108 protein-coding genes, 2 tRNA genes and 2 pseudogenes (1 of these 112 only partly in view) are annotated in these 113,727 nt (G+C 73.2%); 66 read left to right on the top strand and 46 right to left on the bottom strand.

The genetic code is table 11. The features are described 5' to 3' along the window. Together PSU4_RS07370 and PSU4_RS07365 are read right to left on the bottom strand one after the other, a co-directional pair. Positions 1-194, bottom strand: the 5' end (the start) of a protein-coding gene (locus PSU4_RS07370; protein ID WP_147103947.1) for an isochorismatase family protein. 355 nt of this gene lie to the left of the window's left edge; only the first 194 of its 549 coding nucleotides appear in the window; its start codon is at positions 192-194; its stop codon lies beyond the left edge, outside the window. Next, positions 195-1,502 (bottom strand): nicotinate phosphoribosyltransferase, encoded by a 1,308-nt coding sequence (locus PSU4_RS07365; RefSeq protein WP_147103944.1) that lies wholly within the window; start codon positions 1,500-1,502, stop codon positions 195-197. A gap of 56 nt (positions 1,503-1,558) precedes the next feature. Between PSU4_RS07365 and clpS the strand changes: the two genes are divergently transcribed. Beyond that, positions 1,559-1,855 carry an ATP-dependent Clp protease adapter ClpS gene (gene clpS / locus PSU4_RS07360; RefSeq protein ID WP_147103940.1) on the top strand — a complete coding sequence of 99 codons (297 nt, stop codon included), beginning with the start codon at positions 1,559-1,561 and terminating at the stop codon, positions 1,853-1,855. Then, positions 1,852-2,406: a DUF2017 domain-containing protein gene (locus tag PSU4_RS07355; protein WP_147103937.1), complete on the top strand. Its 555-nt coding sequence runs from the start codon at positions 1,852-1,854 to the stop codon at positions 2,404-2,406. The genes clpS and PSU4_RS07355 overlap by 4 nt, the downstream gene beginning before the upstream one ends. Here the strand turns inward: PSU4_RS07355 and PSU4_RS07350 are convergent. Continuing rightward, positions 2,403-2,696, bottom strand: a complete 294-nt coding sequence (locus tag PSU4_RS07350) for an Rdx family protein (RefSeq protein ID WP_147103934.1) — start codon at positions 2,694-2,696, stop codon at positions 2,403-2,405. The genes PSU4_RS07355 and PSU4_RS07350 overlap by 4 nt on opposite strands. 90 nt (positions 2,697-2,786) lie before the next feature. On the opposite strand from PSU4_RS07350, the gene PSU4_RS07345 reads away from it, so the two are divergent. The 8 genes from PSU4_RS07345 to PSU4_RS07310 all read left to right on the top strand — a co-directional run bounded on the left by PSU4_RS07345 (position 2,787) and on the right by PSU4_RS07310 (position 8,009). Then, a complete protein-coding gene (locus PSU4_RS07345; protein WP_147103932.1) occupies positions 2,787-3,266 on the top strand; it encodes a M67 family metallopeptidase in 480 nt (159 codons plus the stop codon). Positions 3,267-3,339: 73 nt separating this feature from the next. Further along, the gene (locus PSU4_RS07340; protein ID WP_147103929.1) at positions 3,340-3,615 is read left to right on the top strand and encodes a MoaD/ThiS family protein; all 276 of its coding nucleotides are present in this window, start codon (positions 3,340-3,342) and stop codon (positions 3,613-3,615) included. Positions 3,616-3,739: 124 nt separating this feature from the next. Further along, positions 3,740-4,690 (top strand): PLP-dependent cysteine synthase family protein, encoded by a 951-nt coding sequence (locus PSU4_RS07335; RefSeq protein ID WP_147103926.1) that lies wholly within the window; start codon positions 3,740-3,742, stop codon positions 4,688-4,690. A gap of 108 nt (positions 4,691-4,798) precedes the next feature. Next, the gene (locus PSU4_RS07330) at positions 4,799-5,455 is read left to right on the top strand and encodes a rhomboid family intramembrane serine protease (protein WP_147103923.1); all 657 of its coding nucleotides are present in this window, start codon (positions 4,799-4,801) and stop codon (positions 5,453-5,455) included. After that, positions 5,452-6,288 (top strand): glutamate racemase, encoded by an 837-nt coding sequence (gene murI, locus PSU4_RS07325; RefSeq protein ID WP_147103920.1) that lies wholly within the window; start codon positions 5,452-5,454, stop codon positions 6,286-6,288. Before PSU4_RS07330 ends, murI begins: the two co-directional genes overlap by 4 nt. Before the next feature lie 124 nt (positions 6,289-6,412). Beyond that, the gene (locus PSU4_RS07320) at positions 6,413-6,784 is read left to right on the top strand and encodes a hypothetical protein (protein ID WP_147103917.1); all 372 of its coding nucleotides are present in this window, start codon (positions 6,413-6,415) and stop codon (positions 6,782-6,784) included. After that, positions 6,777-7,199, top strand: a complete 423-nt coding sequence (locus PSU4_RS07315) for a hypothetical protein (RefSeq protein ID WP_147103913.1) — start codon at positions 6,777-6,779, stop codon at positions 7,197-7,199. The genes PSU4_RS07320 and PSU4_RS07315 overlap by 8 nt, the downstream gene beginning before the upstream one ends. A 24-nt stretch (positions 7,200-7,223) precedes the next feature. After that, positions 7,224-8,009, top strand: a complete 786-nt coding sequence (locus tag PSU4_RS07310; RefSeq protein WP_147103910.1) for an MBL fold metallo-hydrolase — start codon at positions 7,224-7,226, stop codon at positions 8,007-8,009. A 105-nt stretch (positions 8,010-8,114) separates the two neighbouring features. On the opposite strand, the gene PSU4_RS07305 is transcribed toward PSU4_RS07310, so the two are convergent. Next, entirely contained in the window at positions 8,115-8,627 is a 513-nt protein-coding gene (locus tag PSU4_RS07305) for a DUF2231 domain-containing protein (protein ID WP_147103907.1), read from the bottom strand. A gap of 70 nt (positions 8,628-8,697) precedes the next feature. Between PSU4_RS07305 and rph the strand changes: the two genes are divergently transcribed. Both rph and rdgB read left to right on the top strand, forming a co-directional pair. Then, positions 8,698-9,453, top strand: coding sequence for a ribonuclease PH (rph, locus tag PSU4_RS07300; RefSeq protein WP_147103904.1), 756 nt, complete (start codon positions 8,698-8,700; stop codon positions 9,451-9,453). Further along, positions 9,450-10,055 (top strand): RdgB/HAM1 family non-canonical purine NTP pyrophosphatase, encoded by a 606-nt coding sequence (rdgB, locus tag PSU4_RS07295; RefSeq protein ID WP_147103901.1) that lies wholly within the window; start codon positions 9,450-9,452, stop codon positions 10,053-10,055. Before rph ends, rdgB begins: the two co-directional genes overlap by 4 nt. A gap of 162 nt (positions 10,056-10,217) precedes the next feature. Here rdgB and PSU4_RS07290 read toward each other — a convergent pair whose 3' ends face one another. Continuing rightward, the gene (locus PSU4_RS07290; protein ID WP_147103898.1) at positions 10,218-10,619 is read right to left on the bottom strand and encodes a carboxymuconolactone decarboxylase family protein; all 402 of its coding nucleotides are present in this window, start codon (positions 10,617-10,619) and stop codon (positions 10,218-10,220) included. Positions 10,620-10,737: 118 nt separating this feature from the next. On the opposite strand from PSU4_RS07290, the gene PSU4_RS07285 reads away from it, so the two are divergent. After that, positions 10,738-11,412 (top strand): TVP38/TMEM64 family protein, encoded by a 675-nt coding sequence (locus PSU4_RS07285; protein WP_147103895.1) that lies wholly within the window; start codon positions 10,738-10,740, stop codon positions 11,410-11,412. A 46-nt stretch (positions 11,413-11,458) separates the two neighbouring features. Here PSU4_RS07285 and PSU4_RS07280 read toward each other — a convergent pair. The 3 genes and pseudogenes from PSU4_RS07280 to PSU4_RS07270 all read right to left on the bottom strand — a co-directional run. Continuing rightward, positions 11,459-11,531 (bottom strand) — tRNA-Leu (locus tag PSU4_RS07280). Continuing rightward, a complete protein-coding gene (locus PSU4_RS07275) occupies positions 11,496-12,176 on the bottom strand; it encodes a transposase (protein WP_147103892.1) in 681 nt (226 codons plus the stop codon). Before PSU4_RS07275 ends, PSU4_RS07280 begins: the two co-directional genes overlap by 36 nt. 81 nt (positions 12,177-12,257) lie before the next feature. Further along, positions 12,258-12,455, bottom strand: a pseudogene (locus PSU4_RS07270) (helix-turn-helix domain-containing protein); the annotation flags it as partial. On the opposite strand from PSU4_RS07270, the pseudogene PSU4_RS07265 reads away from it, so the two are divergent. Further along, a pseudogene (locus PSU4_RS07265) lies at positions 12,376-13,041 on the top strand (NAD(P)H-dependent oxidoreductase); the annotation flags it as partial. The pseudogenes PSU4_RS07270 and PSU4_RS07265 overlap by 80 nt on opposite strands. A gap of 227 nt (positions 13,042-13,268) precedes the next feature. On the opposite strand, the gene bcp reads toward PSU4_RS07265, so the two are convergent. Continuing rightward, complete coding sequence (gene bcp / locus PSU4_RS07260) at positions 13,269-13,736, bottom strand: thioredoxin-dependent thiol peroxidase (RefSeq protein WP_147103889.1); 468 nt, start codon at positions 13,734-13,736, stop codon at positions 13,269-13,271. 133 nt (positions 13,737-13,869) lie between these two features. Here bcp and PSU4_RS07255 point away from each other — a divergent pair, with 133 nt between their 5' ends. Continuing rightward, positions 13,870-14,091 carry a DUF3618 domain-containing protein gene (locus PSU4_RS07255; protein WP_147103886.1) on the top strand — a complete coding sequence of 74 codons (222 nt, stop codon included), beginning with the start codon at positions 13,870-13,872 and terminating at the stop codon, positions 14,089-14,091. A 14-nt stretch (positions 14,092-14,105) separates the two neighbouring features. Here PSU4_RS07255 and PSU4_RS07250 read toward each other — a convergent pair whose 3' ends face one another. The 3 genes from PSU4_RS07250 to PSU4_RS07240 all read right to left on the bottom strand — a co-directional run bounded on the left by PSU4_RS07250 (position 14,106) and on the right by PSU4_RS07240 (position 16,632). Next, complete coding sequence (locus tag PSU4_RS07250; protein ID WP_147103883.1) at positions 14,106-15,311, bottom strand: NAD(P)/FAD-dependent oxidoreductase; 1,206 nt, start codon at positions 15,309-15,311, stop codon at positions 14,106-14,108. Between the two features lie 104 nt (positions 15,312-15,415). Continuing rightward, a complete protein-coding gene (locus PSU4_RS07245) occupies positions 15,416-16,195 on the bottom strand; it encodes a SigB/SigF/SigG family RNA polymerase sigma factor (protein ID WP_147103880.1) in 780 nt (259 codons plus the stop codon). Beyond that, entirely contained in the window at positions 16,192-16,632 is a 441-nt protein-coding gene (locus PSU4_RS07240; protein ID WP_147103877.1) for an ATP-binding protein, read from the bottom strand. The genes PSU4_RS07245 and PSU4_RS07240 overlap by 4 nt, the downstream gene beginning before the upstream one ends. A gap of 497 nt (positions 16,633-17,129) precedes the next feature. Here PSU4_RS07240 and PSU4_RS07235 point away from each other — a divergent pair, with 497 nt between their 5' ends. Continuing rightward, on the top strand, positions 17,130-17,756 hold the full coding sequence (locus PSU4_RS07235) for a hypothetical protein (RefSeq protein WP_147103874.1): 627 nt from the start codon (positions 17,130-17,132) through the stop codon (positions 17,754-17,756). 157 nt (positions 17,757-17,913) lie between these two features. Here the strand turns inward: PSU4_RS07235 and PSU4_RS07230 are convergent, their stop codons facing one another. The 4 genes from PSU4_RS07230 to selA all read right to left on the bottom strand — a co-directional run bounded on the left by PSU4_RS07230 (position 17,914) and on the right by selA (position 22,072). Next, entirely contained in the window at positions 17,914-18,207 is a 294-nt protein-coding gene (locus PSU4_RS07230) for a WhiB family transcriptional regulator (protein WP_147103872.1), read from the bottom strand. A gap of 290 nt (positions 18,208-18,497) precedes the next feature. Next, on the bottom strand, positions 18,498-18,896 hold the full coding sequence (locus PSU4_RS07225) for an STAS domain-containing protein (RefSeq protein ID WP_147103868.1): 399 nt from the start codon (positions 18,894-18,896) through the stop codon (positions 18,498-18,500). 67 nt (positions 18,897-18,963) lie between these two features. After that, complete coding sequence (gene selB, locus PSU4_RS07220; RefSeq protein ID WP_147103865.1) at positions 18,964-20,754, bottom strand: selenocysteine-specific translation elongation factor; 1,791 nt, start codon at positions 20,752-20,754, stop codon at positions 18,964-18,966. A gap of 4 nt (positions 20,755-20,758) precedes the next feature. Continuing rightward, positions 20,759-22,072: an L-seryl-tRNA(Sec) selenium transferase gene (gene selA / locus PSU4_RS07215; protein WP_147103862.1), complete on the bottom strand. Its 1,314-nt coding sequence runs from the start codon at positions 22,070-22,072 to the stop codon at positions 20,759-20,761. Between the two features lie 43 nt (positions 22,073-22,115). Between selA and selD the strand changes: the two genes are divergently transcribed. Further along, complete coding sequence (selD, locus tag PSU4_RS07210; RefSeq protein WP_147103859.1) at positions 22,116-23,153, top strand: selenide, water dikinase SelD; 1,038 nt, start codon at positions 22,116-22,118, stop codon at positions 23,151-23,153. 131 nt (positions 23,154-23,284) lie between these two features. After that, positions 23,285-24,679, top strand: coding sequence for an alkaline phosphatase PhoX (locus tag PSU4_RS07205; RefSeq protein ID WP_147103857.1), 1,395 nt, complete (start codon positions 23,285-23,287; stop codon positions 24,677-24,679). 48 nt (positions 24,680-24,727) lie between these two features. Here PSU4_RS07205 and PSU4_RS07200 read toward each other — a convergent pair whose 3' ends face one another. The 3 genes from PSU4_RS07200 to PSU4_RS07190 all read right to left on the bottom strand — a co-directional run bounded on the left by PSU4_RS07200 (position 24,728) and on the right by PSU4_RS07190 (position 26,689). Next, complete coding sequence (locus PSU4_RS07200) at positions 24,728-26,059, bottom strand: amidase (RefSeq protein WP_147103854.1); 1,332 nt, start codon at positions 26,057-26,059, stop codon at positions 24,728-24,730. 125 nt (positions 26,060-26,184) lie between these two features. Continuing rightward, a tRNA-Sec gene (locus PSU4_RS07195) sits at positions 26,185-26,280 on the bottom strand. A 16-nt stretch (positions 26,281-26,296) separates the two neighbouring features. After that, positions 26,297-26,689 carry an STAS domain-containing protein gene (locus tag PSU4_RS07190; protein ID WP_147103851.1) on the bottom strand — a complete coding sequence of 131 codons (393 nt, stop codon included), beginning with the start codon at positions 26,687-26,689 and terminating at the stop codon, positions 26,297-26,299. A 281-nt stretch (positions 26,690-26,970) separates the two neighbouring features. Between PSU4_RS07190 and PSU4_RS07185 the strand changes: the two genes are divergently transcribed. The 5 genes from PSU4_RS07185 to PSU4_RS07165 all read left to right on the top strand — a co-directional run bounded on the left by PSU4_RS07185 (position 26,971) and on the right by PSU4_RS07165 (position 34,583). Further along, positions 26,971-27,819 (top strand): alternative oxidase, encoded by an 849-nt coding sequence (locus tag PSU4_RS07185; protein WP_147103849.1) that lies wholly within the window; start codon positions 26,971-26,973, stop codon positions 27,817-27,819. Between the two features lie 137 nt (positions 27,820-27,956). After that, positions 27,957-28,739: an ABC transporter ATP-binding protein gene (locus PSU4_RS07180; RefSeq protein ID WP_186816792.1), complete on the top strand. Its 783-nt coding sequence runs from the start codon at positions 27,957-27,959 to the stop codon at positions 28,737-28,739. Further along, entirely contained in the window at positions 28,736-30,406 is a 1,671-nt protein-coding gene (locus PSU4_RS07175; protein ID WP_147103843.1) for a histidine kinase, read from the top strand. Before PSU4_RS07180 ends, PSU4_RS07175 begins: the two co-directional genes overlap by 4 nt. Beyond that, entirely contained in the window at positions 30,399-32,756 is a 2,358-nt protein-coding gene (locus PSU4_RS07170; RefSeq protein ID WP_147103840.1) for an FtsX-like permease family protein, read from the top strand. The genes PSU4_RS07175 and PSU4_RS07170 overlap by 8 nt, the downstream gene beginning before the upstream one ends. A gap of 165 nt (positions 32,757-32,921) precedes the next feature. Beyond that, entirely contained in the window at positions 32,922-34,583 is a 1,662-nt protein-coding gene (locus PSU4_RS07165; RefSeq protein ID WP_147103837.1) for a trypsin-like peptidase domain-containing protein, read from the top strand. Between the two features lie 863 nt (positions 34,584-35,446). On the opposite strand, the gene PSU4_RS07160 is transcribed toward PSU4_RS07165, so the two are convergent. Further along, positions 35,447-36,106: a response regulator transcription factor gene (locus PSU4_RS07160; RefSeq protein ID WP_147103834.1), complete on the bottom strand. Its 660-nt coding sequence runs from the start codon at positions 36,104-36,106 to the stop codon at positions 35,447-35,449. A 163-nt stretch (positions 36,107-36,269) separates the two neighbouring features. On the opposite strand from PSU4_RS07160, the gene PSU4_RS07155 reads away from it, so the two are divergent. Beyond that, complete coding sequence (locus PSU4_RS07155; protein ID WP_147103831.1) at positions 36,270-37,013, top strand: hypothetical protein; 744 nt, start codon at positions 36,270-36,272, stop codon at positions 37,011-37,013. Positions 37,014-37,077: 64 nt separating this feature from the next. After that, a complete protein-coding gene (locus tag PSU4_RS07150; RefSeq protein WP_147103828.1) occupies positions 37,078-38,370 on the top strand; it encodes a competence/damage-inducible protein A in 1,293 nt (430 codons plus the stop codon). Between the two features lie 130 nt (positions 38,371-38,500). Here the strand turns inward: PSU4_RS07150 and PSU4_RS07145 are convergent, their stop codons facing one another. Further along, positions 38,501-39,352: a hypothetical protein gene (locus tag PSU4_RS07145; protein WP_147103826.1), complete on the bottom strand. Its 852-nt coding sequence runs from the start codon at positions 39,350-39,352 to the stop codon at positions 38,501-38,503. A 264-nt stretch (positions 39,353-39,616) separates the two neighbouring features. Further along, entirely contained in the window at positions 39,617-40,366 is a 750-nt protein-coding gene (locus PSU4_RS07140) for an IclR family transcriptional regulator (protein WP_147103823.1), read from the bottom strand. 67 nt (positions 40,367-40,433) lie between these two features. Here PSU4_RS07140 and PSU4_RS07135 point away from each other — a divergent pair, with 67 nt between their 5' ends. The 4 genes from PSU4_RS07135 to PSU4_RS07120 all read left to right on the top strand — a co-directional run bounded on the left by PSU4_RS07135 (position 40,434) and on the right by PSU4_RS07120 (position 43,489). Further along, positions 40,434-41,615, top strand: a complete 1,182-nt coding sequence (locus tag PSU4_RS07135) for a 4-hydroxybenzoate 3-monooxygenase (RefSeq protein ID WP_147103821.1) — start codon at positions 40,434-40,436, stop codon at positions 41,613-41,615. After that, the gene (pcaH, locus tag PSU4_RS07130) at positions 41,612-42,319 is read left to right on the top strand and encodes a protocatechuate 3,4-dioxygenase subunit beta (RefSeq protein WP_147103818.1); all 708 of its coding nucleotides are present in this window, start codon (positions 41,612-41,614) and stop codon (positions 42,317-42,319) included. The genes PSU4_RS07135 and pcaH overlap by 4 nt, the downstream gene beginning before the upstream one ends. Beyond that, positions 42,312-42,854: a protocatechuate 3,4-dioxygenase subunit alpha gene (gene pcaG / locus PSU4_RS07125; RefSeq protein ID WP_147103816.1), complete on the top strand. Its 543-nt coding sequence runs from the start codon at positions 42,312-42,314 to the stop codon at positions 42,852-42,854. The genes pcaH and pcaG overlap by 8 nt, the downstream gene beginning before the upstream one ends. Positions 42,855-42,973: 119 nt before the next feature. Further along, positions 42,974-43,489 (top strand): GtrA family protein, encoded by a 516-nt coding sequence (locus PSU4_RS07120; RefSeq protein WP_147103813.1) that lies wholly within the window; start codon positions 42,974-42,976, stop codon positions 43,487-43,489. A gap of 32 nt (positions 43,490-43,521) precedes the next feature. Here the strand turns inward: PSU4_RS07120 and PSU4_RS07115 are convergent, their stop codons facing one another. Continuing rightward, entirely contained in the window at positions 43,522-44,694 is a 1,173-nt protein-coding gene (locus PSU4_RS07115; protein ID WP_246114984.1) for an acetyl-CoA hydrolase/transferase C-terminal domain-containing protein, read from the bottom strand. Positions 44,695-44,745: 51 nt separating this feature from the next. On the opposite strand from PSU4_RS07115, the gene PSU4_RS07110 reads away from it, so the two are divergent. Next, entirely contained in the window at positions 44,746-45,732 is a 987-nt protein-coding gene (locus PSU4_RS07110) for a glutathione S-transferase family protein (protein ID WP_147103812.1), read from the top strand. A 30-nt stretch (positions 45,733-45,762) separates the two neighbouring features. Next, positions 45,763-46,971: a glycoside hydrolase family 3 N-terminal domain-containing protein gene (locus tag PSU4_RS07105; RefSeq protein WP_147103809.1), complete on the top strand. Its 1,209-nt coding sequence runs from the start codon at positions 45,763-45,765 to the stop codon at positions 46,969-46,971. 154 nt (positions 46,972-47,125) lie between these two features. On the opposite strand, the gene PSU4_RS07100 is transcribed toward PSU4_RS07105, so the two are convergent. After that, positions 47,126-52,753 carry an ATP-binding protein gene (locus tag PSU4_RS07100; protein WP_147103806.1) on the bottom strand — a complete coding sequence of 1,876 codons (5,628 nt, stop codon included), beginning with the start codon at positions 52,751-52,753 and terminating at the stop codon, positions 47,126-47,128. 332 nt (positions 52,754-53,085) lie between these two features. Here PSU4_RS07100 and PSU4_RS07095 point away from each other — a divergent pair, with 332 nt between their 5' ends. Both PSU4_RS07095 and PSU4_RS07090 read left to right on the top strand, forming a co-directional pair. Next, complete coding sequence (locus PSU4_RS07095) at positions 53,086-53,445, top strand: Fic family protein (protein WP_147103804.1); 360 nt, start codon at positions 53,086-53,088, stop codon at positions 53,443-53,445. A 15-nt stretch (positions 53,446-53,460) separates the two neighbouring features. Continuing rightward, on the top strand, positions 53,461-54,003 hold the full coding sequence (locus PSU4_RS07090; RefSeq protein ID WP_147103801.1) for a carboxymuconolactone decarboxylase family protein: 543 nt from the start codon (positions 53,461-53,463) through the stop codon (positions 54,001-54,003). Positions 54,004-54,016: 13 nt separating this feature from the next. On the opposite strand, the gene PSU4_RS07085 is transcribed toward PSU4_RS07090, so the two are convergent. Continuing rightward, a complete protein-coding gene (locus tag PSU4_RS07085) occupies positions 54,017-54,505 on the bottom strand; it encodes a hypothetical protein (protein WP_147103798.1) in 489 nt (162 codons plus the stop codon). Between the two features lie 106 nt (positions 54,506-54,611). On the opposite strand from PSU4_RS07085, the gene PSU4_RS07080 reads away from it, so the two are divergent. After that, entirely contained in the window at positions 54,612-55,778 is a 1,167-nt protein-coding gene (locus PSU4_RS07080) for an acyl-CoA dehydrogenase family protein (RefSeq protein WP_147103795.1), read from the top strand. 18 nt (positions 55,779-55,796) lie between these two features. Continuing rightward, entirely contained in the window at positions 55,797-56,177 is a 381-nt protein-coding gene (locus PSU4_RS07075) for a VOC family protein (protein ID WP_147103793.1), read from the top strand. Between the two features lie 154 nt (positions 56,178-56,331). Here the strand turns inward: PSU4_RS07075 and PSU4_RS07070 are convergent, their stop codons facing one another. The 4 genes from PSU4_RS07070 to PSU4_RS07055 all read right to left on the bottom strand — a co-directional run bounded on the left by PSU4_RS07070 (position 56,332) and on the right by PSU4_RS07055 (position 59,483). Next, a complete protein-coding gene (locus PSU4_RS07070; protein WP_147103790.1) occupies positions 56,332-56,742 on the bottom strand; it encodes an SRPBCC family protein in 411 nt (136 codons plus the stop codon). A 26-nt stretch (positions 56,743-56,768) separates the two neighbouring features. Beyond that, positions 56,769-57,344 (bottom strand): TetR/AcrR family transcriptional regulator, encoded by a 576-nt coding sequence (locus PSU4_RS07065; protein WP_147103788.1) that lies wholly within the window; start codon positions 57,342-57,344, stop codon positions 56,769-56,771. After that, positions 57,341-58,786, bottom strand: coding sequence for an MFS transporter (locus PSU4_RS07060; protein WP_147103785.1), 1,446 nt, complete (start codon positions 58,784-58,786; stop codon positions 57,341-57,343). Before PSU4_RS07060 ends, PSU4_RS07065 begins: the two co-directional genes overlap by 4 nt. A gap of 316 nt (positions 58,787-59,102) precedes the next feature. Beyond that, positions 59,103-59,483, bottom strand: coding sequence for a hypothetical protein (locus PSU4_RS07055; protein WP_147103782.1), 381 nt, complete (start codon positions 59,481-59,483; stop codon positions 59,103-59,105). 187 nt (positions 59,484-59,670) lie between these two features. Between PSU4_RS07055 and PSU4_RS07050 the strand changes: the two genes are divergently transcribed. From PSU4_RS07050 to PSU4_RS07040, 3 genes are read left to right on the top strand one after another with little or no spacing between them, the layout of a single operon-like run. Continuing rightward, a complete protein-coding gene (locus PSU4_RS07050) occupies positions 59,671-60,063 on the top strand; it encodes a pyridoxamine 5'-phosphate oxidase family protein (RefSeq protein WP_246114982.1) in 393 nt (130 codons plus the stop codon). Between the two features lie 39 nt (positions 60,064-60,102). Next, complete coding sequence (locus PSU4_RS07045) at positions 60,103-60,888, top strand: MBL fold metallo-hydrolase (protein ID WP_147103776.1); 786 nt, start codon at positions 60,103-60,105, stop codon at positions 60,886-60,888. Then, complete coding sequence (locus PSU4_RS07040) at positions 60,885-63,638, top strand: phage holin family protein (RefSeq protein WP_147103771.1); 2,754 nt, start codon at positions 60,885-60,887, stop codon at positions 63,636-63,638. The genes PSU4_RS07045 and PSU4_RS07040 overlap by 4 nt, the downstream gene beginning before the upstream one ends. Positions 63,639-63,774: 136 nt before the next feature. Here the strand turns inward: PSU4_RS07040 and PSU4_RS07035 are convergent, their stop codons facing one another. Next, positions 63,775-65,259: a long-chain-fatty-acid--CoA ligase gene (locus PSU4_RS07035; RefSeq protein ID WP_147103768.1), complete on the bottom strand. Its 1,485-nt coding sequence runs from the start codon at positions 65,257-65,259 to the stop codon at positions 63,775-63,777. A 157-nt stretch (positions 65,260-65,416) separates the two neighbouring features. Here PSU4_RS07035 and PSU4_RS07030 point away from each other — a divergent pair, with 157 nt between their 5' ends. The 3 genes from PSU4_RS07030 (at position 65,417) to PSU4_RS07020 (ending at position 68,785) form a co-directional block, all read left to right on the top strand. Continuing rightward, positions 65,417-66,316, top strand: a complete 900-nt coding sequence (locus PSU4_RS07030; RefSeq protein WP_147103765.1) for an alpha/beta hydrolase — start codon at positions 65,417-65,419, stop codon at positions 66,314-66,316. A 452-nt stretch (positions 66,317-66,768) separates the two neighbouring features. Beyond that, positions 66,769-67,548, top strand: a complete 780-nt coding sequence (locus PSU4_RS07025; protein ID WP_147103762.1) for a GIDE domain-containing protein — start codon at positions 66,769-66,771, stop codon at positions 67,546-67,548. A 73-nt stretch (positions 67,549-67,621) separates the two neighbouring features. After that, on the top strand, positions 67,622-68,785 hold the full coding sequence (locus PSU4_RS07020) for a CaiB/BaiF CoA transferase family protein (RefSeq protein ID WP_147103759.1): 1,164 nt from the start codon (positions 67,622-67,624) through the stop codon (positions 68,783-68,785). A gap of 57 nt (positions 68,786-68,842) precedes the next feature. On the opposite strand, the gene PSU4_RS07015 is transcribed toward PSU4_RS07020, so the two are convergent. After that, positions 68,843-70,480: a S1C family serine protease gene (locus PSU4_RS07015; RefSeq protein ID WP_246114981.1), complete on the bottom strand. Its 1,638-nt coding sequence runs from the start codon at positions 70,478-70,480 to the stop codon at positions 68,843-68,845. Positions 70,481-70,615: 135 nt separating this feature from the next. Between PSU4_RS07015 and PSU4_RS07010 the strand changes: the two genes are divergently transcribed. From PSU4_RS07010 to PSU4_RS07000, 3 genes are all read left to right on the top strand, one after another. Beyond that, positions 70,616-70,981, top strand: coding sequence for a hypothetical protein (locus tag PSU4_RS07010; protein ID WP_147103756.1), 366 nt, complete (start codon positions 70,616-70,618; stop codon positions 70,979-70,981). Then, on the top strand, positions 70,978-71,418 hold the full coding sequence (locus PSU4_RS07005; RefSeq protein ID WP_147103753.1) for a pyridoxamine 5'-phosphate oxidase family protein: 441 nt from the start codon (positions 70,978-70,980) through the stop codon (positions 71,416-71,418). The genes PSU4_RS07010 and PSU4_RS07005 overlap by 4 nt, the downstream gene beginning before the upstream one ends. A gap of 221 nt (positions 71,419-71,639) precedes the next feature. Next, positions 71,640-72,878 carry a TMEM165/GDT1 family protein gene (locus PSU4_RS07000; protein ID WP_147103750.1) on the top strand — a complete coding sequence of 413 codons (1,239 nt, stop codon included), beginning with the start codon at positions 71,640-71,642 and terminating at the stop codon, positions 72,876-72,878. Between the two features lie 28 nt (positions 72,879-72,906). On the opposite strand, the gene PSU4_RS06995 is transcribed toward PSU4_RS07000, so the two are convergent. Beyond that, complete coding sequence (locus tag PSU4_RS06995; protein WP_246114986.1) at positions 72,907-73,854, bottom strand: phosphatase PAP2 family protein; 948 nt, start codon at positions 73,852-73,854, stop codon at positions 72,907-72,909. Between the two features lie 5 nt (positions 73,855-73,859). After that, positions 73,860-74,564 carry a phosphodiester glycosidase family protein gene (locus tag PSU4_RS06990; RefSeq protein WP_186816790.1) on the bottom strand — a complete coding sequence of 235 codons (705 nt, stop codon included), beginning with the start codon at positions 74,562-74,564 and terminating at the stop codon, positions 73,860-73,862. Between the two features lie 172 nt (positions 74,565-74,736). Between PSU4_RS06990 and PSU4_RS06985 the strand changes: the two genes are divergently transcribed. Together PSU4_RS06985 and PSU4_RS06980 are read left to right on the top strand one after the other, a co-directional pair. Then, positions 74,737-75,423 carry a response regulator transcription factor gene (locus tag PSU4_RS06985; protein ID WP_147103741.1) on the top strand — a complete coding sequence of 229 codons (687 nt, stop codon included), beginning with the start codon at positions 74,737-74,739 and terminating at the stop codon, positions 75,421-75,423. A 2-nt stretch (positions 75,424-75,425) separates the two neighbouring features. Continuing rightward, complete coding sequence (locus tag PSU4_RS06980; protein ID WP_147103739.1) at positions 75,426-76,730, top strand: sensor histidine kinase; 1,305 nt, start codon at positions 75,426-75,428, stop codon at positions 76,728-76,730. 36 nt (positions 76,731-76,766) lie between these two features. On the opposite strand, the gene PSU4_RS06975 is transcribed toward PSU4_RS06980, so the two are convergent. From PSU4_RS06975 to PSU4_RS06960, 5 genes are all read right to left on the bottom strand, one after another. Continuing rightward, positions 76,767-77,996 carry an acyl-CoA dehydrogenase family protein gene (locus tag PSU4_RS06975; RefSeq protein WP_147103736.1) on the bottom strand — a complete coding sequence of 410 codons (1,230 nt, stop codon included), beginning with the start codon at positions 77,994-77,996 and terminating at the stop codon, positions 76,767-76,769. Between the two features lie 259 nt (positions 77,997-78,255). Further along, the gene (sfnG, locus tag PSU4_RS06970) at positions 78,256-79,392 is read right to left on the bottom strand and encodes a dimethylsulfone monooxygenase SfnG (protein ID WP_147103733.1); all 1,137 of its coding nucleotides are present in this window, start codon (positions 79,390-79,392) and stop codon (positions 78,256-78,258) included. Positions 79,393-79,461: 69 nt separating this feature from the next. Beyond that, positions 79,462-79,533, bottom strand: a complete 72-nt coding sequence (locus PSU4_RS32985; protein WP_373866036.1) for a putative leader peptide — start codon at positions 79,531-79,533, stop codon at positions 79,462-79,464. A gap of 79 nt (positions 79,534-79,612) precedes the next feature. Then, positions 79,613-81,277 (bottom strand): AMP-binding protein, encoded by a 1,665-nt coding sequence (locus PSU4_RS06965; RefSeq protein WP_147103730.1) that lies wholly within the window; start codon positions 81,275-81,277, stop codon positions 79,613-79,615. A 44-nt stretch (positions 81,278-81,321) separates the two neighbouring features. Beyond that, entirely contained in the window at positions 81,322-81,948 is a 627-nt protein-coding gene (locus PSU4_RS06960) for a TetR/AcrR family transcriptional regulator (RefSeq protein ID WP_147103727.1), read from the bottom strand. Positions 81,949-82,041: 93 nt separating this feature from the next. Between PSU4_RS06960 and PSU4_RS06955 the strand changes: the two genes are divergently transcribed. Both PSU4_RS06955 and PSU4_RS06950 read left to right on the top strand, forming a co-directional pair. Beyond that, a complete protein-coding gene (locus tag PSU4_RS06955; protein ID WP_147103724.1) occupies positions 82,042-83,193 on the top strand; it encodes an acyl-CoA dehydrogenase family protein in 1,152 nt (383 codons plus the stop codon). Between the two features lie 20 nt (positions 83,194-83,213). Next, positions 83,214-84,788, top strand: a complete 1,575-nt coding sequence (locus tag PSU4_RS06950) for an AMP-binding protein (RefSeq protein WP_147103721.1) — start codon at positions 83,214-83,216, stop codon at positions 84,786-84,788. 42 nt (positions 84,789-84,830) lie between these two features. On the opposite strand, the gene PSU4_RS06945 is transcribed toward PSU4_RS06950, so the two are convergent. The 3 genes from PSU4_RS06945 to PSU4_RS06935 are packed head-to-tail and all read right to left on the bottom strand — an operon-like array spanning position 84,831 to position 87,408. Further along, positions 84,831-85,850: a phosphotransferase family protein gene (locus tag PSU4_RS06945; RefSeq protein ID WP_147103718.1), complete on the bottom strand. Its 1,020-nt coding sequence runs from the start codon at positions 85,848-85,850 to the stop codon at positions 84,831-84,833. Continuing rightward, on the bottom strand, positions 85,847-86,884 hold the full coding sequence (locus tag PSU4_RS06940) for a DUF7064 domain-containing protein (RefSeq protein WP_147103715.1): 1,038 nt from the start codon (positions 86,882-86,884) through the stop codon (positions 85,847-85,849). The genes PSU4_RS06945 and PSU4_RS06940 overlap by 4 nt, the downstream gene beginning before the upstream one ends. Then, complete coding sequence (locus tag PSU4_RS06935; RefSeq protein ID WP_147103712.1) at positions 86,881-87,408, bottom strand: hypothetical protein; 528 nt, start codon at positions 87,406-87,408, stop codon at positions 86,881-86,883. Before PSU4_RS06935 ends, PSU4_RS06940 begins: the two co-directional genes overlap by 4 nt. Positions 87,409-87,717: 309 nt before the next feature. On the opposite strand from PSU4_RS06935, the gene PSU4_RS06930 reads away from it, so the two are divergent. The 8 genes from PSU4_RS06930 (at position 87,718) to PSU4_RS06895 (ending at position 98,568) form a co-directional block, all read left to right on the top strand. Continuing rightward, entirely contained in the window at positions 87,718-89,316 is a 1,599-nt protein-coding gene (locus tag PSU4_RS06930) for an acyl-CoA carboxylase subunit beta (RefSeq protein WP_147103709.1), read from the top strand. Positions 89,317-89,320: 4 nt separating this feature from the next. After that, positions 89,321-91,303 carry an ATP-binding protein gene (locus tag PSU4_RS06925; RefSeq protein ID WP_147103707.1) on the top strand — a complete coding sequence of 661 codons (1,983 nt, stop codon included), beginning with the start codon at positions 89,321-89,323 and terminating at the stop codon, positions 91,301-91,303. 112 nt (positions 91,304-91,415) lie between these two features. Continuing rightward, positions 91,416-92,978 carry a class I adenylate-forming enzyme family protein gene (locus PSU4_RS06920; RefSeq protein ID WP_147103703.1) on the top strand — a complete coding sequence of 521 codons (1,563 nt, stop codon included), beginning with the start codon at positions 91,416-91,418 and terminating at the stop codon, positions 92,976-92,978. After that, entirely contained in the window at positions 92,975-93,760 is a 786-nt protein-coding gene (locus tag PSU4_RS06915) for an enoyl-CoA hydratase/isomerase family protein (RefSeq protein ID WP_147103700.1), read from the top strand. Before PSU4_RS06920 ends, PSU4_RS06915 begins: the two co-directional genes overlap by 4 nt. Then, entirely contained in the window at positions 93,757-95,277 is a 1,521-nt protein-coding gene (locus PSU4_RS06910; RefSeq protein WP_147103697.1) for a class I adenylate-forming enzyme family protein, read from the top strand. Before PSU4_RS06915 ends, PSU4_RS06910 begins: the two co-directional genes overlap by 4 nt. Continuing rightward, positions 95,274-96,038 (top strand): enoyl-CoA hydratase/isomerase family protein, encoded by a 765-nt coding sequence (locus tag PSU4_RS06905; protein ID WP_147103693.1) that lies wholly within the window; start codon positions 95,274-95,276, stop codon positions 96,036-96,038. The genes PSU4_RS06910 and PSU4_RS06905 overlap by 4 nt, the downstream gene beginning before the upstream one ends. Positions 96,039-96,040: 2 nt before the next feature. Next, complete coding sequence (locus PSU4_RS06900) at positions 96,041-96,826, top strand: TIGR03084 family metal-binding protein (RefSeq protein WP_147103690.1); 786 nt, start codon at positions 96,041-96,043, stop codon at positions 96,824-96,826. Further along, positions 96,823-98,568 carry an acyclic terpene utilization AtuA family protein gene (locus PSU4_RS06895; RefSeq protein ID WP_147103687.1) on the top strand — a complete coding sequence of 582 codons (1,746 nt, stop codon included), beginning with the start codon at positions 96,823-96,825 and terminating at the stop codon, positions 98,566-98,568. Before PSU4_RS06900 ends, PSU4_RS06895 begins: the two co-directional genes overlap by 4 nt. Positions 98,569-98,643: 75 nt before the next feature. On the opposite strand, the gene PSU4_RS06890 is transcribed toward PSU4_RS06895, so the two are convergent. The 4 genes from PSU4_RS06890 to PSU4_RS06875 form a co-directional block, all read right to left on the bottom strand. Beyond that, a complete protein-coding gene (locus PSU4_RS06890) occupies positions 98,644-99,225 on the bottom strand; it encodes a P-loop NTPase family protein (RefSeq protein ID WP_246114980.1) in 582 nt (193 codons plus the stop codon). 1 nt (position 99,226) lies between these two features. Next, entirely contained in the window at positions 99,227-100,105 is an 879-nt protein-coding gene (locus PSU4_RS06885) for an alpha/beta fold hydrolase (protein ID WP_246114979.1), read from the bottom strand. A 196-nt stretch (positions 100,106-100,301) separates the two neighbouring features. Then, a complete protein-coding gene (mihF, locus tag PSU4_RS06880; protein ID WP_147103684.1) occupies positions 100,302-100,613 on the bottom strand; it encodes an integration host factor, actinobacterial type in 312 nt (103 codons plus the stop codon). 251 nt (positions 100,614-100,864) lie between these two features. Beyond that, the gene (locus tag PSU4_RS06875; protein ID WP_186816789.1) at positions 100,865-102,643 is read right to left on the bottom strand and encodes an LCP family protein; all 1,779 of its coding nucleotides are present in this window, start codon (positions 102,641-102,643) and stop codon (positions 100,865-100,867) included. A gap of 628 nt (positions 102,644-103,271) precedes the next feature. Between PSU4_RS06875 and larE the strand changes: the two genes are divergently transcribed. After that, entirely contained in the window at positions 103,272-104,132 is an 861-nt protein-coding gene (gene larE / locus PSU4_RS06870; RefSeq protein ID WP_147103676.1) for an ATP-dependent sacrificial sulfur transferase LarE, read from the top strand. After that, complete coding sequence (gene larB / locus PSU4_RS06865) at positions 104,129-105,319, top strand: nickel pincer cofactor biosynthesis protein LarB (RefSeq protein ID WP_186816788.1); 1,191 nt, start codon at positions 104,129-104,131, stop codon at positions 105,317-105,319. Before larE ends, larB begins: the two co-directional genes overlap by 4 nt. On the opposite strand, the gene PSU4_RS06860 is transcribed toward larB, so the two are convergent. Beyond that, positions 105,253-105,705, bottom strand: a complete 453-nt coding sequence (locus PSU4_RS06860) for an OsmC family protein (RefSeq protein ID WP_147103670.1) — start codon at positions 105,703-105,705, stop codon at positions 105,253-105,255. The genes larB and PSU4_RS06860 overlap by 67 nt on opposite strands. A gap of 95 nt (positions 105,706-105,800) precedes the next feature. Between PSU4_RS06860 and PSU4_RS06855 the strand changes: the two genes are divergently transcribed. The 8 genes from PSU4_RS06855 to PSU4_RS06820 form a co-directional block, all read left to right on the top strand. Beyond that, a complete protein-coding gene (locus tag PSU4_RS06855) occupies positions 105,801-106,160 on the top strand; it encodes a hypothetical protein (RefSeq protein WP_147103667.1) in 360 nt (119 codons plus the stop codon). Positions 106,161-106,183: 23 nt separating this feature from the next. Continuing rightward, the gene (locus tag PSU4_RS06850; RefSeq protein WP_147103665.1) at positions 106,184-106,972 is read left to right on the top strand and encodes a phosphosulfolactate synthase; all 789 of its coding nucleotides are present in this window, start codon (positions 106,184-106,186) and stop codon (positions 106,970-106,972) included. Next, a complete protein-coding gene (locus PSU4_RS06845; protein ID WP_147103662.1) occupies positions 106,969-107,973 on the top strand; it encodes an XcbA family protein in 1,005 nt (334 codons plus the stop codon). The genes PSU4_RS06850 and PSU4_RS06845 overlap by 4 nt, the downstream gene beginning before the upstream one ends. Further along, on the top strand, positions 107,958-109,313 hold the full coding sequence (locus PSU4_RS06840; RefSeq protein ID WP_147103659.1) for a class-II fumarase/aspartase family protein: 1,356 nt from the start codon (positions 107,958-107,960) through the stop codon (positions 109,311-109,313). The genes PSU4_RS06845 and PSU4_RS06840 overlap by 16 nt, the downstream gene beginning before the upstream one ends. Continuing rightward, entirely contained in the window at positions 109,310-110,293 is a 984-nt protein-coding gene (locus tag PSU4_RS06835) for a 1-aminocyclopropane-1-carboxylate deaminase/D-cysteine desulfhydrase (RefSeq protein ID WP_186816787.1), read from the top strand. The genes PSU4_RS06840 and PSU4_RS06835 overlap by 4 nt, the downstream gene beginning before the upstream one ends. Continuing rightward, on the top strand, positions 110,290-111,795 hold the full coding sequence (gene argH / locus PSU4_RS06830) for an argininosuccinate lyase (protein ID WP_147103653.1): 1,506 nt from the start codon (positions 110,290-110,292) through the stop codon (positions 111,793-111,795). The genes PSU4_RS06835 and argH overlap by 4 nt, the downstream gene beginning before the upstream one ends. A gap of 190 nt (positions 111,796-111,985) precedes the next feature. Beyond that, complete coding sequence (locus PSU4_RS06825) at positions 111,986-113,317, top strand: NAD(P)/FAD-dependent oxidoreductase (RefSeq protein ID WP_147103650.1); 1,332 nt, start codon at positions 111,986-111,988, stop codon at positions 113,315-113,317. 4 nt (positions 113,318-113,321) lie between these two features. Then, positions 113,322-113,727, top strand: a 406-nt coding sequence (locus PSU4_RS06820; RefSeq protein ID WP_147103647.1) for a hypothetical protein, incomplete at its 3' end; no start/stop codon positions are given.

Genomic DNA, 113,727 nt, shown 5'->3' with positions numbered 1-113,727 from the left:
TCGACGAAGTCGGGCGTGTCGCTGAAGTGCGGGCCCGGGTCGATGTGGTGGTCGCGCGTCGCGGCGACGTGGTCGTAGCCGTGCTCGCGCATGTGCGTCGAGACGGACGTGGCCACCGCCGACCCGCCGACGACCGCGAGGGAACCGCCCTCGCAGAAGTCGTTCTGGACGTCGACGACGATCAGGGCGCGCACTCAGGAACCTCCGGGGGCGGCGGTGAACACGGTCGGGACGGCGGGCTCGCCGCGGGAGAGCTTCAGGCCTTCCCAGGGCACGGAGACCAGGGCGGCGCGCAGCCGTTCGCGGCCCTGTTCCAGGGTCTCCAGGTCGGGGACGGGTTCGCCGCCGCGCATCATCGGCACCGGCACCACCCGGTCGTGCGGGCCGACGACCGGCGGCGCCGCCCACGGGTGCACGACCTCCTCGACGGCGGTGCCCGTCGGCTTGTGCCTGCGCACCGCCGACTTCCGCCCGCCGCGTGACTCCTTCGACGTGCTCCGTTTGGCGACGGGCCGCCCGTCGACCTCCACGAGCTTGTAGACCAGCCCGGCGGTCGGCGCACCCGAACCCGTCACCACCGAGGTGCCGACGCCGTAGGAGTCCACCGGTTCGGCGCGCAGCGATGCGATGGCGTACTCGTCGAGGTCGCCGGAGAGCACGATGCGGGTGCCGGTGGCGCCGAGCGCGTCGAGCTGCTCACGGGCCTGCTGGGCCATGACGCCGAGGTCGCCGGAGTCGATGCGGATCGAGCCCAGCCCGGTCCCGCCGGCCTCGATGGCGTTCTCGACGCCCTTGCGGATGTCGTAGGTGTCGACCAGCAGCGTCGTCTTCTCCCCGAGGGACGCGATCTGGCTGCGGAACGCCGACAGCTCGTCGTCGTGGAGCAGGACGAACGCGTGCGCAGCCGTGCCGGTCGTGGGGATGCCGTAGCGACGACCCGCCTCGAGGTTCGACGTCGCCGCGAACCCGGCCAGGTAGGTCGCCCGCGCGGCGGCGACCGCCGCCTCCTCGTGGGTGCGCCGCCCGCCCATCTCGATGATCGGCCGGTCGGCCGCCGCCGACACCATCCGCGCCGCGGCCGCCGCCACCGCCGAGTCGTGGTTGAGGATCGACAGGGCCAGCGTCTCCAGCATGACGGCGTCGGCGAACGTGCCCGTGACCGAGAGGATCGGCGACCCCGGGAAGAACAGCTCGCCCTCGGGGTAGCCGTCGACGTCGCCGCTGAACCGGTAGCCGGCCAGCCAGTCGAGCGCCGCCGGGTCGACGACGTCGGCCAGCATCTCCAGCTCCGTGTCGCCGAACCGGAAGTCGGCGATGGCGTCGATCAGCCGGCGGGTGCCCGCGACGACCCCGTACCGGCGGCCGTCGGGCAGCCTGCGCGCGAACACCTCGAACGCGCACGGCCGGTGCGCCGTGCCGTCGGCGAGCGCGGCCGCGACCATCGTCAGCTCGTAACGATCGGTGAACAGGGCCGTACTGGCCGACCCGGGAAGCCCGCTCATGGAACGGGAGCCTATGTGGCCTGCGCGCGACGGTGCACGGATGACACCATGTGGTCATGCCCGCGCCGCTACCCGTCCCCACCCGCCAGGTGGAAGAGGTCACCGACGAGGCAGCCGCCGCCGAGACGCCGTGGCAGGCCGTCGTCTGGAACGACCCGGTCAACCTCATGTCGTACGTGACCTACGTGCTGCAGAAGCTGTTCGGCTACCCCGAGCCGAAGGCCACCGCGCTCATGCTCGACGTCCACCACAAGGGCAAGGCCGCCGTGTCCTCCGGTGACAAGGACAAGATCGAGGGCGACGTCGCGAAACTGCACGCGGCGGGCCTGTGGGCCACCATGCAGCGCGCATGAACGGCTGGAAGCGGTCCGGGCGCGGCGCGAAGGCACGTCTGGTGGCGACGATGGAGCCGCAGGAGGTCGTCGTCCTGCGCGGGCTGATCGGTGAGGTCCGCGACATGCTCGCCGCCCGCACCGCCGAGACTCCCGCCGACGAGCTGGCCGAGCTCACCGGCATCCGCACCGGCTCGTCGGTCCCGCCCGAGGACAAGGTGCTCGCCCGGCTGCTGCCCGAGTTCAGCCGCGACGACCCCGCGCTCGCCGGCGCCCTGCGGTCGCTGCACGAGCCCGCGCTCATCGAGGCGAAGGAGGGCGCGGCCGTCGCCGTGCTCGACACGCTGCCCGACGGCGGCGGCCGCATCGAGCTCACCGTCGAGCAGGCCGACGCCTGGCTCGCCGCGCTCAACGACGTCCGGCTCGCGCTCGGCACCGCCCTCGACATCGACGACGACATGCCCGACGACCTGCCCGAGGACGACCCCCGCACCGCGCACCTGGGCGTCTACCACTGGCTGACGTTCGTCCAGGACGCGCTCGTGCAGTCGCGGCTGCAGGTGAAGTTCTAACTCTCTGCGTCGGCTCTGCGGTCCGAGTGGCCGAGCGAGCGCCCGGGGGCCACCCGGTCGCGCACCAGCCGCTTCAGCTCCGGCAGCTCCGGGAAACCGCCCTGCTCACGTCGGTCCCACAGCAGCTCGTCGTCGAGGCGGACCGTGAACACCCCGCCCGTGCCCGGGACCAGGGCGACCTCGCCCAGATCGGCGGCGAACGTCGTCAGCAACTCCTGCGCGGTCCAGCCGGCACGCAGCAGCCAGCGGCACTGCGTGCAGTACGTGATCTCGAGACGGGGTGCGGGCACCCACCGAGCATGGCATTCCCACAGTTCGGGAAATGTGAGAGGCAACCGAGGTGTTCGCCGCGGCCCGGGGCGGCAACGTATTCTTGGGCGGTGCTGGTGATCCGGAGAGACCTGGTGGACGAGATCGTCGCCCACAGCCGTCGGGACCATCCCGACGAGGCCTGCGGCGTCGTCGCCGGTCCCGAGGGTTCGGATCGCCCCGAGCGGTTCATCCCGATGCTCAACGCGGCACGCTCGCCCACGTTCTACGAGTTCGACTCGGGCGACCTGCTGCGCCTCTACCGGGACATGGACTCCCGCGACGAGGTGCCCGTCGTGATCTACCACTCGCACACCGCGACGGAGGCCTACCCGTCGCGCACCGACATCTCCTACGCCTCCGAGCCGGACGCGCACTACGTCCTGGTGTCCACGCGCTCGCAGAACGACGAGGCGAGCGGGCCTGGGAACGAGGCGGAGTTCCGGTCCTACCGGATCGTCGACGGCGTGGTCACCGAGGAACAGGTCGAGGTCGTGGAGACTTACATGTTCGCGCACACCGGCGCGGACGACGTCCCCGACAACGCCTGACCTGCTGTTCCCTCACGGGCAGTCCGACCACGCACCGTCCGATCCCAGAACGACCGACCAGGAGCACAACGACATGGCCACCGTTTCCATCCCCACCATCCTGCGCACCCACACGGGTGGTGAGAAGGCCGTCGAGGCCAGCGGTGGAACCGTCGCCGCGGTCATCGACGACCTCGAGTCCCGTCACAGCGGCATCAAGGGCCGCCTCATCACCGACGGTTCGCTGCACCGCTTCGTCAACATCTACGTCGACGACGAGGACGTCCGCTTCGCCGGCGGCCTCGAGGCCCCGGTCAAGGACACCTCGACCGTCACCATCCTGCCCGCCGTCGCCGGCGGGATGCGCTGACGCTGGCCCGCGTGGGCGGCGTGCGACACGGGTAACCGTCACGTACGCCGCCCGGCGACGCCACGTCGATCCGTCGGCCCGCCGCCGTGCTGACACGGTGGCGCGCCGCCCGAGGGAGACAGCCATGGCCCGGTACGACTCGCTGCTCGACGCGGTGGGCGACACACCACTCGTCGGGCTCCCGCATCTCTCACCCGCACCCGACGTGCGGCTGTGGGCGAAGCTCGAGGACCGCAACCCGACCGGCTCCATCAAGGACCGGCCCGCGCTCGCGATGGTCGAGCGCGCCGAGGCCGAGGGCCTGCTGCGCCCCGGCTGCACCGTCCTGGAGCCGACGTCGGGCAACACCGGCATCTCGCTGGCCATGGCCTGCAAGCTCAAGGGCTACAAGCTGATCTGCGTCATGCCGGAGAACACCTCCGTCGAACGACGGCAGCTGCTGCAGATGTACGGCGCCGAGATCATCTCCTCGCCCGCCGCGGGCGGCTCCAACCAGGCCGTCGCCATGGCCAAGGAGCTCTCGGCCGCGAACCCGGACTGGGTGATGCTGTACCAGTACGGCAACCCCGCCAACGCCGACGCGCACTACCGCAGCACCGGCCCCGAGATCCTGCGCGACCTGCCCACCGTCACGCACTTCGTCGCCGGGCTGGGCACCACGGGCACGCTCGTCGGCACCGGGCGCTACCTGCGCGAACACAAGCCCGACATCCAGATCGTCGCCGCCGAGCCCCGCTACGGCGAGCTCGTCTACGGGCTGCGCAACCTCGACGAGGGCTTCGTCCCCGAGCTGTACGACGCCGAGGTGCTCACCTCCCGCTACTCCGTCGGGTCGCACGACGCGCTGCGCCGCACCCGGGAGCTGGTGGAGAAGGAAGGCATCTTCGCCGGCATCTCGACGGGCGGCATCCTGCACGCCGCGCTCGCCGTCGCGGAGAAGGCCGCGGGGGCGGGGGAGTCGGCCGACATCGTGCTCATCGTCGCCGACGCGGGGTGGAAGTACCTGTCCACCGGCGCCTACTCCGGCACTCTCGACGAGGCGACCGAGGGCATCGAGGGCCATCTCTGGGCGTGAGCCCCTGTGAGTGGCGATAGTCGCTATAGCGACTATCGCCACTCACGACCTGCTCCCCGGCACGTGCGTGCTGACTGAGAACAGTGTTTCGCGCGTACGCTCGGCGGCATGGACGCGACCGTGCCTCCGCTCGGCCCGACCCCCACACCCTCGTCGCGGCGCCCGCTCGCCCGGGTGCTGCCCGCCAAGCCGGTGCCCGCGGCGATCACGATGGTCGCGTTCACCGTCGTGCTGTACCTCATCGAGCTGATCGACCAGCTCGGCCGCCTCGGGTGGGACTACGACGGCATCGAGTCACGCAGCGTCAGCGGACTGCCGGCGATCATCTGGGCGCCGCTGCTGCACGGCAGCTGGGCGCACCTGGCCGCCAACACGCTCCCGTTCCTCGTCCTCGGCTTCCTCGTGATGGCCGGCGGGATCGGGCAGTTCATCGCCGTCACCGCGCTCATCTGGATCCTGTCCGGGCTCGGGGTGTGGCTCGTCGGGCCGTCGAACACCTCGACGATCGGCATGTCGGGTGTCATCTTCGGTTGGCTCGTGTTCCTGCTGGTCCGGGGCTTCTTCGCGCGAAGTCTCGCGCAGATCGCCGTCGCGATCGTCCTGTTCGCCGTGTGGGGCAGCGTCCTTCTCGGCGTCATCCCCGGCCGTCCGGAGATCTCCTGGCAGGGCCACCTGTTCGGCGCGCTCGCCGGGCTCCTCGCGGCGTTCCTCGTGTCCCGCGCGGACCGAGGGGCACGCGCGACGTCGACTACCCTCGGGGCGTGACCGGCCACTGCCTCGTCGATCGAGATGCCCCGATCGGCATCTTCGACTCCGGGGTCGGCGGGCTCACCGTCGCGCGCGCCGTCATCGACCAGCTTCCCGCCGAACGCGTCGTCTACGTCGGCGACACCGCCAACGGCCCCTACGGCCCGCTGCGGATCCCCGAGATCCGCCGCCACGCCCTCGCCATCGGCGACGAGCTCATCGACCGCGGCGTGAAACTGCTGGTCATCGCCTGCAACACCGCGTCGGCGGCCTGCCTGGCCGACGCCCGCGAGCGCTACGGCGTCCCCGTCGTCGAGGTCGTGCTGCCCGCCGTCCGCCGCGCCGTCGCCGCGACCCGCAACGGCCGCATCGGCGTCATCGGCACCAGAGCCACCATTGCCTCCGGCGCCTATGCCGACGCGTTCGCCGCCGCCCGCGACGTCTCCGTCACCTCCGTCGCGTGCCCCCGGTTCGTCGACTTCGTCGAGCGCGGCGTCACCAGCGGACGCCAGATCCTCGGCATCGCGCAGAGCTACCTCGAGCCGCTGCAGCAGGCCCGCGTCGACACCGTCGTCCTCGGCTGCACGCATTACCCGCTGCTCACCGGCCTGCTCCAGATCGTCCTCGGGCCCGAGGTCACCCTCGTGTCCAGCGCCGACGAGACCGCGAAGGACGTCGTCCGCACCCTCATGGGTGCCGACCTGCTGCGTGACCCCGAGACCGACCCACCCGCCGCGCCCCACGAGTTCCTCGCCACCGGCGACCCGGAACCGTTCCGCCGCCTCGGCCGCCGGTTCCTCGGCCCCGAGATCGGCCCGGTCGTCGGGCGGGCTGGCCTGCAGCGGCTGTGAGGCCCTCACCGTCCGCGCGCAACCTCACTGCTGTCGTGAAGCCGTCGGAGAGCAGTGAGGTTGCGCGCGAGGCCTGCCGGGGCCACGGCGCGGAGCCCCCGGAGGGCTCGGGTAGCGTCGCCGCGTGATCGGCGCGCTGGTGATCGTGGTGTACGTGGCGACGGGACTGCTCGCCCTGTACGGCCTCGTCCGTACCGCACAGGGTCGCCACCCCGGCCGCGACATCCGCATCGGCGTCGGCATCGTCGAGGCACTGCTCGTCGTCCAGGCCGTGATCGCCGCCTACCGGGTCCTCGGCGGCGGGGTCACCCTCCCCGAGCAGGGCACCTTCCTGATCTACCTCGTCGTCTCGATCTGCGTGCTGCCCATCGGGATGCAGTTCGCCGTCACCGAGCCCACGACGCGCTGGGGCGGAGCGGTCGTCACCGTCGCCGCCATCGGGACCGGGGTCGCCGTCTGGCGCCTCGCCGAGCTGTGGGCGGCCGCGAATGTCTGATCCCTCGTCCCGGGCGGACCACGCGCCGCGCCCCACCTCCAGCGGCCCCGGGCGCGTCCTCATCGCCGTCTACGCGATCTTCGCGCTGTCCGCCACGGCCCGCGCCGCCGTCCAGATCGCCACCAAGTTCTCCGAGGCACCCGTCGCGTACCTGCTGTCGGCGTTCGCGGGCGTCGTCTACATCCTGGCGACGATCGGCCTCGCCGGCTCCGGGCCCGGCCGCCGCCGGCTCGCCTGGGTCGCCGTCGGCATCGAGCTCGTCGGCGTCCTCGCCGTCGGCACCCTCACCGCCCTCGACACCGCCGACTTCCCCTCCGACACCGTCTGGTCGCTCTACGGCCGCGGCTACGGCTTCGTGCCGCTCGTGCTGCCGCTCGTCGGCCTGTGGTGGCTGCGCCGCACACGCGGTCGCTGACAGCGGGCGTTAGCGTCTCGGGCCATGCGGCTCACCGTCCTCGGCTGTTCGGGCAGCGGGCCCGGGCCCCGTTCGCCCGCGTCCGGCTACCTCGTCGACGCCGGCGGCACCCGGATCGTCCTCGACCTCGGCAACGGCACCGTCGGCGCGCTGCAACGACATCTCGACCCCTGGGACCTCGACGCCGTCGTCCTCTCGCATTTGCACCCCGACCACTGCGCCGACACCTCCGCGCTCGTCGTGCACCGTCGCTACCACCCGTTCCCGCCCTACGACGCCACCGCGCGCAAGCTCCCCGTCCACGCCCCCGCGGAGGCTCCCGACCGGCTGGGCGCCGCCTACGCACCTTCGGCCGCCGAGCGCGCCGCGACCGACCTCACCGACGTCTGCGCCTTCGCGACGATGACCGACGGCGGTACCGCTTCCGTTGCCGATGTCGACCTGCGCTTCGGGGCGGTCGACCACCCCTGCGAGGCGTATGCGATCCGCGTGGACCACGACGGCCGCAGCCTCGTCTACAGCGGGGACACCGGCCCGTGCGAGGGACTCGTCCGGGCCGCCCGGGGCGCCGACGTGCTGCTCTGCGAGGCCACCTGGCCCCACGTCACGCAGTGGTGGCAGGAGCCGCCGCCGGGGGTGCACCTGTCGGGGCGGCAGGCGGGGGAGCACGCCGCCGCGGCCGGGGTGGGGCGGCTGCTGCTCACCCACGTCCCCGTCTGGTTCGACGGTGACGCCCTGCTCGCCGAGGCCCGGGAGGTCTACGACGGCCCGGTCGAGCTCGTCCGCCCCGACGCGACGTACGAGATCTGAGTCCCCGCCCCCGAGCCGACGTGTTGCACGAACGGCACAGTCGCGCCATTCGGTTGCGCCACTGTGCCGTTCGTGTCGTCGGGGGGAGGGGCCGGTCGGGCGGGGTCAGCCGCCGATGCCCTGCCACACCGACTGCGCGCCCGCGTCGCCGATCCACACGACCAGAGCTGTGACGGCGATGCCGGCGAGCGCGGCGAGGACGCCGGTGACCGTCGAGACGCGGTGCAGGGTCGTGGTCCGGGTCTGCACCGCGACGCCGCCGCCGGCCGCGTCGGCAGGGGTCGTCGTGCGGTCGGCCCGCTTCCCGGTGACGACGCTGACCAGCAGCAGCGCGAGGAACAGGACGGCCCAGGGGAGCAGGTTGCCGGCGCGGTCGGCGTGCTCGCCGACGAGCGGGCCACCGCCGCCCGACGTGGCGAGGAGCCGGCTGCCGGACTGCGTCGCGACGGGCACGGCGACCACGCCGGCGAGCGCGACGAGGGTGACCGCGACGCCGAGGGTCCGGCGCAGCGACGGCCGGACCGCGATCACCACCGCGCCGATCGCCGCGAGGGGGAGCAGCACGACGACGGCGTGGACGACGAGCGGATGGGCGGGGATTCCACCGATCGTAAACATGTTGAACACTCAACCTGAGGAGGTGTGAGGTGCGTGTATCGGCCGGTCCGCCGCTGCCTAAGCTGTCGCGGTGACGCGAGCAGACGGCAGGACCGACGACGAACTGCGCCCCGTGCGCATCACCCGCGGCTTCCAGAAGCACCCCGCGGGCTCCGTGCTCGTCGAGTTCGGCGACACCAAGGTGCTGTGCGCCGCCAGCGTGACCGTCGGCGTCCCGCGCTGGCGCAAGGGCAGCGGGCTGGGCTGGCTCACCGCCGAGTACGCGATGCTCCCGTCGGCCACCAACACGCGCAGCGACCGCGAGTCGGTCCGCGGGCGCATCGGCGGCCGCACCCACGAGATCAGCCGCCTCATCGGCCGCTCGCTGCGCGCATGCATCGACCTCAAGGCGTTGGGCGAGAACACCATTGCGCTCGACTGCGACGTCATCCAGGCCGACGGCGGCACCCGCACCGCCGCCATCACCGGCGCCTACGTCGCCCTCGTCGACGCCGTCACCTGGCTCGCCGCCCACGGCAAGCTGGCCGACCCGAAGCCCATCTCGTGCCAGGTCGCCGCGGTCAGCGTCGGGGTCGTCGACGGCCGCGTCCGGCTCGACCTGCCCTACGAGGAGGACTCGCGGGCGGAGGTCGACACCAACGTCGTCGCCACCGACACCGGGACCCTCATCGAGGTCCAGGGCACCGGCGAGGGCGCCACGTTCTCCCGCAAGACCCTCGACGCGATGCTCGACTCCGCGCTCGCCGGCATCTCCACCCTGGCGACGATCCAGGCCGAAGCCCTCGCCGCCCCCTACCCGGGTGCGCTGCCGGAGGCGTCGGCGTGACCGCGCTGCTCGTCGCCACCCGCAACACCGCGAAGCTCTCCGAGCTGCGCCGCCTGCTCGACGCGTCCGACCTCGGCGGCATCGCCGTCTGGGGACTGCGCGACGTCGAGGAGTTCCCCGAAGCCCCCGAGACCGGCGCGACGTTCGCCGAGAACGCCCTCGCCAAGGCGCGCGACGCCGCCACCGCCACCGGGCTGCCCTCGGTGGCCGACGACTCCGGGCTCGCCGTCGACGCCCTCAACGGCATGCCCGGCGTCCTCTCCGCACGCTGGTCGGGCCGCCACGGCGACGACGAGGCCAACCTCGACCTCGTGCTGGGCCAGATCGCCGACGTCCCCGACGAGCGTCGTTGCGCCGCGTTCGTGTGCGCGGCGGCGCTCGTCGTGCCGGGCGGTGAGGAGTTCGTCGTCGAGGGGCGGTGGCGGGGCCGGCTCGTCCGCGAGCGCCGCGGCGGCAACGGATTCGGCTACGACCCGATCTTCGTGCCCGACGGCGAGCAGCGGACCTCCGCCGAGCTCTCCCCGGAGGAGAAGGACGCCGCCTCGCACCGTGGGATCGCGATGCGCGCTCTGCTGCCGCACCTGCGCACGCTGATCTCCTGAGCCGCCGCGTTACCCCGCGGTCGTGTTCCGGGCGCCCGGACAGCACTGAGGTTGCGGACGGCCGATCGCGCGCAACCTCACGGTCGTGATCGGGCGCCCGGACAGCAGTGAGGTTGCGCGCGGATGTCGGGCCGGCTCGTCGGGGCGCGACGGGGTGCGACGTCAGTCCGTCGAGGCTTCCTCGGCGAGCACGCGGCGGGCCACGCCGAAGGCCGCGTTGGCCGCTGGGACGCCCGAGTAGATCGCGCACTGCAGCAGGACCTCGACGATCTCCTCCCGGGTCAGCCCGTTGCGCAGCGCGCCCCGCACGTGCAGTTCCAGCTCCCCGAGATGCCCGTGCGCGACCAGCGACGTCAACGTGATCGCGCTGCGCATGCGGCGGTCGAGGCCGGGCCGCGTCCAGATCCCGCCCCACGCGTAGCGGGTGATCATCTCCTGGAACGCGGCGGTGGTGTCGTCGGCGCGGGCCAGCGCCGCGTCGACGTGCGCGGGGCCGAGGACCTCGCGGCGCACCGCGAGGCCGTCGGGATCGAGGTCGAGGTGGGGGCCGTCGTCGGTCGTCACGACCGGACGCTAGCCCCACCCCGCTCGTGGCGCCGCACCGGTGAACCCCGCGTGAACCGCCGGTGACGGGCCGACCGGCGCTGCCGGTGCGCCGGGGACGGTCGGTACCGTCGAGGTCGTGCAGTGGTGGCGCCAGGTGGGGACGGCCGTGTTCGTCGTCGTCGCCGTGTCCGGCGCGGCGCTGCTCCTGAGGACCTACGGGATGCCGGGGATGGCCGACGTCCGCGAGACCGTCGCCGCTGCGGGCGTCTGGGCGCCGTTGGCGTTCCTGGCGCTGCATACGGGGCTCACCGTGGGTCCGGTGCCGCGGACGGTGTTCACACTCGTCGCCGGGGCGCTGTTCGGCTGGGCGGTCGGGCTGGTCCTCACCCTGGTGGCGACGAACCTCGCCGCGGTCATCGCCTTCGCCCTCGTCCGGGCCACCGGGGGACGGCTGGTCGAGCGCTACGCGCGCGGGCGGGCCGTGAACTGGGTGCGGCTGCGGCTGGACCACCACGGGCTGTTGGCGGTGACCTCGCTGCGGCTCGTCCCGGCGGTGCCGTTCGCGGTGCTGAACTACCTGTCGGGGCTCTCGGCGGTCCGGTTCTGGCCCTACCTGCTGGGCACGGCGGTCGGGATCGTGCCGGGGACGGTCGCGATCGTCGTCCTCGGTGACGCCGTGACCGGGACGCCCCCGCCCGCGCTGATCGTGGCGTCGGTGGTCTGCGGGCTGGTCGGGCTCGCGGGCGTCGTGATCGCGGCGCGGCGGCCGCTCCCGGAGGACGTCCGGGAGCCGGAGCCGCAGCCGCTCTAGGAGCCTCCGCTCGTTGGGCAACAAGCTATTTCACTGGTCAGAGCTGTGCCGGCGGCGGGATTCGAACCCGCACTGGAGGCATTCTAAGTGCCTTCTCTCTGCCGTTGGAGTACGCCGGCGCGCTTTCTGCCACACCACGTGTCGGTGAGTGCGTGGCAGTTCGGGCACAGGATACGGAGATTCTCCAGCCGGTTGTCGGTGTGGTCTCCATTGACGTGATCGAGCGCGAGCGGAAGAGGCTGCCCCTGCCAGGTGTTCCGGCCGCAGTCTTCACAGTGGTCCGGTTTGAGGCCGGCCTGGATCAGTCGACGACGGAGGTGTCCGACATTGGAGTAGGGCGAGTTCGGAACCAGGATGGCCTCCAGGGGATACCTGGGCCGGCCCGGAAGCTTGCGTCCGCGAGCCCAGCGCTGGCCGGTGAAGTGCGACGTATCGAGGTCGAGGAGGCGAATGTGGGCTGAGACAGACCGGAACATGCCGCCGCTCACGTTGTAGCCCAGCGCGCGGAGCACGTCGTGCATGGTGGCCGAGTCGCGCACGGCGTCCCTGAGTTGATCGTCAGTGTATCTGCGTCCCGTCCGTGGCGAGCCTTCTCCAGCTCGCGGCAGGTGCGACGCGTTGATCCCCAGCCGCACGATGTGGCGGCGCAGCGCGTCGTACTTGCCGGGCAGGATGCCGAGCCGCCTGCACACCTCCGCCAACGTCGCGCTCTCCGCGACCGCCTCGATCAACTGTTCGTCGGTCCATCGTCTCGCTCTGGGCATGCGGTGATCATGACGAACATGCGTTCGACGCGGAATGGATCAGTAGATGAAGATCACACTTGCGCGTCTCGTCGGACAGGTTCAGCCGGGCTGCGTCGCCGGCACGCCGCAGAACGTGGCGCGGTAGGCGCTGGGGGACACCCCGAGGCCGGACTGGAAGTTCTGCCGCAGCGACGCCGAGGTGCCGAAGCCGGACTCCGTGGCGATCCGGTCGATCGGGAGGGTCGACTCCTCCAGGAGCTGCCGGGCGCGCTCGACCCGTTGCTCGGTGAGCCATTCTTCGGGGCCGTCGGGGACGGTATTCGCCCATCCCGGACCCCGTTCCCTCAGCGGCGCACTGCGCGACGACGGTGTCCAGACGCTCCGCGATCTCGGCCACGAGGTCCGTGAGTCGGACCTTTACGCGATGAAGTGGAACCCGCTCGTCGATGTGGCCGACTACGGGACCGAGGCCGCCGACGACCGGCTGCAGGTCGGTGCGGCGTCCGGCCGCGCGTGCGCCGCGGGCGAGCTCAGCCCGGAGATCGTCGCCGAGCAGGAGAAGCTCGTCCGGGCCGACACGGTCGTCGTGCAGTTCCCGCTGTGGTGGTTCGGCGTCCCCGCGATCCTCAAGGGCTGGATCGACCGCGTGTTCGTCAAAAGCTTCGCGTACGGCCTGTCCGGCGAGGACGGCCGCGCCCTCCACTACGGCGAGGGCCGGCTCGCGGGCAAGCGGGCGATGGTCGTCGTGACGGGCGGCGCGAGCGAGGTGTCACTGGGCTCGCGCGGCATCAACGGTTCGCTGGACGACCTGCTGTTCAGCCTCCAGCACGGGACGTTCTTCTACACCGGGATGTCGCCGCTGCCACCCTTCGCGGTGTACGGCGCCGACCGGGTGCCCGACGAGCAGTTCGTCGAAGCCCGCGACGCGCTGCGCGAGCGGCTGCGCACGTGGGAGACGACGGAGCCGGTTCCCGTTCCGCCCGCGCCACGGGGGCGACTACGACGAGGACATGGTCCTCGTGGGCGGGCGCGCGCCCGGTGGGACCGGACTCGCGATCCACCTCCGATAGCGGCCGCGCGGACCGGGCGCCCCGCTCCCGGTACCCGTGATCAGACCGCGAGGTCCTTGCGGAGCTTGGCGACGTGCCCGGTGGCGCGGACGTTGTACATCGCCTTCTCGATCTTCCCCTCCTCGTCGACGAGGAAGGTGGAGCGGATGACGCCGGTGACGGTCTTGCCGTACATCTTCTTCTCGCCGAAGGCGCCCCAGGCCTGCAGGGTCTCGCGCTCGGGGTCGGAGAGCAGCGGGAAGGTGAGGCCCTCGGCGTCGCGGAACTTGGCGAGCTTCGCGGGCTTGTCGGGGGAGATGCCGACGACGTCGAGGCCGGCGTCGCCGAGCTCCGCGAGGTTGTTGCGGAAGTCGCAGGCCTGCTTGGTGCAGCCGGGGGTGGAGGCGGCGGGGTAGAAGTAGACGATCACCTTGCGGCCGCGGTAGTCGGCCAGCGACACGGGCTTGCCGTCGGCGTCGGGCAGGGTGAAGTCGGGGGCCGGGTCGCCCTGGGCGAGTCGCTCCGTCATGGCTGTGAATCCTTCCAGGTTCGGGCGGGGTCGGCGCGAGCCCGTCCGACGCGATCGGGGGCTGTGATCTACGGTGTTGCCTCGCAGGCACTGCAGACCGCAGCCGGGCCACCCCGCATCCCGAGGAGGAGTCGTGGCGCGCGACCCCGAAGCAATTCAGCGTGAGATCGAGAAGACGCGCGACCAGCTCGCCGAGAGCCTCGACGCGTTGACCGAGCGCGCGCACCCGAAGCGGTTCGTCGACCAGGGCAAGCAGCAGGTCGCGGCGAAGCTCGAGGACCCGAAGATCAAGTATGCGCTGATCGGGGTGGGCGCGATCGTGGCGCTGGCGGTGCTGCGCAAGCTCTTCAGGTAGGCCTGAGGGGCGTGCTAGGCGAGCGTCGCGGCCATCTCCTCGACCTCGCCGATCGTGGCGCCGGAGCCGACGAGTGCGCGGTAGCGGGCGACCCGGCGGGCGGCGCCGAACCCGGCGACGGCGACGAGGGTGTCGTCGCGCAGGAGCCCGACGACGGTGCCTTTGACGGGGCCGCCGTCGAGGCCGTCGCCGTGCAGGGTGACGTGCCGGGTGGCGGGTTCGGGTCGCCCGAACAGCTGAACCTTGAGTCCGAACTGGTCGGACCAGAAGTACGGGACGGTCGGCGCGGGCGGTTCGCCGCCGGCGATGGCGGCGCCGACGGCGGCGGCCTGCTCGACGGTGTTGGTCCAGTGTTCGCGGCGGGTGGGCCGGCCGAGGACGTCGTCCCACCAGGCGGCGACGTCACCGACGGCCCAGAGCCCGTCGGCGCCGTCGACGCGGCCGCTCGCGTCGCACACGAGGCCGCGCGTGACGTCGATCCCGCTGCCGGACAACCAGTCCAGGCGGGGTTCGCCGCCGATGCCGACGAGGGTGACGTCGGCGGTGACGCGGTCGCCGTCGGCGAGGAGCAGGGCACCGGAGTCGTCGAACCCGTCGATGCCGACGCCGGTGCGCAGCCGGGCGCCGGACTCGACGAGCAGCCGGGCGCAGAGGCCGCCGAGATCTTCGCCGAGGGCGCGGGCGAAGGGGACGGGGAGTGCTTCGAGGACGGTGACGTCGATGCCGCGGTCGCGGGCGTTGGAGGCGACCTCGGCGCCGACGAACCCGGCGCCGACGATGGTCAGTGACGACGCGGTGTCGAGTGCGGCGCGCAGGGCGAGGGAGTCGTCGAGGGTGCGCAGCGTGTGGACGGTGTCGGGCTGGTCGGGCAGGCGGCGGGCGACGACGCCGGTGGCGACGACGACGGCGTCGGCGTGGAGGGTGGCGCCGTCGTCGAGCTCGACGCGACCGGGCTGCCAGCCGGTGGCGCGGGTGCCGAGGTAGGCGCGGACACCGAGGTCGTCGTAGGCGTCGGCGGCGCGGAGGGCGACGCGGTCGGCGTCCCAGGTGCCGGCGAGGAGCTGTTTGGACAGCGGGGGCCGGTCGTAGGGGAGGTGTTCCTCGGCGCCGACGAGGCTGATGCGGCCGTCGTAGCCGTTGCTGCGCAGTGCCTCGACGGTGCGGAGGCCACCGAGGCCCGCGCCGACGACGAGGACGTGCCGGACCTGCTCCGCCTGCACCGTCGTGATCTCCGTTCCGCCCCGGACCGTCCCGGGCCGGGGTCCATCTTGGCTGATGGACGCTGCGTTGTGCGGTGACCGCCGTCTCCCCCGTTCGGGGGCGTTCAGTCGGGTGCGGTGTCCTGGTCGAGTCCGGAGCGGAGCCGGTCGAGGGTCTGGGCGAGCAGCCGGGAGACGTGCATCTGGGAGATGCCGACCTTGTCCGCGATCTGGGTCTGGGTCATGTTGCCGAAGAACCGCAGCATGACGATGGTGCGTTCGCGTTCGCCGAGCTCGGCGAGCGCGGGGCGCAGTGCCTGGCGGGTGTCGACGCGGGCGAGTTCGGCGTCGGCGGCTCCGACGAGTTCGCCGACGGTGGCGCTGCCCTGTTCGGAGGAGAGCATCTCGTCGAGGGAGGAGCTGCGGTAGGCGTCGGCGGCTTCGAGGCCTTCGAGGACGTCGGTGACGGGGATCTGGAGGTGTTCGGCGATCTCGCTGGGCTTGGGGGCGCGGCCGAGCTGCTGGGACAGGTCGGCGACGGCACTGTTGAGGGAGACGTGCAGGTCCTTGAGCCGGCGCGGCACCCGCATCGACCAGCCCTGGTCGCGGAAGTGCCTGCGGACCTCGCCGCTGATCGTGGGCACGGCGAAGGAGAAGAAGTCGAACCCCTTCTCGGGGGCGAAGCGGTCGATGGCGTTGATGAGTCCGACGGTGGCGACCTGGGTGAGGTCGTCGAGGGGTTCGCCGCGGTGGGCGAAGCGGCGCGCGATGTGCTGCGCGACGGGGAGGTAGCCGCGAACCAGTTCGTCGCGCAGCCCGTCGCGGCGGGGGTCGTCGTCGGCCAGGCCCGCGTACTCCTCGAGCAGCGGGACGAGGTGGCCGTACTCGGGGTCGGTCCTGCTCACCTCTCGGTCGCGCCGGCGCTCTTGCCGAGGACGATCCCGACTAGGGGGCGTCCGTCCGGGCCGGGGGTGTGGCTGACGGAGACGTCGTCGGTGAGCGTCTCGAGGACGCGCCAGCCGAAGGTGTCGGTGGCGACGGTGGCGTCGGCGCCGGCGCCCTCGACTTCGGCGCGGACGTCGATGCGGTCGTCGCGGACCTGGAAGCGGCAGCGCAGCCCGGAGCCGGGGGCGGCGACGTCGACGAGGGTGGCGCAGGCTTCGTCGACGGCCATCCGCAGGTCGGAGATGGCGTCGAGGTCGAAGTCGGCGCGGGCGGCGAGATCGGACGCGACGGCCCGGATGGTGGGGATCAGCGCCGCCGACGCGGCGGTGCGCACCTCCACGGTGGGGCTGCCGGGGTCGGTGAGGTCGGCGGAGTCCCAGTCGTCCCTGTCGGACACGCGGGCGCTTCTCCCTTCGCGGGCTGTGCAGTGCGCGGGCGGGAGCCCGGTCGCGGCGTAAGTGTCTCGGGCATCTTGCTACCCGGGGCAGGTGGGTATCAATCATCGACGTCCGTCACGCGCCGCGGTGGCGCCCGGTGGGGTGGCCGTGGTCCTCAGTGTCGTGGTCCTCAGTGGAGCCTCGTGGCTCGCCTGTCGGACGCCGGGTCGACGTCACGGCGCCACGAACGGTCGTCCCGGACCGTGGGACGCCGGGTGGGCGCTGTGGGGCAAGCGTCGTAGCAGGTGGCGGCCGTTCGTCCGCGGGGAGCGACCTCAGGGGGTGGGCTCGTCGACCGGCCGGCGGCGCGTCCTCCCCGCTCACGGATCACGTCGGACCGTTCGCCGTTCGGTCCCGCCGAGGTGGCGGGGAGGCGTCCGCGCCGGTGTTGACTTCGGTGTCGGAGGGGCCCGGCGCAGCGTCGCACCGGATGTCGTGAGCAGGGGGATTGCAGGGAATGACAGCGGTACCGGAGATGCGTGGGTCCGGACCCGTCGTCCCGTTGGCGGGGCGGTCGCAGCCCCGCACGGGGCCGGCGCGGATCGTCGCGATCACCGAGTCCCTCACCGAGCTCCGGCGTCCGGAGTCGGATCTGGCCCGCATCCTGTCGGGTGTGGGTACGGCGGATCTGCTGGTCGCGTGCGACGACGTGGTGTCCGGTCATCAGGTGGTGGCGGCGCCCACGCCGTTGTTCAGCTATCTCGACTACCCGGACTACGACGATCCGGTGGAGGATGTCGCGGACGAGGCGGCCGACGACCGGGCCGCGCCCGCGCCTCGCGAGCCGGGGCCGGACGAGCGGGTGTCCGATGGTGACGTGCTGGACCTGTCGGGTGTGCAGCTGCACCGGCTGAGTTTGCGCGGGGTGACCGCCGGGTCGGAGGACGACCTGGTGGCGGCGATGAGCGAGCTGGTCGGGTTCGACCCGGAGCCGGGTGTGTACTGCCTGGCACCGGTGGCCTCGGCCGACGATCCGGCGCGCGCGGTGTTGATCTCGGCGATGGAGCGGCTTGCGCAGGTCTACGGTCTGCCGCTGCTGCGCTACCGCTGTCTGGAGCTGTCGATCGTCCCCTGCGAGGGCTGATCCGCCGGCTCGCGGCAGGTCGAGCGGGAGTCCAGGTCGAGCGGCCCTGGGAAGGGCCCTGACGCGACTCGACCGGGCCGCCTGAAGCGACCCGGTCGTGACGCCGGGAGTGCCGGTTGCGTCCCGCCCCCGACGACCGGGACGCGACCGGCGGCCGTCAGCTCGCGGCGGCCAGTTCCCGCCGCTCGATGATCACTCGCCGCTCGGCCTCGGCGAGGCCGCCCCAGACGCCGAACGGTTCGCGTGTGGCGAGCGCGAACTCGCGGCACTGCTCGAGGACGGGGCACCGGTGGCAGACCTCCTTGGCCTGCGCGGTCCGGCGCGCCCGGGAGGGGTTGCGTTCGCCGTCCGGGTGGAAGAAGACGCCGCTGTCCATGCCGCGGCACGATCCGAGCCGCTGCCACTGCCATGCGTGATCCATCGGGCCGGGGAGTCGTGAAACGTCGCTCATCGCGGGCCCACCTCGTTCTTTCCGCTCCGTCCCGGCGGGCGTACCGGGAGACCGACGTCGTTCTTCCCGACGGCCGGGAGCTCCAAACGCGACGGACTGGCACCGGGTGGGGAGGGGGTGGTCCGGTGCGGGTGGGCGCAGGTCCGGGCGGTGGCCCGGCGTGAGGGCGCGAACCGGGACCGTCCTCGCAGCTCAGAGGCGTGTCGACGGCGGTCCGGAGCGGCAAGGAGTGTGCTCTGGTTGATCGTGTCCCGCGCGGTGGAGCGCGTGAGACGTGACCTACATCACACTCAGGTGGGTGCGAGCGCGGCCTTGACGGTGTCGTGGATGTCGAACATCGGCAGCAACCCGGCGATCGACAGCGGCCGCAGGACCCGCCTGCCGGTGCACGCGAGCCGCAGGCCCACCCCGGCAGCGTGGGCGGCCTCCCGGACCTCGATGAGCGCGGCCAACCCGCTGGTGCCGAGGAACGTCACGGCATCCATGTCGACGACGACGAGCTCGACGGTCTCGTCACCGATCTGCTCGACCAGCACCGAGCGCAGCTGCGGCGAGGTGAGCATGTCGACCTCGCCGCCGACCGTCACCACGACCGTCCCCGGCTCGGGCCGCACGACGGAGACCGTGATCTGGTCGGGTCCGTCGGCCCCGGACGCGGGGGCGGGCTCGGAGGCGGAGGAGGCGTGCATTGCGGTGACGGTAGGGCGGCTCGTGCGGTCCTGCCACTCCTGGCTCGCGCCCGGCACCGGCGGCTGATCAACGCCGCAGGCGATGGGCCCCCGACCCGGTGCGGACGCTGCGTCCGGTGCGGCCCAGGTGCTCCATGAGCGGGACGGCGACACGCCGCGTCGTGTTCAGGGCCTGCCGGACCTCGCTGACGGTGAGCTCGTCGGCGCCGAGGCCGGCGAGGACGTCGAGGGCGCGGTCGTCGGCCCCGGCGAGCAGGACGACGCCGTCGGCGAGACGGAGCAGCTCGCCGGCCCGGACGAGCGAGGCGACCTCCCGCGGGCCGAGGCCGAGCTCGGCCAGCCGCTCGGCGCCGGGCGCGGCGAACGGGTCGGCCTCCAGGTCGGCGCGCAGGGCGTCGAGGCCGTCGCGGACGGCGGCGGGCAGCCCGGCCGCGACCGAGCGCGTCACCCGACCGTCGCGGTGCACGAGCCCGGGCGCGTCGGCGGCGCCGAGGAGGGCGTCGATCAACCGGGCGTCGGGGAGGTCGGCGACGCGGCGTGCGGCCTCGGTGGGGAGCCCGGGGTCGAGGGGATCGGCGGCGTCGACGGCGGCTGCGAGCGTCGCCAGGACCGGCTCGACGACGGTCGGGTCGACGAGCCAGCCCCCGGCCGTCGGCACGGTCAGGGCGGCGACCTGGGGACGGGGAACGCCCATGGCGACCAGGTCGGCGGCCCGCACGACACGACGACGGGTGAGCTCGGCCGCGGCGTCGGGGACCGCGTCCATCGTCGCCAGCTCCGCGGCGCGGCGCTTCCCGGAACCCCTGCGGCGCAACGCGGGCGGCGCGACGTCGAGCACCGTGGCGCCGGCGGCGATCCGGCGCCGGCCAGGGTCGCGCAGGACGACGACGTCGCCGATGCGCAGCGGCAGCGGCCGGGCCAGACGGAGCCGAGCGGTGTCGGCGCCGAGCGGTCGCACCCGTACCGGCACGGCGGCCGACCCGGCGTGGAGGCTGAGCTCGGCGGGCAGCTCCCCGGGCGTGTCCCCCTGGGGGGCCCGCAGCCGGACGTCGACGAGGTCGCCCACCAGGAAGGCGCCCGGTGTCAGCAGGAGGTCGCCGCGCCCGACGGCCTCACGGGCGACGCCGCGCAGGTTCACCGCGACCCGCGCGACCCCCGGGACCGCGTCCTGCGGCGCGCCGAGGGCCTGCAGACCGCGGACGGTGACGCGGCGGGTGCCGTCGGGGCCCAGGAGTTCGAGCTCGTCGCCGGTGCGCAGGGTCCCGGCGGGCAGGGTCCCGGTCACGACGGTGCCCGCGCCGCGGATGGTGAACGACCGGTCGATCCACAGCCGCACGTCGGTGGCCGGGTCGGGAGTGGGCAGCGCCGCGGCGAGGTCGGCGAGGGCGGCGCGCAGCGCGTGCATGCCCTCCCCGGTGACGGCGGAGACGGCCACGGCGGGGACGTCGGCCAGACCCGTCCCGGCCAGGTGGGAACGGGCCTCCTCCAGCGCGAGGGACGGGTCGAGCAGGTCGGCACGCGTGACGACGAGCAACCCGTGCCGCACGCCGAGCGCGGTGAGGGCGTCGAGGTGCTCGGCCGACTGCAGCATCCAGCCCTCGTCGGCGGCGACGACGAGCATCGCCGCGGGCACGGGACCGACCCCGGCGAGCATCGTCGTGACGAACCGCTCGTGGCCGGGGACGTCGACGAACGCGACGGTCGCCCCGCCGGGCAGGGTCGTCCAGGCGTAGCCGAGGTCGATGGTCATGCCGCGGCGGCGTTCCTCGGCGAAGCGGTCGGGTTCCATCCCGGTCAGGGCCCTGACCAGGGTGGACTTGCCGTGGTCGACGTGCCCGGCGGTCGCGATCACATGCACCCGATCACCCCCGGACGGCGAGCACGGCGGCGGCCAGGGCGGTGTCGGCCGACGGGGGCAGCGCGCGCAGGTCGAGCAGGCAGCGGCCGTGCTCCAGCCGGCCGACGACGGCGGGGTCGCCCGCCCGCAGCGCCGCGGCGAACCGGTCGGGCAGCGACACCGCGGCGCTCTCCAGCGTCACGCCGGGCGCGCCCCCGCCGCCGACGGTCGCGACCGACGCGACGTCGGCCGCCTCGGTGCCCGCGTCGCGCAGTGCCGCGGCCAGCCGCGCCGCCCGCGCACGCAAGGTCGCGGGATCCACGTCGAGCGCCGCGCGGGTCGGCGACGCCGGCCCGGTGAGGGTGGCCTCGGCCGCCGCCAGCGTCAGCTTGTCGACGCGCAAGGCCCGCGCCAGGGGATGGCGTCGCAACTGCTCGACCAGCTGCGCCCCGCGGCCCGGCCCGCCCAGCAACAGCCCCGCCTGCGGGCCACCGAGGAGCTTGTCCCCGGACGCCGTGACCAACGCGGCGCCGGCGGCGAGGGTGGAGGCGGCGTCGGGTTCGTCGGGCAGCAGTGGGTGCGGGGTGAGCAGCCCGGACCCGATGTCGGCGACGACGGGCACGTCGCCGGCGAGCTCGGCCAGCTCGGCGACGTCGACCGACTTCGTGAAGCCGCTGATCGTGAAGTTCGACGGATGCACCTTCAGGACGAAGGCCGTGTCCGGTCCCAGGACCGAGGAGTAGTCGCGCGGATGCACCCGGTTCGTGGTGCCGACCTCGCGCAGCCGCGCCCCCGTCGACACCAGGAGGTCGGGAATGCGGAACCCGTCGCCGATCTCGACGAGCTCGCCCCGGGCGACGACGATCTCCCGGCCCGCGGCGAGGCCCGTCGCGACCAGGGCGAGCGCGGCGGCACCGTTGTTGACCAGGTGCGCGGCGGCGGCACCGGGGACGGCGGCGAGCAGGGCGTCGATCGTGGCGGCGCCGCGGCGGCCGCGGCCGCCGGTGGCCAGGTCGAGCTCGACGTCGCAGGTCCCGGCCGCGACCGCCAGCGCCTCGACCGCCGCGGCCGACAGCGGGGCGCGACCCATGTTGGTGTGCAGCAGGACACCGGTGGCGTTGAGGACGGGCCGCAGCGACGTCGCCGCCGACGGCAGCGCGGCCAGCGCCGCGTCGGTGACGTCGGCCGGTGGGATCTCGCCCGCCCGCGCCCGCGCCTGCGCCTCGACGACCGAGCGTTTCACCAGCTCACGGCCCAGCCGGGCGACCGCCGCGGCGACGCGGGGCTCGGCGAGGACGGCGTCGGTGCGAGGCACGAGCCGTCGATGATCGGCACTCACGCCGTCACCCTATTGGTCGTGAGTGAGGCCTACGCTCGGACGCATGCCCGTTGCCGCGCGCCGCCTCACCGAGTTCAGCCACGGCGGGGGGTGCGCCTGCAAGCTCGCCCCCGGTCGGCTCGCCGACGTCCTCGCCCGCATTACACCCCCGTCGCACCCGGACCTGTTGGTGGGCACCGAGACCGGCGACGACGCGGCCGTCTGGCGCCTCGACGCCGACCGCGCGCTCGTCGCCACCACGGACTTCTTCACCCCGATCGTCGACGACGCCCGCACCTGGGGCCGGATCGCGGCGGTCAACGCGGTGTCCGACGTCTACGCGATGGGTGGACGGCCGCTGTTCGCGCTGAACCTGGTGGCGTGGCCGTCGGACGACCTGCCCGAGGAACTGCTCGCCGAGGTCCTCGCCGGTGGCGCGGACGCGGGCGCGGAGTGCGGGTTCGCCGTCGTCGGCGGGCACTCGATCGACGACCCGGAGCCGAAGTACGGGCTGGCCGTCGTGGGGGAGGTGCACCCGGACCGGGTACTCACCAACACCGGGCTGCGTGACGGCGACGCGCTCGTCCTCACCAAGCCGCTGGGGGTGGGGATCGTGTCGTCGGCGGTGAAGGGCGGGGTCGCCCCGGCCGACGTCGCGGCGGCCGCGGTCGCGTCGATGACCACGCCGAACGCCGCGGCGTCGGTGGCCGCGCTCGCGTCGGGCGCCACCGGCTGCACCGACGTCACCGGGTTCGGGCTGCTCGGGCACCTCAAGAAGATGGCTGCGGCGTCCGGGGTGGACGCGACGGTCGACGTCGACGCGGTCCCCGTCGTCGAGGGTGCGCGGGAGCTGCTGGAGTCCGGTGTCGTCCCGGGTGGGACGCGGCGCAACCGCGACTGGACCGCCGACGTCGTCGACGCGGGGGAACGGTCCGAGCACGAGCGGCTGCTGCTCGCCGACGCCCAGACCTCGGGCGGTCTGCTGTTCGGCGCCGCGCCGGGTGCGGCCGCGGAAGCCGTTGCGGCGCTGCAGGAACAGGGTCTGCGCGCGGCGGTCGTCGGCCGGGTCACCGCCGGGACCGGACTCATCCGCCTGACGTGACCCTGTGAGTGGCAATAGTCGCTATAGCGACTATTGCCACTCACAAGGGTCGTTCTGTTCATCAGATCGTCGACTTCGTCCTGCAGCGTCCCTGGTCGCCCACCACGAGCGGACCAGGAGCTGAGGACGAGATGACCGAACTGTCCCGACGCAACTTCATCCAGCGCACCGCGGCCGTCGGCGCCGGTGTGCTGCTCATCGGCAGCGTCGACGCCCTGCAGGCCACGCCCGCGTCCGCCGCGCCCGGCAAGCCCCTGGGCTACGGCCCGCTCGTCGCCGACCCCGCGAAGCGCCTCGCGCTGCCCGCCGGGTTCCGGTACACGATCGTCACCGAGGCCGGCCGGACCACGCTGGAGTCGGGCGAGCCCACGCCGCGCAACCACGACGGCACCGGAGCGTTCCGGGCCCGCGGCGGCGGCACCGTGCTCGTCACCAACCACGAGATCCGCGAGCCGTGGGGCACCGAACTGCCCGTCCCACACGTCGACGGCCTCGTCTACGACCCCGCCGCGGCCGGCGGCTGCACGATCGTCGACGTGCGTCGCGACGGCGGCCGGACCCGGGAACGGGTCGGCGTGGCCGGCACCGCCACCAACTGCGCCGGCGGCCGGACGCCGTGGGACACCTGGCTGACCTGCGAGGAGATCGACGTCCTTGCCGGCAAGGACGGCTTCACCAAGGACCACGGGTACGTCTTCGAGGTCGACCCGTTCGACGACCGCGCCAACCGCGACCCGCGGCCGATCATGGCCCTGGGCCGGTTCGAGCACGAGGCCGCCGCCGTCGACCCCCGCTCGGGTGCGATCTACCTGACCGAGGACTCGGCGACGCCCAACGGCCTGCTCTACCGCTGGACCCCGCCGCGCGGCTACACGGGCGGCAGGGGTGCGCTGCGCCGGCTCGGCCCGACCGACGGCGTGCTCGCCGCGTTGCGCGCCACCGACGGCGCCGGCGCACACGTCGACGACCTGTCGCGCGCGTCGGCGATCGGCACCGTCTACGAGGCGGACTGGGTGAGCGTGCCCGACCGCGACGGCCGCGCCACGCCCACCCGCTCCCAGCTGGGTGACGGCGACGTCACCCGGGCCCGCAAGCTGGAGGGCGCCTGGTGGGGTTCACGGGGTGGCGCGGAGGGTGCCTTCGTCGTGTCCAGCTTCGCCCGCGAGGAGAGCCCGGTCCAGCACGACGGGCAGGTGTGGTTCCACGACCCGGAGCGGGGCACGCTCACCCTCGTCCTGCGGCTCGCGGTCAACCCCGATCCGACCGTCGACGGCGCGTTCGACGGCCCCGACAACATCAGCGTCTCGCCCTACGGCGGCGTGATCCTCGCCGAGGACGGCGCGGGCGTGCAGCACCTGTTCGGCGCCACCGACGACGGCCGGACGTTCCCGTTGGCGCGCAACGAGATCGGCGACGTCGAGTTCACGGGGCCGGTGTACTCGCCGGACCGGAAGACGCTGTTCGCCAACATCCAGGAGCCGGGGATCACGTTCGCGATCACCGGGCCGTGGCGCCACCAGCGCTGAGCGCGCCGGGTCGTGAGCGGCGATAGTCGCGATAGCGACTATCGCCGCTCACAGGGTCTGGAGGCAGGCCGCGGTGGCCAGCAGGAGGGGTTCGCTGGCCGGGCGGCCGACGAGCTGCACCGGCACCCGGGCGGCGCCCCACCTGACCGGCACGACCAGCGCCGGGAGCCCGGCCAGGTTCCAGGCCTGCGTGTAGGGCACCGGGACGGGGCGCGACCCGCGCATCGCCGGCGCCCGGGACCCGACAGCGGGCAGCACGAGGACGTCGTAGCGGCCACCGTCGAGCCAGCCCGCCATCCGGTCGCGCCACGTGTGCACGGTGCCGGGGACGACCCGTTCGCGGCGCAGGTCGCGACGCCCGCGCCGCACCACGGCGGACGTTCGCCTGCCCAGTTCACCGTCGTCGATCTGGAGCGAGGCGGCCTCCTGCGCCACACCAGCGCGCCAGCGCCGCGTCCACTCCCGGCCGAGGCCGGACGGGTAGGGCGGGTCGGCGTCGACGGCCTGCACGCCCAGCTCGGTGAACCGGCGGGCGGCCTTGCGGACGGCGTCGTGGTGCGCGGGGTCGAGCTTCCCCCGACCCGACGGGCTGGCCGTCGAGACCGCGACCCGCCGCGGGATGCCCACCGCCGCGAGGTCGCCGACCGTGACGCCCGACAGGGCTTCGAACAGCAGCGCGACGTCGGCGGCGGTGCGGGCGACCAGGCCTGTCTCGGCGAGCCCGAACCAGCGCTCCTCGGCACCGCCCGGCAGTGGTAGCGCCCCGTGCCCGGGCTTGAGGCCGACCTGCCCGCACCAGGCCGCGGCCAGCCGCACCGACCCGCCGCCGTCGCGGCCCAGCGCCAGCGCCGTCATCCCGGCGGCGACCGCGGCCGCCCCGGCACCGCAGGGGTTCGACGCCGGCAGCGCGATGTCGACGGGACCACCCGCCCCGGGTGCCATCCGGGTGAAGCCGCACACGCCGAGCTCGGCGGTCCTGGTGCGCCCCAGCACGATCGCGCCCGCCGCACGCAGGCGCCGGACGAGCGCGTCGTCGCGCATCGCGGGCTCGTCGGGACGGTCGCCGACCACACCGTGCCCGGTGGGGACCCCGGCGAGCGCGACGTCGTCCTCCACCGCGACCGGGACCCCGGCCAGCGGGAGCGCGAAGCGGTCGGTGCGGGCGTCGATGCCGCTGGCCTCCGCGCGCACCCGCTCGGGATCGACCGCGCCGAACGCGCCCACCCGGGCGTCGACGGCGGCGATGCGGGTCAGGTGGGCGTCGGCGACGTCGGCGGCGGTGGCGTCCCCGTCGCGCACCCGCGCGGCGATCGTCGACGCGTCGGCGCCCGCGAGCCCGGACATGTCCGGGCCGGCACGGTCGGAGAGCGTGCTCGCCATCGGCTCACTCTGACATCCGCGCCGGTCGCCGCCGTACCGACCCGCCGCAACCACGCCGAAGTCGATCACCACGACACCGTCTGTTCACCCGTACGGCCGCTTCACGGCGCGCACGGCGGGCCGGATGGCGGAGGCGGACGGGAATCGAACCCGCCTGACCGAGATGCTCGGCCACGTCGGTGTTGAAGACCGCGGGGGCCACCAGGCACCCAGACGCCTCCACGGCGCCACCGACCGTCAGGCCGTGGGGCGCAACGCCTCCGGCACACCGTCGGCCGTGTCGAACAGGCCGAGCAGGCCGGTGGCCTCCAGGGCGCGGGTGACGATCCGGGACCCGCACACGAGCGTGAGCCGGCGGTCCTGCTGCTGCGCGTCGTCCTTGGCCGCGACGAGCGCCGCGAGACCGGCCGAACCCAGGAACGTCACCGACGACAGGTCGAGGACCAGCAGGTTCGCCGTGGGCAGCTTGTCGGCGATGCGTTCGGACAGCATCGGTGCCGTCAGCGTGTCGACCTCGCCGCTGACATGGAGGACGACCGCCCCGTCGCCGTGCTCGACGGCGTCGAAACGGATGACCTCGGCGGTGGGCTCGCCGACCTCGTCGGCAGGTCCGCCCGTCTCACCGTTCATGCGCACCGTCGCTCCTCGGGCTCTCCGGACAGGTGACGCGGACTGTTGTTCTCAACCGCGCGCCAACCCTACGACCCGCCCGGAGCGCCACACAACACGGCCCCCGGGCACGCCGGGACGACCCGTCGGCGGGGTGGTCCCCACCGCCGCTGGGTGTGCTCGCCACACCCCGGACCGGCCGGGCAGCATGATCGGCCCGGACGGCCTGCGCGGGCAGAGTCCACCTCGTCACCGGGACGGCAGCAGAGCCGGGCCGGGACTCCCCGACGAGGAGCACCGAGATGAGCGTCCCGACCCTGCCCGACGCCACCCGCCACGCCACCGACGCCACCACCGATCGGATGCCGACGGTCGAGTTCCTGCCGGAGTTCCCGTCACCGCGCCACGTGGCCCGGCCCGTCCCGGCCCCCGTCGGCGCGAGCGTCCCCGTGTCGCGCGCCGGTGCCGGCCCCGGACGCACGACCGCCGCCCGGACCCCGAGACTCGGCCGCCGGGCGCTGCGCCGCGAACAGGACGCCACCCTCCTCGCGCCGCGGCGCCGCTACAGCCTCGTCGCGCGGATGCTGTTCGCGACGATGGACCTGCTCTACGGACGCCGCCGCACCATGGAGAAGTTCCAGGTCCTGGAGATCGTCGCCCGTATCCCGTACCAGATCTGGGAGAACGCGGCCTACCGCGCGCTGACGCGGCGGCACCGCGACATCGGTGTGGCGAACCGCATCCGCGAGCGCATCGAGGAGAACCGCGAACAGCAGGACAACGAGCAGTGGCACCTGCTCATCACCGCCGAGCTCGTGGCGCAGAGCGGCCGGAAGCTGGGCGGGTTCCGCTACCGCTTCCTGCCCTGGCTCATGGCCGTCGGCTACTACCACACCTCCTGGCTGCTGTTCGTCCTCGCGCCGCGCTGGAGCTACCGCCTCAACGCCGACTTCGAGGACCACGCCGAGCACGAGTACGCCCAGTTCGTCGCCGAGAACCCCGGGTTCGAGCACCGGGCGCACGGCTCCGTGGTCGCCGCGCAGTACGGCGCCCTGGACTCGCTGGCCGACCTGCTGCGCCAGATCGGGCACGACGAGCGGATGCACAAGCAGGAGTCGGAGCGCTACCTGCGCGAGGACACGCTCGGCTGACCTTGTCGGTGCGGCAGGGAATGATCACGAACAGGACAGCACGTCGGAACGGGCACCGGGTAACGGATCCGGGGCCCGTTCCGACGATTCGGACGTCGCCCGGGGTCGGGCGCGTGGTCGGGGATGTGGTGGTGGCGGTGAGCGCGAGCTACGAGGCGACGGCGCGGGCGGGCGACGCCCCGCTACCCGACGCCGTCCCGGAAACGGCCCCCGGCCCCGGCGCGCCCCCGCCCGAGCTCGTCGTCCGCGGCCTGCGCAAGACCTACGAGGCCGAGACCGCCCCCGTGCGGGCGCTGCGGGGGGTCGACCTCACCGTCGGGCACGGCGAGTTCGTCGCGCTCATGGGCCCGTCGGGCAGCGGGAAGTCGACGCTGCTGCACCTGCTCGCCGGCCTCGACCGGGCCGACGAGGGATCGGTGACGCTCGCCGGGGTCCGCACCGAGGAGCTCGGCGCTGCCCGGCTCGCCCGGCTGCGCCGCCGCCACGTCGGCCTCGTCTTCCAGTTCTTCCACCTCATCGACCACATGTCCGCGCTGGAGAACGTCGCGCTCGCCGCGCTCGTCGCCGGCGCGAAGCCCGCCGAGGCCACCGAACGGGCCCGTGACCTGCTCGACACCCTCGGCCTGCTGGAGAAGCAGGGGGAGCGGCCGGCCGCCCTGTCCGGTGGGCAGCGCCAGCGCGTCGCGATCGCCCGCGCCCTGGCCAACCGGCCCACCCTGCTGCTGGCCGACGAACCCACCGGCGCGCTCGACTCCGACGGCGCCGCCGAGGTCCTCGACCTGTTCACCCGCCTGCACCGCGACGGGCAGACCATCCTGATGGTCACCCACAGCGCCGACGTCGCCGGTGGCGCACAACGGATCGTCCGGATCCGCGACGGGGTGCTGCTCGACGCCGACACCTCCGGGGAGCCGTCGTGATCCGCGCCGCGTCCGCCGCGCCGGGCCGCCGCGCCCGCCGGTCCCTGCTGCTGTCCGGGCTCGTCGTCGGCATCGGGATCGCGTCGGTCGCCGTGTGCGTCGGCCTGCTGCGCGGCGGCCCGCCGCTGTGGGTGTCGGCGCTGCTGGCCGCCGCCCCGATCGTGATCGCCGTCCTCGCCGGGTTCAGCGCCCGCGCCCGCCGCGCCAGCACCACCGTGCTCGTCGCCGCGGCCGACTTCGCCGGCCTCGCCGTGGCCGTCGACGCCGGGCTCGTGCTCACCCTGCTCGCCCTCGGCAAACTGCCGTCGGGCGCCCAGCAGGACCTCGTGAACCCGGCCCTGCTCGGCATGCTGCTCGTCGCCACCCTCGCCGGGCCGCTGGGCCGCCGCGCCGGCCGCTCGGCGCGCATGTCGCTGCTCGGCACCCGCCGCTCACCCGACGAGCTGCTCGCCGACTTCGCCGAACGCGCCGGCCGCGGCACCCCCGTCGACGACCTGCTGCGCCGCCTCGCCGAGACCATGCGCCGCGACTGGCGCCTGTCCTGCGTCCAGATCTGGACGGGTGTCCCCGACGCCCCCGGCCTGCACCGGGGCCTCGTCGTCCCCGAACCCTACGAGGACACCGCGCCCCCGCCGCCGCTCGACGCCACCGAGATGGCCACCCTCGAACGCGCCGGCGTCGCCGGGCCGGGCTGGCTGCGGCTGTGGCTGCCCCGGCTGATCGCCGACCACGACACCGCCGCCACCACCACCCAGCTGCGGCTCGCCCCCGCCGTCCACGGCGGCCGGGTGCTCGCGCTCGTCGTCGTCGAACGTCCCGTCGACGCCGACCAGTTCACCGCCGCCGACGAACGTGCCCTCGCCGAGGTCGCCCGCCGGCTCGCGATCGTGCTGCGCAACCGAGCCCTCGACGAGGCCCTCCAGGCCACGCTCGCCGACCTGCGCCGCTCCAACGCCGACCTGCAGGCCTCCCGCGGCCGCCTCGTCCGCACCGCCGACGCCGAACGCCGCCGCATCGAACGCGACCTCCACGACGGCGCCCAGCAGCACCTCGTCGCGCTCGCCGTCGGGCTCCGGCTGGTGCGCGACAGCCTGTCCGAGGCCGGCAGCACCGGTGCGGCCAACCTGGAGCTGCTCGACGAGCTCGACGCCGGGGTGCGCGAGTCCATCGAAGAGCTGCGCAACCTCGCCCACGGCATCTATCCGCCGCTGCTGCGCGACTCCGGGCTCGACGAGGCCCTGCGCGCCGCTGCCAAGCGCAACCCGCTCGACGTCACCGTCGCCGCCCAGGGCCTCACCCGCCACGGCGAGCAGCTCGAGGCCGCCGTCTACTTCTGCTGCCTCGAAGCGCTGCAGAACGCCGCCAAGCACGCACCGGAGGCGAGCGTCGTCGTCACCCTCGAGGAGGACGACGACGAGCTGCGCTTCGCCGTCGTCGACACCGGGCCGGGCTGCGACGTCGACAACATGGCCGCCGGTGCCGGCATGCAGAACATGGCCGACCGGCTCGGCGCCATCGGCGGCACCCTCGAGCTCAGCTCCGCCCCCGGCCGCGGCACCACCGTCAGCGGCCGGGTGCCGCTGCACACCGTCGCGCCGGTGACGACCGTGACCGGGCCCGTCACCGTCCCTGCCCGCATCCCCGCGACCGCCCCACGGCATGGGTGACGCGTTCGGCGCGATCCGCGCCGTCGCCCGCGCCGAGCTCCGCGTCGGCTGGCGGGCGACGCTGCTCATGGCCCTGGTGTTCGGGCTCGTCGCGGGCATCGTCCTCGGCGGCATCGGGCTCGCCGGGCGCACCGCCACCGCCTACCCCCGCCTCGTCGACGCCGTGCACCTCGACGACGCCCGCGCCCTCGTCGCCGCCGACCAGCCCCAGCTCGCCGCCGCCGTCCCGTCCCTGCCCGCCGTCGCGCAGGCCCGCACCGACGAGGCCTGGATCGCCCAGCTCGACGGGCCCGCCCTGCGGTTCGTCTCCATCGGCGCCCCCACCACCGAGCACGAGGCCCTCGTCGACCCCGTGATCATCGACGGGCGCGCCCCCGCCCGCGACGCCCCCGACGAGATCATCGTCAGCGAACCCCTCGCGCAGAGCAGCGGACTCGGCGTCGGCGCCACCGTCACCCTCGGGATGCTGACGCTCGACCAGGTCTCCCGGTTCGACGTCGGCTTCGGCCCGCCCGCCGGCCCCACCACGACCGTGCGCGTCGTCGGGATCGCCCGCATGCCCTCGTGGGGCGGAGCGCTGGCCAACGTCCAGGCCGGGCCGGCGTTCGCCGCGAAGTTCCTGCCCGACATCGTCGGCTACTCCATCTACGTGCGGTTCACCCCCGACGCCGACGCCGCCCAACGGTTCGGCGCCGCCTTCGCCCGCACCGCCGCCGTCGTCGACCAGATCTCGCCGTCGGTCGTCTCCCAGTACCTGCCGCACAGCGTCGAGCTGCCCAGCGCCACCGTCGACCCGTCCGTCCGGGCCGCCGAACAGGTCCTCGTCGGCGGACTGATCCTGTTCGTCGTCGTCCTCGCCCTCGGCGGGCTGCAGGTCCTCGGCCAGAGCATGCTGCGCCACCACAGCGCCCGCGGCGGCACCCAAGGCGTCGAGTCCGCCCTCGGCATGCGCGCGAGTGAACGCACCGCCGCCCGCGCCCTCGCCGCCGTCGGAGCCGCCGTCGTCGCCGGGATCGTCGCCGGTGGCGTCGCGCTCGCCTCCGGCTGGCTCGAACCACTCGGCAGCCAGGCACGGTTCGAACCCACCCCCGGGTTCCGCCCCGTCTGGGCGCTCGTCGTACTCGGCGGCATCGGCACCGCCGTCGTGTTCCTGCTCGTCGTCGCTGCGGCCGCCGCCATCGCCGGCCGCCGCCGCGCCGCCGTCGTCCCCCCCGTCCGCGCCGCCGCGATCAACCCCTTCCGGCGCTGGCCCGCCGCCGTGCTGGGGATGCGGCTCGCCATCCACGGACGCGTCGGCCGCGGCGGTGTGCCCGCCGTCGCGACAGTCGTCGCCGCCTCACTCGCCATGGCCGGCGTCGTCGCCGCCGTCGCATTCGGGGCCAGCCTGCAACGCCTCGTCGACACCCCCGCCCGCTACGGGCAGGCCGCCGACCTCACCATCGTCGACGCCCGCGAACCCGACGTCGCCCGGCTCGTCGCCGACCCCCGCGTCGCCGCCCTCGACGTCGGCGCCGCCGGCTCGGCCGAGCTCGCCGACGGCGACGCCGTCGAGGTCGCCAGCCGCGACGTCCGCAAAGGACACATGCCCATCGCCGTCGCCGGCGGCCGCATGCCCGCCGCCCCCGACGAGGTCGCCGTCGGCCCGCGGCTCGCCTCACGCCTCGGGGTCGACGTCGGCGACACCCTCGAGGTCCGCCGCGTCCACGGCGGCACCGTCGTCCTGCGGATCGTCGGCAAGGCCGTCCTGACCTCACAGAACCAGGGCGGGATCGGGGACGGCGTCGTCGTCACCCCCGACGTCATGCGCGCCATCACCCCCGGCCAGCCCCTCTACGACGCCGCCGTCCTCGCCGTCCCCGGCACCGCCGACGCCCTGTTCGCCGAGCTCAGCCAGGGCCTCGAGGTGTTCCAACGGGAGGTGCCGACGGCAGTCGGCAACCTCGCCGACCTCGTCACCCTCCCCGAGCTGCTCGCGCTCGTGCTCGCCGTCGTCGCCGGCGCCGGACTCGTCCACGCCCTGCTCACCTCCGGTCGACGACACGCCCGCGAGGTCGCCGTCCTGTCCGTCCTCGGCGCCACCCCCGGACAGGTCCGCGCCACCCTCGCCGTCATGGCCGCCACCACCGTGCTGCCCGCCCTCGTCATCGGCGTCCCGCTCGGGCTCGGCGCCGCCCGCGTCCTGTGGTGGCAGCTCGCCACCGCCACCGGCGTCGCCGGCGACCTCGCCGTCCCCGGCCGGCTCCTCGTCGTGATCGTCCCCGCCGTCCTCGCCGGCGCTCTGCTGCTGTCGCTCGCCCCCGCGGCGCGCGCCGCCCGCACCCCTCCCGCCGTGGCGCTCGCGACCGGCTGACCCGGCTGTCCGCCTCACCGACGGGGTGTGGAAAACCGCACCCTCGACCAGCGGGAACGCGCCCCCGCACCCGCCAGGTCCCAACCTCGAACCGGATCCCCTCCGGGCGGCATCGTTCTCGATGTCAGCACCGAAGCCCCGCTCGGTCGAGGAAGGACCCCCACCATGGCACTGCGCACCCTGTCCCGCGCCGCCACCGTCGGCGCCGTCGCCGTCGCCGCCGCACTCATCGGCGTCGCACCCGCCATGGCCCAGACCTCGGCACCACCCGGGTCACCCCAGGCGGCGACCGCCACCGAGAAGACCGCCGCCGCCGTCCGCCCCGCCATCACCTACCTCACCAGCACCTTCACCGGCTACGTCGCCGACGAGACCGGCACCTTCTTCAACAACGGCGCCCCCTACCAGCTCGCCACCACCTGCACCGGCTTCGGCGTCAACCCCAACGGCTACGTCGCCACCGCCGGCCACTGCGTCGACACCACCACCGCCCAGGGCATCAAGTCCGAGTTCGTCCTCGCCGCCGCCCAGCAGGTCGTCGCCGCCATCCCGGGCGTCGACCTCGCCACCGCCTACCAGTACGGCATGGCCAACTGGACCGTCGAGGGCGCCACCAAGGGCTCACCCATCGACGCCCAGATCTCCGTCATCACCGGCTCGACCACCAACGCCGACGCGCTACCCGCCCGCGTCGTCGACTACCGGCCCCTCGACCAGGGCGACGTCGCCCTCCTGAAGGTCGAGACCACCGACCTCCCGAGCGTCGAGCTCGCCACCGACGCCGACGTCCAGATCGGCACCCCCGTCCTGTCCATCGGCTACCCGGCCAGCGCCGACGCCGTCACCGACGCCAGCCTCGAACCGTCCAACAAGGACGGCCAGGTCAGCTCCAAGAAGACCCTCGGCACCGTCCCCGTCTACGAGACCAGCGCCGCCCTCTCCGGCGGCATGAGCGGCGGCCCGACCGTCGGCCTCGACGGCCGCGTCATCGGCGTCAACAGCTTCAAGCCGGCCTCGGAGTCGCAGGCCTTCAACTTCATCGCACCCTCCAACGGCCTCTCGGAACTGCTGTCGCGCAACGGCGTCCGCAACGAGCTCGGCCCGGAGGACAAGAGCTTCCGCGCCGCCCTCGACGCCTACTACGGCGGCCACTTCAACGACGCCATCGCCGGCCTCGACAAGCTCCTGCAGGTCCACCCGAACCACGCCCAGGCCACCCAGTTCAAGACGCTCGCCGCCAAGGCCCGCGACAAGTTCGGTGACACCCCCGTCGCGCCGCCCGCCGCCGAGGGCATGTCGCCGATCCTGATGTGGTCGCTCATCGGCGGTGGCGCGGTCGTCGTCATCGGTGGTGCGCTGACGATGGTCCTGGTGTCGCGCAAGCGCCGCTCCGGCGGCTCGGCCCCCGCGTTCGGCGGCGGCAACCCCGACCTGCCCGTCGGCGGTCCCGGCTACCCGCAGCAGTACCCGATGCAGCAGTACCCGATGCAGCAGTACCGCCCCGCGCCGCCGCAGGGCTACCTCCCGGCCCCGATGCAGCCCGCTCCGGCCCAGCCCGCTCCGGTCCAGCCTGCTCCGGTCCAGCCTGCTCCGGTCCAGCCGGTGAGCCCGCCGGTCGGTTTCCCGGTCGTCGCCCCGCAGCAGGGCTGGCAGCAGGACGGCGCGCTCTACCGCCCGGCCCCGCCGGCCCCCGCCGAGGCGACCTTCGACCCGGGCGCGACGACGGTCGTCGTCGACAACCCGGCCCCGGCCGGCTGCGCCACCTGCGGCACGACCCTGGCCGCCGACGCCGCCGCCTGCACCACCTGCGGCCGTCCCCGCGGCTGACCGCAGCCGCACGACCCGACCCGAGGGGCCGGCCGGACACCCGGCCGGCCCTTCACCGTCGAGGCCGGTTGCGGAGCCGACGCCGAGACCGACACCAGTGCTGTCGGGGCGCCTCGGAACAGCACTCACGTCGGTCTCGGCGCGGACTCCCACGCTCCGGGGGAGGGTGCGCCGGCGGAGTCAGGGGGGCCGCGGTCGGGATGCGTGGAACGCTGATCGGTGCGAGGCTTCCCCTGACGTCGCGCGGCATGTTGGGCGAGCGTCGACCGCACAGGGCGCGCACCGACGGGACGAGGCGAGCGCGGTGACGCGGAACGTCACGCCGCTCGCCCTCCACAGCGACATCGAACGTGGCATCAGCGCGGTGGGGCGGCTCTGATGACACGTTCGTCGGCCGAGGTCGCGCCGAGGGTGTCGTCAGCGCTGCCATGCGACGCGTGCAACACGTTCGCTTGTCGGGCCCGGCAGCCCAGGGAGCCGTGCGCGAGTGGGCTGCCTGCTTCCGCGCGGAGCTCATATAGCCCGACGAAGGCGGGCCGGGCCGGACTCATGCGCACTTGCTCGAGTGCGCAACCTCATTGCTGCGGATCCGGCCTCTGGGCAGCAGTGACGTTGCGCGCGGGGTGTGGCGCGCAACTTCACGGTCGTCGGAGGGGCAAGTCGGAGCAGTGGAGTTGCGCGCGGCTACACGGTCGCTCCCGTTGGTCGTTCGGCCCGACACGACGTGTTCGCGCGCGGTGCCGGACACGTTACGGGCTGTCAGGCGCCTCGGAGAGCGATCGGTACGGCCCCGGCGCCGGACGTCAGGGCTGGACGTCGCCCTGCCGGTGGCCGACGACGCCGGGACCGAGCGATCTACTCGATCACGAGTTCTGCAGGTAGACGAGCACGGCGCTGACGCGGCGGTTGAGGTCGCGCTCCTCGGAGAGGCCGAGCTTGGAGAAGATCGAGTTGGTGTGCTTCTCGATGGCGCGCTCGGAGAGGACGAGGGCGGCGGCGATGGAGGCGTTCGACTTGCCCTGCGCCATCTCGCCGAGGACCTCGAGCTCGCGGGGGGTGAGCTTGTCGAGTTCGGAGGGCTTGGCGCGCTGGGCGGCGACGAGCCCTTCGATGACGGTGGGGTCGATGACGGAGCCGCCGTCGGCGACGCGGTGGATTGCCTCGTTGAGCTCGGCGCCGTCGGCGACGCGTTCCTTGAGGAGGTAGCCGCGGCGGGCGGTGCCCTCGGCGAGGAGCTTGAGCGCGTAGGCGGCCTCGGCGTACTGGCTGAGCAGGATGACGCCGGTGTCGGGGTTGCTGGTGCGCAGGTCGGCGGCGAAGGAGATGCCCTCGTCGGTGTTGGTGGGGGGCATCCGGATGTCGGTGACGACGACCTGGGGCTTGTGTTCGTCGACGAGCGCGCGCAGCCCGGGGAGGTCGGCGGCGGAGCCGACGAGTTCGAGGTCGTCGTCGGCGCCGACGAGCCTGACCAGCCCGTGGCGCAGCAGCGCGTTGTCCTCGGCCAGAACCACACTGATCGTCACACCCCCAACTGTAGGGAAGCCTCCGTGGGGAGGCAGGTGTGGTGGCCACACCCTGAGGGGTCGGGTGCGGCGCACCCGGGACAGGCATGGCTGCAGGGTCGGGCGGGAGCTGGTGCGGCGGCAGGGTTGTCGTCGACAGATCGGCGAACCGAAGGAGCTCACGATGACCGCCACGGCCCTCACCACGAACACCCCGACCGTCGCCGCCGCGGCGGCCGGCCCCGGCTCCTCGACGGGCCCCGAGATCGCTCCTGCCACCGGGTTCCGCCGCCGCGCCGTCGGCGCGGTCGCGATCGTCGGCGGTGTGCTGACGGCGGCGGGTTTCGCGGCGACGGTGTGGGAGGCGAGCGGGTCGAAGGCCGACTACCTGGCGTCGCTGGTGTCGGATCCGTTCCGTAGCCAGCTGGCGGCGGTGTTGCTGCATTTCGGGTACATGGCGTTCATCCCGGTGCTGGTGGTGTTCGCGGCGATGACGCGGCGGCGTTGGCGGGTGGGCGGGACGATCGGGATCGGGTTGTCGGCGATCGGCGCGCTGGCGTTGCCGGGCTTGTTGGTGACGGACTTCTACGACATGGCGATGCGTCAGACGTTGCCGGTGGACATGGCGGTGCGGGCGTCGGATGCGGCGCAGGAGCTGCCGTTGGGGGCGCTGGTGGGTGGCCCGTTCATCATGGTGATGTTCGTCGGTTTCCTGGTGGCGACGGTCGCTGCGTGGCGTGCGGGGTTCGCGCACTGGCTGATGGCGCTGCCGCTGGTCGTGGGCGTCGCCCTGCCGATGGTGTTCGACGTCGACCCGATCGCGAACATCGTGTCCGGCGCCTGCCTGGGGTTGTTCCTGGTGTCGGTGGGGGTGGCGGCGCTGCGGATGAGCGACGCCCAGTGGGTCACGGGGCGCAGGGACGCCTGACGCCGAGGGGCTCCCCCGTGAGTGGCGACTGTCGCCGCTCACGGGGGCGTTTTACGGTTCACCCATGGGTGAGGGTGCCGACCGGCCACGTGCCGGGATCGTGGTGACGGGCAGCGAGCTGCTCACGGGGGCGATCAGCGACGCGAACGGGCCGTGGCTGGCGCGGGAGCTGGCGGGTCTGGGGTTCGAGGTCGCGCACGTCGTGGCGGCGGGGGACCGGCCGGACGACCTGATGCGCGCGTTGGAGTTCCTGGCCGGGGCGGGGGTGGCGCTCGTCGTCACCAGCGGTGGGCTGGGCCCGACGGCCGACGACCTGACGGGCGAGGTGGTGGCCGGGTTCGCCGGGGTGGATCTGGTGCCCGACGAGGCGATGCGGGTCCGGATCGAGGAGATCCTGGCCGACTGGGGCGCCCGGACGGGCTTCGCGGGTCCGGCGTTGGACGAGGCGACGCGTAAGCAGGCACTGGTCCCACGGGGCGCGACGGCGTTGCCGCCGGTGGGGACGGCGCCGGGGCTGGTGGTCGATCGGCCGGGTGGCCCGCTGGTGGTGGTGCTGCCGGGGCCGCCGCGGGAGCTGCAGGGGATGTGGCCGGCGGCGGTGGCGGCGCCCGCGGTGAAGGACCTGTTGTCGACGGTCCCGCCGGCGAACGCGCGGCTGCTGCGGTTCTTCGGGCTGCCGGAGTCGGAGATCGCGGCGACGTTGCGCGAGGTCGGGGAGTCCCGGGACCTGTCGGGTGTCGAGGTGGGGACGTGTCTGCGGCACTCGGAGCTGGAGGTCGATCTGCGGGCACGGCCGGGTGCGGAGGCGGTCGCCGAGGAGCTGGCGGGGCTGATCGTGGAACGCCATGCCCGCAACCTGGTGTCGGCGGAGGGCGCGACGGTCGACGAGCTGGTGGCGCAGGCGTTGCTGGGCAAGGGTTTCACGGTCGCGACGGGGGAGTCCTGCACGGGCGGCCTGCTGGCGGGGCGTCTCGTCGACAGGGCGGGGTCGTCGGCGTATGTGGCGGGCGGGGTCGTCGCCTATTCGAACGAGGCGAAGACGGCGCTGCTCGGTGTGCCTGCCGAGATGATCGCGACGCACGGGGCGGTGTCGCCGGAGGTGGCGCGAGCGCTTGCCGACGGGGCGCGGGATCGCTTCGGCGCCGACGTGGGCGTGGGGATCACGGGTGTCGCGGGTCCGGGTGGCAGTACGGAGGCGAAGCCGGTGGGCTACGTCTGCTTCTGCGTGACGACGGCCGACGGCACGGTCCTGGCGCGCGATCCGCGGCTGCGGGGGAGCCGGGCCGACATCCGGGAGCGCTCGGTGGACACGGCGATGCACCTGATCCTGCGCGCGGTGGCCCCCCGGGGCGCGTGAGGGGGTCGTGAGTGGCGATGGTCGCTATAGCGACCATCGCCACTCACAGGGCATGCGAAAGGGCCGGTGGTCGCCCCAGCGAACCACCGGCCTTCCGGATGGCGACGGCCCCCGCCGTCGCCGAGGTGTGTCAGCGCCCCTGCTGCACACCCGAGTTGGTGTTGTTGGCCGCCCCGGCGTTCTGCGACTGGGCGCCGAGGACGTTGAGGAGGTTGCCGACGTTCAGCGCCGGCGAGACGTCGGCGGTGATGCCGATCAGGTTCGGGCCCTGCACGGCGGTCTGGTCGCCGCGGTCGTGGCCGCCGCGCTGGTGGCGCCCGCCGCGGCGGTCGTCGTCGCGGTCGCCACGCTCGTGACGGCCGGAGGCGACCTGCTGGATGCCGGAGTTGGTGTTGTTGTCGGCGACGGCGTTCTGGGTCTGGCTGCCGCCCACGTTACCGATGTTGCCGATGTTCGCGGCGGGGTTGACGCCGACGAGCGCGGAGACGACGTCGCCGGCCTGGAAGGCGCCCTGGCCGCGGCCGTCGCCGCAGCCGAACTGCTGGATGCCGGAGTTGGTGTTGTTGTCGGCCACCGCGTTCTGGGACTGGGTGCCGAGGACGTTGAGGATGTTGCCGACGTTGAGCGCCGGGTTCACCGCGGCGGTGACGTCGGCGAGGCCGCCGCCCTGGGCGGCGGCCTGCGAGGTGTCGCAGTCGTTGTCGCGGGCGCCACCGTTGTTGCCCCCGCCGCCGTTGCCCCCGCCGCCGTTGCCCCCGCCGCCGTTGCCCCCGCCGTCGTGACCGCCTCCGTTGTGGCCGCCGCCGTGCCCGTGCCCGCCGTGACCGTGGCCGCCGCCGTGTCCGTGGCCGCCGCCGTGGTGGCCCCCGTTGCCACCGTGACCGTTGTCGCCCGCGAAGGCGACGCCCGGGACGCCGAGGACCAGCGGCAGGGCGACTACGGCACCGACGGCGGCGCGGCGAGCGGTCTTGGTGATCTGCATCCGACGTTCTCCTCGTGATCTCGCATCACCGGTCGTCCCGCGTCCGTCCGTTCGTCCACTGTGGACGAACGTGGGAGTTCGGTGCCGCGGTCGGGTCCGGTGGGGGATGGGCGGTGAGCATCACCGCGTCGATCACTCCAACGAGGGCCACTCGAAGGGGTTACGAATTTTGGCTCGCTATGAGCCAGGTCACATGGTGAGGCCGAAAAACGGATATATCCCACCGTATCCGACACAGATAGTGACGCTCGATCGCGCGCTTACTTACAGAAGGTGATGCTCGCCCACGCTCAGGGCGCGCGAGATTCCGCGTGCCGTGGCGCGGACGGCGGGCACGAACGAATGCGGGTTCGTCCCGTCCGCGGGGACCACGACGGACAGTGCTGCGGCCACCTCACCGTTCGGCCCCCACACAGGGGCGGCGACGCTCAGCGAGATGAGCTCGATCTGCCCGTCGCTGATCGCCACCCCGGTGGTGCGGACGTCGGCGAGCATCCGGCGCAGCTCGGCCGGGTCGCACACCGTCTTGTCCGTGTACCGCCGCAGCGGCGCCGCGAGCACCCGCTCCCGCAGCTGCGGGTCGGCGTGGGCGAGCAGCACCAGCCCGACGCCGGTGGCGTGCAACGGCAGCCGTCCGCCGACGCGGGTGAACACGTGTACCGACGACCGGCCCGAGAGCCGTTCGACGTACACGACCTCGGTGCCGTCGAGGACCGCGAGCTGGATGTTCTGCCGCGTCACCTCGTAGAGGTCCTCGAGGAACGGCATCGCGGTCTCCCGCAGCCCGAGGCTGCGGGGAGCGAGCGCGCCGACCTCCCACAGCCGCAGGCCCACGTGGTAGCGGCCGTCGTCGCCGCGTTCGAGCGCGCCCCACACCGTCAGCTCGCCGACGAGCCGGTGCGCCGTGCTCAGCGGCAGCCCCGCGCGGGCGGCGAGCTCGGACAGCGTGAGCCGCGGCCGGTCGGCGCTGAACGCCGCCAGCACGTCGAGGACCCGCGCGGTCACCGTCGGCACGTGCCCATCCTTCCGTTCAGTGGAAGCATGGTCGAGTCGGGAGCGCACGCGGGGGAGGCTCGGGCGGATGCGGACCCAGGTAGGGATCGTCGGCGCCGGGCCCGCCGGACTGTTGCTGTCGCACATGCTCGCCCGCCGCGGCGTCGACTCCGTCGTGGTCGAGGCCCGCAGCAGGTCCCACGTCGAGCAGCGGGTGCGCGCGGGTGTCCTGGAGCACCCGACGGTCGAGCTGCTGCGCGCCGAGGAGGTCGGCGACCGGATGGACGCGCAGGGCATGCCGCACGACGGCATCTCCCTGCTCTTCGACGACGCGCTGCACCACATCGACTTCGCCGACCTCGTGGGCCGCGGGATCGTCGTCTACGGGCAGCAGGAGGTGGTCAAGGACCTGATCGCCGCCCGGCTGCGCGACGGCGGCACCGTCGAGTTCGAGGCCGCGGACGTCGCCCTGCACGGACTCACCACCGACCGCCCGTCGATCACGTTCACCGACACCGCCGGCATCGTCCGCGAGATCGAGTGCGACGTCGTCGCCGGCTGCGACGGCTTCCACGGCGTGAGCCGCCGCGCGTTCGCGCCGACGGTCGTCGAACGCACCTACCCGTTCGGCTGGCTCGGCATCCTCGCGAAGGCCGCCCCGACCCGCGACGAGCTCGTCTACGCGAACTCCGACCGCGGGTTCGCGCTCTACTCCATGCGCAGCCCCGAGATCACCCGCCTCTACCTGCAGGTCCCCGCCGACGAGGACGCCGCCCGCTGGTCCGACGCCCGGATCTGGGACGAGCTGGGCGCCCGGCTGGCCGGGATCCCGGTCAACGAGGGCCCGCTGCTGGAGCGGCCGTCGGTCACCGGGATGCGCAGCATGGTCGCCGAGCCCATGCGCCACGGCAGGCTCTTCCTCGCCGGCGACGCCGCGCACATCGTCCCGCCCACCGGTGCCAAGGGCATGAACCTCGCGATCGCCGACGTCGCCGTCCTCGCCGACGCGCTGGAGGACCTGTTGCGGCGCGGGTCGTCGAGGGGTGTCGACGCCTACTCCGCGACGTGCCTGCGTCGCGTGTGGCGGGCGGAGCAGTTCTCGTCGTTCATGACGTCGATGCTGCACCGCTACGGGCCCGACTCCGAGCACGGCGACGCGTTCGGCCGCGCCCTGCAGCTGTCGCAGCTGCGCTACACGGCGTCGTCGCGGGCCGCCGCGACGAGCCTGGCCGAGAACTACACCGGACTGCCGCACGGAGGGCCCGCGTGACCCGTTTCCCGCCCCCGCCCGACGGCACCCACCCGCCGCTGGGTTTCGCCGGCTACCGCAGCACCACGCTGCGGGCGCCGTCGCAGCCACCGGTGGTGTTGGCGCACCGGCTCACCGAGGTCACCGGCCCGCTGCTGGGTGCCGACCGGGTCGGGCCCACCGACCACGACCTCACCTCCCAGCACGCCGGCGAGCCGATCGGGCAGCGGATCGTCGTGTCCGGGCGGGTCCTCGACTCCGACGGCCGCCCGGTACCGGACACACTCGTCGAGATCTGGCAGGCCAACGCCGCCGGCCGCTACGCCCACGCCCGCGACAACTGGCCCGCCCCGCTCGACCCCAACTTCACCGGCGGCGGCCGCGTCATGACCGACTCGTCGGGCACCTACTCCTTCACGACGATCCGCCCCGGCGCCTATCCGTGGGACAACCACCACAACGCCTGGCGTCCCGCGCACATCCACTTCTCGCTGTTCGGGACGTCGTTCACGCAGCGGCTCGTCACGCAGATGTACTTTCCCGACGACCCGCTCTTCGGTCAGGACCCGATCTTCAACTCCGTGCCCGACGCCGCGGCGCGGCAGCGGATGGTCTCGCGCTTCGACCTCGCCGCCACACGCGCCGAATGGGCGCTCGCCTTCACCTGGGACATCGTGCTGCGCGGCCGGGAGCAGACCCCGTTCGAGGAGCCCCACGATGACTGACCGGCTCGGCCTCACCCCGTCCCAGACCGTGGGACCGTTCCTGAGCCTGGGCCTGCCCTGGCCCGACGGTGCCGACGTCGTCGACGACGACACCCCCGACGCCATCCGCATCGGCGGCATCGTGTTCGACGGCGCCGGGGAGCCGGTATTCGACGCCGTCGTCGAGACCTGGCAGGCCGACCCTTCCGGGGGGTTCGACCACCCGGACTCCCCGACCGGCACGACCTTCCGCGGGTTCGGCCGCTGCCCCACCGACGGCGACGGGCACTGGGAGGTCCGCACCCTCAAACCCGGACCCGTCGACGGCCAGGCCCCGCACGTCGACGTCAGCGTCTTCGCCCGGGGGCTGCTCGACCGCGTCGTCACCCGGATCTACTTCCCCGACGAGGCCGACGCCAACGCCGCCGACCCCGTCCTCGCCACCGTTCCCGCGGAGCGCCGCGCGACCCTCGTCGCCGTCGACACGGGACTCGGTGACCTGCGCTTCGACATCAGGTTGCAGGGCGAGGGCGAGACGGTCTTCTTCACGGTCTGAGCCACCCCGGCCGGTGGGATCGGTCACGTCTCACAGGTGATCCACAGCTCGTACCGAGCGTGTGTCGACGCCGGGATGGGAAAACTGTCGTAGACAGTTGAAACCGGTAGGAGGGCACGATGGCGAACGGTGTGGTCGAACAGGGTGGACGCGGACTGCGTCTGCACCTGCCGACGCCGGCGCCCGCCCTCACCCGTCGCATCGAGTGGCTGCGGCTGCGCCACCCGACGTTCGTGCAGCTGGCCCGGTTCGCCGTCGTCGGCGGCGCCGGGACGGCCCTCAACGCGCTGATCTACCTCGCGCTGCGGTCGTGGATGTCGCCCGTCCCGGCCAACGTCGTGGCCCTGCTGCTGAGCACCGGCCTGACGACGGAGCTCAACCGCCGCTTCACCTTCGGCGGCGCCACCGCCCACCGGCTCCGCGCCTCGGTGCAGGACCTGATCACCGTCGTCTTCTACGCCTTCTACTCCTCGGGCGTGCTCCTGCTGCTGGAGTGGCTGGTCCCGACCGTGACGCAGTGGGAGGAGGCGCTGGCCGTCGCCGGCGCGAGCGTCCTCGGCGGGCTCATGCGTTTCCTCGCGATGCGGTACTGGGTGTTCGCCCCCGCCCGTTCGGCGGGCCCACCGAGCCTGTGAGTGGCGATAGTCGCTCCAGCGACTATCGCCACTCACAGGTCGCCGGAGGCGACACCCCAGAGGTCGAGGAGGGCGGCGCGGCGGGCCGGGCGGTCGAGGCCGCGCAGGTCGGCCACCCCGCGTTCGGTCACCACGACCTCCACGTCGTGCGAGGCCGTCGTGACCGGGCGCGACAGCCGCGACACCAGGGTCGGACGCTCGCGGTGCCGGCTCGCCAGCGCGATCACCGACAGCCCGCCGACACAGCGCGCCCCGGCGGCGGCGAAGTCGGGGTGCCCGCCGATGAGCCCGGTGGTGCGTGAGCCGATGCCCTCGACGTTGACCTGCCCGTCGACGTCGATCTCCAGCGCGGCGTTCAGGGCGACCAGCGGCGGGAGGTCGGCGGAGGAGAGCCGGCCGACGTCGTGGGTGACCTCGACGGGGTGCAGGAGCCGGCGACCGTCGGCCCACTCGTGCAGGCGCCAGGTGCCGATCAGGTAGGCACACACCGGATCGTCGAGGAGGAGCCCCGCGGCGTCGAGGTCCACGACAGGTTCGGGCAGCAGCCCCGAGTCGACGCGCACCGGCACCCGCAGCGCCGACACCATCGCCGCAGCGAGCCGGCCGGGGCCCACCTGGACGCGCGCCCCCTCCGGCACGAGCCCGGCGACGTGGTCGGCGATCGCCGCGTCGACAGGTGTGGGTGCGGGAGTGGGGATCTCCGCCGGCCCGGCGGACGTCGACGCGACGACGGTGATCGCGGCGTCGGGGAGCGGCGGGCCGGCGTCGGCGTGCGGGGCGGTGCGCGACAGCAGCGCGGCGACGGGGATGCCCGCCTCGATCAGCCGCCGCGCCCAGCCCGCGTCACCGGCCATGCGGAAGCCGTCGCGGTCGCGGACGAGCGTCGCGACGACGAGGTCGGGTCGCAGCGGCCCGGCCAGCAGCGACGGCACCGCCGACAGCCGTGACGGCGCGAACCGGACCGTCCCGGCGTCGATGTGCTCCCGCAGCGCGGGCCCGCCCGCGATGCACACGACATCGGCGAACGCGGTCGGATCGAGGTCCGGGGCGGGGGCGGGGTGCCAGCCCACGACGAGCCGGACACCGCCGGCGGCGGCCGCCGCAGCCGACAGCGGCGCGTGCAGTGGATGCGGGGTGCTCGTGCCGTCGGCCAGCGCGATGCGCATACCCGGACGGACGAGATCGGTGAGGGCGACGTCGGCCACCGCCCGATTCGATCACAGCGGGGGCGCCGGGCGGGGCCTAGATTCGGAGACATGGCTGACACCGGCGCGTTCGTCCGCGCCCCGCTCGGAGTGCAGGAACGGATCACGGCCGACGGGTCGTCGCCGTGGCCGGTGGAGGCGGGCCGCTACCGGCTCGTCGTGGCGCGGGCGTGCCCGTGGGCGAACCGCACCGTCATCGTGCGGCGGCTGCTCGGGCTGGAGGACGCGTTCTCCATGGGGATCGCGGGCCCGCTGCACGACGAGCGCAGCTGGCGCTTCCACAACGACCCCGGGAACACGGACCCGGTGCTGGGCATCGAGTACCTCGGCGAGGCCTACCGCGCCGCTGACCCCGACTACTCCGCGGGCATCACCGTGCCGGCGATGGTGGAGGTGGCGAGCGGGAAGGTCGTCAGCAACGACTTCGCCAACATGACGCTGGACTTCTCCACGCAGTGGACGGCCTTCCACCGCGACGGCGCCCCCGACCTGTACCCGCAGCCGCTGCGTGCCGAGATCGACGAGGTCGCCGAGGGCATCTACCACGACGTCAACAACGGCGTCTACAAGTGCGGGTTCGCGACGACCCAGGAGGCCTACGACAAGGCCTACGCCGCGCTGTTCAGCCGGCTCGACCTGCTGGCCGACCGGCTCGCGACCCGTCGCTACCTCGTCGGCGACACGATCACCGAGGCCGACGTCCGGCTCTGGGTGACACTCGTCCGCTTCGACGCCGTCTACCACGGCCACTTCAAGTGCAACCGGCAGAAGCTGTCGGAGATGCCGGTGCTGTGGGCGTACGCCCGCGACCTGTTCCAGACCCCCGGCTTCGGCGACACCATCGACTTCGCGCAGATCAAGCAGCACTACTACGGCGTGCACCACCAGGTGAACCCGTCCGGCGTCGTGCCGCTGGGCCCGGACCTGCGCAACTGGCTCGACCCGCACGACCGCGCCGAGCTCGGGGGCCGCCCCTTCGGCGACGGAACCCCGCCCGGCCCGGTCCGCGAGGGGGAGCGGGTTCCCCCGGTGAGCTGACAGCACGAGCACCTGGGACCATCGAGGGTGATGTCCTCGCGCCGATCGCCCCGCAGCCTGCGCACCGTCGTCCCGGTTCTCGTCGGGTTGATCGCGGGCTCGGTGCTCGCGGGGGTGGGGGTGGCGGCCACCGGCGCGGGTGGCGGGCCGAGCCTGACGTCGCAGGTCGTGTCGACGACCCCGTCGTCGTCCGCCGGTGCCGCACCGACGAGCGAGGCCCCGGCCGGGTCCACGTGCGTCCCGATGGTCGCGGCCATGTCGACGCGCGACCGGCTCGCGCAACGCGTCATGGTCGGCGTCGACCCGTCGAACCCGGCCTCGGTCGTCGCCACGGTGAAGGCCTCGCACGTCGGCGGCATCTTCATCGGTGGCAACGCCACCGCCCTGCTGCGCAACGACGCGCTCGCTGCCGTGCAGAAGGCGTCGCCGGTGCCGGTGACCGTCGCGGTCGACGACGAGGGCGGCCGCGTCCAGCGCATCGACGACCTCGACGGATCCCTGCCCAGCGCCCGCACCATGGCGAGGACGACGACGCCCGAGCAGGTCCGCGCGATCGCGAAGAAGCGCGCCGAGCAGCTCAAGGCCCGCGGCGTGACCCTCGACTTCGCCCCCGACGCCGACGTCAGCGACCAGCCCACGAACGCCGTCATCGGCGACCGCTCGTTCTCGAACGACCCCGCCGTCGTCACCCGGTACGCGCAGGCGTTCGCGCAGGGCCTGGAGGACGGCGGGATCGTCGGGACCCTCAAGCACTTCCCGGGGCACGGTCACTCGACGGGCGACTCGCACAAGGGCCGGGTCAGCGTGCCGTCGCTCGACCAGCTGCGCAGAGCCGACCTGCTGCCCTACGCCGATCTCGTCGGCCCCGGCAAGCCGTTGCACGGCACCCGGATCGCGGTGATGGTCGGCCACCTCGACGTCCCCGGCCTGACCACCGACCTGCCCTCGTCGCTGACCCCGGCCGTCTACCAGCTGCTGCGCGACGAGTACGGGTTCGACGGGATGGTCGTGACCGACGACCTCGGCGCCATGAAGGCCATCTCCGGGCAGTTCACGGTCCCGCAGGCCACGGTGAAGGCGCTGGCGGCGGGCGCGGACGTGGCGCTCTCGTCGGACATCACCTCACCGGGCCCGGTGCTCGACGCCCTGGAGAAGGCGCTGGCCGCGGGCACGATCACCCCCGCCGACAACGACGCCGCCGTCGCGCGAATCCTGACGAACAAGGGCCTCTGCGGCTGACCCGCCCGCCTTCTGCACGAACGGCACAGTCGCGCAATTGAATGGCGCCACTGTGCCGTTCGTTCGCTCGGGCGGCCGCGCCCCGGAACGCACGAACGGCACAGTCGCGCAACTGAGTGGCGTGACTGTGCCGTTCGTTCCCGAGGGGGGAGCCCTACGAGCGGAGGGCCTTCGCCATGCCGCGCTGGACGGCGTCGGCGAGGTAGGGGCGCAGCTGCGTCGGGGGGACGATCCGGTCGACGGAGCCGACCTGCTGGGCTCGCTCGATGCTGTGCTTGGCGTCGAACTCCTCCGCCACCTGCCCCAGCTTCACCGACCGCACCTGCGCCCGCAGCTGCGCGAGCTCGGAGCGCAGCCGGGCGACCTCTGTCTGCACCCCGCTCTCGACGGCGTCGGCGAGCTTGGCCTCCAGCGCGGCGACGCCCGGGTCGGCGGCGGTGCGCCGGTTGACCTCCCCGGAGAACACGACCGCGGCGGCGGGGGCCCCGCCGAGCACCGAGGCGTAGGAGCCCTCGATGGCGGCGACCTCCATGTTGTCGTTCAGCGTCTTGGAGAAGACGACGAACGCGCCACCGTGGTAGCGGGAGACGACGCAGAACACGATGGGCCCGTCGAAGTTGACGACGGCCCGGCCGATCTCGGCGCCGTACTCCAGCTGCAGGCCGCGCAGCGACTCCGGTGAGCCGTCGAAGCCGGACAGGTTGGCCAGGATGACCACGGGCCGGTTGCCGCTGGCGGCGTTGATGGCGCGGGCCATCTTCTTCGACGACCGGGGGAACAGGGTGCCCGCGGTCCACTGGGAGGGGCCGTCGACGGGGGAGAGCCCGCGGCGGGCCAGCGGCCGGGACTCGACGCCGACCAGTGCGACGGGCTGCCCGCCGAGGTGGGCGTCGAGGGTGACGACGGACTCGGCGTCGTGCATGTCGGCCCAGCGCTCGAGCGTGGGGTGGTCGCTGTCGGCGACGCCCCGCAGCAGCGAGCGGATGTCGAAGGGCTTCTTGCGTTCCTTGTTCGTCCCCGGTGCGAAGACCTCGCCGAGGGTGGTGAAGTCGCAGCCGGCCCCGGAGTGCGGGGAGTCGCTGATGTCGCGCGCGACCGGGTCGGCGGAGGGGGCGGGCCGGGGGAAGCGCTCGCCGGGCGCGGTGTAGGTGTGGGCGTAGTGGGCGAGCAGGACGTCGACGGCGCCGGAGAGGTCGGGCGCCCAGTACTGCGCCTGGCCGTTGGGGCCCATGATCCGGTCGTAGCCGCCGATGCCGAAGTTGTCCTCGGCGGAGACGCCACCGGAGTAGTCGAGTGACTGCTTGCCGGTGAGCACCATCGCCGAGTCGGGCGTCATGACCAGGATGCCCTTGGTGTGCATCAGCATCGTCGCCTCGGCGTTCCAGTACGGCTGGGCGCCGACGTTGATGCCGGTGACGACGACGTTGATCTCCCCGCCGTCCTGGGTGAACTCGACGATCGCGCGCAGGGCGCGGGAGATCCAGTCCATGTTCTCCACGCCGGAGTCCATGGCGATCTTCGCGCCGGCGGACACGGCGAACCATTCGACGGGTGCGTCGAGGCGGCGGGCCAGGTCGATGGCGGCGACGACGCGCGCGCACTCGGGTTCGGCCAGCGCGCCGAGGGCCTTGGTCGGGTCGCCGATGAGGACGACGCGGGTCATGCCCTCGGGGTAGCGCGCGGTCGCGGTGGTGACGACGCCGAGCACCAGGTTGGCGGCGTTGCCGCCGGGTGCGCGGTCGACGGGCACCGCCGCGCCGGTGTCGTCGAGGTCGTACTCGACGAACCGGCCGGGGGTGCCGGCGGTGTCGGGGTTGCGGGTCACGAGCGGGACGAGCTCGTAGGGGTAGACGGCACCGCGGCGCCGCGCCCGGATGACCTTCTGGGTGTAGGCGTCGAGCTCACGCAGCGGCAGCGTCGGCGGCTCGGTGACGCGCAGCGTGAGGCCCGCGCCCGGCGGCCGGGACATGCGCAGCATGTGCTCGCGGGTGCCGCCGTCGGGCAGGGTGGTCCGGAACTGGACGAGCACCTGTTCGAGGCCGAGCCCGTCGGTTCGCGGGGCCAGGGTGCGGACGACGGCGTCGAGGTCGGCGAACGGGACGTCGACGGGCGGCCACACGTAGAGCAGCAGCCGGTTCCAGTCGAGCTTGGCGGCGCGTGGGTCGGACGAGCGGGCGGCGCGCATGCTGTCGAGGCAGGCGTCGAGGGTCCGTTCCAGCTCGGGTAGGCCGGTGATGCGGCCGGAGTCGTCGCGCACCAGGGTGAGGGCGCGGACGTCGGCGAGCGCGACGATCCGCTGGTCCTCGGGCATGGTGCGGCCCTGGGCGCGGAACAGGTGCACGTCGACCGCGGACGGGAGCCGGGTCAGCTCGAACCCGGACAGCCGCCACAGCCCGAGACGTTCGGCCACCATGGGGTGCAGCCCGCGCAGGGTGCGGTCCTCGACGGGGGCGCCGTCGGCGCCGCCACGGAACGTGAACCACATGGTGGTGCCGTTGCCGTCACCGTCGGCGCGGCGGACCGCGACGGCGACCCGGCCGACGGATGCCGGGATGGTGCCGACCTTGTCGGCGATGCGGCGGGCGCGGGCGTCGGGGTCGACGCCGGCGGAGTCGTCGGAGGTGACGTAGAGGTCGATGAGCGCGGTGCGGCCGGGCGGCAGCGTCGCGACCATGCGGTTGAGGTCGGTGGAGACGGCGGCGGGCGCGTCGGCGCCCGGGTCGTCGGTGCTCGCGCGGCCGCTGGCGACCGTCGCGAGGATCAGGTAGTCGTGCCCGTCGGCCGTGTAGGTGGCGGTGAGCACCGGGCGGCCGCCGTGGTCGACGATCTGCACCGGTCCGGTCTGGCGGATCCGGTAGTAGCGACGCGTCATCACCTCGAGCATCGCGGCGTGCTGGCCCTCGGTGAACACCTCGAGGATCGGCTCGCCCGCGGCGACGATGCGGTCGATCTCGGCGGCCCGCTCGGGCCCGTCGGCGGGCAGCGTCCCGAGCCGGTGCGCGACCTCGGCCTGCACCGCGTGGCGGGTCGCGGTGATGCGCGGGGCGTCGAAGAGCCGGTGCCGGACCTGCCGGGCCACGTCGCCGATCAGCGGGAACCGCAGCTGGGTGGCGGTGACGAGGTTGTCGAGCATCTGCCGGTAGGCGTCGCGGGCGTCCTCGGGCAGCACTGCGTGCTGCTGGGTGGCGTGCTGCAGCCGCCAGCGCAGCAGCTCCGAGAGCACCGACGCCTGCGCCGACGCCCGGCGGTGCGCCAGGAAGATCCGGTACAGGGCGGGGCCGAGGTCGGCCGACGGCTCCAGGTCGGTGACGCCGTAGTGCGCGAGCGCGCGGCGCAGCCGCAGCCGGAACGACTCGGGCAGCCCCTCGGCGTCGGCGTCGCGGGAGCGCAGGTAGGCGTAGAGGAACTCCTGCGGGTTGCGCGCGGCCTCGGCGTCGACGGTGGAGGCGTCGGGGGCCTGGCCGTCGGGGACCCGCTTGTTGCGCGACAACGCCGACAGGTCGGCGAAGATCTGCAGGACGCCGATCTCGGCGGCGAGGGTACGCGGGTCGTCGTCGGGCAGCTCCTCGCGGGCCGCGGCGAGCCGGGCCAGCAGCGGCCGGGCCTCGCTCTCGTCGACGTCGAAGCCCAGCACCAGCGCGCGCAGGGCGGCGAGGGCGTCGGCCGCGCGGGTCGTGGCGTCGGCGGTGGCCGCCGGATCGCCGAACGCGGAGAAGTCGACGCGGTCGCCGGCCTCACCACCGCCGTCCCCGGACTCGTCGGGCTCCAGCCGGATCAGCTTCGTCCCACCCTCGACCTGCGTGTTCGCCGCGACCAGGATCTCGGCGACGGTGCCGGACACCGGCGCGCGCAGCGCCGTCTCCAGCTTCATCGACTCCACCACGGCGAGCACGTCACCCTCGGCGACGACGTCGCCCTGGGCGACGGGGATGGCGACGACCATCGCCGGGGCGGGCGCGCGGACCATGCCGGCCTCGCCGCCGGAGATGCGGTGCACCGCACCGTCGACCTCGACGAGGTAGTCGGGACCCTGGGCGACCGACAGCACCGAGTAGGTGCGCCCGGCCACGGTGAGGCGGCGCTCGAACCGCCCGGACCGCTCGACGTCGACGTCGACGGACTGGCGGTTGGTCATGCCCGGAGCGGCGGGCAGGTCGAGCTCCACGTGGTAGCGGCGCGGCCGCGAGCGGGCCACCCGCAGCCGGTAGGACTCGCCACCGGCGCGGACGTCGACCTGGTACCAGGTCTCGTGCCCGACCTCGGGGCGCCCGCGCTCGGCCGACAGGAACAGCCGCTGCTGCTGACGTTCGACGTGCGCGTCGTGCGCCTCGACCGCGGTGGCCAGCAGCGCGACGTCGAGACGCCGCGGCGGGGTGTAGCCGTCGGCCATCATCGTGTCGAGCCACGTGGTGTCGAGCTCGCCGGAGGCGACCTCGGGGCGGTCGAGCAGGTCGAGCAGGAACGCCTTGTTGGTGGTGCCGCCGTCGATCACCGCGGCGGTCTGGCGCAGCGCGCGGGAGAGCCGCGCGCGGGCCTCGCCGCGGTCGCGGCCCCACGCGATGACCTTGGCGATCATCGAGTCGAACTGGGAGGGGATGACGTCGCCGGTCGCGACGCCGGTGTCGACGCGCACCCCCGGCCCGCTCGGCAGCGCCAGGTGCATGATGCGCCCGGGGGCGGGGGCGAAGCCGCGGTCGGGGTCCTCGGCGGTGAGCCGGGCCTCGATGGCGTGTCCGCGCGGCGCCGGGGCCTGCGGGGCGATCTCGGCGAGCGTGCCGCCCGCGGCGACGTGCAGCTGCAGCTTCACGATGTCGACGCCGGTGGTCGCCTCGGTGACGCAGTGCTCCACCTGCAGGCGGGTGTTGACTTCCAGGAACGACAGCAGTCGCTCCTTGGGCTCGTACAGGAACTCGACGGTGCCCGCGTTGACGTAGCCCGCCGCGCGGACGAGCTCGGCGGCCGAGGAGCGCAGCAGCGCCTCCTGCTCGGCGTCCAGCGCCGTCGACGCCGACTCCTCGATGACCTTCTGGTTGCGCCGCTGCACCGAGCAGTCGCGGACCCCGAGCGTCCAGACGTCGCCCGTCGCGTCGGCGACGACCTGCACCTCGACGTGGCGCCCGCCGCGGATCGCGCGCTCCAGGAACACCGTCGCGTCACCGGCGGTCCTCGACGCCTCGCTCGACGCGCGGGTGAACGCCTCGTCGAGCTCGTCGGCCGACGGCACGAACCGGATGCCGCGCCCGCCACCTCCCGCGGTGGCCTTGACCATCAGCGGGAACCCGATCGTCTCGGCGTGCCGACGGGCCTCGGCCACGTCGGCCACCGGGCCGCCGCTCCACGCCGCCATCGGCACACCGACCTGCGCGGCCAGCAGCTTCGACTCGATCTTGTCGCCGAGCCGGTGCATGACCTGCGACGCCGGGCCCACGAACGTGATCCCCAGCCGCTCGCACAGGGCGACGAAGTCGGACTTCTCCGAGACGAAGCCCCAGCCCGGCCACACGGCGTCGGCACCGCAGGCGCGCAGCGCCCGCTCCAGCTCGGCGTGGTCGAGGTAGGGGCTGGGACCCATCCAGTCGGGGTCGTCGGGCCCGATCAGGACGGACTCGTCGGACTCCCGGACGAACATCGCGCGCGCGTCGACGGCCGTGTGGACGGCGATCGTCGTCAACGGCGTGCGGCCCTCGGCGTTCCACTCGCGGACCGCGTTGATCAGTCGCATCGCGGGTTCTCCGCGGTTCACGACAGCCAGGCGCGTGAAGGGTGTGGTCCCTGGGTTCATGCAGCGATCATCCTCGGGCTCGTCCTCGTGGCGGTCGTCGCGTCGGGCGCGACCGGCTACCCCCCGACACCGTCCGGACGCCGTCGTTCGGGCGTCGTCGTCGGTCGTCGTCGACGGTGACTCTGCTACGGATCGTCGCGGCACGGCACCCCGGCCCACCCACCTCACGTCGCTACCGACCGGTATCCCCGTTCGGGCGTGCCGCCGACCCAATCCGATGTGACGGGGCTCTCGCAACCGGCCGTGTGGGGGACGCGGCGGCGGAATCGGCGATCGGGCGTCGGGCGGGCCTGTGTTGCATGGATCCAGCTGTGGCCTCAAAGAAGATGGGCGTGAGCACGACCGGCGACTGGGACACGTGGCTGCGGTTCTTCGCCACCGGCCTCGCCGCTTCCGCGAGGGACACCGAGGCGCGGCTGCTGGAGTTGCTCGCGGTCCAGACCCGCTCGAAGGAGCGGATCCGTCAGGCCCGGCTCCGGGCCGACAACGCGATGCGGCTCGTGGACTTCGCCCTCGACCGGCCGATCTTCACGGTCCGGCAGGTCGAGCGGGCGTTGGAGGTCACTTGTCCCAGGGCGAACTCCCTGGTGCGCCAGCTCGTGGACCTCGGCATCCTGCGTCAGTTCGACGAGGGCAGCTGTTCGCGGGAGTTCGCCGCCCCGGACGTCGTAGCGGTCCTGCTGCGGCCTTGACCGTACGCTCCGGCCGTGGCCCGAGTTCAGTACGTGACCGCCTCCGACGCCCCGCCCGAGACGGCGCCGGTCCTGGCGAAGCTCCCCGACCTGCACGTGTTCGCGATGGTGGCCAACGCGCCCACACTGCTGCGGCCGTGGCTGCGCCTGGGCGGCGCGCTGCTCAACGACCTCGCGATCGACCCGCTGCTGCGCGAGCTGGTGATCATGCAGGTCGGCCGGCTCGCGGCCCGCTACGAGTGGGACCAGCACGTCGAGATCGCGCGGGCCGCCGGCGCCACCGACGAGCAGATCGCGGCGCTGGACCGCGGTGACGACGACGCCGACTGCTTCGACGACGTCCAGCGCGCCACGCTCGCGGTCGTCGCCGACGTCGTCCGCGACGGCGAGGTGCCCGACGAGCGGCACGCCGCGCTGGCCGCGCACCTCGACGACCGGCAGGTCGTCGAGGTCATGGTGCTGGCGGGGCACTACCTGGGCCTGGCCCGGATGATGACGGCGCTGCGCATCGACCCCGACGACGCCGCCGCGGTCGGCGCGATCCGCGCCAGCACCTGAGCGACCCGCCGCCTCAGGCGCTCGCCGCGGCCGCGGCCTGCGCGTCCCACATGCAGATCACGACGGCGACGACGAACACCTGCAGCGCCTCGTGCATCCGGGGCAGCTCGGCGAGCGCCCCGCCCCGCCACACGCTGAGGCGCTTCACCTCGCCTGCGGTCGCGCCGTCGGGACCGAGCAGGTCCTGCTCGTAGCCCCAGAACGAGCGTCGCCGGAAGCGGTAGTTCGTGCCGTCGGCCTCGGTGATCGACCACTCCTTGCGCCCGACACGCTCGGCGACCGCGAGCCGCTCCGACAGCGTCCCGCTGGAGTCGAGCAGCCGGCACAGCTCGTAGCGGCTGCCGAACTTGCGCGCGACCACCCGGTAGGACTCCTTGTCGCGGACGGTGAACGTGCCGCCGCCCTTCCAGGTCGTGCCGTCGAACGTCGCGACCGGCCGGTCGTCGACGCTGATCTCGTAGCGCGAGCGCCAGAACCCGGTCTTCTCCGCCCTGACCGTCATGCGGCCACCCTATGTCGGTCCCGACCCCGGGCACGCCGGGCGACACCGGACCGTCCGGTCGGTCGGGGGGCTGCGCGAGGGCCGACGGGCGTGCATCATCGGCGGCGTGGACTTCGCCGAGGACGACGATCACCGCGCCATCCGCGAGGGGGTGCGCACCGTCTGCAAGGGCTTCCCCGACGAGTACTGGCGCGCCGCCGACGCCGAGCACCGCTTCCCGTGGGACTTCTACAACGCCATGGCCGAGGGCGGCTGGATCGGCATCGCGATCCCCGAGGAGTACGGGGGCGGTGGGCGCGGCATCACCGAGGCCTCGATCGTGCTGGAGGAGGTCGCCGCCTCCGGTGCCGGCATGAACGGCTGCAGCGCGATCCACCTCTCGGTGTTCGGGATGAACCCCGTCGTCAAGTACGGCAGCGACGCGATGCGCGCGACCTACCTGCCGCGCGTCGCCTCGGGTGACCTCCACGTCGCGTTCGGGGTGACCGAGCCCGACTCCGGTACCGACACGACGTCGATCACGACCCGGGCCCGGCTCGACGGCGACCACTACGTCGTGCGCGGCCAGAAGGTGTGGACGTCCAAGGCGGGCGACTGCGAGAAGGTCCTGCTGCTGGTGCGCACCACGCCGATCGAGGAGTGCGCCAAGCGCACCGACGGCATGACGTTGCTGCTGGCCGACCTGCAGGTCCCCGAGGTCGACATCAAACCCATCCCCAAGCTGGGCCGCAACGCCGTCGCCTCCAACGAGACCCGCTACGACGACCTGCGCGTCCCCGTCACCGACCGCGTCGGCGAGGAGGGCAAGGGTTTCCGGTACCTGCTCGACGGCCTCAATCCCGAACGCATCCTCATCGCCGCCGAGGCCCTCGGGATCGGACGCGTCTCCGTGCGCCGCGCCGTCGACTACGCGAACGGCCGGCAGGTCTTCGGACGACCCATCGGCAAGAACCAGGGCATCGCGTTCCCGCTGGCCGAGGCGCACATGAAGCTGCGCGCCGCCGAGCTGGCCGTCCGCGAGGCGTCGTGGCGCTACGACAACGGCATGCCCTGCGGCGAGCAGGCCAACACCGCCAAGTACCTCGCGGCCGAGGCCGGGCACTTCGCCGCCGACCGCGCGATGCAGACCCACGGCGGTTTCGGCTACGCCTCGGAGTACGACGTCAGCCGCTGGTTCACCGAGTCCCGGCTGATGAAGATCGCCCCGATCTCGCAGGAGATGGTGCTCAACTACGTCGCCGAGCACGTGCTGGGGCTGCCGCGGTCGTACTGAGCCCCCTACCCTCGCGGCGTGGAGATCCTGAGCAGCCGCGCGATCCTGCGGCCCGCCGATCCCGATGCGGCGCTGCGCTTCTACCGCGACGTCCTCGGACTGGCGGTGTACCGCGAGTTCCCCGGCGGCACGGTGTTCTTCCTGGGGAACGGGTTGCTCGAGGTGTCCGCGCACACCGACGACCCGGGCCCGGACGGTGCCGGACTGCGGCTGTGGCTCCAGGTGCGTGACCTCGCCACCACCCACGACGAGCTGGCGGCGCACGGGGTACGAGTCCTGCGCGAACCCCGCCGGGAGCCGTGGGGCCTCGACGAGATGTGGATCGCCGACCCCGACGGCACCCGGATCGTCGTCGTCGAGGTCCCGCCGGAGCACCCGATCCGCCGCGACACCCGCTGACGATGAGCGACGAGCAACAGCCTGTGAGCGGCGATAGTCGCTATGGCGACTATCGCCACTCACGACCTCCGGCGTCGCCTCGAAGCCGCCATGAAGAGATCGCCGCGGGGGCGCCTCGAGAGGGCGTCTCGAGAGGTCGCCTCGAGAGGTCGCCTCAGGAGGTCGACGAGCCTTCGACGGCGGTCTTGATCTCGGCCAGGGTCTGCTCCAGGCCGGCGCGGATCCCGGGCCCGTCAGCGCGCTCGGTGTGCAGCTTCACGGTGACGGTCGCCTCCCCGGCGCTGCCGCCGACCTCCAGCGCCCCGCCGTAGCCGTTGGGCCCCTCCGAGCCCCACGACAGCGTGCGCGTGTCCTTGTCGGTGTCGATCCACGCCTCGCCCTCGCGGCGGGCCCCCTCGACATCGGCGACGACGTGCACCTCCTCACCGCCGTGCGACGGCTTGCCCGTCGGCTCGGCCTCGCGCATCGCCGCGAAGTAGTCGGGGAGGTTGTGCACGTCGGACAGGTAGTCGAACAGCTCGTCGGGGTCGGCCGCGACGGTGGTGGAGTGCTCGTAGTCGCCCATGCCGGGACGGCTACCCCCGGTTCCCCTCAGCGAACCGCCGGCGGGTCGATCCACGCCTGCAGGATCGGGCCCAGCCGGTCGACGAGCGCCGCCGGCGGCTCCGCGACGGTCGCCGGCGACGACAGCAGCAGCCGTACCGCGCCCAGCCCGATCAGCTGGGCGCACACCATCTCCGCGCGCAGCCGGGCGTCCGGACCGTCGAGACGGTCCGCGAGCCGTTTGATGAGCCGACGGTCCAGCTCCTCGACGATGCGCTCACCGCCGGGCCGCGGACCTGTCAGCACGACACGCACCAGCGGGTCGGCCTCGGCGCGGTCGTGCAGGTCGAGCAGTGTGGCGACGAGGTGGCGGCCCAGTGTCGCGTTCGGGGCGTCGAGCAGCGCCGCCGTCTCGGCCTCGATGTCGGACGCCGCCGCGAGCAGGCCCTCCTTGCTGCCGAAGTACTTCACCAGCAACGCCGCGCTGACCTGTGCCTCCGCCGCGATACCGCGCAACGTCGCCCCGGCGTAGCCGTGCACCGAGAAGTGCCGGCGGGCGGCGCGGAGCAGGGCGTCGCGGGTGTCGGCCGCGCAGCGGCGTTCGGCGACCGTCGGTGTGCTCATGCGGCCTTCAGCTCCACCGCCACGGGCGCTGCACCGTCGGTCTCGCCCGGTGCCGCCTCCGGCGACGGGGTGAGGGCGGCGATGATCGTCCCGACCAGCGCCGCGGCCGCCGCGACGACGAAGACGATCGTGTACGTCCGCGGCGGCACCGCCGTGCCGCCGGCGCTCATCGTCATCGCCGACGTGATCGCCGCGATCACCGCGGTGCACGTGGCCGTCCCGAGCTGACGCATCAGGGTGTTCAGGCTGTTCGCGGCGGCTGTCTCGCTCTGTGGCACCGCCCGGATCACCAGCAACGGCATCGCCGAGTACGCCATCGCGGAGCCGATCGAGATGACCGTCGTCGCCAGGATGAGCAGGCCCAGCGAGCTGGGCAGGAACGCCGCCATCATGTTGCCGAGCAACAGCATCAGCCCGCCGAACACCAGCGTCGTCCGCGGGCCGCGCCACGCCGAGATGCGCGCCGACACCGGGGACAGCACCGCCATGGCCGCCCCCATCGGCAGCATCGCGATCCCCGCGCCGACCAGCGACAGCCCGAACCCGTACCCGGAGCTGGGCGCGGCCTGCATGATCTGCGTCGTCATCACGAACGACGCGAACATCGCGAACCCGATCAGCACGGTCGTCACGTTGGTGAGCAGCACCGCGGGGCGGGCCGTGATCCGCAGGTCGACGAGCGGACCCGTCGTGCGCAGCTGGTACCAGCCCCACAGCGGGAACACGACGATCGCGCCCGCGATCAGGCACAGCACGACCGGGCTGTGCCAGCCCCAGTCCGAGCCCTTCGACACCGCGAGCAGCACACACACCAGGCCGATCGTGATGCCGAACGCGCCCTTGACGTCGAAGCGTCCACCGGACCGCAGCGACGACTCCGGGACGTACGCGCGCACCGCCGCGACCAGCGCGAACCCGATCAGGCCGACGCCCAGGAACAGCCAGCGCCACGACACCACCTGCGCGACGACACCCGCCAGCGGCAGCCCCACCGCCGCCCCGATGCCCAGCGACGAGCTCATCAACGCGATGCCGCCGCCCACCTTCTCCTCGGGCAGCTCGTCGCGGATGATGCTGATCCCCAGCGCGATCACGCCGAACGCGGCGCCCTGCAGCACCCGGCCGACGAGCATCACGGTGATGTCCGGCGCCGCGGCGCCGAGGACCGACCCCACCGCCACGAGCGCCAGCGAGAACAGCAGGATCTTGCGCTTGCCGTACATGTCGCCGAGCCGTCCGAAGACCGGTGCCGACACCGCACCCGCCACCAGGGTGGCCGTGATCAGCCACGACACGGTCGACACCGACGTGTCGAGCAGGTGCGGGAACTGCGGCAGCAGCGGCACGACGATCGTCTGGACCAGCGACACGGCGAGGCCGCTCGCGCACAACAGGGCGATCACGAGCGCAGGTCGTGACCGGGTGGGGGCGGCTGTCGCCACAGGCTCTCCATTTCGGGTGAACACGAGTTCACCCATAAGAGAGCACGTGCGCCGCATCCCGCACAAGCTGGGGCGAACCCCCTGCGAACAAGCTCACCCTCGGTGGGTAACCGTGCTCACCCGGTGGCGCCGGGGTGCGCGATTCGCGTCATCGCCGCACAGGTTTCGACGTCGCGCGACGGCCTGCAGCCCGTGCGCTGATCTCGGAACCTGCGCGGGGCGGGGGAAACCGCGCGCGGAATCGGCTCGGCGCCGGCGAAACCGGGCGCAGCCGTCGGTCGGCCACGGTGGCACCTCGGCGATGCCCGGGCGGCGATCACCGGGTGGGGGCCGGGTGCGTCCAGGCTGCGGGGGGCGTCCGTGGGCGCGGGGCCGGGATCGTCGGTGGGGAGGCGTCGAGTGCGACGGGGGCCTGCTCTGCGCGGTCCGACGTCGGGCTCGGCGTGGGGCGGGTGGCCAGCAGCATGCGAGTCGCGACGACGAGGGCGGCCACCCCGGCGACGAGCAGGAACGCGACCATCGCGAGTCCGCCCACCAGTGCCGCTCCGCCGACGCGGTCGAAGGTGGCGCCGGTCCAGCTGCCGACAGGGCCCGCGTGCAGCAGGGGAGGGGGAGCGGCCGCCCGGGGGGAGGCGGCCGCAGTCAGGGGGAGGCCCGCCACGACGAGTGTGGCGACCTGGCGGAGCGTGGGCAGCACGAGGAGACCCCTTCTCGACGGTCGGTCGGGGCGAGCGGTGAGCCGATGTGGTGGCGGAACGTTAACGCGACAGGCTCGCGACCTGCGAAGACGTCACCCGTTGGGGCATCCCCCGATGCGGTTGCCACGCTGCGCGACCAAGGGCCCCGAGTGGGTGCGTCACGACGGGGTGGGCGACGCTGGTCGGGTGATCGTCGACCCCTCGCCGGAGTTCCTGCAGTTCTGGACCGAGCGCCACTTGTGCTTCCTGGTCACCCCCCGCCGTGACGGGTCGCCGCACGTCGTGCCGGTGGGCGTCACGGTCGACGTCGAGCAGGGCATTGCCCGGGTGATCTGTTCGGGGACGTCGCAGAAGGCGCGCAACGTCGAGGCGGGCGGGGCGGCGGGGGTGCGGGCGGTGGTGTCGCAGGTCGAGGGGCGGCGCTGGTCGAGCCTGGAGGGTGTGGCGGTGCTGCGCACAGACGCGGCGTCGGTCGCCGACGCCGAGACGCGGTACGCGGCGCGCTACCGGGTGCCGCGGGAGAACCCGCGGCGGGTGGTCGTCGAGATCACCGTCGACCGGCTGCTCGGGCTGCGGTGAGCCGATCGTGGACCGCGGGCGAGGAATAGTCTCGCGGGCGTGCCCGACGCGCTCCCCGGCCTGAGCTTCCTCGGCCACTCCACGGTGCGTGTCGAGCTCGGTGGACGGGTGGTGCTCACCGATCCGGTGCTGACGCGGCGGGTCGGCGGGCTGACGCGTGTCGTGGACCTGCCCGATCCGGCCGACCACGCCGACGTCGACCTGGTCCTGCTCTCGCACCTGCACGGCGACCACCTGCACGCGCCGTCGCTGCGGCGGCTGCCGGGCAGGCCCCGCATCGTCGTCCCCCGGGGCGCCGGGGAGTGGTTGCGGCGCAAGGGGATCGAGAACGTCGTCGAGCTGGGGATCGGGGAGGAGCTGCGCGCCGGCGACCTGCGCGTCACGGCGCTGCCGGCCGCGCACAGCGGCCACCGGTGGGGGCCGCGGTTCACCTACGGGCCACAGGCCCCGGCCGTCGGCCACCTGCTCGAAGCCGCGGACGGGCGTGTCTACGTCTCCGGCGACACCGACCTGCACCCGGTCATGGACACCCTCGGCGACCTCGACGTCGCGCTCCTGCCGGTGTGGGGGTGGGGGCCGACGCTCGGCCCCGGCCATCTCGACCCGGACCGCGCCGCACAGGCCGTCGAGCGGCTCCGGCCCCGGATCGCGGTGCCGGTGCACTGGGGGACGCTCGCACTGCCGGGACTGGTCAGGGCGCCCGGAAGGGCGGGGGCGCGGATGCGGCGGCTGCTCGTGGAACCGCCACGCCGGTTCGCGTCGGCCGTCGCTCTGGGAGAAAGCTCGACCGAGGTACGCGTGACCGAACCGGGCCGCCGCGTATGAGCTGGCTCGACACTCTCACCGATCCCGCCACGATCGGCTATCCGCTGCTGGCGCTGGGCGTGTTCGTGGGGTCGGTGATCCCGATCGTGCCGACGGGCGCGGTCGTCGGCGCCGCCGCGGCGGTCGCGATGACGACCACCCACCTGTCGTTGCCGCTGGTCGTCCTGGTCGCGACGGTGGCAGCACTCGCGGGCGACCTCGTCACCTATGGCGTCGCCCGGCTCGGCAGCGACGCGGCGCTGCGGTGGGTGACGCGTCGGCAGTCGACCGAGCGGCTCGACGCCGCCCGCGCGACGTTCGCCCGCCGCGGCTGGCAGGTGGTCGTCGTCGGCAGGTTGGTGCCCGCGGGCCGCATCCCCGTCCTGATCGCGGCGGCGGCACTGGCCTACCCGTGGCGACGCCTCGTCCCCGCCGCTGCGCTCGCCGCGCTGCTGTGGGCGCTCGCCTACTCGATCCTGGGCGTCGTCAGCGGTGGGCTGTTCGACAACCCCCTGGTCGCGACGCTCGTCGCCACCGTCCTCGTACTGCTCGTCGGAGTGGTCACGGGCGTGGTCTCCAGCCGTCGCAAGAGGAAGCACGAGAGGAGTCCCCTCGTGGGCACGACCGAACCCGGACCCGAGCGCGGCCGGCTGCTGCGCGGCGGGCGCGTCGTCGTCCGCGTGCTGTGCGTGTGGGCGGCGACGGCCGGGGCGCTGTTCCTGCTCGACCGGCTGTTGCCGGGCTTCGAGATGGACTCGTGGTGGCAGCCGGTCGTGTGCGCGCTGCTGCTCGGGCTGCTCACCGCCGTCGGGTGGCCGCTGGTGATGCGCCTGGTGTTGCCCGTCGCGCTGTTCACCCTCGGCGTCGGCGGGTTCCTGCTGATGGGCGCGGGTGTCGCGGCGGTGTTCCTCGCCGTCCCCGGTGTGCACATCCACGACTTCCGCAGTGCCGTCCTCGTCGCCGTCGGGCTGGCGGCGGTCGGCGCGATCATCTCCTCGGCCCTCGCCCTGGACGAGGACGAGATCTTCTTCCGACGCGCGGCCCGGCGCGCCCGCCGCGCCGCCACCGACGGCGACCCCGTACCCGGCGTGCTGTTCCTGCAGGTCGACGGGCTGGGCCATGACGTCGTACGGCGGGCGATCCGCGACGGCGACATGCCGACGCTCGCCCGGTGGCTCACCGACGGCGGCCACAAGCTCACCGACTGGCACTGCGACTGGAGCTCCCAGACCGGGGCCAGTGTGTGCGGCATCCTGCACGGCGACAACACCGACATCCTCGGTTTCCGCTGGTACGAGAAGGACCGCGACCACGTCATGGCGTGCTCGCACCCCGGCGACGCCGCCGAGATCGAACGCCGCCACTCGAACGGCCGCGGACTGCTCGCCGTCGACGGTGCCGGGCGCGGCAACCTGTTCACCGGCGACGCCGAGCACGTGTCGCTGACGATGAGCGCGATCCCGCTCGTCGAGAAGCGACGCCGGCGCGGCCGCGGGCACGAGAAGCTGTGGGCCGGCTACTACGCCTACTTCGCCAACCCGGTGAACGCGTTGCGCACCTTCGTCGCCTCGCTCGCCGACGTGTTCGGCGAACTGATCGCCGCCGGCCGCCAGCGCCGCGCCGACGTGCGGCCCCGCACCCACCGTGGCGGCTGGTACCCGCTCGCCCGCCCGGGCACGACGGTCATCTCCCGCGACATCGTCGTCTCGGCGATCATCGAGGACATGATGGCGGGCCGCTCGGTCGTCTACGCCGACTTCCTGGGCTACGACGAGGTCGCCCACCACTCGGGGATCGAGCGCTTCGACACCTTGGAGGTGTTGCGGGGCATCGACCGGCAGATCGGGCGGCTGCACCGTGCGACCGATCTCGCGCCGCGGCCGTACCGGATCGTCGTGCTGTCCGACCACGGCCAGACCCAGGGCTGGGCCTTCGCCGACCGGTTCGGTGAGTCGATCGAGCAGTTCGTCGGCAGGCAGTGCGGAGCCCCCTGCGTGGAGGCGTCGGCCGGTCACGACTCCCGGCGTCCCGCCGAGGGCTGGCAGGCGGGGGCCGTGCTGGCGGAGGCGTCGTCGGGAACCGGGCCGATCGCGCGGCGGCTGCGGGCGCGCGTCGAGAAGGCGGGTGCGGCCGAGCACCGCACGCGCACCGAGAGCGGCAGGCCCGGCGCGGTCGCGCGGGCCGCGCCGGGAGTGGTGGCGGTGGCGTCGGGGCACGTCGCGATGGTGTCGCTGACCGAGCATCCCGGCCGGGTGTCGCTGGAGACGATCGAGCAGGAGTTCCCCGCGCTGCTGCCCGCGCTCGTCGACCATCCCGGGATCGGGTTCGTCCTGGTGCGCAGCGACGAGTACGGCCCGGTCGTCCTCGGTCGCGACGGCGCGCGCCGGCTCGCGACGGACTCGGGTGTCGACGCCGTCGAGGGCACCGACCCCCTCGCGCCCTACGGCCCGCACGCCGCGGACCTGATCCGCCGCGTCGACGGCTTCGACCACTGCGCCGACATCATGATCAACAGCCACTACGACCCGGAGACCGACGACGCCCCGCCCTTCGAGCCGCACGTCGGCTCGCACGGCGGCATGGGCGGCCCGCAGTCGCGCGGGTTCCTGCTCCACCCCGCCGACCTGCCGGCTCCCGGCGAGATCGTCGGTGCCGAGGCCTTGCACCGCGTGCTGCGCGGCTGGCTGACCCACCTGGGCCACCCCGAACCGCCGCCCGCGGCCGACCCGGCGCGCCCTGATCGGGAACGAACGGCCCTGTCGCGCAACTGAGTTGCCCGACTGTGCCGTTCGTGCAACACGGGGGCGGCCGGGTGAGCGCGGCCCGGATTGCACGAACGGCCCTTTCCTGCAGCTCAGTTGCAGCAAAGGGCCGTTCGTGCAGAAACCACCCGGAGCCCAGGCAGGCTCACTCCGGCGGGTTGACCTCGCGGCGCAGGATCTTGCCCGTCGGGCCCTTGGGGAGCTCCTCGACCAGCCACACCTGGCGCGGGTACTTGTAGGCGGCGACGCGCTCCTTGACGAAGTCGCGCAGCTCCTCGGGGTCGGCCTTCTCCCCGGCCCTGAGCGCGACGGCCGCGCCGATCTCCTCGCCCCACTCCGGGTGCGGGATGCCGACGACGGCGGCCTCGGCCACGGCGGGGTGCTCGTAGAGGGCCTCCTCGACCTCACGCGGGTAGACGTTGTAGCCGCCGCGGATGATCAGGTCCTTCTTGCGGTCGACGATGAAGTAGTAGCCGTCGGCGTCCCTGGTGGCGACGTCGCCGGTGCGGAACCAGCCGTCGGGGACGGCCTCCGCGGTGGCGTCGGGGCGGCCCCAGTAGCCCTTCATGACGTTGTCGCCCCGGATGGCGATCTCGCCCGGGGTGTCGGTGCCGACGTCGGCCCCGTTGTCGTCGACGACCCGCATCTCGCAGCCGGGGATCTCGAAGCCGATGGAGCCGGGTTTGCGCTCGCGGTGGGGCTGGTTGAAGGAGGCGACAGGTGAGGTCTCGGACAGGCCGTAGCCCTCGAGGACCATGCAGCCGAACTTCTCCTCGAAGGCGCGCATGATCTCCACGGGCATGGCGGAGCCGCCGGAGGCGCAGGTGCGCAGGGTGGTCATGTCGGCGGTGTCGGCGTCGGGGTGGTGCAGCATCGCGGCGTACATGGTGGGGACGCCCTCGAACACGGTGACCTCGTCGCGGGCGATCACGGCGAGCGCCTTGGCCGGGTCGAAACGCGGGATGAGGGTCAGGGTCGCACCGACGCTGACGGCGGCGTTGAGCCCGCACGTCAGTCCGAAGACGTGGAACAGCGGCAGGCAGCCCATGATCACGTCGTCGGTGCCCAGGGTCAGGACCGACGACACGGTGGCCGCGGTGTTGGTGCGCAGGTTGGCGTGGGTGAGCTCGGCACCCTTGGGCTGCCCGGTCGTCCCGGACGTGTAGAGGATGACGGCGGTGTCGGAGTCGTCGCGGGTGACGGCGTCGGGTGCGGGGGCGGCGTCGCCGGTGTCGGGGCCCAGCGGCCCGACGAGCACGGCCGGGATGCCGACGGTCCCCGCCGCCGCGGTGACGGCGTCGCCCCCGGAGTCCCACCCGAACACGAGCGACATGCCGGAGTCGCGCAGGTAGTACTCGACCTCGCGCTGCTTGAGCAGCGGGTTCATGGGGACAACGGTCGCGCCGGCGAGCAGGGCGCCGTGGAACAGAATGGGGAAGGCGGGCAGGTTGGGCAGCACGATGCCGACCCGGTCGCCGGGGGCGATGCCCTGCGCCGCAAGCATTCCGGCGACGCGGGCGGACGCGGCGTGCAGGTCGGCGTAGCTCAGCTCGACGTCGTCGAGGCGGATCGCGGTGCGGTCCGGGTGGGCGGCGGCGGTGGCCACCAGGTTCTCGGCCAGGTTCGTCATCGTCGGCTCCCGAGGTCGGCGCGAAGGCGTGTCGCCGCCGAACCTACTGCCGGTAGCCCCGGGGCGGCGCGCGTTGACGGGCCGGACGCACCCGACCTAGCGTCGTGATCGTCGTCGTCCCCGCGACACGCCCCCCGCGCGACACAGGAGTCCACACATGACCGCGCCCGCGTCGGTGCCGCCCGCTCTCCTCGAGTTCCAGACGACCCTGCGGGTCCCGGAGGGTGACGAGTCGCCCGTGGCGCTGTTCCGGTCGTTCGACGACTACATCAACGGTGGTGCGCCGGAGGTGGCGCGGGTGGTCGAGGGGGTGCCGATCCGGGAGTCGGGCGGCTGGCGCCTGGGTGCCGACGTGCACGTCCCGTTCGGTGAGCCGCCCTTCCCGACGGTGGTGCACCTGCACGGCGGGGCGTGGGTGATGGGCGCGCCGTCGACGCATCGGCGGTTGTCGGCGGAGCTGGCGTCGCGCGGGCTGCTGGTGGTGTCGGTCGACTACCGGCGCGCCCCGAAGCATCGCTTCCCCGGCGCGGTCGACGACGTCGCCGCCGCGCTGGACTGGGCCCGCGCGCACGCCGCGGAGCTGGGCGGGGACCCGGACCGGCTGATCGTGTCGGGCGACTCGGCGGGGGCCAACCTGGCGGCGGTCGCGCTGGCGACGGGCGCGGGGGAGGGGATCCGCGCGGCGTTGTTGTTCTACGGCATCTACGACTACCACCGGGCGCTGCCGACGCTGTCGGGGCTGCTCGGCGGGGACGACGCGGCGTCGCAGCTGTATCTGCCGACCGACGAGTTCGACCTGCTGCGCGGCGACCCGCGGTGTGCCCCGGAGCGGCAGGTGCAGGGCTTCCCGCCGACGCTGCTGTCGGTCGGGGAGCTCGACCCGCTGCGGCCGGAGTCGGAGTCGATGGCGGCGCGCCTCGCGGTGGCGGGGGTTCCGCACGAGCTGCACGTCGCCGCGGGTGTGCCGCACGCGTTCCTGCAGCTCCCGTCGCTGCCGGCGCACGACGAGGGTTTCGACGTCGCCGCCGCGTTCCTGCGCCGCCACGGCCTGCTCTGACGCTGCCCGACCCCGAGCGTGTGATGAGCGCTCCCGAATCGCTCGGGTGACACGTTCGATGGCGATCGACCCGGCGCGCGGACGTCGAGCGTGTCGCGAGCGCGTCCCGGCAGTGCGGCTGACACGTTCGGTGGTCGTCGTCGCGCCGCCTGACGTCGAGCGTGTCCTGGGAGCTCACCGAGTGCTCTGGTGACACCTTCGACGGCGATCGTCGCGGCGCGGACGTCGAGCGTGTCGTGAGCGCGCACCCGCCGCGCCGGCGACATATCGGGCGGTGGCCGGGCGCTGCGCCGTACACCGAGCGTGTCGTGAGAGCGCCCCGAGCGCGCTGATGACACGGCGGGTGGCGTGGTGCCAGCACCCCCTGCGGATCGTGGTGCTGGCCGTCCCGACCCGGTTCGTCGTTCCCCGTAGCGTCCCCCGAAGATCGGGAGGACACGGAGGAGCGGGGCATGTGGGTCATCGGGGTCGTGGTGGTGCTGGTCGGCGCCGGGTTCCTGTGGTCGGCGGTGAAGGCGCAGCGGTCGGTGCACGCGATGCTGGCCGCCGACACGCTGTCGGTTCCGGAGCTGGAGGACCTGCGCCGGACCTCCGACGAGCTGGGGGCCGCGGGCGGGTTCCGCAAGGTGTGCGAGGTCGTCGGCGCCGCGCACCCGAGCCCCGAGGGCGTGCTGCGCTCGGAGCTGACGGGCACCGAGTGCGTGTGGCACAGCCACCGGGTGCAGCGCCGCTACAAGCACTACGACCGGGACCGCGACGGGAACACCCGCGTCTCGACGCGCACGGAGACCGTCGCGGAGCAGACGTCCGCGCACGGGTTCGCGCTGATCCGTGACGGCCTGACGATCGGGGTGGACCACGCGGGCCGGCGTCCCGACGGCGTCGAGCAGGTGACGGACCGCTTCGAGGAGTCGCGCGAGCCGTCGAACGGCTGGGCGCACGTGGTGGGTGCGCTCGTCGGCGGGGACCGCGACGAGACGATCGGGTTCCAGTACACCGAGTGGGTGCTGCGGCCGGGGACGCCGATGTACGTCCTGGGCGAGGTGCACGACGCGGTCGGTCCGCTGATCATCGCCCCGCCCGCGGACACCGAGCAGCCCTTCGTGATGTCGACGAGCACCGAGGCCCAGCTCACCGACGCGGCGCGCGGCAAGCAGCGGTTCCGGTCGCGGCTGGGGGCGGCGCTGGTCGTCGTGGGGATCGTCGTGGTGGTCCTGGCCCTGGTCCTCTGACTCGTGAGTGGCGTTGTCGGCCACAGCCAACGCCATAGCCAACAACGCCGCTCACGAGTCGTAGGCTCGACCTGTGGGAACGACTCTCGACGGACCGAGCGGCGGCCCGCTCGACGGGATCCTCGTCGCCGACTTCTCCCGGGTCCTCGCCGGCCCGTACGCGACGATGATCCTGGGTGACCTGGGCGCGACCGTCGTGAAGGTCGAAGCGCCCGGCGGCGACGACACCCGCACCTGGCAGCCCCCGACGCGCGATGGCGTCGCCACCTACTACCTGTCGACGAACCGCAACAAGCGGTCGGTGGTCCTGGACTTCACCGACCCGGCGGATCTCGATGTGGCGCAACGCCTCGCGGCCCGCGCCGACGTCGTGGTGGAGAACTTCAAACCCGGCGGGCTCGTCCGCTTCGGCCTCGACCACGACACCGTGCGCGCCGCGAACCCGGCCGTCGTCCACTGTTCCATCACCGGATTCGGCGCGACGGGCGGCGCGCACCTGCCGGGCTACGACCTGCTGGTGCAGGCCACGTCGGGGCTGATGAGCGTCACCGGCGAGGCGGGCGGGACGCCGCTGCGAGCGGGCACCGCGGTCTTCGACGTGATGACGGGCCTGCACGCGGGCGTCGCGATCCTGGCCGCGCTGCGCCACCGCGACGCCACCGGGGAGGGCCAGCACGTGGAGACGAACCTGCTGTCGGTGGCGATGTCGTGCCTGGTCAACCAGACCTCGGCCGTCGTGGCCGGAGGTGTGGTGCCCACCCGGATGGGCAACGAGCACCCGAGCGTCTACCCGTACGAGCCGATGCCGACCGGCGACGGCGAGCTCATCGTCATCGCCGCGAACAACGGCCAGTTCCGCAAGCTGTGCGAGGTCATCGGCGCCCCGGACCTCCCCGACGACGAGCGCTTCGCCACCCCCGCCGCGCGCAGCGCGAACCGGGAGGCGCTGCGGCCGTTGATGATCGCGAAGCTGGCGGCGCGCAGCGCCGCGGAGTGGTTCGACCTGATCACCGGGGTCGGGGTGCCGTGCGGTCCGATCAACGACGTCGCGCAGGGGGTCGCGCTCGCCGAGGACCTCGGCCTCGACCCGGTGGTGTGGCCGGGCGACCCGGCGACGGCGGTGCCGTCGATCCGCAACCCCGTCGGCTACTCGGCGACCCCACCCACCTACCGACGCAGCCCGCCCGCCCTCGGCGCCGACTCGGCGGAGGTGCGGGCGTGGCTGGACGGACTGTGAACGGGTGAAGGACGGCGGCGGTCGTCCCCGCGACCGCCGCCGTCAGGGTCGGGGTGCTCAGTTCCCGCCGCGGCCGAAGGGGTTGCCGCCGAACGGGTTCAGGCCGTCCTGCCCGGAGCCGTCGCCGCCGCCGGAACCGTTGCCCCCGGATCCGTTTCCGCCGGAGCCCGGGCCGCCCGGGTCCGAACCGCCGGTGCTGGTCGTCGCGGCCTGGTCCTGCTGGCTGCCGAGCGTCACGTCGACGGTGCGCGCCGAGCCGCCGGTGCCGATGGTCAGCGTGACCTTGTCGCCGGGGGCGTAGGAGCCGATGCGCGCGACGAGGTCGGAGAAGTCGCCGACCGTCGCGTCGCCCACCTTGGTGACGACGTCGCCGGCCTTCAGCCCGGCCGCCGCGGCGGGGGAGCCGTCCTGCACGGCGGCGATCTGCGCGCCGGAGGAGTCCCTGCTGCTGCCGGTGGAGCCCTGCACGCCGAGCACCGGCTTCGTCGCGTGCCCGGTGTTGATGATCTCCTGGGCGACGCGTTTGGCCTGGTCGACGGGGATCGCGAAGCCAAGGCCGACGCTGCCCGTCGAGCCCTGCGCCGTCGCGATCGCCGAGTTGATGCCGACGACCTGCCCGTCGAGGTTGACCAGCGGGCCGCCCGAGTTGCCCTGGTTGATCGGCGCGTCGGTCTGCAGTCCGTTGTAGACGACGCCGGTGCCGTCCTCGCCCTGCACCGCGACGGTGCGGTTGAGCGCGCTCACGATGCCGGTGGTGACGGTGCCGGTGAGCCCCTGGGGCGAGCCGATCGCGACGACCTGCTGGCCGACCTGCACGTCCTTGGTCTGGCCGAGTGTCGCGGGGGTGAGCCCGGAGACGCCGTCGAGCTTGATGACGGCGAGGTCGTAGCTCGGCGCGGTGCCGACGACCTTCGCGGTGTGCTGCGAACCGTCGGAGAGGGTCACGGTGATCTGGCCGGTGGCGCCCGCGACCACGTGGTTGTTGGTCAGGACGTTGCCGTCGGCGGTCAGGATCACGCCGCTGCCCTCGGCGGTGCCCTGCGCGAGGTTCACCCTGATGTCGACGGTCGACGGCGTCGCCTTGGCTGCCGCGGCCGCGACGGTGCCGTTGGTGGCGGCGGCGTTGGAGGCGCTCGCCGGGCTGCTGCTCAGGGTGACGTTGCCGCCGTTGTCGTCGAGGACGGCGTAGGCCGCGCCGAAGCCGGCGCCACCGCCGACGAGGCCCGCGATCAGCGCGGCGGCGACGATCCCGATCATGGGCCGGGCCTTCTTGCGCTCGGCGTGCTGCGGCACGGGGGCCGCGAGCGTCGTGGTGCCGGGGCTGCTGTGCGGGGCCTGCTGGGCGTGCGCGCGGTACGGGTCCGGCTGTTGGTTCCAGCCGTGGCGGTTCCAGGCGCTCTGGTGGTCGCCGGGTCCGTGGGTCGGGCCGGGCTGGGGGCCGTGCTGCGCGCCCGCGGCCCAGGGTGCGGGCGGCGTGGCGGGGAACTGTGTCGTCGGCGGGTCACCGGCGGGTCGGTCGGCCGCGGGCCCGGACGCGGGTGCGTCGGACGGGCCGGCGGTGGTCGGGGCCCCGGCCGGGGTGTCGGAGGTGGACGGCGCGCCCGTGGGCGGCACGGAGGTCTGCTCGGTCGGGGGTCGACCGGCCGGATCGGCGTCTCCGTCGGGACGGCCGTACCCCCGCTGCTCGTCGGTCATGGTGACAACTGTGGGCGTCCAAGCTGAGACGTCCCTGTGCTGCCCCTGGGAAATGGCGGGTGAATCGCCGCGGCCCCACCGAGCTTGTCAGGGTTCACTTGACAACCAGGGCGTGTCAGGTGTTCCCTGACAGGCATGAGCCCACTCGACACCGCCCTGTCCGCCGACGTCACAGCCGCGGCCGACACCGTCCGCGTCGCGGCCGTCGCCGAGTCCGGCCGCCAGGCCGACCTGCTGCTCGCCGGGGCGGGCGAGCCCGGCGAGCGCGACCACGAGATCGCCTGGCAGGTCCTGCAGTTCCGGATCCACCTCACCGTCGGCCTCGACCCGCTGCCCGACCTGGTCGGGTTGCGCCGCATCGGGACCACGTGGGAGGTGATCGCGCGCGCCGCGGGCGTCACCCGGCAGTCGGCCCACGAACGCTGGGCCCGGCCGGTCGCCGACGTCCTCGACCGCTACGGCACCGGGGAGCTCCCGGGCGGACTACTTTCCACCCCATGACCTCACTCGATGCCGTGTGGACCCTGGCCGCCGCCGAGTCGTACCTGGCCGTCGTGTCGGTCACGCGCGCCGACGGGACCGTCGCGTCGTCACTGGTCAACGCCGGTCCGGTCACCGACCCGACGACGGGGGAACCGGTCGTCGGGTACGTGACCTACGGCCCGGTGAAGCTCGCGAACCTGCGTTCCCGGCCCGCGTCGGCGCTGACGTTCCGCTCCGGTTGGCGCTACGCCACGATCGAGGGCACCTGCCGCGTCATCGGCCCGGACGACCCCGCCGCCGGGGTCGACGCCGAGCGGCTGCGGCTGCTGCTGCGCGAGGTGTTCACCGGTGCGGGCGGCTCCCACGACGACTGGGACGCCTACGACGAGACGATGCGCGCCGAGCGCCGCGCCGCCGTCCTCCTCACCCCGACGAGGGTCTACGGCAACGCGTGACGGTGTCGAAGGCCACGAGCCGAGATCCGGAGCGCGGTCGGGCTGTATCGTGTTGCCTGCGAAGGGGAGTAGCTCTCAACGTCGCGGTCGACATACTGATCACCTTGTCGTGGTCCGGCCGCACGGCCTGCGCCACCAGGCGAGCGAGACCTTCGATCCGATAGAGCTGTCGGGTCGAAGAGTTCCTTTCCTCGATCCGGCACGAGATCGAGGGGTGGTCCATGTACGACGTCCTGGTCGCGACCGCGGTCAGTTTCGGTGTCATCTTCGTGGCCGAGCTCGGTGACAAGTCCCAGCTCATGGCCCTCACGTTCGCCACCCGATTCAGGATGGTGCCGGTCCTCGTCGGCATCACGATCGCCACGTCCGTCGTGCATCTCGTGTCGGTGGCCGTCGGTCACGGCCTGGGCGCGGCGCTGCCGACCGGCTGGATCGCGCTGGTCGCGGCGGTCGCCTTCTTCGGGTTCGGTGCGTGGACGTTGCGCGGCGACTCGCTGAGCGACGAGGAGCGGAGCAAGGCCTCCCGCGTCGCGCGGTCGGCCGTCATGGCCGTGACCGTCGCGTTCTTCCTCGCCGAGCTGGGCGACAAGACGATGCTGGCGACGATCACGCTCGCCACGCAGCACGGCTGGTTCGGGGTGTGGCTGGGTTCGACGCTCGGCATGGTCGCCGCCGACGCGCTCGCGATCGTCATCGGACGCCAGTTGGGCAAGCGGCTGCCGGAGCGGACGATCCGCTACGGCGCGGCCGGGCTCTTCGGGGTGTTCGGCCTGTGGCTCGCCGCCGACGCGGTGGAGCAGCTCACCGGCGAGCCGGTCGGCGCGTTCTTCGACCACCACGCGGCCGGCTGGATCGCGCTGGTGCTGGCGGTCGCCGGGATCGTCCTGGGCATCCGCTACCGGCGGCGTGTGGTGTCGTCGCGTCCGGTGCCGGGTGTGGCGTGGCGTTCCGGGTCGGCGTCGTGGTGGGTGCGGTCGTTGTCGGTGTTCGCCGCCGTGGTCGGCCTCGCCGCGCCGCTGCTCGTCGCCGTCGACGTCATCCAGCCGATCTCGCTGTTCAGCGACCCCGGTATCGCTGTCGCGGGCGCCGGTGTGTTCCTCGGCGGGTTCGCGCTGTGGCGGGCGGCGGTGGCGTCGGTCGTGACGCGGGGCCGCCAGACCGGGGGGCGTCCCGGCTTCGCGACGATGGGCGTGCACGCGCGGACCCGCAACCCGGGCCTGACCGGCGTGGTCGTCGCGACGGCCGGCCTGCTGCTGATGGTGCCCGCCGTGATGGGCGTGCTGGCGATGGTGCTGATCGTCGTCGCCGTGCAGGTCCAGGCGCGGGCGGTGCGCGAGCCGCGGCTGGCGGCCGCGTACGGCGCGACCTACGCGGGATACGTGCTGCGGTCCGGGCGGTTCCTGCCCCGGCTGCGGCCCACGGAGGCCCCGGGCCTGCGTGATCGCGTCCGCGTCGGCTGATCCCGCCCCCTGTGAGCGGCGATGGTCGCTATAGCGACTGTTGCCACTCACGACCCCGGTGAGGCCGGCCGGCGTGTGTGCCGGCGTCGCGCCCTGGACGGGCACCGCCGTGAGGGCGTGAGGAGGAGGGGCAGGCGCCCGAGTCTGCGGGGGCGCAGCCTGTCGCCGGGGAATCCCGCGGTCTCGACAGACCGAGCGAGCCCGGATGCGCACCGCCCGTCACCGCGTCGCGCGGCGTGAGGTCCCCTCGCTGCGCCTGCGCGGGTCGGCCTCGCCGGCGGTCGAGCTCGGACAGTGCGGCGAGGCACACCGTGAGCCACACCCCGCCCGTCAGCCATCCGTCCAGGACGTCGGTGGGCCAGTGCACCCCCAGGTAGACGCGGCTGAACCCGATGATCGCAACCGCGCCGGACGCGACGGTGACGGCGACACCGGAGAGGGCCGGGCGCCAACCGAGCCGGACGACGATCGCCGCCGCCGTGCCGAGGACGACGACGGAGCTGAGCGCGTGCCCGGACGGGAAGGAGTACGTCGTCTCGACCGCGAGCCGCAGCGCCTCGGGCGGTCGTGGGCGGGCGACCGCCTGCTTGAGCCCCACGATCAGCAGTCCCGCGCCTGCGACCGCACCGATCATGACGACGGCGTCGCCCACGCGCCGCCGCCACAGCAGCAACGCGCCCACGACGGCCGCGAGGACCGCCATACCGACGGTGTCGCCGACCGTGCCGACCACGGTCAGGATGCCGGTCGCAGCCGACGATCGCAGCCGGACCAGCTCGTCGGCGACAGCGCGGTCGGGGCCCACCGGGCCGAGGTGGCCGACGACGACCACCACCGACGACAGCGCGGCGTGCGCGGCGACGAGGACGGCGACGATCCCGGTGTGGACGGCCAGCCGGTGGCCCACGAGGAGCAGCGCCACGGCGGCGACGACCGCCACGACAGCGGCACCGTCCTGGGCGACGAGCACCAGCATCGCGCTCACCGCGACGTCACGACGAAGAAGTCCCACTGGTCGGACTGCAGACAGCGGTCGTTCGGCCCGGGCATCGACGGGAGCAGCGGCGTCCCGGCGAGGTGGTCCGGGCGATGAGTGGCGTGGTCGTAGGTGAACAGGTCGACCATCTGGATGTGGATGTCGAGCTCCATCGCGGTGACCGCACCCGCATCGGCGAGGGCGGCGGCAAGGGTTGAGAGGGTCAGGCCGGCCCCGCCGACGTAGACGAGGCTGTTGTCGGCGGTGACGCCCAGGCCCGAGCGCCACGTGTACTGCAGCTGGTTGCTCGCCGACCCCCAGCTGCCGCCGGCGTTGACGTCGAGCCCGGGCACGACCCGGCCGTGGTCGATGATCGGATCCGGGTTCTGCCGGACGGCCGCGACGGTCGGGCCCGGTCCGACGTCGCTGCCCCACGCGCCGATGTGCACCGTCCCGGACGTGTCGACGACCGCGGATGCGGCGCCGTCGCGGGGCGGTACCGCGGTGCGGCCAGGGGCGTGACCGGCGAGTACCGACGCCGGCTGCCACTGCCCTTCCCCGGCCGGCGGCGGGTCGACGAGCGTGGGCAGCGGCGGCGGAACCGCGACGGCCGTTGCGCCCCGGGGCGACGTGGACGGCAGCGGCCGCGGATCCGGGGGCACATCGAGGCCGGAGCCAGCGGCGGAGCGTGTCCTGTCGGCGTCCCTCATACCGTCCACGCTATGAACGTGCAGGTACGGGCCGTGCCATCCGAGGGTTATGGTTCGGCCATCGACGACGGTGGGCCGCGCAGTAGGTGGAACCGGCCAACACGCGGTAAGCGTTCGGTAAGCACGCCGGTTACGTCCGCTTTCGGCGGGCGCTGCTCCGTACGGTCGGATCGTGGCTCGCATACTCCTCGTCGAGGACGACGACACGATCGGAACCGCGGTGGCGCGCAGCCTGACCCTCCACGGCCACGACGTGATCTGGACGCAGGACGGCGTGTCCGCGGTCCGGGAGGCCGGCCGCGCGCCCGTCGATCTCGTCCTGCTCGACCTCGGACTGCCCGATCTCGACGGTCTCGCCGTCTGCCGGGCGATCCGCCCGCTGCTGCCCGACGCCGTGATCGTCATCCTGACCGCGCGCGACGACGAGATGGACGTCGTCCTCGGGCTGGAATCCGGTGGTGACGACTACCTCGTGAAACCCGTGCGTCTGGCCGAGCTCCACGCCCGGGTCCGCGCCCACCTGCGGCGGGCCGAGGCCTCCCGACAGGGACCCCCCGCCACCCTCGGGGATCTCGAGGTCGACTTCGTCGGCCGCCGGGTGACGGTGGGGGGCGTCGAGGTCCGGCTGCGGCCACGCGAGTACGACCTGCTGGCCCGACTCGCGTCGCAACCCGGAACCGCGATCAGCCGCGACGTCCTCATCGCCGAGGTCTGGGACGAGAACTGGTTCGGTTCGACGAAGACCCTCGACGTGCACGTCGCCGGCATCCGGCGCCTGCTGGCCGCCACCGGAGGTGGGTCGATGCCGACGATCGTCACGTTGCGCGGGCACGGCTACCGGCTCGACCCACCCGCCTGATCATGCGTCGACGCATCGTCGTGCTCACCGTCGCGGCGGCGGTGCTGGCCATCGGCCTGTTCGGGCTGCCGCTCGCCGGCATCGTCCTGAAGTACCTGTCCGACCACGAACGACGTGAGCTCGACCAGGTCGCGACCGTCACGGCGCTGACCGTCGCGGTGGACGTGGCTGCGAACCGGCCCATCCAGCTGCCGCCGGGTCGTGGCAACGCCGAGGTCGGGCTGTACGACACCGCCGGGGTGCGCATCCTCGGTTCCGGCCCCGCGACCGCGGACGACGCGGTGCGGCAGGCGCTGCGGGATCCGGGGCGCGCCACCTCCGACGACGGTGCGGTCGCCCTGGCCGTGACCGGCGACGACCCACGCGCGGGCGTCGTCCGGGTGGCCGGGTCGTCGAGCGAGCTGTATCTGCAGGTCGTCGGGGTGTGGACCATGATGCTCGCGCTCGCCCTCGCTGCGTTGCTCGCGGTGTGGGTCGTCGCGCGGCGCCAGGCCGGGCGGCTCGCCGGGCCGCTCGAGGAACTGTCCGGTCGAGCACGCCGGCTCGGCGACGGCGACTTCACGACATGGACGGGACGCGTCGGCATCCCCGAGATCGACTCCGTCGGTGCCGCCCTCGACACGACCGCGGAACGGATCGGCGCGCTCGTCGCGCGGGAGCGCGCCTTCACCGCCGATGCGTCCCACCAGCTCCGAACACCGCTCACCGGTCTGCGGCTGAGCTTGGAGACCGCGCTCGACGATCCCGGCGCGGACCTGCGGAACGCCGTCGACGCGGCGATTCGCTCCGCCGACGGGCTGCACCGCACCGTGGAGGACCTCCTGGCCCTCGCGCGCGACGTCCACACCGGCAACCCGATCGTCGACGTGCGGGGGATCGTCGACGACGTCGTCGGCCAGTGGCGTCGTACCCTCGCCGCGCGCGACCGGGCGCTGCGGATCGACGTGGACCCTGATTGCGCTCCGGCCCGCGCATCGGCCGCGGCGGTTCGCCAGATCCTCGGCGTCCTGCTCGACAACGCCGTCGTCCACGGAGCCGGGACGGTGACGGTCCGTCTTCGCACCACCGCGGGAGCGCTCGCCCTGGATGTGGTCGACGAGGGCGACGCCCTCACCGGGTCCACGTCCGCCCTGTTCGTTCGACGGTCGGGCCGCGACGGCGCAACGGGGGGCGGATACGGAATCGGTCTCGCGCTGGCACGTAGCCTCGCCGAGGCCGACGGCGGGCGGCTGGCCGTGGGCAGCACCCACCCGACGACGTTCACGTTGTTGCTGCCCAGCGCCGCGAAAGCCTGTGAGCGGCAATAGTCGCTATCGCGACTATTGCCGCTCACGAGGGACGGGTCAGGAGTACCAGGTGGGCTGCGGCAGCTCGTCGCGCAGCAGGTGCGCCCCTACCTCACGGCGCTTGTAGGCCACCGGATCGTGCAGCGTGTGGGTACGGACGTTGCGCCAGAAGCGGTCCAGCCCCAGCTCCGTGGTGGTCGACCTGGCCCCCGTGCCCTCCAGGACCCGGCTCGTGACCTCCAGCGCGACGTCGGTGGCGCGGGCCTTGAGCGCCGCGACCCGTACCTCGTGCTCGCCGCGCTGCCGCTCGGTGACGTGCCAGGCGTCGCGGTGGAGCGCGAGACCCTCCTGCGCGACCTGGTCGGCCAGCGCCTCGACCGCCCACAGCTTCGACGCCAGGTCGCCGTAGAGGTCGAGCACGTACGGCTCGTCGACGGCACGCTCGTACCCGCCGTGCAGCCACGACCGCGACTCGGTGCGCGTGTACCCGGCCGCGGTCTCCAGCGCGCCGCGGGCGATGCCCAGGTAGAAGCTGACGAACACGAGCTGGATCGTCGGCACGTTGAGCGTGTTGTAGACGCGCGGCTGGAACGTCTTGCCGACGAACCCGGCCGCGCCCGCCCACGGCACGCTCACCTCGGTGATCGTGACGCCGCCGCTCTCGGTGAGGCGCTGCCCGAAGTTGTCCCAGTCGTCGTGGAAGGTGATGCCGGGCTGGTCGCTCGGCACGATCGCGAAGACGTGGGTGTCGGTGCCGTCGAGGACGCCTTCGAGGACGGTGACGTCGGAGACCTTGCTGCCGGTCGAGAACGACTTGCGCCCGTTGAAGACGATGTGGTCGCCCTCGTCGCGGATGCGGACGTCGGTGTCGCGGGGGTTGACCGCACCGCCGAAGAACCAGCGGTTGCGGGCGGCGTCGGCCTCGACGGCCTCGATCTGCTCGGGCGTGCCGACGAGCCGCGCCGCCCAGTTCCACAGGTAGTGGTAGCCCAGCAGCTGGCCGACGGACCCGTCGGCGGCCGCGATCTCGCGGACGACGCGGTAGGCGGTGGGCCATTCCTGCCCGCCGCCGCCGTGCGCGACCGGGCCGAGCAGCGTCACCAGTCCGGAGTTCTTGAGCAGGGCGATCTCGTCGTAGGGGGTCTGGCCGGCGCGGTCGCGGGCGGCAGCGCCGACGGCGAGGACCTCGCGGACCTCGCGGGCGCGGGCGAGCCACGCATCGGGTGAGTCGGGGACGGGCCGGGCGGCCCAGTCGACGGTGGCGGGTCGGTTGTCGAGCGTGGTCATGACGGTGCCCTTCGGCATGGGGACGCGTGCCGCGGCCCGCGCGGGAGCGCGGCGTCGGGCGGCAGGGGTCGTGCCACCGGCGACCCGAGCGGGTGGGCTCCGGGGCGCGCGGGCGCGCACGCGTGAGTGGGCCGGACGGTGAAATCCGGGTGGTCGACCGTGGGATGGGGCCTCAGCGTCGACAGGAGGTCGTCACGGCGCGGGCGAGGTCGATGTGCCGGCGCCGCGTCAGCAGCGTCGGGGCCGGGAGGGACACGGGTCAGGCGCCGGCGACGAGTGCGGGCTCGCGCGCGACGAGCTCCGCCTCCTTCTCCCGGATGATCGGCAGCACGTGGCGGCCGAAGTACTCGACCTCCTCGTGGTAGTGCAGGAACCCCAGGAGCAGCAGGTTCGCGCCTCGGCGCTTGTACTCCAGTGCGCGGTCGGCGATCTGCTCGGGCGTGCCGATCAGCTGGGTGCGGAAGTCGTCGTTGTACTGGACGAGGTCGTCGAAGGAGGAGTCCGCCCACATCCCGCGCTTGTCCGATGTGGACGAACCGGCCTGCTGCACGGCGCTGCGGAAGCCCTCGACGGCCTCCACGTTCGCGCCCGCGATGATCTCGCGCAGCTGCTCGCGGGCCTCCCGCTCGGAGTCGCGGGCGATGAGGAACCCGTTGAGCCCGAAGCGGACCGCACCCGCGCGACCGGCGTCGGCGGCGTGGGCGTTCACCTCGGCCACCTGCTCGACGAAGCCGTCGTAGTCCTTGCCGTTGGAGAAGTACCAGTCCGAGACGCGGCCGCCGTTGCGGCGGGCCGCGGTCGAGTTGCCGCCCTGGAAGATCTCCGGGTGCGGGCGCCCGGGCACGTCGACGGGCTTGGGTTTGAGGTCGAAGTGGTGGAGCCGGTAGAAGTCACCGGCGAAGTTCGCGTCGTCGGAGGTCCAGATCTCGCGCAGGACCTGGATGAACTCGGCGGTGCGCCGGTAGCGCTCGTCGTGTTCGAGCCACGGCTCGCCCAGTGCGGTGAACTCGTCCTTGAACCAGCCGGAGACCACGTTGACCGCGGCCCGGCCCCCGGAGAGGTGATCGGCCGTCGCGACCCACTTGGCCAGCACGCCGGGCTGCCACAGCCCGGGGTGGACGGCGGCGATGACCTTGAGCCGCTCGGTGGCGAGCAGCAGGGCGAGGGAGAAGCTCGTGGACTCGTGCTGGTGGTCGGCGCCGTAGCTGGCCATGTACCGGACCTGGCTGAGCGCGTAGTCGAAGCCGTTGTTCTCGGCCAGCTGCGCGAGCGTGCGGTTGTAGTCGTAGCCCCAGTCGGTGCGCTGCTCGACGGTGCTGGTGACCAGTCCACCGCTCACGTTGGGGACCCAGTAGGCGAAGGACAGTGGTGTCGGGTCGACGGGTGTGCCGGGCATGGCTGTCTCCTGGACGACAACGCGCGAGAACCCCACGCGCGCAAGGGAAGAAGGTGTGGGGCGAACCGCTCAGCGACAGCCGCAGGAGACGACACGCTGGAGGTCCACGTGACGCCGGCGCGTCAGCGGGTGCGTGGTCATGGCATCGACGACACCAGACGGCCGTCGCCGGTGTCAACCCGCGTCCAGCCGTCGGGAAGCGCGTCGCGTGTACGGACGTTCACGAGTCGTAGAGGTGCGCGTGCTCGGCCCGCAGCTTGTACTTGAGCACCTTGCCGCCGACGGTGTCGGGCAGCGTGTCGGCGAACACGACCGCCTTCGGCGTCTCGAAGCCGGCGAGCCGTTCGCGGCAGTGCGCGATGATCGCCTCGGCGTCCGGGGTCGAGCCCGCGCGGGGCACCACGACCGCGGTCACGGCCTCGCCCCACCGCGGGTGGTCGAGCCCGATCACCGCGGCGCGTTCGACGTCGGGATGGCCGTAGAGCACCGACTCGACGCGCATGCTCGACACGTTCTCGCCGCCGGACTTCACGATGTCCTTGTAGCGGTCGACCATGATCCGCAGGCCGTCCTCGTCGATCTGCGCACTGTCACCGGAGTGGAACCAGCCGCCGCGGAACGCCTCGCGCGTGGCCTCCTCGTTGCGGTAGTACCCGGCCATCAGCACCGGGGACCGGTAGACCGCCTCGCCGGGCTCGCCGCGCACCGGCGTCCCGGTCTCGTCGACGACGTCGGAGGCGAGGACCGGGCTGGGCACGCCGACGTAGTTGACCGCGGGCGCACTGCGCGCGTACACCTCCGGCCACTTGGTCGGCCAGAAGCGGTGGCAGGCGATGGCCTCGGTCTGGCCGAAGATGCCGAGCGTCACGAAGCCCTCGGCGCAGCGCTTCTCCAGGTCGGCGACCACCTGTGGTTCCAGCGCGCCCCAGCCGTAGACGAGCGTCGTGAGGCTGGAGACGTCGAGCTCCGGGCGGCTGTTCAGCTCGGCCGCGAGGTTCGCGGCGAACTGCGGGGAGCCGTTCCACACCGCGGTGGCGCGTTCCTCCGCGATCGCGTCGGCCGTCGCGTCCGGGGTGGGCCGCCGGCCCAGCACCATCGAGCCGCCCGCGAGGAAGGCGCCGAACGGGAAGATCTGGTCGCCGACGTGGTAGATGATCGGCAGGAAGACGACGAGCTTGAGGTCGCTCTCGTGGCGCAGGCCGCGCGACAGCGACACCGAGAAGTTCAGCGCCGCCAGGTGCGTCATCGTGTGGGAGAGCATGGCGCCCTTGGGCATCGACGTCGTTCCCGAGGTGAACAGCAGCTGCCAGATGTCGTCGCCGTGGATCTCGACGTCGGGCTCGGTCTCGGGCTTGCCCTCGATGAGCTCGGTGAACGACGGGCTGCCCGCGACGGGACCGCCGCCGACGGTGATCGTCGCGCCGACCGACAGCCCCGTCGCGGCGAACGCCGCCTCGACCTTCGGCCACATCTCGGCGTCGACGATCGTGAACCGCGGCTCCAGCACCCCGACCAGGTGCGTGACGACGTCCGTGGCCAGGTTCGGGTTGATCGGTGCGGCGACCATCCCGGCCTTGGCGATGCCGACCTTGGCCAGGAACGCCTCGACGGAGTTCTCGCACACCATGAGGACGCGGTCGCCGGGTTCGAGCCCGGCGTCGGCGAGCGCGTGCGCGACCCGGCTCGCGACGGTGTCGGCCTGCCGGTAGGTGACGGTGCGGAACTGCTCGTCGCCGTAGGCGCCCGGCCGCGCGGAGATGGCGACCTCGTCGGGATAGCTCCAGGTCAGACGCTCGAAGACGTCGCCGACCGAGGTGCGTTCCCAGCGGTTCACGGCCCGCCGGCCGCGCAGGGTCGTCACGTCGATGTGGGGCTGCTCGTTCACGTCCGGGCTCCTTCGCGCGGGGTGGAGAACCTCAGTCGGTCCGGTCAGTACTTAGTCATCAGCAGTTCACTCCGCTCGCGGGGAGCGGGGGTCACGCCCAGGCAGGCGTGGGCCATCTCGTCGAGCAGCTCGGCGAGCCGGGTCTCGGCCAGCCCGCTGTGGAAGAACAGCGTCGACTGGATCGCGCCGATCGCGGCGTGCACGGCGAGGCGCTGCTCGCCGTCGGCGAGGTCACGGCGCAGCGGTGCGAGCACGTGCACCCAGTCCTCGAGGTAGTGCCGCTGACGGTGCCGCAGCCGTCGGCGCTCGTCCTCGGGGAGGTTGTGGACCTCGCGGTGGTAGACGGCCAGCACGCTGCGGTCCTGGATGGCGACGCGGACGTGGTCGCGGACCAGGGCGGACAGCGCCGTCCGGTCGTCCGGCGCGGCGCCGACGATCCGTGCGGCCCCGGACTGCATCCGGTCCATCACCTGGTCGAGCAGGGCGATGAGGATGGCGTTCTTGCTGTCGAAGTGACGGTAGATCCCGGAGCCGACGATCCCGGCCTCCGCGCCGATGTCGGCCATCCCGACGGTGTGGAAACCACGGCGCGCGACGAGCTGCGCCGCCGCGACGAGGATCCGCTCCCGGCGGTCGGGATCGCGCTGACTGCGCGGGCGTGGGGCGGCCATCTGGTCATCATGACAGCCGGTCGGTACGGTCGTCACCAGTGAACTGCTGATCACTTCAGCTGAATTCGTACTCGAACACGCCGGAGGTACCGCGTGGACTTCGCCGAGAGCGACGAGCACCGCGACCTGCGCGCCGCCGTCGCCGCCGTCACCGCCGACTTCGGCGGCTCCTACTTCGTCGAACGCGCACGGGCCGGTGAGCCCACCCAGGAGCTGTGGGACGCGCTCGGCAAGGCCGGGTTCGTCGGCGTCAACATCGGCGAGCAGTACGGCGGCGGGGGCGGCGGGCTGGTCGAGCTGGCACTGGTGTGCGAGGAGACCGGGGCGCAGGGTGCGCCGTTGCTGCTGCTCCTGGTCTCGTCGGCGATCTCGGCCGAGGTCATCGAGGAGTTCGGCTCCGACGAGCTCAAGGCGCGCTGGTTGCCCGGTCTCGCCGACGGGTCGGGCAAGGTCGTCTTCGCGATCACCGAGCCCGACGCCGGCTCCAACACCCACAAGCTGTCGACGACCGCGGTCCGCGACGGCGACCACTGGGTCCTGAACGGCACCAAGCACTACATCTCCGGGGTCGACGAGGCCGAGGCGATCGTCGTCGTCGCGCGCACCGGCCGCGACGAGTCCGGCAACGCCCGGCTGTCGCTGTTCGTCGTCGACGCCGACGCGCCCGGCCTGGCGCGCACCCCGCTGCCCGTCGACATCCAGGTCCCGGAGAAGCAGTTCGTCCTGCACTTCGACGACGTCCGCGTCCCCGCCGGCAACCTCATCGGCGAGGAGGGGGCCGGGTTCCGGCAGGTCTTCCACGGTCTCAACCCGGAGCGCATCACGGGTGCGGCGGTGTGCGTCGGCATCGCCCGCTACGCGCTCGCGCAGGCCGCCCGCTACGCGAACGACCGCACGGTGTGGGACACCCCGATCGGAGCCCACCAAGGTGTGTCCCACCCGCTGGCCAAGGCCGCGATCGAGACCGAGCTCGCTGCGCTCATGACCCGCAAGGCCGCGTGGTGCCACGACCACGGGCTGCCGGCGGGCGAGGCGTCGAACATGGCGAAGTACGCCGCCGCCGAGGCCGCGCTCAACGCTCTCGACGCGGCGATCCAGACCCACGGCGGCAACGGTCTTGCGCGCGAGTACGGCCTGCTGCCCTACTGGGGAATGGCGAGGTTGCTCCGGATCGCTCCGGTCAACCGGGAGATGATCCTGAACTTCGTCGCCCAGCACACGCTGGGCCTGCCCAAGTCGTACTGACTCCCGGAGGCTCGACACCGATGTCGACGAACCTGATCCAGCGTGTCAACGTCGGCGACTCGCTGACCCGGTCCGCAGCCGCGCGCCCCGCGCAGCTCGCCGTCGTCGACGGGGACCGGCGTTGGACCTACGCCGAGCTCGACGCCTGGGTGAACCGGCTGACGCACGGCCTCGCCGCCCGCGGCTACCGCCGCGGCGACGCGCTGGGTCTCGCGTCGGGCAACAGCGCCGAGTTCCTCGCCGTCTACTACGCGTGCGCCAAGCTCGGCGTCGTCTGCGTCCCGATCAACCTGGGCTGGAAGGCGGGTGAGGTCGCCTACGTCCTCGGCCACTCCGGCGCGCGCGGGCTCGTCGTCGAGTCGCAGCTGGTCGGGAACGTGGCGGAGGCGATCGAGAAGGTCACCGGCGTCGCGGACGTGTTCGTCGCGCCTGGGCTGGGCGCGTCCTGGGAGCCCGCGGTCGCCGACCGGAACTGGGCAACGCTGGCCGAGCTGGAATCCGCCGACGAGTCACCGGCGGAGTACCACGTCGAGGACCGCGACGGGCTCAGCTACCTCTACACGTCGGGCACCACGTCGTTCCCCAAGGGCGTCGTCGGGTCGCACCTGGCGATCTACATGGAGTCGATGTCGGGTGCGCTCGACTCCGGCTGGCGTGCCGACGACCGCTTCCTGTGCCTCATGCCGTTCTTCCACACCGCGCAGCTCAACGCCTTCTGCACGCCCGCGCTCCTGGTCGGCGCCACCCTCCACGTGCAGCGCGGGTTCGACCCCGAGAACTTCCTGTCCGCCATCGAGCGTGAGCAGATCACGCAGGTGTTCGGGCTGCCGATGATGTACCGGGCGGCGCTGGAGCACGCGTCGTTCGCCGGGCGGGACCTGTCGAGCCTGCGCCGCGCCGTCTACGCCATGGCGCCCATGCCCGAACCGCTGATCAAGGCCTGCCTGGAGGGCTTCGGCTGCGAGTTCGCGCTGCTGTTCGGGCAGACCGAGATGAGCCCGGTGACGACGCTGTTCCGTCCCGAGCACCAGCTCACCCACGTCGGTGCGGTCGGCACCCCGATCACGGGCGTGCAGGTCGCGATCATGGGCCCTGACGGCGCGCTGCTCCCGGCGGGGGAGAAGGGCGAGATCGTCTACCGCGGCCCGTCGACGATGAACGGCTACCTGGACAACCAGGAGGCCACCGACGAGGCCTTCACGTTCGGCTGGTTCCACTCCGGCGACGTCGGCTGGTTCGGCGACGACGGCGTGCTCTGGTTCGCCGACCGCTACAAGGACGTCATCAAGACCGGCGGGGAGAACGTCGCGTCGCTGGAGGTGGAGCGGGCCGTCTACGCCGCCGACCCGCGCGTCGGCGAGGCCGTCGTCATCGGGCTGCCGCACGAGCGCTGGACCGAGGCCATCACCGCGGTCGTCGTCCCGAAGCCGGGCGAGAGCATCGACCCCGACGAGCTCAAGGAGGCCATGCGGGCGCACCTCGACGGCTACAAGATCCCCAAGGCGATCCTCGTCGTCGACGAGCTGCCCAAGACCTCCACCGGCAAGATCCAGAAGAACGTGGTGCGCGACGGGCTGCAAGAGCACTACCTGTGAGCGGTAATAGTCGCTATAGCGACTATTACCGCTCACGACCCCTCACCAGCCCATGAGCCGGACGATGTCCTGGCGCAGGCCCGGGACGGCGTAGCGGTTCCAGGCCATCCGCACGTCGGCGGTGCGGCCGTCGGCGTAGGTGCGGATGCCCGTCAGCAGGATGCAGATCAGCGCCAGCGCGCCGAGCACCGAGTAGCTGCGCACGACCTCCGGATCGACCGTCGTCGCGCGCAGCTGTTCGTAGGCGCGGAAGAACCAGTCGCGGTCGCACACCGCCTCCAACAGCGCCGACCCGGGCTCGATGAACTTGCCGCCCAGGTAGTCCAGCGCGGCGTAGCCCAGGTCGTAGCGGGGATCGCCCAGGTACGCCAGCTCCCAGTCGACGACGGCGGCGATCCGCCCGTCGTGGATCATCGTGTTGCCGATGCGGTAGTCGCCGTGCACCAGCGCGGGCGGCACCGGGTCGGGCTCGCGTTCGCGCAGCCACGCGAACGCGTCCTCGACGACGGGGTCACGCACGAGCCGATCCTGCTCGTAGGTGCGGGCCCACACGTCGATCGCGTCGGCATAGCTGCGTGGCGGGCCGAGGAAACCGAGCTCGCTCGCCGGGATCGCGTGGATCGCCGCGAGCGTCTCGACGAGGTCGCGGCCCAGCCGCCCGCCGCCCGCCCAGTCGGCCTCCAGCGCCTCGCGGTCGCGGCGCAGCCACGTCACGGGTGCAGCGCCCGGCACCCAGTCCATGACGAACCACGACCCGCCGAGTGGGGTGTCGGTCGCGTGCTCGATGCCGTACGGCGTCGGCACGGTGACGCCCGCCGCCGCGACCGTCTTGTAGAGGCGGTACTCCAGGTCGAGATCGGAGTCGAGCAGCGACGCGGGCGGCTTGACGCGGACGACGAACGCCTCGCCCTGCGCCGGCTCACCTTCGCCTTCGCTGAGCAGCCAGGTGTGTCTGGACCAGCCGCCTGCCAGCTGGCGCAGTGCCCAGTTCTTGGAGCGGTCCGCATCGCCCAGCCGGCCGGCCTCGACCAGGACGTCGAGGACGCTGTCGGGCGAGGTCACGGGTTCTCGACGCGTCCCGCGAACTCGACGTTCGCCCAGCCAGAGTGCCCGTCGACCGTCGTCGACAACAGGGACCGGTCGTTCCACGACCGCTGCAGCGTGCCGTCGGACCGGCGGTCGAACAGCACCGGCAGCACCCGTACGACGGTGCCCTCCAGCTGGTGGACGCCCGAGCCCGTCGTGATCTCGGCGGACAGGCCGGTCGGGATCGGCTTGCCCGGCACGTCCGGGCGCGGGGCCGTGCGCACCGTCTCGGTGTAGCCGACGATCGCGCGCTCGTCACCCGCCGCGAGGTCGGCTGCGGGATCGGTGAACACGGCGCCGTCACCGATCCAGCCGCCCAGGTCGGCCCGCCACATCGCGACCTCCGGGCCGGTGTCGGAGACGAGGTCGATCCAGCGCCAGTCGTCGGGGGCGAACCAGTTGCGCACGCCCCACGAGTGGTCCTTGCCGCCACGGCCGTCGATCTCGATCGTCGTGCCGTCGATCGTGATCGTGCCCTTCACCAGGCCGACCTCGTCGACGTGCCCGGTGAACAGTTCCGACCAGCGCGAGTCCTCCCGGTAGACGTACGGAGGATGCGTCGGGGTGAACGTCAGGTCGTAGGAGACGTCGACGGAGTCGGCCGCGCTCTTCGCGACGGGACCCAGGGCGGCGTGGTCGCACTCGACGCCGTCGCCACCGTCGTTGAGCTTGCCGTCGAACTCCAGGCGCCAGTCACCGAACGGCTGCTGCGACGAGTACGTCATGCCCGCGACGTGCGTGTGGTTCTCGAGCTTCTCGAACGAGTCCCATTCCGAGGCCACGAGGCTGTGCCGGTCCGGGCCCCACAGCACGTTGACCGAGCCGGAGTGGCCCGTCGCGACCCGGCGGCCGATCGACGAGAAGCCGCCGATGCCGTGGCGGGTGTCGTAGAAGGAGAAGTAGTAGCTCTCGCGCCAGCGACGGTCCTCGCCCGCGGGGTGGACGAGGTCGTGCTGCGCGACGTCGGCGGGCAGGTCGGCCGGTGAGTAGGCGGTGACGGTGCGGGTCATCGGGATCCTCCGCTGGGATTGACGGGGGTGGAGAGCAGGTCGATCTCGGCGTCGACGAGGTCGCGCAGCAGGCCGCGGACGGCTGTGGCGAGGTCGTCGGTCCCGGCGGCGCGGGCGGCGGTGAGCAGGTCGCCGATCGGGGCGCCGAGTGCGGCGACGTCGCCGGACGGGTCGTCGTCGATCGCGGCGACGACCCGGCGCGCTGCCTCAGCGACCGCTTCGGCGGGCTCGGCGGACGACCGCGCGCAACCTCTTTGCTGTTTTCCGGCCCCGGAACGACCGTGAGGTTGCGCGCCTTGTGTGTCGTCCGCGGTATCGGCCGGCCCGTCGACGAGCAGCGCCCGCAGGTCGGCGCGGAACTGCGCCGCGACGGCCGGGCCGCCGGCGAGCTCCGACGCGAGATGACGGCCGATGCTGCTCGCCGACTTGAGCTGTCCGCGCTGGAACCCGTCGAGCGGGCGGGACCAGTCGGCGCCCTCGCGCAGGACGCCCGAGAGCACCGCGGTGAGCTGCGCGGGGGACATCGCGTTGAACACCGCTCGCCTCTCTGCGTGGGGGTGTCGGCCGTCGCAGGCCGGGGGTCGCGACCGGCCCGTGGAGCCGTCGTAGTGAACCATGATGTACCAGAAGTCCTGGTGTCAACGGCGGCGCCTGGACCCCTGCCGGAGGCCGCGTCAACCGCTACGGTCGGCCACGGTGGAAGCGCAGGGCACCGACTCTAGGCAGAGTCCGTGTCCGTCGGTACAGTCCGCAGTTAGTGAATGGCTAGTTACTCCGGGAGTCGCCGTGGACGTCGTCGTGAGCATCGCCGGGCCGACTGCGAGGTGTGGCTGATGCCGGTTCTGAGGTCGGCGGTCGACACCGCCTCGGAGACCTACCGGAGCAACCGGAAGTTCCAGCTCGAGGTCATCGACGAGCTGAACGAGCAACTGGAGCTGGTCATCGCCGGCGGTGGTGAGCGCTACATGCAGCGCCACCGCGACCGCGGGAAGCTGCCGCTGCGCGAGCGCCTGGAACTGCTGCTCGACCCGGACAGCCCGTTCCTGGAGCTGGCCCCGCTCGCGGCCTGGGGCACGGGCTTCACGGTCGGCGCCTCGGTGCTCACCGGCATCGGCGTGATCGAGGGCGTCGAGTGCATGGTCATCGGGCACGACCCGACGGTCCGCGGCGGCGCGATGAACCCGTACTCGCTGCGCAAGACGCTGCGTGCGCTGGAGATCGCCCGGCTCAACCGGCTGCCGGTGATCAACCTCGTCGAGTCCGGCGGCGCCGACCTGCCCACGCAGGCCGACCTGTTCGTCCCGGCGGGACGCATCTTCCACGAGCTCACCGAGCTGTCGTCGATGGCGATCCCCACGGTCGCGCTCGTCTTCGGCAACTCGACCGCCGGCGGGGCGTACGTGCCCGGCATGTGCGACTACGCGGTGCTCGTCGACAACCGGGCCAAGGTGTTCCTCGGCGGTCCGCCGCTGGTGAAGATGGCCACCGGTGAGGACGCCGACGACGAGGCCCTCGGCGGTGCGGACATGCACTCCCGGGTGTCGGGCCTGTCGGACTACTTCGCGGTCGACGAGCTCGACGCGATCCGGCTGGGCCGCGAGATCGTCTCCCGGATCAACTGGCGCAAGCTCGGCCCGGCCCCGACCCTGAATCCGGCGCCACCGCGCTACGACCCGGAGGAGATCCTCGGGATCGTCTCCTCCGACATCAAGGTCCCGTTCGACCCGCGCGAGATCCTCGCCCGCACCGTCGACGACTCGGACTTCGACGAGTACAAGCCGCTGTACGGGACGTCGCTGGTCACCGGCTGGGCGCAGATCCACGGCTATCCCGTCGGCGTGCTGGCCAACCACCGCGGCGTGCTGTTCAGCGAGGAAGCCAAGAAGGCCAGCGAGTTCATCCTGCTGGCCAACCAGACCGACACCCCGCTCGTCTTCCTGCAGAACACCACCGGCTACATGGTCGGCACCGACTACGAGCAGGGCGGGATCATCAAGGACGGCGCCAAGATGATCAACTCGGTCACCAACAGCGCCGTCCCGCACCTGACGATCAACATGAACTCGTCGTTCGGCGCCGGGAACTACGGCATGTCCGGGCGCGCCTACGACCCGCGGCTGATGTTCGCCTGGCCCGGCGCGAAGCTCGCCGTCATGGGCGCCGCCCAGCTCGCGGGCGTCATGTCGATCGTCGGACGCGCCTCGGCGCAGTCGCAGGGCAAGCCCTTCGACGAGGAGGCCGACGCGAAGCGCACCGCCCAGATCGAAGCCCAGATCGAGGCCGAGTCGCACTCGTTCTACGTCACCGCCCGGCTCTACGACGACGGCATCGTCGACCCCCGCGACACCCGCACGGTGCTCGGGATGTCGTTGTCGGCCGTGCACTCCAACACGATCGCCGGCCGTCGTGGCTTCGGCGTCTTCCGGATGTGAGCAGATGACCATTCAGAAACTGCTCGTCGCCAACCGTGGGGAGATCGCGGCGCGGGTGATGCGCACCGCGCACCGTCTCGGCATCTCGACGGTCGCCGTGTTCTCCGACCCCGACGCCGACGCCCCCCACGTCCAGCTCGCCGACGAGGCGGTCCGGCTCCCCGGGGCCGCCCCGTCGGACACCTACCTGCGCGCCGACCTGGTGATCGCCGCCGCCCAGGCCACGGGTGCCGACGCCGTGCACCCCGGCTACGGGTTCCTCTCCGAGAACGCCGGGTTCGCCCGCGACTGCGCCGCCGCCGGACTGACCTTCGTCGGGCCGACGCCCGAGGCCATCGCGTCGATGGGCTCGAAGCTGGAGGCCAAGGCGCTCATGGAGTCCGCCGAGGTGCCCGTGCTTCCCGGCGCCACGGTCACGGACGAGACGGACCTCGCGGCCGAGGCGGATCGGATCGGGTTCCCCGTGCTGGTCAAGGCCGCTTTCGGCGGTGGCGGGCGTGGCATGCGCATCGTCGGTGACACCGCGGAGCTCGAAGAAGCCGTCGACGGGGCGCGCCGCGAGGCGGCGTCGGCGTTCGGTGACGGGACGGTGTTCCTGGAGCGCTACGTCGTCGACCCCCGCCACGTCGAGGTGCAGATCCTCGGCGACACCCACGGCGAGGTCGTGAGCCTGTTCGAGCGCGAGTGCTCGATCCAGCGTCGCTACCAGAAGATCGTCGAGGAGTCGCCCTCTCCGGCGGTCGACGACGCGCTGCGCGCCGAGCTCGGGGCCGCCGCGGTCGCCGCGGGCAAGGCGATCGGCTACACCGGCGCCGGGACCGTCGAGTTCGTGATGGACCAGCAGGGGAAGTTCTTCTTCCTGGAGGTCAACACCCGGCTGCAGGTCGAGCACCCCGTCACCGAGCTGGTCACCGGGCTCGACCTGGTCGAGCAGCAGCTGCGCGTGGCCGAGGGCGACCCTTTGGGCGAGGCGGTCACGAGCGCGTCGATCAGCGGGCACGCCATCGAGGTCCGGCTCTACGCCGAGGACGTCGCCGCCGGGTTCCTGCCCGCGACGGGCACCCTGCACTCGTTCACGATCCCCTCCGGGGACGGCATCCGGGTCGATACGGGGTTCGTCGACGGCTCCGTGGTCTCGCCCCACTACGACCCGATGCTCGCCAAGGTCATCGCCCACGGCCCGACCCGCACCGACGCCGCCCGCGCGCTCGCCCGGGCACTGGCCCGCGCGAAGATCCACGGCGTCACGACGAACCGCGACCTGCTCGTCGGCATCCTGCGCGAGGAGGAGTTCCTCGCCGGGGGCACCGACACCGGCTACCTGACGCGACACGATCCTGCCGCGCTGAGCGCGCCGGCGGGCGGGTTCGCCCGGCACGCCGCCGCCGCCGCGCTCGCGGCGCAGGCCGCCAACCGGGCCGGCGCCCGGGTGCTGGCGACGGTTCCCTCGGGGTGGCGCAACGTCGGCGGCGAGCCGCAGCGTGCCGCGTACACGGTGGGGGACACCGAGATCGCCGTCGCCTACCGGTACCGGCGCGGGAAGCTCGACGTCCGTGTCGGCGACGTCGCGCTGGGCGAGGTCGTCGACGCGTCCGCGACCCCGGAGGCGGTCGTCCTGGAGGTCGACGGGGTGCGCCGTCGCTACACCGTCACCCGCGCCGACGGGGTGTCCTACGTGGACGGCCCGGACGGTTCGGTCGCGCTGGTCGAGGTGCCGCGCTTCGCCGACCCCAACGCCGCCGCGGCCGCGGGGTCGTTGCTCGCGCCGATGCCTGGTGGTGTCGTCCGCGTGCTGGCCGAGGCCGGTGCGTCGGTGACGGCGGGGCAGCCGCTCGTCGTGCTGGAGGCGATGAAGATGGAGCACACCGTCGCCGCCCCCGTCGACGGGATCGTGTCGGAAATCCATGTGGCGCAAGGGGACCAGGTCGACACCGGGCAGGTGCTCGCGGTGGTCGACGAGATGACGGAAGAGGCGGCCGCGGGATGACGGGCCGATGGGCGGCGGCCTGGCGAGGCAATGCGACCGCGACCGGGCTGACTCGGGTCGTGAGCGGCAATAGTCGCCATAGCGACTATTGCCGCTCACAGGGGTGGCTCCGGTGAGCGGGCAGGGGCTCGTGGCCGCGGCGTCGGGGATCACCCTCGACGCGCTGTACCGGCGCTCGTTCCGGGTGTTCGCCGACCGGGTCGCCGTGACCACCGGCGACCCCGACGGTCCGGTGTGGACCTACCGCGAGCTGGGCGAGCGCGCCGAGCGGCTGGCCGCCGGGTTCGCCGCGAACGGTGTCGGGCACGGCGACCGGGTCGCGGTGCTGTCCGAGACCCGGGCGGAGTTCGTCGAGATCTACGTGGCGCTCGCCCGGCTGGGCGTCACCGCGATCACGCTGAACATCCGCTGGCACGCCGAGGAGATCGCCCACGCCGTCGGCGTCGCTGCGCCGGTGGCATTCGTGTCGACAGCGCTGGGTGCCGACCGGGCTCTGGCGGTCCGCGACCGCTGCCCGTCCGTGCGCCACTGGTACTGCATCGACGGCACGGACGGCTTCGAGTCCTATGTGGACCTGCCCGTCGACGGTTCAGTGGCAGCCGACGTCGCCCAGCCGTCGGACGTGCACAACGTGCTCTACACGTCCGGCACCACCGGCCGGGCCAAGGGCGCCATGATCACCCAGGAGACCGCCGCGGTCCGCGCGCTGCGGCTCGCGCAGTGGTACACGCTCACCCCCGACGACGGGTTCGTCGGCTGGCTGCCGCTGTTCCACACCGGCGGCGACGAGTCGCTCAACGCCACCCTGCTCACCGGCGGCAACTTCTGCGCACTCGCCACCGCACACACCGAGACGATGTTCGCCGCGATCCAGCGCCACCGTCTGACGTGGACGCTGCTGCTGCCCGGCGTCATCACCGACGTCCTGCACCACGAGCGCCGCACCGACTACGACCTGTCGACGCTGCGCTTCGTGATCGGCTACGCCAACATGATGCCGACCGTCGTCCGGGAGATCACCGCGGCGCTCGACGTCGACTTCAACGACGCCTTCGGCCAGACCGAGACCAGCTACGTCCTCGCCCACGGCTGGAGCGGACCCGGCGAGGACCCGCACATGCGCAAGATGCCGACCCCACTGATGGAGGTCCGCATCGTCGACGCGCAGCTGAACGAGACACCCGTCGGCGTCCCCGGCGAATGCGTCGTGCGCGGGCCCAGCATGATGGCCGGCTACCTCGACGACCCGGAGGCCACCGCCGAGGTGTTCGCCGGCGGCTGGCTGCACACCGGCGACGTCCTCGTCCGCCACGACGACGGCTCGCTGTCCTACGTGGACCGGGCGAAGTACCTGATCAAGACCGGCGGCGAGAACGTCTACCCGGCCGAGGTCGAACAGGCGATCGCCGCGCACCCCGGGGTGCAGGAGGTGTGCGCCTACGGCGTGCCCGACCCGCGCTGGGGCGAGACGGTGAAGGTCGTGGTGGTCCGCGCGCCCGGCGGTTCCGTCACCGGCGACGAGGTGGTCGCATGGTGCCGGGAGCGGCTCGCAGCGTTCAAACGGCCCCACTTCGTGGAGTTCGTCGACGCCTCCGAGCTGCCCCGCAGCACCACGGGAAAGCTACAGCGCCACCTGCTCGCCGAGCGCGGCGCCGACGAGAAGGAGCGCGTGTGAGTGCCCCGCACATCCTGGTGAAGGACGAGGGCCGGGTCCGGATCATCACGATCGACCGGCCCGACCGACGCAACGCGCTGACCCCGGTGACCGTCGCCGAGATGGAAACCGCGCTGCGCGAGGCCGCCGACGGCAGCGACATCGGCGCGGTCGTGCTCACCGGCTCCGGCGGGCACTTCTCCGCGGGCGGGGACGTCGACCACATCCTCGACGCCGCGGGCGGTGACGACACCGGCCTGCTCACGATGATGCGGGCGTTCCACCGGGTGGTCGTCGAGATCTGGGAGTCGCGGCTGCCGGTGGTGGCCGCGGTGTCCGGCATCGCCTACGGCGGCGGCATCAACCTGGCGCTGGTGTGCGACCTCGTCGTCATGTCCGCCGACGCCCGCATCTGCGAGGTGTTCGTCAAGCGCGGCATCGTGCCCGACGTCGCCGGCGCCTACCTGCTGCCACGCATCGTCGGGATGCACCGGGCACGGGAGCTCATGCTGCTCGCCCCGGAGATCGGCGCGCAGCGGGCCCTGGAGCTGGGCATCGCCAACGTCGTCGAGCCCGACGCCGACACCGCCCTCGCCACCGCCGTCGCGAAAGCCCACGAGCTGGCGGCGATGCCCGACTACACCGTCGCCCTGACGAAGAAGCTGGTGAACCGCAGCCTCGACGCCGACCTGCGGGGATCCCTGGAGCTGGAGGCGGTCACGCAGGCCGCCGCGCTGCGGTCCGAGGCCGCGGTCGAAGGGTTCGAGGCATTCCGTCAAAGTCGAGGGAAGGGTCGTCGATGAACATTGCGATGTTGTTGCGCCGCAGCGCATCAGATCACGCGGACCGGGTCGCGCTCGGCCGCGACGACACCCGGGTCACCTACGCGCAGTACGCCGACACCGGCGCCCGGTTCGCCGCGCATCTGCTCGCCCAGGGACTGGCGCCGGGGGAGCGCGTCGGGTTCTTCCTGCCCAACACCCTCGACTACCTGCCGGGCCTGCTCGGCGTGTGGCAGGCGGGCGGCGTCGGCGTCCCGCTCAACGTACTGTTCCCCGACGCCCCGCTGCGCCACGCGATCCTCGACTCCGGCGCGACCGCCGTCGTGTGCCTGCCCGACGACGTCGAGCGCCTCCAACGCCTGCTCGGTGACGCACCGGTGCGGCTGCTCACCACAGGCCCCGGCGGCGGGTTCACCGAGGCCGTCGCCGGCAGCGAGCCCACCGACACCGTCGTCCCCCGCCACGACGCCGACAACGCCCTGATCATGTACACCTCCGGCTCGACCGGGGTGCCCAAGGGCGTGCGGCAGACCCACCGCAACGTCACCGCGCAGGTCGAGGCCGTCATCGACTGGTACGCCATCACCGGCGACGACCACGCCCTCAACTGCATGCCGCTGTTCCACGTCGGCGGCCTGCACCTGATCAGCCTGCCGACGCTGCTGCGGGGCGGGCGCATCACGTTCATGGGCAAGTGGGACCCGCTGGTGTGGCTCGACCTCGCGACGACGCTGCGCCCCACCTACGGCGGCCTGATCTCGACGATGCTCATCGACGTCGGCAACCGCACCGCCGGCTCGCCCGTCGTCCTCGACTCCTTCCGCATCTGCATGTTCGGTGGCTCCCGCACCCCCAACACCCCGATCGAGCGGCTCGCCGCCGGCACCGGCATCCAGGGCGTGGAGATCTACGGCCAGACCGAGCAGAACGGGCTCGCGATCAGCTACCGCCCCGACGAGCCGCGGCGCACCGGGTCGATGGGCCGGCCGCTGTCGCAGGTCGTCGAGACCCGGCTCGTGCCGCCCACCGGCGGGCCCGACATCGAGCCCGGCTCCGACGGGGTCGGCGAGCTGTGGGTGCGCGGCGACGCCGTGACCCCCGGCTACTGGAACCGCCCCGACCTCGAACCGGGCGCCGGCTCGGAGAAGTGGGCGGGCGACGGCTGGTTCCGCACCGGCGACCTCATGTCGAGCGACGCCGACGGCTACCTGTTCTACGTCGACCGGATCGACGACATGATCGTCTCCGGCGGGGAGAACGTCTTCCCGCAGATGGTCGAGGAACACCTCGCCGAGTGCCCCGACATCGCGGAGGTCGCCGTCATCGGCACCGCCCACGAACGCTGGGTGGAGCAGGTCACCGCGATCGTCGTGCCCGCCAACCCGGGCGTGACCGCGGAGTCGATCGCCGAGTGGGCCTCCACGCACCCGGACCTGCGCGGCATCTCCCGGCCCCGGCGCATCGAGATCGTCGACGCCCTGCCGCGCACCGGCTCCGGCAAGTTGAACCGCCCCGAACTGCGCAAGGAGTACCCGTGACCGGACCGGTCCGCTACGAGGTCGAAGACGGCATCGCCTGGCTGACGATCGACCGACCCGAGGCCCGCAACGCCCTGTCGAAGGCCGTCCGCGACGGGCTGTGGGACGGCATCCGCGCCTTCAACGACGACGACACTGCGAAGGTCCTGATCCTCACCGCCACCGGCGAGCGCGCGTTCTGCGCCGGCGGCGACCTCAAGGAGATGGCCGAGACCTCCCTGCAGGTCCCGCCGCCGGACTTCCTGCCGCAGTTCGGCCGCAACATCGACGTGCCCAAGCCGACCATCGCCGCCGTCAACGGCGTCGCGTTCGCCGGCGGTTTCCTGCTGGCCCAGCAGTGCGACCTCGTCGTCGCCGCCGCGCACGCCTCCTTCGCGGTGAGCGAGGTGAAGGTCGGCCGCGGCTCGCCCTGGGCGGCGCCGCTGTCGTGGCTGGTGCCGCCGCGGCTGGCGATGGAGATCCTGCTGACCGGCGACCCCATCGACGCCGAACGCGCCTGCGACCTCGGCCTGGTCAACCACGTCGTCGACGCCGCCGACCTGCGCGACCACGCCCGCAACCTCGCCCGGCGCATCGCCGCCAACGCCCCGCTGTCGGTGCTCGCGAGCAAGCGCACCGCCTACCTCTCCGCCCAGTTCCCGATCGAGCAGGCCTACGAGAAGGCCGAGGAGATCTGGGAGCCCGTGTACATGTCCGCCGACGCCCAGGAGGGCCCGGCGGCATTCCGTGAGAAGCGCACCCCCGAGTGGAAGGGACGGTAGCCGTGCCGGTTTCGATGGACGCCCTCGCCGACGACGTGGCCGCCGAGACGGCCGTGCTCCGCGAGATCCTCGTGGGCCTGTCGGAGGACGACTGGCGTCGTGACACCCCCGCCGCGGGCTGGACGATCGCCGACCAGGTGAGCCACCTCGCGCACTTCGACGCGACCGCGGTCAAGTCGGCGGTCGACCCCGACGGGTTCCGCGCCGACGTCGACAACTCCCCGCCGATCGACCCCGACGCCGTCGCCCTGCAGTACCGCGACCTCACCGGCGCGGAGATGCTGCGCTGGTTCGACGGCGAACGGGAGCGGCTGCTGGAGACGTTCCGCGGGCTCGACCCCGGCACACGGGTGCCCTGGTACGGACCGCCGATGAGCGCGGCGTCGTCGCTGACCGCCCGGCTCATGGAGACGTGGGCGCACACCCAGGACATCGCCGACACCGTCGGCGTCACCCGCGAGCCCAGCGGCCGGCTGCGCCACGTCGCGCACATCGGCATCGGCGCGCGGATCTACAGCTACGCCGTCAACGGGATCGCCCAGCCCGAGGCGCCCATCCGCGTCGAGCTCACCGCACCCGACGGCTCGACCTGGACGTGGGGCCCCGAGGGCGCGGCCGACCGGGTCACCGGCCCGGCCCTCGACTTCTGTCTCGCCGTCACACAACGACGCCACCGCGACGACACCGCGCTCGAGATCACCGGGCCGGTCGCGAACGAGTGGATGTCGTTCGCGCAGGCGTTCGCGGGCCCGGCCGGGCCGGGCAGGAAGGCAGGACAGTTCTCGTGACCGACCTCGTCGACACCGCACGGCGGCCGGTGATCATCGGCAACTGCTCGGGCTTCTACGGTGACCGCATCGGCGCCGCCCGGGAGATCGTCGAGGGCGGCCCGATCGACGTGATGTGCGGCGACTACCTCGCCGAGCTCACGATGCTGATCCTCGCGAAGGCGCAGGCCAAGGACCCGTCGACCGGTTACGCGAAGACCTTTCTCACCCAGGTCGAGCAGGTGCTCGGGACCTGCCTCGAACGCGGCATCAAGATCGTGTCGAACGCTGGCGGGCTCAACCCCGCCGGGCTGGCCGACGCGATCCGCGCCGTCGCCGACAAGCTCGGCCTGCAGGCCTCGGTCGCCCACGTCGAGGGTGACGACCTGCGCGGCGACCTCGGCGCGATCGTCCCCGCCGTCGAGGGCGCCCCCGTGTCGGCCAACGCCTACCTCGGCGGCTGGGGCATCGCCCAGGCTCTCGGCGCGGGTGCCGACGTCGTCGTCACCGGGCGGGTCACCGACGCCTCGCTCGTGGTGGGGCCCGCGGCGTGGTGGCACGGCTGGAACCCGACCGACTGGGACGCGCTGGCCGGCGCCGTCGTGGCCGGGCACGTGATCGAGTGCGGTCCGCAGGCCACCGGCGGCAACTACGCGTTCTTCTCCGAGGTGAAGGACCGCCGCTACCCGGGCTTCCCGATCGCCGAGGTCGCCGCCGACGGCTCGACCGTCATCACCAAGCACCCCGACACCGGCGGACTCGTGTCGCCCGGGACCGTGACCGCCCAGCTGCTCTACGAGATCCAGAGTCCCGCCTACCTGGGCCCCGACGTCACGACCCACTTCGACACGATCGCGCTGGACCAGGAGGGCGAGCACCGCACCCGGATCTCCGGCGTGCGCGGCAGCGCCCCACCCGACACCCTCAAGGTGGCCCTCAACGACAACGGCGGCTACCGGAACTCGATGACCATGGTCCTCACCGGGCTCGACATCGAGGACAAGGCCGCCTTCGCCGAGGAGATGCTCTTCGACATCCTGGGCGGGCGCGACCGCTTCGACGAGGTGGACGTCACGCTGCTGCGCTTCGACCGGCCCGACGCCGGGGCGAACGAGCAGGCGACGGCGCACCTCAAGGTCACCGTCAAGGCCCAGGACCCGAAGCTGGTCGGGCGCGCCTTCTCCAACGCGACGATGGAGCTCGCGCTGGCCGGCTACCCCGGCTTCCACACGACGACCCCGCCCTCGAGCGAGTCTGCCTTCGGCATCTACCGGCCCGCTGCGGTGCCGCGTACCGCCGTGACCCAGACCGTGGTGCTGCCCGACGGGACGCGTCAGGTCGTGGCCGATCCGCCGACCGGGCCCGCCGACGTCGCGGCGCCCGCCGGGGCCGCGACCGGCGCCGCCACCGCGCCCACCGGGCCGACCCGCCGTGCGCCGCTGGGGACGGTCTGCGCGGCCCGCTCCGGGGACAAGGGGGGCAACGCCAACATCGGGCTGTGGACGCGCGACGACGCCGGGTACGCCTGGATGGCCGCGACCCTCGACACCGAGACCCTCCGGGGGCTGCTCGGGCCGGAGGCCGCGGACCTGCGGATCGACCGGTACGAGCTGCCCAACCTGCGCGCCCTGAACTTCGTGGTGCACGGGCTGCTCGGCGAGGGCGTGGCCTCCACGACGCGGCCGGACCCGCAGGCGAAGGGCCTGGGCGAGTACGTGCGCAGCCGCCTGGTGGACGTGCCGCAGGAGCTGCTGCAGGACTGATCGCGAGACCGTCGACTCGAACATGTGTTCGAGACTAGCGACGGACTCCGACAGTTCTCGGTGATGCCGGAGCCGTCAGGCCCGGGCATCACCCGTCCGGGTGAGCGGCCCTGCCACCCACCGGTCGGCCTCCGCGCGTGAGCGCAGCCGCACCACCGGTAGCTCGGGGCGGCGCACCCGCAGCCTCGCGATCCGCTCGGCCGTCGCGTACCGGGTGCGCCACGCCCAGCGCACGACGTGGTCGCGGTCGGACAGGAACGTCCGCAACGGCGGCTCCAGGTTGCCGTTCCACAGCACCTCACGCCGCACCCGCCGGCGCAGCGTCCGGGCCGTGACCTGGCGCATCACCGTCGTATGGGGCGGATCCAGCCACACCACCAGGTCGCAGCGGTCGGCCAGCAGGTCCCGCGCGGAGGAGTACTGCCACTCCGTCACCCATCCCGGACGGGTGCTGAACTCCTCCACGTGGGCCAGGAACGTCGGGCGCGGCGTCCAGCCCGGTCCGTGGAACAGCGCGTCGATCTCGATGTGCTCCACCCCGAGCACGTGCCCGATCCGGGCCGCGAGCGTCGTCTTGCCCGAGCCCGAGGTGCCGGCGACGACCACGCGCCAGGGCCGGGCGGGCAACGGGTCGGCACAGCCCAGCAGGGCGCGCACGTCAGTGCTCGGCGGCGTCCGTGTGCGCCAGCAGCACCTCGGCGAGTGCGGGGACGACCGCGACCGGCAGCGCGTGGCCCATCCCGGGCATCGTGACGAGTCTGGCGCCACCGATCGCGGCCGCGAGGTGCTCGCCGTGCGGCGGCGGGTTCACCGGGTCCTCCGGTGCCTCGACGACCAGCACCGGCACCGTCACCCCGGCCAGCTCCGGGCCGCGGTCCAGGCCGTCCTGGTCGGCCCTGGCGTGGGCGCTGGGGCTGTCCGGGCGCCCGGTGTGGGCGATGACCCGGCGTTCGAGCTCACGGAACTCGTCGGCGTCGAACGGGATCCCGGTGCCGTTGAGCAGCCGCCAGTGCTCGACGCGCCACGCGAGCTCGCCGGCGTCGTCGCGGGGGTCGTCGAACTCGCCCCACATCCGCAGCAGCGCCGTGCCCGGCCCCGGCATGTCAGGGACCTCCCAGGCGCTCAGGGCGGCCGTGCAGAACACCGTGGCCGACACCAGCCGGTCGGGGTGGTCGAGCAGGAGGAGCTGCACCAGCGTCCCGCCCAAGGACATGCCGACGACATGCGCCCTGTCGACACCCCAGGCGTCGAGGACGGCGACGGCGTCGGCCGCGAGGTCGGCGACGGCGTAGGGGGCTTCGTCGAAGGCCCAGGTGGACCGGCCGGTGTCGCGGTGGTCGTAGCGGATCACCGGGTGCCGGGTGCTCAGGCGGGCGAGCAGCTCCTCCGGCCAGACGATGCCGGAGGCGTTGGCCCCCATCACGAGCAGGATCGGATCGGCGTCGGCGGGCCCGTCGAGCCACTGCGACCACAGGTGCACGTCGGGTTCCACCTCGACGAAGCGATCCTCGACGAACGGGTCGGCTACGGCGTCCACGGGTCAAGCCTGCCAACGTCGGTCGGCGCGGCCGCACGCGGGGACCCCGTCACGGGATCCGCGCGGGTGGCCGGCGAGCGGCCCGGCGCGGCGGTCGTGGCCGCCGAGCCGGGCCGGAGCCCTCGCTCGCCCTCGCTGACGCTCGGTCGGCGCTACGCGCAGGCGCTGTGCCGATGGTTCGCTCGCTGACGCTCGCTCACTTGAGCGCGTCGAGCAGGGCCTGGCGCTGGCGGTCGCCGAGGCCGGCGGCACGGCGGGAGGCGTCGATGCCGGTCTTCTCCAGCAGCGCGGTGACCTTCGCGGGGCCGTAGCCCGGGAGGCTCTTGAGCAGGTCGGCGACCTTCGTCTTGCCGACGATCGCGTCGGACTTCGCGCGGTCGAGGACGGCGGGGATCGTCTCGTCGCCCCGGGCGATCGCGTCGCGCAGTTCCTTGCGGGCCGTACGCGCGGCGGCAGCCTTCTTCAGCGCCTCGGCGCGCTGTTCGGGAGTCAGCGTGGGCAGTGCCATGTGTCGAACTCCTCTTCTCGGTGAAGTGCCCGTCCTGGTCGAACGGGCCCGTCTTCGCCGCACAGACTGGCAGAAGCCGGGAACGACTGTCCGAGAACCCCCTGCTCAAGCCCGATACGCGGGCCTGCGCGTGCGCTCAGCGGGCCTCCGGAGGGCGTGTCGGCGGCCGCGGACCGATGCCGCGGGCCGGCGCCGGGGGCTCCGCGGCCCGCGTCGGGTGCCGCCCGCGGGGCCGGCGGGAAAAGCGCTGGTCAGCGCGTTGTGGTGGCCGCGGCGCCGGAGGGGGGTGGGCTGTCGCTCGCGGAGCAGGACGACGCCAGCGAGACGGGCGAGTCGGGCGGCGGGGTCGTCGTCGCGGTGTCCGAGTCGGTGCGGCTGCGGGACGCGGTGGTGCTCGGCGTCGCGAGCGGTCGGCCCTCGATGGAGGACGTCACGACCTGTTGCATGAAGCGCACGTCCGGATCGCCCGGGTTGAACCGGCCGTCCCGTTCGCTCGGGTCGGGCAGCGACGGGTCGAACGTGACGCTGCTGAGGTTCACGCCGTTGTCGGAGAGCAGTTCGACGAGTGGGGGCAGCAGGTCCTGCGGCATGTTCGTGTGGATGTTCTGTGTGGCCACCCGGGCCACGGACTGGAAGTTCGACAGCAGCGACGCCGGGCTCTTCTGGTCGAGCACTGCCTGGATGAGGCAGCGCTGGCGGCCCATCCGGTCGTAGTCGCTCGAGTCGCGACGCGACCGCGCGAACCACAGCGCCTGCTCGCCGCTCAGCTGTTGGACGCCCGGCGGGATGTAGCCGTCGGGGCGCACGTGGGCGCCGTTGGGCAGCACGCCGCCGATGGGCAGGGGGACGGGCCCGACGTCGACGGTGACGCCGCCCAGCGCGTCGATCAGCGCCGAGAAGCCCTCCATGTCGACCTCGAGGAAGTAGTCCAGCGGCAGTCCGAGCATGTAGGTGACCGTCTGCATCAGCAGGTTGATGCCGGGGTCGTCGGTCGGGCCCGGCGGCGCGACGCCCGGCGTCTCGTGGGCGTAGGCGTAGACGGCGTTGAGCAGGTAGTTCCCCGACAGCGGCTCGCGGGGGTCGCGGAAGCCGGTCGGGAACTTCTCGGCCATCGGCGAGCCGGGCGGGAACTGGGCACGCTGGACGTTGCGGGGCAGGCTGAACAGGATCGTCCGGGCCGTCCGGGTGTCGACGCTCGCGACCATCATCGTGTCGGTGCGGGTGCCGGTGCGATCGGGCCCGGCGTCGCTGCCGATCATCAGGACGTTGATCCGCGGCTTGTTGAACGCCTCCGCGGCGCTCGTGCCGCCGCCCTTGAACAGCTCGTTGAGCAGGTTGCGCTGGGAGTTCGCGAGGTTGGCCGCGAACCCGAACGGGGCGGCGACCACCAGGCACAACGCGATGACGACGACCGTGCCGAGCAGTTTGCGTCCCGCCGGCAGGCCCGGCGGGCGCGCCAGGGCCCACGTCCGCACGATGACGACGATCCAGCCCAGCGCCGCGGCCAGCACGACGACCGCGACGGCCGCCAGGACGCGCGCCGACAGGGCCGACTCGATGAGCGCCGACCGGCCGAGGAACGCCAGCAGGACGAGCGCGACGATCGCGAGCACGTAGGTGATCAGGATGGGCAGCCCGGTGCGCCGCCTGCCGAGGATGAGGTGGCCCGAGCCGGGCGCGACCGTCGAGGCCGCGGTGATGCCGAGGGCCGCGCCGAGGCTGCGGCGCCGGCGCGGTGGGCCGGCGGCGGGCGGTCCGCTGCGTGCGCCGCTCGTCGGGCGACGACCGCCCGCGGCGCCGCCGACGCGGGTGGGACCCGCCGTCGTGGGCTCGTCGGCGACATCGACGCCGGCCTCCGCGGCCGCCGTCGTGGTCGGGGCCGACGACGTCCGCCGGATCTCCTCGGTCGCCGCGGTCTGCTCGACCGGGCCGGCCGGTACCGGGCGGGGCATCGCGACGGTGGGCCGGGCGTCGGGGCCGGGTGGGCGCTGCGGGCCGGGGCGACGTCCGCGGCGCTCCGAGGCGCCCACCGGCCGACGACTCCCGGTGCCGGGTGGGCCGTCGGCTGCGGGGCGCATCGACGGGTCCGGGCGGCGTTCGGGCGGGCGGCCGGCGCCGGGGCGAGGTCCGTCCGAGGAGGGGCGGGGCGCACCGGAGGGCCGGGGGCCGTCGGCGGTGGGGCGGGGGTTCTCGGGAGCCGGGCGCGGCGGACGGCCGGGGCCGTCGGGACGAGCGGGACCCGGGGGCCGGGGACCCCGTCCGACCGGTCGCGGAGCGTCACCGGAACCGGGGGTGCGGGGCCCGTCGGTGCGGGCCCACAGCTGGGTCCGGCGGGCCTCGTCGCGTTCGGCGCGGCGGGGCCACGGGGACGGGACGGGGCGAGGGTGAGGTTCGTCCGGAGGGTGCACGCGGTCCCGCGGGTCCAGATCGTCCAACCGCAGGTCACCCCCCTCGTCCACTGGAGGCTACCCGCGGGTCGCCCGTGCCCGGCGGGGTCGCCGGGATGAGGGGTCACGACCGGCGTCCGGCACCTCAGGTCAGCGGAGCCTACTTGCAGTGACAGTGACCACTCTGCGCGACGGGGGTGTGACGTCCCGGCGTGCGTGGACCGGCCCGGGTGATCGCCGGGAACTACAGTGGTGCACCGGAGGTGTGGCCATGTCCGAGGTGCCGTCCACGGGTGCTGCGAGGGGCGGTGTCGCGGCCCGGCTGGAGGCCCTCCGCGCGCGGCTGCGCGCCGAGCCGAAGGTGCTCGTCGCCTACTCCGGCGGGGCCGACTCCGCGCTCGTCGCCGCCGTCGCCGCGGCCGAGCTCGGGGACGCGGCGGTCGCGGTCACGGCGGTGTCGGCGAGCCTGCCCGCCCGTGAGCGGCGCGCCGCGCGCGAGTTCGCCCGCGCGCACGGGATCACCCATGTCGAGGTGGCCACCGACGAGCTCGACCGCCCCGAGTACGTCGCCAACTCCGGCGACCGTTGCTTCCACTGCAAGACCGCGCTGCTCGACGTGCTGGTCCCGCTGGCCGGGCTGTCGGGTGCGGCGATCGCGCTGGGCACCAACGTCGACGACCTCGGTGACCACCGCCCCGGCCGGCGCGCCGCGACCCTGCGCGGGGCCATCGCGCCGCTCGTCGACGCCGGGCTCACCAAGGCCGACGTCCGGGAGGCCAGCGCGCTGCTCGGGCTGGAGACGGCCGCGAAGCCGGCGGCGGCGTGCCTGTCGTCGCGGGTCGCCTACGGCGACCCGGTGACCGCCGAGGTGCTCGCCCGGATCGAGGCGGCGGAGGAGGCGTTGCGCGACATGGGTTTCCCGACGTGCCGGGTCCGCGCCCACGCCGACGGGACCGTTGCGCGGCTGGAGGTCCCGGCCGGCGACCACGACCGGGTGTCGGCGGTGCGCGCCGAGATCGACGCGGCCGTGCGCGGCGCCGGGTTCGCGTTCTGCGCGCTCGACCTGCAGCCGTTCCGCAGCGGCCGGCTGAACGTGCTGCTGGGGCTGCCCACCGTGTCGCCGGCCTCGTGAGCGGCGGTTTCGACGACCTGGGCCACTCCCGTCCGGACACGGACCGGGAGGCGCGCCAGGGCCTGCCGGAGGTGGTGTTCGGGCCGGGCAAGACGGTCGCGGAGATCGCCGCGGTCGTCGGGAGCCTGCTCTCGGCCAACGACGGGCCGGTGCTCGTCACCCGGGTCGAGCCGGGGGTCGCCGCCGCCGTGCTCGCGCAGGTCGGCGACGGCGGCACCTACGTGGCCGACGGCAGGCTGCTGGTGTGGCGGCCCGCCGCGCCACGCGGGTTCGTCGTCGCCGTCGTGTCGGCCGGGACGTCCGACGGGCCGGTCGCCGCCGAGGCCGCCGCGGTGGCCGACGCCGCGGGGCTCACGGTGCGCCGCATCGCCGACGTCGGCGTCGCGGGCCTGCACCGGCTGCTGGCCGTCACCGACGACATCGCCGCCGCCGACGCCGTCGTGTGCGTCGCGGGCATGGAGGGTGCGCTGCCGAGCGTCGTCGGCGGGCTGGTGGGGGCGCCGGTGATCGCGGTGCCGACGTCGGTCGGCTACGGCGCGACCATGCAGGGCGTGACGGCGCTGCTGGCGATGATGTCGTCGTGCGCGGCCGGGATGACGGTCGTCAACATCGACTCGGGGTTCTCGGCGGCGATGGCGGCGTTCCGGATCGCGGTGTCACGCGACCGGATTGCGGTGCGGCGCAACACGGGAACGGAAGGGACGGGCGAGGTCGGGCGGCTCGTCCACATCGAGACCAATGTGGACGACGTGACCGGCGAGGTGCTGGGACACCTGGTCGAGCGGCTGCTGGGCGCCGGTGCGGCCGACGCGTGGGTCGCGCCCGTCGTCATGAAGAAGTCGCGGCCCGCGCACACCGTGCACGTGCTGGCCGCGCGGGCGGTGGCGGGGGAGTGCGAGCGGATCGTGTTCGCCGAGACCGGGACGCTGGGGGTGCGGCGGACGGTCGTCGAGCGGGTCGCGCTGCCGCGCTCGACGTCGGTCGTCGACGTCGGCGGGCACCCGGTGCGGGTGAAGCGGGGGCCGTGGGGCGTCAAACCCGAGCACGACGACGTGGCGGCGGCGGCCACGGCTCTGGGGCTGCCGCTGCGCGTCGTGGCGGCGCGCGCGCTCGCGTCGGCTCAGCCGGTGGCGGACTCCGGGGGCGCGGCCTCGTCGGACGAATCGGCGGAGGGGTTGACCAGGTAGGTCATCTCCGGTGGCGCGGCCAGCGTGCGGGTGACGTAGCAGACCCGCTTCGCGGCCTCGACGAGCTTGTCGAGCTCGGCGCCCTCGGGCGCGTCGGCGTGCACGTCGATGCGCAGCGCGTCGAAACTCGGGCCGTTGTAGTGGCCCGTGACGTCGACGCGCAGCCCCGACAGGGCGATGTCGCGCTTGCTCGCGCTGTAGGCCATCGCGGTCGTGAAGCAGGACGCGACCGACGCCAGGAACAGCTCGGTCGGCTGTGGTCCGGTGTCGGTACCGCCGGGGACGGAGGCGGGCTCGTCGGACACGACCTCGAAGCCGCCCGCGTCGACGACGGACCGCAGCCCACCGGCCCATCTGCCGTGGACGGTACGCTCGGTGACTCCCACGTCTTACCTCCTCGGAACTGCTGCAACACCGGTGCAACCGGCGTGGTGCATGGTGGCCGTCGTCACACGCCGGAAACGAACAGGGGGAGCTGTCGATGACAACCGTCGCTCACGCGCCCGTCCAGGTGATGACGTGCCGGGGCGAGTGCCCGGCCGCCGCACGTTACCCCGATCATCACGAGCTGCTCCTCGCCGTCGACACCGACGCCGAGGCCATGCTCGGCCTCCTCGAGCTCGCTGTGACCTGGCACGAGCTCGACTACACCGACGAGGCCGTCATCGGTCCCGCCGAGTGGCTCGACTTCGCCGCCACCCACCAGTGGGTGTTCCCCGACCGCGCCGAGCGGGCGTTCAGCCTCGCCGTCGACATCGTCGGCCGGCGCATCGCGGGCCAGGGCGCCGCCGCCGACGTGGCCTCGAGCCTCGCGACGGTGATCGAGCTCGTCCCCAACTGACGACGGAACGCGATACCGCGAACGTGCTCCCACCACCGCACTTCCTCGATCTCCCACCCCGCTCGGTCAAGCCGCGAGCGGTGGGGCTGACGCATGTCATCGATCCCGGGGCGGGCGTCCTCGCCACCCGGGATCTGCTGGCGTCCGCGGCGTCCCACATCGACATCTGGAAGGTCGGCTGGGGCACCGCCTACGTCGACTCCACGCTCGCGGAGAAGATCGCGCTGCTCGCCGAGCACGACGTCGCGGTGTGCCTCGGCGGCACGCTGCTCGAGATCGCCTGGGCGCAGGGCCGGGCCGAGGAGTGCCTGGACTGGGCGCGCGACACCGGCTTCACCCGCGTCGAGGTCTCCCGCGGCACCGTCGACATGAGCCTGCACGAGAAGGCGGCCCTCGTCCGCCGCGCGACCCGCGACTTCACGGTGCTCGCCGAGGTCGGCGACAAGGCGCCCGGCGAGGTGCTGGCCGCGCGTACGTGGCCCCACGAGGCCGAGTCCGACCTCGATGCCGGCGCCTCGCTCGTGGTCACCGAGGGTCGCCAGAGCGGCACCGTCGGCACGTTCGACGCCGCGGGCCGTGTCCGGCCCGACGTCGTGGAGGCCGTTGCGGCCGCGGTCGGCGTGGAGCGCATCGTGTTCGAGGCACCCAAGGCGTCGCAGCAGGCGTGGTTCGTGCGTCGCTTCGGACCCGACGTGAACCTGGGTAACGTGGCGCTGGGCGACGTCCTGTCCGCGGAGACGCTGCGGCTGGGACTGCGCTCGGACACCGCCGCCGTCGTCCGCCGGGACGAGGCCGGATCGGACACCGCGTGACGTCGGCAGACACCAGGAGGGTCCCGCTGCCGCGCACCACCACGCACGACGACCCCGGGACCGGCGCGCCGACGGCTCCGGTCGCGGGCTTCAGCGGCCCCAACCTGATCCCGAACCGGTACCGCGGGGTGTCGGTCACCCCGATCCCCGACGACGTGCCGCTCACCGAACAGGCGCTGCGTGCCTACCTGATGGGCCGGGACGCCTACCGCCGCACCAGGTTCGTGATCGCGCGCAAGCACGGCGACTTCTCGCAGGTCGCGCTGCTGCACGTCGAGCACGACACGCAGGGTGAGCTGTTCTCACCGGTCACGGCCGTCACCATGCTGGCGCGTCCCGACGAGTGCACGTTCGTCGTCGACGAGGCGGTCGACACCGGCATCCCGTCGGACCTCGTGCGGTGCGCCCGCGAGAAGGCCCCCGGCGCGCGGGTCGCGGTGATCCAGGGCCGCTACGCGCACATCAGCTTCGTGCTCGAACCGCGGATGCTCCACGTCGGCGTCCGGGAGGTCGTGCCGCCGGAGCCGGCCAAGCTGCTCGACCAGGCCCGCCGCATCCTCGCGGTCACCGAGAACCTGCCGCCCATGGACCTCGTCGGCGAGGTGACCGACCTGGCCGACCTCGCCACCCGGCTGCCCGACGCGCACTACCTGCTGCCGTGCAGGGGATCCGGGGGAGAGGTGCCGGGCGCGACGGTGTCGTACCTCGACGAGCACCCCGAGAAGGCCGACTGGACGCTGCTCGGCTGCGAGCGGTCCCGCCAGATCCACCAGTGGTTCTACGGCGAGGACCCGCCGCGCGTCGACTTCTGCCCCAAACGCACCCTGGAGGCGAACCCGCCCACCGACGGCATGGTGCTCACCAAGTGCTGCCTGCAGGAGGAGCACGTCGAGTCCGGCCCGGGCTGGGTGAGCGTCCCGTGGGGCGCGTCGCTGGAACACATCCGAGAGGCACTCGCCCTGCTCGCCGCACAGGAGGAGCCACCGTGGGCACCCGTCTGAGCTCGTCCGCCCTCTACGCGCACCTGTGGGGGACGCAGGAGACGGCGGCGATCTTCGACGAGAAGGCCATGCTGCAGACGTGGCTCGACGAGCTGGGTGCCCTCGCCCGGGCGCAGGCGTCGCTGGGGATCGTGCCGTCGGGGTCGGCGGCGGCGATCACCGCCGCGGCGAAGGTGGAGTCGCTGGACCTCGACTACGTCGCCGAGCAGACCCGCGCGACGTCGCACTCCACGCTGGGCCTGATCCGCGGACTGCTGCGGGTGCTGCCCGAGGACGTCCGCGAGCACGTCTACATGGGCGCGACCGTGCAGGACGTGTCCGACACGTGGTTCGGGCTGGTCATGCGCGACGTCGGCGCCGTCGTGTGGCGCGACCTGCGGGCGATCGAGGCGTCGCTGCTCGAGCTGGCGCGGCGCCACCGCGACGACGTCATGGCGGGCCGCACGCACGGGCAGCCGGGCGCCCCGATCACGTTCGGGTTCAAGGTGGCCTCGTGGGCCGACGAGGTACGCCGCCACCTCGACCGGCTGCGTGAGGGCCGGCCGCGCTGGGTCGTCGGACAGCTGGGCGGGGCCGTCGGTGCGCTGGCGTTCTTCGGTGCCGACGGGCCCGAGCTGCGCGCGCGGTTCTGCGCCGAGCTGGGCCTGGGCGACCCGGGCATCTCGTGGCTCACCTCGCGTGACCGCGTCGCCGAGTTCGGGACGGTGCTCGCGATGGTCTGCGGGACGCTCTCGCGCATCGGCACCGAGGTCTACGAGCTGGCCCGCCCCGAGATCGGGGAGCTGGCCGAGGCCGCGCCGTCGGGTGCGGTCAGCTCGATCACCATGCCGCACAAGCGCAACCCCGAGGGCTCCGAGCATCTCGACACCCTCGCGCGGCTGGTGCGGTCGTCGTCGGCGGTGCTGGTGGAGGGGATGGTCGGGGGCCACGAGCGCGACGGGCGGTCCTGGAAGGCCGAGTGGATCGCGCTGCCCGAGGCCTGCCAGCTGACGGCCACGGCGCTGCGGCTGGGGCGCGGGCTGCTCGACGGGCTCGAGGTCCACACGGACGCCATGGCCGCCAACGTCGCCCGCTACGGCGGTGGGCTGGAGTCCGAACGCGTCCTGGCCGGGCTGTCGGCCGAGATCGGCAAGCACAAGGCGCAGCAGGTGTTGCACGAGTTGTTGCGCGAGGAGGGCACCGGCCTGACCGAGGGGCTCGTCGCGCGGGGGCTGGCCACCGCCGAGCAGGTGCACGCGTGGGGTCACGGGCCCGCCGTCGACGCCGCTGCCCGCATGGTCGACGTCGTGCTGGAGCGGGCCGCCGTCGCCCGCGCCGCCGAGCCCGAGGAGTGGGCGTGACCGGGGCCGTCCGCGACGTCGCCGCCGCGCCGTGGGCCGGGCTCGCCCGGTTCCCCCTCGCCGTCGGTCCGACACCGCTCGTGCGCGCCCCGCGGCTGGAGGCCGCGCTGGGTCTGGGCCCCACACTGGTCAAGCGCGACGACCTGATCGGGTTCGGCGTCGCCGGCAACAAGACCCGCCCGCTGGAGTTCCTGATCGGAGCGGCGCTCGCGCAGGGTGCGCGGGTGTTCGTCACCGGCGGCGGTCCGGGCTCGAACTTCTGTGCGGCCGCGGCGATGGCCGCGCGCGCCGCCGGGCTGGCGTGCGAGCTGCACGTGTGGGGCGATCCGCGCTCGGCCAACCTGGCCCTCGCGACGGCCGCGGGCGCCACCCTGGTGCCCACGGGTGGGACGGTCCGCGAGCAGGTCGACGAGCAGATCGCGGCGCGCGTGACCCAGCTCGGCGACGGCGCCTACGGCGTGCCCCGCGGCGGGTCGACGCCGCTGGGTGCGGTCGGTTTCGCGGCCGGCGCCGCCGAGCTCGCGGCCCAGCTCGACGCGCTCCAGGTGCGTCCAGGGCTCATCGCGCTGCCCGTCGGGTCCGGCGGCAGCGTCGCCGGGCTGCTGGCCGGGCTGGCGGCGGTGGGCCTCGACGTCCCCGTCCTGGGCGTGTCGGTGAGCCGGCCGCTCGAGGAGATCCGGGCCAAGGTCGACGACCTCGCCGCAGGCTGCGCCGCGCTGCTGGGCACGGCGGCGCCCGACCCGGCGCAGCTCACGATGGTCGACGCTCGTGGTCCCGGGTTCGGGTCGGCGACCGACCGGGAGCGCAGGCACGCGCGTGAGGCGCTGTGGGCCGAGGGCCTGCTGCTCGACGAGACGTACGGGGCCGAGGCCTTCTCCGCGGTGGTCGACCTGGTCGACCGTCCGGCGGGCCCGGTCCTGTGGTGGCACACCGGCGGGCTGCTGCCCGCGTTCGGCTCCATCCTGAAGGGACCAGCATGACCACCCCGACCCGGCCCGCGGGACGCGCTCTCGGCTTCCCGCAGACCGGTCCCGCCCCCGAGCTGATCGAGTCGGGGTTCGCCCTGGAGAACGCGGACGCGAGCTTCCTGCACCGCGGGCTGAACCTGGCCGACATCGCGCACGTGCTGGACCTGCGCCGTCGGGAGATCGTCCCGGAGGCAGCGGCCCGCGAGCTGCTCGCGCTGCTGGTCGAGGTCACCGACGTGGCGGCCGACGACTTCCCGTACGACCCGTCGCACGGCGAGCCGTACAACTCCCGTGAGCACTACTTCGTGTCCCGCATCGGTGACGTCGCGGGGTGGCTGCACGCCGGCCGTCCGCGCCGTGAGGCCGCGCGGGTGGCGCTGCGGCTGCACCTGCGCCGCCAGCTGACCGAGCTGGTCGAGGAGTCGGTGGAGTTCGCCCGCGGCGCGGTGACGACGGCGGAGAACCACGCGGCGACGTTCCTGCCGGACCAGACCTACCTGCAGCAGGCGCAGCCGTCGACGTTCGGTCACTACCTGTTGTCGTTCGTATACCCGGCGGTGCGCGACGCGCGCCGGCTGCTCGACGAGCTCGACTGGGTCGACTCGTCGCCGGGCGGTGCGGGCTGCGTCAACGGTACCCGGCTGCTCGACGACCGCGGCCCCGTCGCGGCGGCGCTCGGCTTCCGCGGGGTCATCCCGCACACCCGTGATGCCATGTGGCAGGTCGACGGGCTGGTGCACATCCTCGCGACCGCCGCGAGCCTGCTGTCGAACTTCTCGAAGCTGGCCGAGGACCTGGAGATCTTCTCCTCCAGCGAGTTCGACTTCGTCGACCTGGCCGACGCCTACACGCGGTCGAGCATCCTGATGCCGCAGAAGCGCAACCCGTACGCGTTGTCGATCATCCGGGGTGCCAACGGCGTGGTCATCGGCCGCCTGACGGGTTTCCTCGCGGTGACGAAGAGCCCGTCGGCGCGCAGCGACAACCTGATCTTCGCTTACGGCGAGGTGCCACGCGCGCTCGACCTGAGCCTGCGGATCACGCGTCTGACCAGCGGTGTCGTCCGGACGCTGAAGGTCAACCCGACGCGGATGCGCGAGGAGCTCGACCGCGGCTACACGCAGGCGACCGACCTGGCCGAGCACCTCGTGCAGCGCCTGGGCGTCGACTACCGGACGGCGTACGTCGTCGTCGGCAACACGGTGCGGGCGGCCAGCCGGGCCGGGATCCCGGGCGGTCAGATCACCGGCGCGATGATCGACGAGGCGGCCGTGGCGCACACCGGCCGGAGCTGGGGACTGGCGGGGGAGGACCTGTCCGGCGTGCTCGACCCGGTCAGTATCGTGGCGTCCCGAGGCGCCGAGGGCGGTGCGGCCCCGGCAGCGGTGGCCGACATGGTGTCGCGGCTGCGCCTCGACCTGGACGAGCTCGCGCAGGACGCGGCCTCGCGCACGGCCGGTTTCGACCGGTCCGAGGAGCAGTTGCTCGCCACGGCGCGTGAGGTCGTCGGGTGAGTGCGTCCGGGTGCAGTTGCGTTGTCACGGTGCGTGAGCAGATTCCGGGGCGTGCGTCGCCGCAGGTAGGCGCCCCACTACCCGGTGATTGACATCACGCACCCGTTGAGTATGGTGCTTTTCGTCTCCGATAGTGAATGCCACCCGGCGATTTCGGAAGACATTCGACAAGACGGTGAAAGAGGTCCGAGTGCCGCGCAAGACAGTCATCATCGGTGGAGGAGCGGCCGGTCTCGGCGCCGCGACGGGCGCGAAGACGGCGGACCCCACCGCTGACGTCGCCGTCTACACCCAGGCCGCCGACTCGGTGTACGGCTCCGCCGGCACCCCGGCCGACCCGGCCGACGTCGAGGACTTCGAGAAGCTGCTGGTCGCCGACGGGCAGGCCTACGCCGACGCCGGGGTCTCCGTGACCTTCGGCGCGCAGGTCACCGCGATCGACACCGCCGCCAAGACGATCACCGTCGGCGGCGCCCCGGTCTCCTACGACAGCCTCGTGATCGCCGCCGGTTCCGGCGCGGGCGACACGGTCCCCGGCAGCGACCTCACCGGTGTCTTCCACGTCAACGGCGGCCGCAGCGTCGCCGAGTGGAACGAGGTCATCGCCCGCACCAAGAGCGCGGTCGTCGTCAACGCCGGCGGCGTCGGCCTCGAGATCGTGACGGCGCTGGCCAAGCGCGGCGTCGAGACCCACCTCGTCGAGGCCGCCGGGCAGGTGCTCCCCACCCTGCTCGACCCCGACTTCGCCACCATCGTCCAGGACGGCTGGACCGAGCTCGGCGTGCACCTGCACCTCAACACCTCCGTCGAGGCGTTCGTCGGTGAGGGCGCCGTCCGTGCCGTCCGCACCTCCGAGGGTGAGATCGTCGCCGACCTGGTCGTCGTCGCCACCAACCGCGCCGCCGACACCGCGGTCGCGGCGGCCGCCGGCATCACCGTGGGCCCCGGCGGCGGCATCGTCGTCGACGACCACATGAAGACCTCCGCCGCCGACGTCTGGGCCGCGGGCGACGTGGCCGAGGTCGCGCACGGCGGTGGGGCCACCCCGCTGCTGGGCCTCACCACCTCGCACGCCTTCGCCGAGGGCCGTGCCGCCGGCACCAACGCTGCGGGCGGCGACCGCGCCTACAAGGCCGTCCGCATCCCGTGGAGCACCCAGGCCGGTTCGTCGGTCGTCGGCGGCACCGCGTTCAACGAGACGTCCGCTGCCGCCGCGGGCATCGCCTACGTCAAGGGCGAGGCCCAGGGCATCTCTCGCGCCCGGTACTACCCCGGCGTGAACATGGTCAAGGTGAAGCTCCTCGCGGAGACCGGCACCTTGCGCCTCATCGGTGCCCAGCTGCTCGGTGGCGGCGAGGGCATCAAGGAGCGTGCGAACTTCCTGGCCCAGGCCGTCAAGACCGGGCTGACCCTCACGGACCTCTCCACCATGGAGAACGTCTACTCGCCGGCGATCGGGGCCCTCAACGAGCCGATCGTCGTCGCCGCCACCAACGGTGTCGCGAACGCTCAGAAGGGCTGACCTGATGGCTTCGGGTGGTTTCTTCGGGTGGCTGCGCCACAACGCGGAGCACTATCTGCTGGTCGACTCGCAGAAGCAGATGGCCGAGCGTCACGGCACGGTCGCCCCCCGCTCCCCCAAGGGTGCGAAGGACGTCTTCTGGAGGAAGATCTTCGCCCCGATCTATGCAGTACTGCCGTGGTCCCTGCGGTCGACGATCATGAAGTCGATGCCAGGCAGCCACCGCAAGACGTGGGCCGCCCCGGCGACACCGCAGGGTGCGTCGTCGGCCCTCGACCAGTTCCAGTTCGTGACGCCCACCGTGAGCGTCGCGAAGGCGAACGCACACAGTCCCGAGAAGAAGGAGAGCACCGTGGCTCAGATTGTCGGTACCCGCGCCCAGGCCGGCGACGCGATCGTCGACTACGACC

Source organism: Pseudonocardia sulfidoxydans NBRC 16205 (assembly GCF_007989085.1).
In the GTDB taxonomy this organism is placed as follows: Bacteria; Actinomycetota; Actinomycetes; order Mycobacteriales; family Pseudonocardiaceae; genus Pseudonocardia; species Pseudonocardia sulfidoxydans.
This window is presented reverse-complemented; position numbering and strand designations above follow the sequence as displayed.

Excerpts from the sequence above, each read along its gene's own strand:
- pcaG (WP_147103816.1), top strand. The coding sequence starts at position 42,312 with ATGACTGACCGGCTCGGCCTCACCCCGTCCCAGACCGTGGGACCGTTC.
- PSU4_RS07105 (WP_147103809.1), top strand. The coding sequence starts at position 45,763 with ATGTCCTCGCGCCGATCGCCCCGCAGCCTGCGCACCGTCGTCCCGGTT.
- PSU4_RS06995 (WP_246114986.1), bottom strand. The coding sequence starts at position 73,854 with ATGCTGGTGCTCGTCGCCCAGGACGGTGCCGCTGTCGTGGCGGTCGTC.
- PSU4_RS07190 (WP_147103851.1), bottom strand. The coding sequence starts at position 26,689 with ATGAACGGTGAGACGGGCGGACCTGCCGACGAGGTCGGCGAGCCCACC.
- PSU4_RS07230 (WP_147103872.1), bottom strand. The coding sequence starts at position 18,207 with ATGAGCGACGTTTCACGACTCCCCGGCCCGATGGATCACGCATGGCAG.
- PSU4_RS07025 (WP_147103762.1), top strand. The coding sequence starts at position 66,769 with ATGTGGGTCATCGGGGTCGTGGTGGTGCTGGTCGGCGCCGGGTTCCTG.
- PSU4_RS06940 (WP_147103715.1), bottom strand. The coding sequence starts at position 86,884 with ATGACCCGCACCGTCACCGCCTACTCACCGGCCGACCTGCCCGCCGAC.
- PSU4_RS06930 (WP_147103709.1), top strand. The coding sequence starts at position 87,718 with ATGCCGGTTCTGAGGTCGGCGGTCGACACCGCCTCGGAGACCTACCGG.
- PSU4_RS07040 (WP_147103771.1), top strand. The coding sequence starts at position 60,885 with ATGAGCTGGCTCGACACTCTCACCGATCCCGCCACGATCGGCTATCCG.
- PSU4_RS06980 (WP_147103739.1), top strand. The coding sequence starts at position 75,426 with ATGCGTCGACGCATCGTCGTGCTCACCGTCGCGGCGGCGGTGCTGGCC.
- PSU4_RS07030 (WP_147103765.1), top strand. The coding sequence starts at position 65,417 with ATGACCGCGCCCGCGTCGGTGCCGCCCGCTCTCCTCGAGTTCCAGACG.
- PSU4_RS07100 (WP_147103806.1), bottom strand. The coding sequence starts at position 52,753 with ATGAACCCAGGGACCACACCCTTCACGCGCCTGGCTGTCGTGAACCGC.
- PSU4_RS07085 (WP_147103798.1), bottom strand. The coding sequence starts at position 54,505 with ATGACGGTCAGGGCGGAGAAGACCGGGTTCTGGCGCTCGCGCTACGAG.
- PSU4_RS06855 (WP_147103667.1), top strand. The coding sequence starts at position 105,801 with ATGACAACCGTCGCTCACGCGCCCGTCCAGGTGATGACGTGCCGGGGC.
- PSU4_RS07150 (WP_147103828.1), top strand. The coding sequence starts at position 37,078 with ATGGGTGAGGGTGCCGACCGGCCACGTGCCGGGATCGTGGTGACGGGC.
- PSU4_RS07155 (WP_147103831.1), top strand. The coding sequence starts at position 36,270 with ATGACCGCCACGGCCCTCACCACGAACACCCCGACCGTCGCCGCCGCG.
- PSU4_RS07000 (WP_147103750.1), top strand. The coding sequence starts at position 71,640 with ATGTACGACGTCCTGGTCGCGACCGCGGTCAGTTTCGGTGTCATCTTC.
- PSU4_RS07205 (WP_147103857.1), top strand. The coding sequence starts at position 23,285 with ATGACCGAACTGTCCCGACGCAACTTCATCCAGCGCACCGCGGCCGTC.
- larE (WP_147103676.1), top strand. The coding sequence starts at position 103,272 with ATGTCCGAGGTGCCGTCCACGGGTGCTGCGAGGGGCGGTGTCGCGGCC.
- PSU4_RS07225 (WP_147103868.1), bottom strand. The coding sequence starts at position 18,896 with ATGCACGCCTCCTCCGCCTCCGAGCCCGCCCCCGCGTCCGGGGCCGAC.
- clpS (WP_147103940.1), top strand. The coding sequence starts at position 1,559 with ATGCCCGCGCCGCTACCCGTCCCCACCCGCCAGGTGGAAGAGGTCACC.
- PSU4_RS06960 (WP_147103727.1), bottom strand. The coding sequence starts at position 81,948 with ATGGCCGCCCCACGCCCGCGCAGTCAGCGCGATCCCGACCGCCGGGAG.
- PSU4_RS07310 (WP_147103910.1), top strand. The coding sequence starts at position 7,224 with ATGCGGCTCACCGTCCTCGGCTGTTCGGGCAGCGGGCCCGGGCCCCGT.
- PSU4_RS07010 (WP_147103756.1), top strand. The coding sequence starts at position 70,616 with ATGAGCCCACTCGACACCGCCCTGTCCGCCGACGTCACAGCCGCGGCC.
- PSU4_RS07015 (WP_246114981.1), bottom strand. The coding sequence starts at position 70,480 with ATGACCGACGAGCAGCGGGGGTACGGCCGTCCCGACGGAGACGCCGAT.
- PSU4_RS06910 (WP_147103697.1), top strand. The coding sequence starts at position 93,757 with ATGAACATTGCGATGTTGTTGCGCCGCAGCGCATCAGATCACGCGGAC.
- PSU4_RS07070 (WP_147103790.1), bottom strand. The coding sequence starts at position 56,742 with ATGGGCGACTACGAGCACTCCACCACCGTCGCGGCCGACCCCGACGAG.
- PSU4_RS07165 (WP_147103837.1), top strand. The coding sequence starts at position 32,922 with ATGGCACTGCGCACCCTGTCCCGCGCCGCCACCGTCGGCGCCGTCGCC.
- selD (WP_147103859.1), top strand. The coding sequence starts at position 22,116 with ATGCCCGTTGCCGCGCGCCGCCTCACCGAGTTCAGCCACGGCGGGGGG.
- PSU4_RS07005 (WP_147103753.1), top strand. The coding sequence starts at position 70,978 with ATGACCTCACTCGATGCCGTGTGGACCCTGGCCGCCGCCGAGTCGTAC.
- PSU4_RS07330 (WP_147103923.1), top strand. The coding sequence starts at position 4,799 with ATGGACGCGACCGTGCCTCCGCTCGGCCCGACCCCCACACCCTCGTCG.
- PSU4_RS07170 (WP_147103840.1), top strand. The coding sequence starts at position 30,399 with ATGGGTGACGCGTTCGGCGCGATCCGCGCCGTCGCCCGCGCCGAGCTC.
- PSU4_RS07065 (WP_147103788.1), bottom strand. The coding sequence starts at position 57,344 with ATGAGCACACCGACGGTCGCCGAACGCCGCTGCGCGGCCGACACCCGC.
- PSU4_RS07275 (WP_147103892.1), bottom strand. The coding sequence starts at position 12,176 with ATGCCCAGAGCGAGACGATGGACCGACGAACAGTTGATCGAGGCGGTC.
- PSU4_RS07365 (WP_147103944.1), bottom strand. The coding sequence starts at position 1,502 with ATGAGCGGGCTTCCCGGGTCGGCCAGTACGGCCCTGTTCACCGATCGT.
- bcp (WP_147103889.1), bottom strand. The coding sequence starts at position 13,736 with ATGACGGAGCGACTCGCCCAGGGCGACCCGGCCCCCGACTTCACCCTG.
- PSU4_RS07145 (WP_147103826.1), bottom strand. The coding sequence starts at position 39,352 with ATGCAGATCACCAAGACCGCTCGCCGCGCCGCCGTCGGTGCCGTAGTC.
- mihF (WP_147103684.1), bottom strand. The coding sequence starts at position 100,613 with ATGGCACTGCCCACGCTGACTCCCGAACAGCGCGCCGAGGCGCTGAAG.
- PSU4_RS07335 (WP_147103926.1), top strand. The coding sequence starts at position 3,740 with ATGGCCCGGTACGACTCGCTGCTCGACGCGGTGGGCGACACACCACTC.
- PSU4_RS06975 (WP_147103736.1), bottom strand. The coding sequence starts at position 77,996 with ATGACCACGCTCGACAACCGACCCGCCACCGTCGACTGGGCCGCCCGG.
- PSU4_RS06925 (WP_147103707.1), top strand. The coding sequence starts at position 89,321 with ATGACCATTCAGAAACTGCTCGTCGCCAACCGTGGGGAGATCGCGGCG.
- PSU4_RS07120 (WP_147103813.1), top strand. The coding sequence starts at position 42,974 with ATGGCGAACGGTGTGGTCGAACAGGGTGGACGCGGACTGCGTCTGCAC.
- PSU4_RS07315 (WP_147103913.1), top strand. The coding sequence starts at position 6,777 with ATGTCTGATCCCTCGTCCCGGGCGGACCACGCGCCGCGCCCCACCTCC.
- PSU4_RS07135 (WP_147103821.1), top strand. The coding sequence starts at position 40,434 with ATGCGGACCCAGGTAGGGATCGTCGGCGCCGGGCCCGCCGGACTGTTG.
- PSU4_RS06950 (WP_147103721.1), top strand. The coding sequence starts at position 83,214 with ATGTCGACGAACCTGATCCAGCGTGTCAACGTCGGCGACTCGCTGACC.
- PSU4_RS07305 (WP_147103907.1), bottom strand. The coding sequence starts at position 8,627 with ATGTTTACGATCGGTGGAATCCCCGCCCATCCGCTCGTCGTCCACGCC.
- PSU4_RS07185 (WP_147103849.1), top strand. The coding sequence starts at position 26,971 with ATGAGCGTCCCGACCCTGCCCGACGCCACCCGCCACGCCACCGACGCC.
- PSU4_RS07355 (WP_147103937.1), top strand. The coding sequence starts at position 1,852 with ATGAACGGCTGGAAGCGGTCCGGGCGCGGCGCGAAGGCACGTCTGGTG.
- PSU4_RS07340 (WP_147103929.1), top strand. The coding sequence starts at position 3,340 with ATGGCCACCGTTTCCATCCCCACCATCCTGCGCACCCACACGGGTGGT.
- PSU4_RS07035 (WP_147103768.1), bottom strand. The coding sequence starts at position 65,259 with ATGACGAACCTGGCCGAGAACCTGGTGGCCACCGCCGCCGCCCACCCG.
- PSU4_RS07200 (WP_147103854.1), bottom strand. The coding sequence starts at position 26,059 with ATGGCGAGCACGCTCTCCGACCGTGCCGGCCCGGACATGTCCGGGCTC.
- PSU4_RS07235 (WP_147103874.1), top strand. The coding sequence starts at position 17,130 with ATGACAGCGGTACCGGAGATGCGTGGGTCCGGACCCGTCGTCCCGTTG.
- sfnG (WP_147103733.1), bottom strand. The coding sequence starts at position 79,392 with ATGCCCGGCACACCCGTCGACCCGACACCACTGTCCTTCGCCTACTGG.
- PSU4_RS06935 (WP_147103712.1), bottom strand. The coding sequence starts at position 87,408 with ATGTCCCCCGCGCAGCTCACCGCGGTGCTCTCGGGCGTCCTGCGCGAG.
- argH (WP_147103653.1), top strand. The coding sequence starts at position 110,290 with ATGACCACCCCGACCCGGCCCGCGGGACGCGCTCTCGGCTTCCCGCAG.
- PSU4_RS07110 (WP_147103812.1), top strand. The coding sequence starts at position 44,746 with ATGGCTGACACCGGCGCGTTCGTCCGCGCCCCGCTCGGAGTGCAGGAA.
- PSU4_RS06990 (WP_186816790.1), bottom strand. The coding sequence starts at position 74,564 with ATGAGGGACGCCGACAGGACACGCTCCGCCGCTGGCTCCGGCCTCGAT.